The 115,343-nt window shown below is 45.7% G+C and carries 109 protein-coding genes, 3 rRNA genes, 1 pseudogene and 2 riboswitches (2 of these 115 cut by a window edge); of the genes and pseudogenes, 32 read left to right on the top strand and 81 right to left on the bottom strand.

What is annotated here, in order from left to right; all coding sequences use genetic code 11:
- Both NSS94_RS04930 and NSS94_RS04925 read left to right on the top strand, forming a co-directional pair.
- Positions 1-328: the final stretch of an MFS transporter gene (locus tag NSS94_RS04930; RefSeq protein ID WP_029517617.1), read on the top strand. Its footprint begins 863 nt before the window's first position; 328 of the gene's 1,191 nt are visible here — the last part of the coding sequence; its start codon lies beyond the left edge, outside the window; it ends in the stop codon at positions 326-328.
- A gap of 29 nt (positions 329-357) precedes the next feature.
- Positions 358-1,248, top strand: coding sequence for a shikimate dehydrogenase (locus NSS94_RS04925; RefSeq protein WP_029517618.1), 891 nt, complete (start codon positions 358-360; stop codon positions 1,246-1,248).
- Between the two features lie 137 nt (positions 1,249-1,385).
- Here NSS94_RS04925 and NSS94_RS04920 read toward each other — a convergent pair whose 3' ends face one another.
- From NSS94_RS04920 to NSS94_RS04885, 8 genes are all read right to left on the bottom strand, one after another.
- Positions 1,386-2,612: an RtcB family protein gene (locus NSS94_RS04920; RefSeq protein ID WP_341038801.1), complete on the bottom strand. Its 1,227-nt coding sequence runs from the start codon at positions 2,610-2,612 to the stop codon at positions 1,386-1,388.
- A 243-nt stretch (positions 2,613-2,855) separates the two neighbouring features.
- Positions 2,856-4,292 carry a metallophosphoesterase family protein gene (locus tag NSS94_RS04915; RefSeq protein ID WP_341038799.1) on the bottom strand — a complete coding sequence of 479 codons (1,437 nt, stop codon included), beginning with the start codon at positions 4,290-4,292 and terminating at the stop codon, positions 2,856-2,858.
- Between the two features lie 248 nt (positions 4,293-4,540).
- Positions 4,541-5,527 (bottom strand): Gfo/Idh/MocA family protein, encoded by a 987-nt coding sequence (locus NSS94_RS04910; protein WP_341040391.1) that lies wholly within the window; start codon positions 5,525-5,527, stop codon positions 4,541-4,543.
- Between the two features lie 197 nt (positions 5,528-5,724).
- On the bottom strand, positions 5,725-6,366 hold the full coding sequence (locus tag NSS94_RS04905; RefSeq protein WP_013308920.1) for a deoxynucleoside kinase: 642 nt from the start codon (positions 6,364-6,366) through the stop codon (positions 5,725-5,727).
- The gene (locus NSS94_RS04900; RefSeq protein WP_029517622.1) at positions 6,366-6,986 is read right to left on the bottom strand and encodes a deoxynucleoside kinase; all 621 of its coding nucleotides are present in this window, start codon (positions 6,984-6,986) and stop codon (positions 6,366-6,368) included. Before NSS94_RS04900 ends, NSS94_RS04905 begins: the two co-directional genes overlap by 1 nt.
- Positions 6,987-7,131: 145 nt before the next feature.
- Entirely contained in the window at positions 7,132-7,731 is a 600-nt protein-coding gene (locus NSS94_RS04895) for a response regulator transcription factor (RefSeq protein ID WP_029517623.1), read from the bottom strand.
- Entirely contained in the window at positions 7,728-8,861 is a 1,134-nt protein-coding gene (locus tag NSS94_RS04890; protein ID WP_029517624.1) for a sensor histidine kinase, read from the bottom strand. Before NSS94_RS04890 ends, NSS94_RS04895 begins: the two co-directional genes overlap by 4 nt.
- 68 nt (positions 8,862-8,929) lie before the next feature.
- The gene (locus NSS94_RS04885) at positions 8,930-9,991 is read right to left on the bottom strand and encodes a fatty acid desaturase (RefSeq protein WP_029517625.1); all 1,062 of its coding nucleotides are present in this window, start codon (positions 9,989-9,991) and stop codon (positions 8,930-8,932) included.
- A gap of 213 nt (positions 9,992-10,204) precedes the next feature.
- Positions 10,205-10,289: riboswitch (ZMP/ZTP riboswitch) on the top strand.
- A 113-nt stretch (positions 10,290-10,402) separates the two neighbouring features.
- Here NSS94_RS04885 and NSS94_RS04880 point away from each other — a divergent pair.
- From NSS94_RS04880 to NSS94_RS04870, 3 genes are all read left to right on the top strand, one after another.
- Positions 10,403-11,269, top strand: coding sequence for a bifunctional 5,10-methylenetetrahydrofolate dehydrogenase/5,10-methenyltetrahydrofolate cyclohydrolase (locus NSS94_RS04880; RefSeq protein WP_029517626.1), 867 nt, complete (start codon positions 10,403-10,405; stop codon positions 11,267-11,269).
- Positions 11,266-11,901: a cyclodeaminase/cyclohydrolase family protein gene (locus NSS94_RS04875; protein ID WP_322252475.1), complete on the top strand. Its 636-nt coding sequence runs from the start codon at positions 11,266-11,268 to the stop codon at positions 11,899-11,901. Before NSS94_RS04880 ends, NSS94_RS04875 begins: the two co-directional genes overlap by 4 nt.
- Before the next feature lie 214 nt (positions 11,902-12,115).
- Complete coding sequence (locus tag NSS94_RS04870) at positions 12,116-13,618, top strand: stalk domain-containing protein (protein WP_318628235.1); 1,503 nt, start codon at positions 12,116-12,118, stop codon at positions 13,616-13,618.
- A gap of 119 nt (positions 13,619-13,737) precedes the next feature.
- Here NSS94_RS04870 and NSS94_RS04865 read toward each other — a convergent pair whose 3' ends face one another.
- The gene (locus tag NSS94_RS04865; protein ID WP_341038792.1) at positions 13,738-14,730 is read right to left on the bottom strand and encodes an ABC transporter substrate-binding protein; all 993 of its coding nucleotides are present in this window, start codon (positions 14,728-14,730) and stop codon (positions 13,738-13,740) included.
- Positions 14,731-14,923: 193 nt separating this feature from the next.
- On the bottom strand, positions 14,924-15,316 hold the full coding sequence (locus NSS94_RS04860) for a winged helix-turn-helix transcriptional regulator (protein ID WP_068938572.1): 393 nt from the start codon (positions 15,314-15,316) through the stop codon (positions 14,924-14,926).
- 143 nt (positions 15,317-15,459) lie between these two features.
- On the opposite strand from NSS94_RS04860, the gene NSS94_RS04855 reads away from it, so the two are divergent.
- A complete protein-coding gene (locus NSS94_RS04855; protein ID WP_029517631.1) occupies positions 15,460-16,134 on the top strand; it encodes an NAD(P)H-dependent oxidoreductase in 675 nt (224 codons plus the stop codon).
- 101 nt (positions 16,135-16,235) lie between these two features.
- Here NSS94_RS04855 and NSS94_RS04850 read toward each other — a convergent pair whose 3' ends face one another.
- The 4 genes from NSS94_RS04850 to NSS94_RS04835 form a co-directional block, all read right to left on the bottom strand.
- Positions 16,236-19,085 (bottom strand): S-layer homology domain-containing protein, encoded by a 2,850-nt coding sequence (locus tag NSS94_RS04850; RefSeq protein WP_341038791.1) that lies wholly within the window; start codon positions 19,083-19,085, stop codon positions 16,236-16,238.
- A gap of 422 nt (positions 19,086-19,507) precedes the next feature.
- Positions 19,508-20,215: a hypothetical protein gene (locus tag NSS94_RS04845; RefSeq protein ID WP_029517090.1), complete on the bottom strand. Its 708-nt coding sequence runs from the start codon at positions 20,213-20,215 to the stop codon at positions 19,508-19,510.
- Between the two features lie 136 nt (positions 20,216-20,351).
- On the bottom strand, positions 20,352-21,278 hold the full coding sequence (locus NSS94_RS04840; protein WP_029517091.1) for a hypothetical protein: 927 nt from the start codon (positions 21,276-21,278) through the stop codon (positions 20,352-20,354).
- 383 nt (positions 21,279-21,661) lie between these two features.
- Positions 21,662-22,078, bottom strand: coding sequence for a MerR family transcriptional regulator (locus NSS94_RS04835; protein WP_029517092.1), 417 nt, complete (start codon positions 22,076-22,078; stop codon positions 21,662-21,664).
- 340 nt (positions 22,079-22,418) lie between these two features.
- On the opposite strand from NSS94_RS04835, the gene NSS94_RS04830 reads away from it, so the two are divergent.
- Positions 22,419-23,459, top strand: a complete 1,041-nt coding sequence (locus tag NSS94_RS04830) for an NAD(P)-dependent alcohol dehydrogenase (protein WP_341038790.1) — start codon at positions 22,419-22,421, stop codon at positions 23,457-23,459.
- A 584-nt stretch (positions 23,460-24,043) separates the two neighbouring features.
- Here NSS94_RS04830 and NSS94_RS04825 read toward each other — a convergent pair.
- The 3 genes from NSS94_RS04825 to NSS94_RS04815 all read right to left on the bottom strand — a co-directional run bounded on the left by NSS94_RS04825 (position 24,044) and on the right by NSS94_RS04815 (position 26,768).
- Complete coding sequence (locus NSS94_RS04825; RefSeq protein ID WP_061831603.1) at positions 24,044-25,423, bottom strand: amino acid permease; 1,380 nt, start codon at positions 25,421-25,423, stop codon at positions 24,044-24,046.
- A 382-nt stretch (positions 25,424-25,805) separates the two neighbouring features.
- The gene (locus NSS94_RS04820; RefSeq protein ID WP_029517096.1) at positions 25,806-26,252 is read right to left on the bottom strand and encodes a GNAT family N-acetyltransferase; all 447 of its coding nucleotides are present in this window, start codon (positions 26,250-26,252) and stop codon (positions 25,806-25,808) included.
- Positions 26,253-26,300: 48 nt separating this feature from the next.
- Positions 26,301-26,768, bottom strand: coding sequence for a MarR family winged helix-turn-helix transcriptional regulator (locus tag NSS94_RS04815; protein ID WP_029517097.1), 468 nt, complete (start codon positions 26,766-26,768; stop codon positions 26,301-26,303).
- Positions 26,769-26,965: 197 nt separating this feature from the next.
- Between NSS94_RS04815 and NSS94_RS04810 the strand changes: the two genes are divergently transcribed.
- The 6 genes from NSS94_RS04810 to NSS94_RS04785 all read left to right on the top strand — a co-directional run bounded on the left by NSS94_RS04810 (position 26,966) and on the right by NSS94_RS04785 (position 32,323).
- Positions 26,966-27,841, top strand: a complete 876-nt coding sequence (locus NSS94_RS04810) for an SDR family NAD(P)-dependent oxidoreductase (protein ID WP_341038788.1) — start codon at positions 26,966-26,968, stop codon at positions 27,839-27,841.
- Between the two features lie 165 nt (positions 27,842-28,006).
- Positions 28,007-28,687, top strand: coding sequence for a hypothetical protein (locus NSS94_RS04805; RefSeq protein ID WP_341038787.1), 681 nt, complete (start codon positions 28,007-28,009; stop codon positions 28,685-28,687).
- Positions 28,684-30,099: a phage baseplate assembly protein V gene (locus NSS94_RS04800; RefSeq protein ID WP_341038786.1), complete on the top strand. Its 1,416-nt coding sequence runs from the start codon at positions 28,684-28,686 to the stop codon at positions 30,097-30,099. Before NSS94_RS04805 ends, NSS94_RS04800 begins: the two co-directional genes overlap by 4 nt.
- A gap of 12 nt (positions 30,100-30,111) precedes the next feature.
- A complete protein-coding gene (locus NSS94_RS04795; RefSeq protein ID WP_341038785.1) occupies positions 30,112-31,374 on the top strand; it encodes a pentapeptide repeat-containing protein in 1,263 nt (420 codons plus the stop codon).
- Positions 31,371-31,901, top strand: a complete 531-nt coding sequence (locus NSS94_RS04790) for a hypothetical protein (RefSeq protein WP_176715766.1) — start codon at positions 31,371-31,373, stop codon at positions 31,899-31,901. The genes NSS94_RS04795 and NSS94_RS04790 overlap by 4 nt, the downstream gene beginning before the upstream one ends.
- 5 nt (positions 31,902-31,906) lie before the next feature.
- Positions 31,907-32,323 carry a DUF4280 domain-containing protein gene (locus tag NSS94_RS04785; protein WP_029517103.1) on the top strand — a complete coding sequence of 139 codons (417 nt, stop codon included), beginning with the start codon at positions 31,907-31,909 and terminating at the stop codon, positions 32,321-32,323.
- Positions 32,324-32,436: 113 nt separating this feature from the next.
- On the opposite strand, the gene NSS94_RS04780 is transcribed toward NSS94_RS04785, so the two are convergent.
- Together NSS94_RS04780 and NSS94_RS04775 are read right to left on the bottom strand one after the other, a co-directional pair.
- Positions 32,437-33,915 (bottom strand): protein adenylyltransferase SelO, encoded by a 1,479-nt coding sequence (locus tag NSS94_RS04780; RefSeq protein WP_341038783.1) that lies wholly within the window; start codon positions 33,913-33,915, stop codon positions 32,437-32,439.
- 115 nt (positions 33,916-34,030) lie between these two features.
- On the bottom strand, positions 34,031-34,480 hold the full coding sequence (locus tag NSS94_RS04775) for a VOC family protein (RefSeq protein WP_340954330.1): 450 nt from the start codon (positions 34,478-34,480) through the stop codon (positions 34,031-34,033).
- Between the two features lie 142 nt (positions 34,481-34,622).
- Between NSS94_RS04775 and NSS94_RS04770 the strand changes: the two genes are divergently transcribed.
- Positions 34,623-35,561 (top strand): helix-turn-helix transcriptional regulator, encoded by a 939-nt coding sequence (locus tag NSS94_RS04770; RefSeq protein ID WP_341038782.1) that lies wholly within the window; start codon positions 34,623-34,625, stop codon positions 35,559-35,561.
- 91 nt (positions 35,562-35,652) lie between these two features.
- Here NSS94_RS04770 and NSS94_RS04765 read toward each other — a convergent pair whose 3' ends face one another.
- The 3 genes from NSS94_RS04765 to NSS94_RS04755 all read right to left on the bottom strand — a co-directional run bounded on the left by NSS94_RS04765 (position 35,653) and on the right by NSS94_RS04755 (position 39,389).
- Entirely contained in the window at positions 35,653-36,024 is a 372-nt protein-coding gene (locus tag NSS94_RS04765) for a hypothetical protein (protein WP_238437976.1), read from the bottom strand.
- 158 nt (positions 36,025-36,182) lie between these two features.
- Complete coding sequence (gnpA, locus tag NSS94_RS04760) at positions 36,183-38,357, bottom strand: 1,3-beta-galactosyl-N-acetylhexosamine phosphorylase (protein WP_341038779.1); 2,175 nt, start codon at positions 38,355-38,357, stop codon at positions 36,183-36,185.
- A gap of 12 nt (positions 38,358-38,369) precedes the next feature.
- A complete protein-coding gene (locus NSS94_RS04755; protein ID WP_069012888.1) occupies positions 38,370-39,389 on the bottom strand; it encodes a glycoside hydrolase family 88/105 protein in 1,020 nt (339 codons plus the stop codon).
- Between the two features lie 219 nt (positions 39,390-39,608).
- On the opposite strand from NSS94_RS04755, the gene NSS94_RS04750 reads away from it, so the two are divergent.
- Together NSS94_RS04750 and NSS94_RS04745 are read left to right on the top strand one after the other, a co-directional pair.
- Entirely contained in the window at positions 39,609-40,550 is a 942-nt protein-coding gene (locus NSS94_RS04750) for an AraC family transcriptional regulator (RefSeq protein ID WP_069012887.1), read from the top strand.
- Between the two features lie 189 nt (positions 40,551-40,739).
- Complete coding sequence (locus tag NSS94_RS04745) at positions 40,740-42,164, top strand: pyridoxal phosphate-dependent decarboxylase family protein (RefSeq protein WP_238796277.1); 1,425 nt, start codon at positions 40,740-40,742, stop codon at positions 42,162-42,164.
- 198 nt (positions 42,165-42,362) lie between these two features.
- Here the strand turns inward: NSS94_RS04745 and NSS94_RS04740 are convergent, their stop codons facing one another.
- From NSS94_RS04740 to NSS94_RS04710, 7 genes and pseudogenes are all read right to left on the bottom strand, one after another.
- Positions 42,363-42,932 (bottom strand): SF0329 family protein, encoded by a 570-nt coding sequence (locus NSS94_RS04740; protein WP_318628223.1) that lies wholly within the window; start codon positions 42,930-42,932, stop codon positions 42,363-42,365.
- A 54-nt stretch (positions 42,933-42,986) separates the two neighbouring features.
- Complete coding sequence (locus NSS94_RS04735; RefSeq protein ID WP_013308869.1) at positions 42,987-43,976, bottom strand: tRNA dihydrouridine synthase; 990 nt, start codon at positions 43,974-43,976, stop codon at positions 42,987-42,989.
- Between the two features lie 383 nt (positions 43,977-44,359).
- Positions 44,360-44,473, bottom strand: a pseudogene (locus tag NSS94_RS04730) (N-6 DNA methylase); the annotation flags it as partial.
- 19 nt (positions 44,474-44,492) lie between these two features.
- Complete coding sequence (rlmD, locus tag NSS94_RS04725) at positions 44,493-46,301, bottom strand: 23S rRNA (uracil(1939)-C(5))-methyltransferase RlmD (protein ID WP_341038777.1); 1,809 nt, start codon at positions 46,299-46,301, stop codon at positions 44,493-44,495.
- A 222-nt stretch (positions 46,302-46,523) separates the two neighbouring features.
- Positions 46,524-47,405 (bottom strand): diacylglycerol kinase, encoded by an 882-nt coding sequence (locus NSS94_RS04720; protein WP_341038775.1) that lies wholly within the window; start codon positions 47,403-47,405, stop codon positions 46,524-46,526.
- 173 nt (positions 47,406-47,578) lie between these two features.
- Positions 47,579-48,367, bottom strand: coding sequence for a sirohydrochlorin chelatase (locus tag NSS94_RS04715; protein ID WP_341038773.1), 789 nt, complete (start codon positions 48,365-48,367; stop codon positions 47,579-47,581).
- Positions 48,367-48,657 carry a YerC/YecD family TrpR-related protein gene (locus tag NSS94_RS04710; protein WP_007428885.1) on the bottom strand — a complete coding sequence of 97 codons (291 nt, stop codon included), beginning with the start codon at positions 48,655-48,657 and terminating at the stop codon, positions 48,367-48,369. The genes NSS94_RS04715 and NSS94_RS04710 overlap by 1 nt, the downstream gene beginning before the upstream one ends.
- Positions 48,658-48,883: 226 nt before the next feature.
- Between NSS94_RS04710 and NSS94_RS04705 the strand changes: the two genes are divergently transcribed.
- Positions 48,884-49,399, top strand: coding sequence for a tyrosine protein kinase (locus NSS94_RS04705; RefSeq protein WP_165149959.1), 516 nt, complete (start codon positions 48,884-48,886; stop codon positions 49,397-49,399).
- Positions 49,400-49,405: 6 nt separating this feature from the next.
- On the opposite strand, the gene corA is transcribed toward NSS94_RS04705, so the two are convergent.
- The 3 genes from corA to NSS94_RS04690 form a co-directional block, all read right to left on the bottom strand.
- Entirely contained in the window at positions 49,406-50,365 is a 960-nt protein-coding gene (corA, locus tag NSS94_RS04700; protein WP_307354003.1) for a magnesium/cobalt transporter CorA, read from the bottom strand.
- 573 nt (positions 50,366-50,938) lie between these two features.
- Complete coding sequence (locus NSS94_RS04695) at positions 50,939-51,667, bottom strand: amino acid ABC transporter ATP-binding protein (protein ID WP_039272400.1); 729 nt, start codon at positions 51,665-51,667, stop codon at positions 50,939-50,941.
- A complete protein-coding gene (locus tag NSS94_RS04690; RefSeq protein ID WP_209949968.1) occupies positions 51,660-53,108 on the bottom strand; it encodes an amino acid ABC transporter substrate-binding protein/permease in 1,449 nt (482 codons plus the stop codon). Before NSS94_RS04690 ends, NSS94_RS04695 begins: the two co-directional genes overlap by 8 nt.
- A gap of 63 nt (positions 53,109-53,171) precedes the next feature.
- On the opposite strand from NSS94_RS04690, the gene NSS94_RS04685 reads away from it, so the two are divergent.
- Entirely contained in the window at positions 53,172-53,315 is a 144-nt protein-coding gene (locus NSS94_RS04685; RefSeq protein ID WP_318628219.1) for a hypothetical protein, read from the top strand.
- A 32-nt stretch (positions 53,316-53,347) separates the two neighbouring features.
- Here the strand turns inward: NSS94_RS04685 and NSS94_RS04680 are convergent, their stop codons facing one another.
- From NSS94_RS04680 to NSS94_RS04670, 3 genes are all read right to left on the bottom strand, one after another.
- Positions 53,348-54,337 (bottom strand): inorganic phosphate transporter, encoded by a 990-nt coding sequence (locus NSS94_RS04680; protein ID WP_029517123.1) that lies wholly within the window; start codon positions 54,335-54,337, stop codon positions 53,348-53,350.
- A 13-nt stretch (positions 54,338-54,350) separates the two neighbouring features.
- Positions 54,351-54,965: a DUF47 domain-containing protein gene (locus NSS94_RS04675; RefSeq protein ID WP_007428879.1), complete on the bottom strand. Its 615-nt coding sequence runs from the start codon at positions 54,963-54,965 to the stop codon at positions 54,351-54,353.
- A 188-nt stretch (positions 54,966-55,153) separates the two neighbouring features.
- Positions 55,154-56,248, bottom strand: a complete 1,095-nt coding sequence (locus NSS94_RS04670; RefSeq protein ID WP_039272397.1) for a DUF3048 domain-containing protein — start codon at positions 56,246-56,248, stop codon at positions 55,154-55,156.
- Positions 56,249-56,496: 248 nt separating this feature from the next.
- On the opposite strand from NSS94_RS04670, the gene NSS94_RS04665 reads away from it, so the two are divergent.
- The gene (locus NSS94_RS04665; protein ID WP_029517125.1) at positions 56,497-57,015 is read left to right on the top strand and encodes a DoxX family membrane protein; all 519 of its coding nucleotides are present in this window, start codon (positions 56,497-56,499) and stop codon (positions 57,013-57,015) included.
- 216 nt (positions 57,016-57,231) lie between these two features.
- On the top strand, positions 57,232-58,155 hold the full coding sequence (locus NSS94_RS04660; protein WP_341038770.1) for a hypothetical protein: 924 nt from the start codon (positions 57,232-57,234) through the stop codon (positions 58,153-58,155).
- Between the two features lie 72 nt (positions 58,156-58,227).
- Here NSS94_RS04660 and NSS94_RS04655 read toward each other — a convergent pair whose 3' ends face one another.
- The 3 genes from NSS94_RS04655 to NSS94_RS04645 form a co-directional block, all read right to left on the bottom strand.
- Entirely contained in the window at positions 58,228-59,019 is a 792-nt protein-coding gene (locus NSS94_RS04655) for a dioxygenase family protein (protein WP_029517127.1), read from the bottom strand.
- A gap of 92 nt (positions 59,020-59,111) precedes the next feature.
- Complete coding sequence (locus NSS94_RS04650; RefSeq protein WP_029517128.1) at positions 59,112-59,936, bottom strand: alpha/beta hydrolase; 825 nt, start codon at positions 59,934-59,936, stop codon at positions 59,112-59,114.
- Between the two features lie 270 nt (positions 59,937-60,206).
- Positions 60,207-60,506 (bottom strand): hypothetical protein, encoded by a 300-nt coding sequence (locus NSS94_RS04645; protein WP_341038768.1) that lies wholly within the window; start codon positions 60,504-60,506, stop codon positions 60,207-60,209.
- Positions 60,507-60,703: 197 nt separating this feature from the next.
- Between NSS94_RS04645 and NSS94_RS04640 the strand changes: the two genes are divergently transcribed.
- Positions 60,704-61,135 (top strand): hypothetical protein, encoded by a 432-nt coding sequence (locus NSS94_RS04640; RefSeq protein WP_029517130.1) that lies wholly within the window; start codon positions 60,704-60,706, stop codon positions 61,133-61,135.
- Positions 61,136-61,296: 161 nt separating this feature from the next.
- On the opposite strand, the gene NSS94_RS04635 is transcribed toward NSS94_RS04640, so the two are convergent.
- The 9 genes from NSS94_RS04635 to tlp form a co-directional block, all read right to left on the bottom strand.
- Entirely contained in the window at positions 61,297-62,244 is a 948-nt protein-coding gene (locus NSS94_RS04635; RefSeq protein ID WP_039272395.1) for an ABC transporter substrate-binding protein, read from the bottom strand.
- 63 nt (positions 62,245-62,307) lie between these two features.
- Entirely contained in the window at positions 62,308-63,333 is a 1,026-nt protein-coding gene (locus tag NSS94_RS04630) for a FecCD family ABC transporter permease (protein ID WP_069012875.1), read from the bottom strand.
- On the bottom strand, positions 63,333-64,418 hold the full coding sequence (locus NSS94_RS04625; protein WP_318628218.1) for a FecCD family ABC transporter permease: 1,086 nt from the start codon (positions 64,416-64,418) through the stop codon (positions 63,333-63,335). The genes NSS94_RS04630 and NSS94_RS04625 overlap by 1 nt, the downstream gene beginning before the upstream one ends.
- Positions 64,419-64,619: 201 nt before the next feature.
- A complete protein-coding gene (locus NSS94_RS04620) occupies positions 64,620-65,594 on the bottom strand; it encodes a glycoside hydrolase family 43 protein (protein ID WP_029517134.1) in 975 nt (324 codons plus the stop codon).
- A 221-nt stretch (positions 65,595-65,815) separates the two neighbouring features.
- A complete protein-coding gene (gene ilvA, locus NSS94_RS04615) occupies positions 65,816-67,102 on the bottom strand; it encodes a threonine ammonia-lyase IlvA (protein WP_341038765.1) in 1,287 nt (428 codons plus the stop codon).
- 210 nt (positions 67,103-67,312) lie between these two features.
- Positions 67,313-68,152, bottom strand: coding sequence for a carbohydrate ABC transporter permease (locus NSS94_RS04610; protein ID WP_029517136.1), 840 nt, complete (start codon positions 68,150-68,152; stop codon positions 67,313-67,315).
- 3 nt (positions 68,153-68,155) lie between these two features.
- On the bottom strand, positions 68,156-69,118 hold the full coding sequence (locus tag NSS94_RS04605; RefSeq protein WP_029517137.1) for a carbohydrate ABC transporter permease: 963 nt from the start codon (positions 69,116-69,118) through the stop codon (positions 68,156-68,158).
- 27 nt (positions 69,119-69,145) lie between these two features.
- The gene (locus NSS94_RS04600; RefSeq protein WP_069012873.1) at positions 69,146-70,438 is read right to left on the bottom strand and encodes an ABC transporter substrate-binding protein; all 1,293 of its coding nucleotides are present in this window, start codon (positions 70,436-70,438) and stop codon (positions 69,146-69,148) included.
- Positions 70,439-70,678: 240 nt separating this feature from the next.
- Positions 70,679-70,903, bottom strand: coding sequence for a small acid-soluble spore protein Tlp (tlp, locus tag NSS94_RS04595; protein ID WP_013308822.1), 225 nt, complete (start codon positions 70,901-70,903; stop codon positions 70,679-70,681).
- A 170-nt stretch (positions 70,904-71,073) separates the two neighbouring features.
- Here tlp and NSS94_RS04590 point away from each other — a divergent pair, with 170 nt between their 5' ends.
- The gene (locus tag NSS94_RS04590; RefSeq protein ID WP_341038764.1) at positions 71,074-72,270 is read left to right on the top strand and encodes a chromate transporter; all 1,197 of its coding nucleotides are present in this window, start codon (positions 71,074-71,076) and stop codon (positions 72,268-72,270) included.
- A gap of 91 nt (positions 72,271-72,361) precedes the next feature.
- Here NSS94_RS04590 and NSS94_RS04585 read toward each other — a convergent pair whose 3' ends face one another.
- Positions 72,362-72,988: an alpha/beta hydrolase gene (locus tag NSS94_RS04585; protein ID WP_341038763.1), complete on the bottom strand. Its 627-nt coding sequence runs from the start codon at positions 72,986-72,988 to the stop codon at positions 72,362-72,364.
- Between the two features lie 212 nt (positions 72,989-73,200).
- Here NSS94_RS04585 and NSS94_RS04580 point away from each other — a divergent pair, with 212 nt between their 5' ends.
- Both NSS94_RS04580 and NSS94_RS04575 read left to right on the top strand, forming a co-directional pair.
- Positions 73,201-73,512 (top strand): autorepressor SdpR family transcription factor, encoded by a 312-nt coding sequence (locus tag NSS94_RS04580; RefSeq protein WP_029517140.1) that lies wholly within the window; start codon positions 73,201-73,203, stop codon positions 73,510-73,512.
- A complete protein-coding gene (locus NSS94_RS04575; RefSeq protein WP_165149937.1) occupies positions 73,509-74,162 on the top strand; it encodes an SdpI family protein in 654 nt (217 codons plus the stop codon). The genes NSS94_RS04580 and NSS94_RS04575 overlap by 4 nt, the downstream gene beginning before the upstream one ends.
- Before the next feature lie 91 nt (positions 74,163-74,253).
- On the opposite strand, the gene NSS94_RS04570 is transcribed toward NSS94_RS04575, so the two are convergent.
- Positions 74,254-75,078 (bottom strand): aldo/keto reductase, encoded by an 825-nt coding sequence (locus NSS94_RS04570; protein ID WP_341038762.1) that lies wholly within the window; start codon positions 75,076-75,078, stop codon positions 74,254-74,256.
- Between the two features lie 44 nt (positions 75,079-75,122).
- Positions 75,123-75,416, bottom strand: a complete 294-nt coding sequence (locus NSS94_RS04565; RefSeq protein ID WP_029517143.1) for a putative quinol monooxygenase — start codon at positions 75,414-75,416, stop codon at positions 75,123-75,125.
- 161 nt (positions 75,417-75,577) lie between these two features.
- On the opposite strand from NSS94_RS04565, the gene NSS94_RS04560 reads away from it, so the two are divergent.
- The 5 genes from NSS94_RS04560 to NSS94_RS04540 all read left to right on the top strand — a co-directional run bounded on the left by NSS94_RS04560 (position 75,578) and on the right by NSS94_RS04540 (position 81,130).
- Entirely contained in the window at positions 75,578-77,251 is a 1,674-nt protein-coding gene (locus NSS94_RS04560; RefSeq protein WP_340931352.1) for a sensor histidine kinase, read from the top strand.
- Positions 77,244-77,972: a response regulator gene (locus NSS94_RS04555; protein WP_165149931.1), complete on the top strand. Its 729-nt coding sequence runs from the start codon at positions 77,244-77,246 to the stop codon at positions 77,970-77,972. The genes NSS94_RS04560 and NSS94_RS04555 overlap by 8 nt, the downstream gene beginning before the upstream one ends.
- A gap of 202 nt (positions 77,973-78,174) precedes the next feature.
- On the top strand, positions 78,175-79,155 hold the full coding sequence (locus NSS94_RS04550; RefSeq protein ID WP_165149929.1) for an ABC transporter substrate-binding protein: 981 nt from the start codon (positions 78,175-78,177) through the stop codon (positions 79,153-79,155).
- A complete protein-coding gene (locus NSS94_RS04545) occupies positions 79,152-80,156 on the top strand; it encodes a FecCD family ABC transporter permease (protein ID WP_165149927.1) in 1,005 nt (334 codons plus the stop codon). Before NSS94_RS04550 ends, NSS94_RS04545 begins: the two co-directional genes overlap by 4 nt.
- On the top strand, positions 80,153-81,130 hold the full coding sequence (locus NSS94_RS04540; protein WP_341038761.1) for a FecCD family ABC transporter permease: 978 nt from the start codon (positions 80,153-80,155) through the stop codon (positions 81,128-81,130). The genes NSS94_RS04545 and NSS94_RS04540 overlap by 4 nt, the downstream gene beginning before the upstream one ends.
- Positions 81,131-81,193: 63 nt before the next feature.
- On the opposite strand, the gene NSS94_RS04535 is transcribed toward NSS94_RS04540, so the two are convergent.
- From NSS94_RS04535 to purM, 14 genes are all read right to left on the bottom strand, one after another.
- Positions 81,194-82,432, bottom strand: a complete 1,239-nt coding sequence (locus NSS94_RS04535) for a serine hydrolase (RefSeq protein WP_341038759.1) — start codon at positions 82,430-82,432, stop codon at positions 81,194-81,196.
- A 183-nt stretch (positions 82,433-82,615) separates the two neighbouring features.
- The gene (locus NSS94_RS04530; RefSeq protein WP_039272373.1) at positions 82,616-83,041 is read right to left on the bottom strand and encodes an OsmC family protein; all 426 of its coding nucleotides are present in this window, start codon (positions 83,039-83,041) and stop codon (positions 82,616-82,618) included.
- Positions 83,042-83,095: 54 nt separating this feature from the next.
- A complete protein-coding gene (locus tag NSS94_RS04525) occupies positions 83,096-83,845 on the bottom strand; it encodes an amino acid ABC transporter ATP-binding protein (protein ID WP_081317625.1) in 750 nt (249 codons plus the stop codon).
- 14 nt (positions 83,846-83,859) lie between these two features.
- Positions 83,860-84,507: an amino acid ABC transporter permease gene (locus tag NSS94_RS04520; RefSeq protein ID WP_029517154.1), complete on the bottom strand. Its 648-nt coding sequence runs from the start codon at positions 84,505-84,507 to the stop codon at positions 83,860-83,862.
- 85 nt (positions 84,508-84,592) lie between these two features.
- Positions 84,593-85,450: a transporter substrate-binding domain-containing protein gene (locus NSS94_RS04515; protein ID WP_039272370.1), complete on the bottom strand. Its 858-nt coding sequence runs from the start codon at positions 85,448-85,450 to the stop codon at positions 84,593-84,595.
- Positions 85,451-85,549: 99 nt separating this feature from the next.
- Complete coding sequence (locus tag NSS94_RS04510) at positions 85,550-86,227, bottom strand: TetR/AcrR family transcriptional regulator (RefSeq protein WP_341038757.1); 678 nt, start codon at positions 86,225-86,227, stop codon at positions 85,550-85,552.
- Between the two features lie 511 nt (positions 86,228-86,738).
- A complete protein-coding gene (locus NSS94_RS04505; protein ID WP_017428087.1) occupies positions 86,739-87,086 on the bottom strand; it encodes a winged helix-turn-helix transcriptional regulator in 348 nt (115 codons plus the stop codon).
- 160 nt (positions 87,087-87,246) lie between these two features.
- Positions 87,247-87,993 carry an SDR family NAD(P)-dependent oxidoreductase gene (locus NSS94_RS04500; protein ID WP_165149917.1) on the bottom strand — a complete coding sequence of 249 codons (747 nt, stop codon included), beginning with the start codon at positions 87,991-87,993 and terminating at the stop codon, positions 87,247-87,249.
- Positions 87,994-88,168: 175 nt separating this feature from the next.
- On the bottom strand, positions 88,169-88,579 hold the full coding sequence (locus tag NSS94_RS04495) for a haloacid dehalogenase (RefSeq protein WP_318628208.1): 411 nt from the start codon (positions 88,577-88,579) through the stop codon (positions 88,169-88,171).
- 345 nt (positions 88,580-88,924) lie between these two features.
- Complete coding sequence (locus tag NSS94_RS04490) at positions 88,925-89,380, bottom strand: DinB family protein (RefSeq protein WP_165150840.1); 456 nt, start codon at positions 89,378-89,380, stop codon at positions 88,925-88,927.
- A 435-nt stretch (positions 89,381-89,815) separates the two neighbouring features.
- Entirely contained in the window at positions 89,816-91,081 is a 1,266-nt protein-coding gene (gene purD / locus NSS94_RS04485; protein ID WP_029516029.1) for a phosphoribosylamine--glycine ligase, read from the bottom strand.
- A 71-nt stretch (positions 91,082-91,152) separates the two neighbouring features.
- The gene (gene purH, locus NSS94_RS04480; protein ID WP_209950366.1) at positions 91,153-92,700 is read right to left on the bottom strand and encodes a bifunctional phosphoribosylaminoimidazolecarboxamide formyltransferase/IMP cyclohydrolase; all 1,548 of its coding nucleotides are present in this window, start codon (positions 92,698-92,700) and stop codon (positions 91,153-91,155) included.
- A 130-nt stretch (positions 92,701-92,830) separates the two neighbouring features.
- Positions 92,831-93,445 (bottom strand): phosphoribosylglycinamide formyltransferase, encoded by a 615-nt coding sequence (purN, locus tag NSS94_RS04475; RefSeq protein ID WP_209950367.1) that lies wholly within the window; start codon positions 93,443-93,445, stop codon positions 92,831-92,833.
- Entirely contained in the window at positions 93,445-94,485 is a 1,041-nt protein-coding gene (purM, locus tag NSS94_RS04470; RefSeq protein WP_209950368.1) for a phosphoribosylformylglycinamidine cyclo-ligase, read from the bottom strand. The genes purN and purM overlap by 1 nt, the downstream gene beginning before the upstream one ends.
- Before the next feature lie 126 nt (positions 94,486-94,611).
- On the opposite strand from purM, the gene NSS94_RS04465 reads away from it, so the two are divergent.
- Positions 94,612-94,902: a hypothetical protein gene (locus tag NSS94_RS04465; protein WP_341038756.1), complete on the top strand. Its 291-nt coding sequence runs from the start codon at positions 94,612-94,614 to the stop codon at positions 94,900-94,902.
- A 300-nt stretch (positions 94,903-95,202) separates the two neighbouring features.
- On the opposite strand, the gene purF is transcribed toward NSS94_RS04465, so the two are convergent.
- The 11 genes from purF to NSS94_RS04410 form a co-directional block, all read right to left on the bottom strand.
- Positions 95,203-96,684 carry an amidophosphoribosyltransferase gene (gene purF / locus NSS94_RS04460; protein ID WP_029516033.1) on the bottom strand — a complete coding sequence of 494 codons (1,482 nt, stop codon included), beginning with the start codon at positions 96,682-96,684 and terminating at the stop codon, positions 95,203-95,205.
- Positions 96,669-98,912 carry a phosphoribosylformylglycinamidine synthase subunit PurL gene (gene purL, locus NSS94_RS04455; protein WP_039272360.1) on the bottom strand — a complete coding sequence of 748 codons (2,244 nt, stop codon included), beginning with the start codon at positions 98,910-98,912 and terminating at the stop codon, positions 96,669-96,671. The genes purF and purL overlap by 16 nt, the downstream gene beginning before the upstream one ends.
- Positions 98,890-99,579: a phosphoribosylformylglycinamidine synthase subunit PurQ gene (gene purQ, locus NSS94_RS04450; protein WP_341038755.1), complete on the bottom strand. Its 690-nt coding sequence runs from the start codon at positions 99,577-99,579 to the stop codon at positions 98,890-98,892. The genes purL and purQ overlap by 23 nt, the downstream gene beginning before the upstream one ends.
- Before the next feature lie 4 nt (positions 99,580-99,583).
- Positions 99,584-99,829 (bottom strand): phosphoribosylformylglycinamidine synthase subunit PurS, encoded by a 246-nt coding sequence (gene purS, locus NSS94_RS04445; protein WP_007428837.1) that lies wholly within the window; start codon positions 99,827-99,829, stop codon positions 99,584-99,586.
- 58 nt (positions 99,830-99,887) lie between these two features.
- Positions 99,888-100,769 (bottom strand): phosphoribosylaminoimidazolesuccinocarboxamide synthase, encoded by an 882-nt coding sequence (locus NSS94_RS04440; RefSeq protein WP_322252437.1) that lies wholly within the window; start codon positions 100,767-100,769, stop codon positions 99,888-99,890.
- Between the two features lie 241 nt (positions 100,770-101,010).
- The gene (locus tag NSS94_RS04435; protein WP_341038753.1) at positions 101,011-101,475 is read right to left on the bottom strand and encodes a hypothetical protein; all 465 of its coding nucleotides are present in this window, start codon (positions 101,473-101,475) and stop codon (positions 101,011-101,013) included.
- A 16-nt stretch (positions 101,476-101,491) separates the two neighbouring features.
- Positions 101,492-102,790, bottom strand: coding sequence for an adenylosuccinate lyase (gene purB / locus NSS94_RS04430; protein ID WP_341038751.1), 1,299 nt, complete (start codon positions 102,788-102,790; stop codon positions 101,492-101,494).
- A 2-nt stretch (positions 102,791-102,792) separates the two neighbouring features.
- Positions 102,793-103,968: a 5-(carboxyamino)imidazole ribonucleotide synthase gene (purK, locus tag NSS94_RS04425; RefSeq protein WP_341038750.1), complete on the bottom strand. Its 1,176-nt coding sequence runs from the start codon at positions 103,966-103,968 to the stop codon at positions 102,793-102,795.
- A complete protein-coding gene (gene purE / locus NSS94_RS04420) occupies positions 103,965-104,450 on the bottom strand; it encodes a 5-(carboxyamino)imidazole ribonucleotide mutase (RefSeq protein ID WP_341040390.1) in 486 nt (161 codons plus the stop codon). The genes purK and purE overlap by 4 nt, the downstream gene beginning before the upstream one ends.
- Positions 104,451-104,598: 148 nt before the next feature.
- Positions 104,599-104,700: riboswitch (purine riboswitch) on the bottom strand.
- A gap of 350 nt (positions 104,701-105,050) precedes the next feature.
- Positions 105,051-105,485 carry a universal stress protein gene (locus NSS94_RS04415; RefSeq protein ID WP_029516040.1) on the bottom strand — a complete coding sequence of 145 codons (435 nt, stop codon included), beginning with the start codon at positions 105,483-105,485 and terminating at the stop codon, positions 105,051-105,053.
- 147 nt (positions 105,486-105,632) lie between these two features.
- Positions 105,633-105,896, bottom strand: a complete 264-nt coding sequence (locus NSS94_RS04410; protein ID WP_025719814.1) for a DUF1294 domain-containing protein — start codon at positions 105,894-105,896, stop codon at positions 105,633-105,635.
- A gap of 193 nt (positions 105,897-106,089) precedes the next feature.
- On the opposite strand from NSS94_RS04410, the gene NSS94_RS04405 reads away from it, so the two are divergent.
- Together NSS94_RS04405 and NSS94_RS04400 are read left to right on the top strand one after the other, a co-directional pair.
- A complete protein-coding gene (locus NSS94_RS04405; RefSeq protein WP_013308788.1) occupies positions 106,090-106,218 on the top strand; it encodes a DUF4023 family protein in 129 nt (42 codons plus the stop codon).
- A gap of 416 nt (positions 106,219-106,634) precedes the next feature.
- Entirely contained in the window at positions 106,635-107,795 is a 1,161-nt protein-coding gene (locus tag NSS94_RS04400; protein ID WP_165150835.1) for a type II asparaginase, read from the top strand.
- 181 nt (positions 107,796-107,976) lie between these two features.
- Here NSS94_RS04400 and NSS94_RS04395 read toward each other — a convergent pair whose 3' ends face one another.
- The 6 genes from NSS94_RS04395 to NSS94_RS04370 form a co-directional block, all read right to left on the bottom strand.
- Positions 107,977-108,114, bottom strand: coding sequence for a hypothetical protein (locus tag NSS94_RS04395; protein WP_016819760.1), 138 nt, complete (start codon positions 108,112-108,114; stop codon positions 107,977-107,979).
- Between the two features lie 98 nt (positions 108,115-108,212).
- On the bottom strand, positions 108,213-110,348 hold the full coding sequence (locus tag NSS94_RS04390; RefSeq protein WP_341038748.1) for a DNA topoisomerase III: 2,136 nt from the start codon (positions 110,346-110,348) through the stop codon (positions 108,213-108,215).
- A gap of 129 nt (positions 110,349-110,477) precedes the next feature.
- Entirely contained in the window at positions 110,478-111,470 is a 993-nt protein-coding gene (locus tag NSS94_RS04385) for a ketoacyl-ACP synthase III (RefSeq protein WP_340931329.1), read from the bottom strand.
- 212 nt (positions 111,471-111,682) lie between these two features.
- A 5S ribosomal RNA gene (gene rrf / locus NSS94_RS04380) occupies positions 111,683-111,799 on the bottom strand.
- Between the two features lie 152 nt (positions 111,800-111,951).
- Positions 111,952-114,879, bottom strand: a 23S ribosomal RNA gene (locus tag NSS94_RS04375).
- A gap of 402 nt (positions 114,880-115,281) precedes the next feature.
- A 16S ribosomal RNA gene (locus NSS94_RS04370) occupies positions 115,282-115,343 on the bottom strand (it continues 1,494 nt past the right edge of the window).
- The 16S, 23S and 5S rRNA genes sit together here, the layout of an rRNA operon.

Raw genomic sequence — 115,343 nt, 5'->3', positions numbered from 1 at the left:
TGCCCTACTTTCTTTGCTGGCTTTAATTGTATGGCACAATCCTGTCGCTACCTTGATCAGTTCATTCTTAATCGGCTTGTCTACCGCAGGCATATTCCAAATTGCCCTTACGGTAATGACGGAATTTTTCCGTAAGAACAAAGGAACTACGACTTCTCTCGTAAACATAGCAGCCAGCCTATCGTTCATCCTGATGCCTTTGGCTACCGGGAGCATGTCCAAAAGTCTGGGAATTACCTCCGTATTCATTCTGGATATTGCGATTGCTGTAGTCAGTATTTTGCTGGCCGTGTTTGTTGCTTATCGATATAAAAAAGTGTTTCATTAAACTACACACGTTACTTGGAGGCTTATATCATGAAAAATGCTGGACGTATTGACGGAAGAACACAATTAATCGGACTGCTAGCTACACCGATCGGACACTCTTTGTCCCCGGCTATGCATAATCTTGCGTTTGAAAAGCTGGGCCTAAATAACGCGTATATGGCCTTTGAAGTAGGCAATGAACAGCTTGAAGAGGTCGTACGGGGGATGCGCGCTCTGAACATACGCGGTTATAACGTGTCCATGCCTAACAAAACAGCTATACTCCAGTATCTTGACGAGCTAGACGACAGCGCTAAATTTACAGGTGCCGTCAACACTGTCGTGAATACGGATGGTAAGCTGAAAGGCTACAGTACAGATGGATCAGGTTATGTTCGTAACTTGCAGGAGAACGGCATTGATCTGAAAGGTAAGAAAATGACACTCGTCGGCTCAGGCGGTGCTGCAACGCCGATTGCTATTGAAGCCGCTCGAGCTGGTCTCGCTGAAATTTCAATTTTCGCTCGTAATGACCAGTTCTTTGCCCGGGCGGAAGAAAATGTCCGTATGATTAATGAAGAGATGAAACATGCCCAAGTCAAGGCGAATATCTATGCATTAGAGAATCAGGAGAAGCTGCGTGAAGAGATTCTTACAAGTCATATTTTCGCTAATGGTACAGGTGTGGGTATGAAACCGCTGGAAGGCAAAAGTGTAATTGAGGATGTGTCCATGCTTCGTTCCGATCTGATTGTGACCGATGTAGTATACAGCCCAGCTAAATCCAAGCTGATGGAACAAGCTGAATCCGTAGGTGCAACCGCCATTAACGGTCTGGGCATGATGCTGTGGCAGGGCGCATTAGCCTTCGAACTGTGGACAGGCCAAGAGATGCCAGTCGCTTATATTAAAGAACAGCTTTTTGCTGATCAACTGTAAGATTTAGAGCTGCTCAACAAGCAGATCAAGCCATGAGTTCCTTCTATTATATACGTATATATGTACTTTAAAGACGATGCTCGGCGAATGAACACTTCTGCCGGGCATCGTCTTTTTTATGGTTCCTTCTCTTTTCATTAATCCTTATAAGGGTCAAATTCATTGGCCCCAGCCATGCATACCCCGATTGGCTTCAGCACATGCATAACTTCCACGGTCTCGGAATGAGCGTCCAGTACCTCGCGCAGTTTGCGGTAGACGAACGGACTTTCGTCTGTACCTGCTCCGCGCAGCTCGACACCATAGTTCCGAATAGCCTCCTTCATCTGTAGGTCCGTAATCTGCCCACCGCTACGCGTACGGGTTTTCCAATTCATTTTACCGGCTGCCTGGGTACGACTCATAATACGACCTGCGCCATGGACTGTACTATAGTAGGAATCCCGATTTTCTACCGATTCTTTCCCACGCACAATCACCGAGATATCACCCATGCTTCCTCCAATAAAGCCCATTTGGCCAGGGGCCGAGGGGGTTGCGCCTTTGCGGACTACAATGGTGTCGCGTCCATCATGCTGTTCCTTCCACGCGTAATTATGGTGGTTATGCACCGTAAAATCCGCTTCGGTCCCCATAATACCAAGCACTTGTTCTATCACATAGTCACGTCCCGCATACGCATAGCGTCCGGCAAGGCGCATCGCACGGTAGTACATGTCTCCCAGCTCACTGTTCATATCCAGCAGTACAGGCGGCTGATCCATATGTTCTCCCGGCGCCTTTCCGAGAAACTCCCGTCCAGCGGCCAAGTTTAGAAACCCACTTGCTGTTTTATGTCCAAAGCCCCGACTGCCGAAATGATTGGCAATCCAGACCTGTCCTGTCGCTTCCTCCACGAATACATCAACAAAGTGATTACCACTCCCTACTGTACCCAGCTGTTCTCTTGCCAAGGACTTCAGTTTGTCATGTTCTTGTTTCCCAATCGCCGCATATACTGCCCAATCCGGGTCATCGAACAGCTCATGGTCTACCTGAATTGCATTCACACGGCCTACGCCAAACGAAATATGACGTGCAATCTCATCCATCACGGCTGAAATACGCGGCATAATATCTGCGGCAAACAGCTTGGTTCTTACCGCCTTATTCCCGCAGCCGATATCATACCCGACACCTGAAGGTGAAATTTGTCCGTCATACACCATCACACCGCCAATCGGCTGACTGTAGCCTTTATGATGATCTGCCATCAGTAGCGCCTGAATCACATTACCATTTTCGGCACATGTACGGGCTTGAGATAGTGCCCCCGGGTCAGGTGATCCCCATACGCGAACTCCATTGATTTCTTGATAAGCCATCGTTTTATCCCTCCATATTTTGCAAGAAAATTTCTATATGTAAATTTGACTACTTTTAAACTTTGGATCTCTTAATAGCATTATGTACGGTTTACCCGCTTCCGAACAGGGCGTAAGTATTACAAGCACAACATCAGACGTCTCTATAAGAAAGTCCCTATAAGAAAATAAAAAAGGATATCCATGCAGCTGACCAGACTGTAGGATATCCTTTTATGATTATTTAGAAACCATTAATCAATTTTACTGATATTTTTTGATGATTCCGAATTGATCCACAATAAAAGGTTTGGCATCATTTTTGTTTTGATCAATTTCGTACGTTACGGCTGTAAGTTTATTTTCGTCTACGGTGATGCCAACAAAATTCTGTACCTGTCCTCGTACAGGTCTACGATTGTCACTCGGATCCGGGCCATATACTGCCGCATGATTCTCTTCAGCTAGCTCAAAGAGATTATAATACTTATCACCAAGTTTTTCGCTTGGATTCTTGTAGTAGACTTTGGGGCCAGCGGTTGCTGGGATGACATAGATACTTCCATCTGGATTCACACTATATTCAATCGTCTTATCATTTAATGTATCTTTTAATTTGGTTGGCGTTGTTGCTTTACCCTCTTGGTTGATTGGCTTCGTACGAGCGTAAATATGATCGTGTCCCTGCACGACAAAGTCGATATCAAGTTTGTCCATGAGTGGTGCGATTTGGTTACGAACTCCATTGTTATCCATGATGTCAGAATCTGTTGCATGATTAGAGGTAGTGTAGGGACCTTTATGAATGTTAACAATGATCCACTTTGCACCTGCCCTTTTGGCTGCCGCAGCATCTTTCTTTAACCATTCAACTTGATCTTCAGAAAAATTGGCATATTTCTCTGAGTCCTCATTGGAGTTCAGTACGATAAAGTGAGCATTGCTGTAATCAAAGGAGTAGTACGCTCCTGTTTTAGTAGCAGAACCAGCTGGTTGATTAATATTAAAGTGATCATAAAAAGCGTAGTTCTCATCCTCGTGATTACCTGCTGAAGGAACAATGGTTGTATTCAAAAGACTTTTTTGTGAATGTCCCAACAACCAGTCCCACTGCTCTTCCTTGGTACCGGTGTCTACGATATCTCCGTTGTGGACTACAAACTGAGCATTACCTACAGTTTGAAGTGCTTTTTCGAGCGTCTGTGAAGACAATATGGCTTCATCTTCGCTTTTCGCTTGTGTATCAGCTAAATCAATGAAGGTAAATTCGCCGCTCTTAGGAGCCGTTTGAAACGTACCTGTTTCGCTCCATATCCCGCGCGCTGCATCACCCACACGATAATAATAAGCTGTGTCCGCTTGAAGACCTGTAGCTACAGCTTTATGGACAAGCTCTTCTGGAGAATTGGTCGATGGAGAAGAAGTCCCTTCAAATGTAAGAGCACTCGTAAAATCAGCTTCAGAAGCCGTTTTCTTGATTACTTGAACAGTGCTCATCGTGGAAAGTTTTGAAGTATACCAGGTAAATCCTTTGGAACCTTTTGTGTCTCCATAAAATGTAGCTGTAACTTTACTAATACCATGATCTGTATTCCCTGATGACTCAGCATGGACAGGCAAGGCTGACATGCCCGTAATCAAACCTAGCGCAAGAGCAACAGACATAGATGTTGCTGACCATTTTTGGAACTTCTTAAACATGTGTACACTCCTCTGTGTAGTTAATATGTAAAAGTTATAAATATGATCATATCAATCAAATGTTAATACGTTGTTTTAGGAAATATAGTAATTTGTAAAAACGAGGTGTTAAGTGACCTAGCGATTGAGGAGAAGGATAGCTGCTTTACCCTTTTAGGGCTACAAAGCCAAATAAGGCTAACCGTATATTTGCAAAGTTTGCAAAATCGGCAGCCCTTTGTGCATCGCAATTTCGATCATTCCACTGACTAATGTGAATCTGCTTCATAACGAAGGCCGAATTGTTGTCTTGCCTCCTCCATCACTTCAGCGACTGTAAGTGAACACTCCAAAGAGTTAATGGAACTGTTGCGTTCACCACTCTTGATCAGATCTATAAATTCCTGAATTTCATAATACATGGGCTCACGCGTCTGAGCTTTGGTCAGATCCTCAATCGTGCCGTCCCGATAATGAATTTTCACCTCATAGGGCTGACTGATTTTGTCGATCACCATCGTTCCATTCTCACCCTGAATTTCAGCAGGCAGATAGGAATCTGTAATTTTGGAATACATGACGATAGCATCCATATCAGGATACTTCATCACGATACTGCCCTCGCCATCGACACCAGAGGATAAAAGCACACCAACCGCCCGAACCTCCTCAGGTTTGCCGAACAAAGTCACCATAGGATACAAACAATACACGCCAAGGTCCATCAGGGAACCATTGGAAAAGGCCGGGTTAAACGCATTCAATACCTTACCTTGCTTAAAAGCATCAAAGCGGGAGGAGTATTGACAGTAGCTTGCAAAATAACGCCGAACCCGGCCTATTTTATACATATGATCCTTTATTATTTTAAAGTTAGGCATAAGTGTGGATTTAACGGCCTCCATCAGCAGAACATCGTTGTTGCGCGCGGCTTCGATCATACTCTTCACCTCTGCTGCATTAGACGCAAAAGGTTTCTCACACAACACGTGCTTTCCGTGATTCATACATAAGATCGCCTGCTCCGCATGTAAGGAATTGGGGCTGGCAATATATACGGCATCGACCTGGTCACTTGCGGCCATTTGCGCCAGGTCTGTAAAAACCTCCGGCTGGCTGTTATATTTGTCAGCAAAAGCTTTGCCCTTATCCTCTGTGCGTGAGTATACCGCCGTCAGGGAAAATTCGTCCGTCTCCATCGCAGCTTGAATAAACCTCTCTGTTATCCAGTTGGTTCCAACAATACCAAAACGCATCACAGTATCCCATCCTTCCCGTGAGTCATTACAATTCATATGTACCTATTCTCGCATTCCAGCCTAAACTTGTCCACTATACCGTTAGTCATATCTCGTGCTTCAACATGTTTATTCGACAAAAAAAGACTGCGGTCTATCAGCTTAATTTATACTGATTGTACCACAGTCCCTGTCAGTTATTTGGGGTTATATCTTTATTTTTTTGATATTACTTTTCCTACTTCTTCCAAAATAGCATCCATGGAAGCAGGGTCATGTACATCATACTCATCAATGTTCAGACGCAGTACAGGACAGGCATCAAATTCGTTGATCCAATTGGAATATCTGCGATGCATTTGCTCCCAATAAGAACGCTCGGTCTGGATCTCCATCTCGCGACCGCGCTCCTCAATCCGACTCAGAATGGAGGGCAAACTGCCTTCCAGATAGATCAGCACATCAGGGTGAGGGAAAAACGGTGTCATCACCATCGCCTCAAACAGGCTAGTATACGTTTCATAATCGGTAGGATTCATCGTTCCCTGATCGGCATGCATTTTCGCAAAAATGCCTGTATCCTCATAAATAGAACGATCCTGCACAAAGCCTCCACCAGACAGGAAAATATTCTTTTGTTCCTTGAAGCGTTCCGCGAGAAAATAAATTTGCAAATGAAAGCTCCATCTTTCGAAATCGTGATAAAATTTCTCCAGATAGGGATTATGATCGACCTGCTCCAAAGAGGTTTTAAAACCAAGGCGTCCGGCCAAAGCACCGGTCAACGTGGATTTACCTACACCCACTGTGCCCGCTACCGTAATCAAGGCATTTGCAGGAATGTTGTAATTATTCACTATATAAGCTCCTTTACATCGGAAACAATTTGTTTAAATTGTGCCTGATTTTCTACAAAATCAATTTCATTCCCGTTCACGGTCAATATACGAGGGGAAGGGGACTGTTCAGCGAGAAACTGCATGCCTTTATCATAATCTATGATCAATTGCTCCAGATAGGCAGGGTCCATCTCCTGTTCAAAAGAGCGTGCACGCTTGCGAATTCTCCCCAGCAAGGTATCCAAATCTGCTTTGATATAAATGATAATGTCCGGCTTAGGCATATCATCTGTGAGCAAATGATAGATTTGACGATATTTTTCGAGCTTCACACCCTTAAGCGTACGTTCAGCAAAAATCAAATTCTTGTAGATATGATAATCAGAAATAACAGGCTGAGCTTTCTCGATATATTGCAGACCAGTATCCTCCAACTGCTTATACCGATTGCAGAGGAAGAACATTTCCAACTGGAAACTCCACTCATCTATATTCTGATAAAATTTATCGAGAAATGGGTTCTCCTCGACAATCTCTTTGATTATCGGCCAATGTAGCTCGGTTGAAAGCATCGAAGCTAACGTCGTTTTGCCTGCTCCGATGGGCCCTTCAACGGCTATAAATGGGGCTTGTTTCATGCGGTTCTGCTCCTCCTTGTACTCCAGTCCATCCTGTGGACAACTATCCTATTGTATCACAAGGTAGTACGCTAAAGGCATACCAAATCTATGGATAAAACAAAAAAACAGAGCGCTATATTTTGCTTCATAGCGTCTCTGTTTCTCATTTAAACCAACCTTTTTCATTAAAACGTGTAATCGCTTCGATCCGGTTACTGACACCCAACTTATCGAGAATGACTGAAATATAATTGCGCACCGTCCCTGTCGTTAAATACAGTTCACCAGCAATCTCTTTTGTGTTCTTTCCGTCAGCGATGAGCGCCAAGACGGTCTTTTCACGCTCTGTTAGCGGGTTGACTTCGGCATAAGCATCATCGACCAGTTCCGGAGCATAGATACGCCGACCTGCCATAATACTGCGAATGGAGGAAGCCAGCTCTTCACTGGGACTGTCCTTGAGTAGATAACCGTGTGTCCCCGCCTTGATCGCTCGTTCAAAATACCCAGGGCGGGCAAACGTAGTTAAAATCAGCATCTTGCAGTTCAAGCCTTTGAGTTCTTCAGCCGCATCCAATCCGCTCTTTATCGGCATTTCGATGTCCATAATGCATATATCCGGTTGATGCAGCTTCACCAGTTCTATAGCTTCTTCCCCGTTGCTTGCTTTTCCGACTACTTTCATGTCCTCTTCCAAGTCTAGCAGAGAAGCTAGAGCACCCAGCAGCATACGTTGGTCTTCTGCAATGACAATTCGAATCATGGCCCCACCTCCTCGTTCGGCTTTTCAGGGATATTGGGCACTTTAATGACCAAGGTCGTTCCCTGATCTGAACGCAGCTCCATACATCCGTTCACGAATTCGAGCCTTTCCTTCATACCTTGCAGGCCGTTTCCACGAAGGGTTCCATTTTCTCTCGTAATACCGACTCCATTATCCTGAATCCGAAGAGTTAATTCCTTACGAGACGGCTCAATCGTGATGGAGCAAGCGGTAGCTCCACTGTGTTTCACTACATTGGTTACGGCTTCCTTCATACACATGCTAAGAACATTTTCATTCATTAATGATGTATGCTCCAGCTTCGGGTCTCCCTCTAGAGTTAATTCAATGTGAGCAGCCTTTAAAATCTGCCGAATACGTAGCAGCTCATCCTCTAGTCGCATACCGCGCATTTGAGTAACCATTTCCCGTACCTCTTTTAACGCGCTTCTTGCCGTGAGACGAACATCGTTAATTTCGACATGCGCCCGCTCCGGGTACTGATCCATCAGTTTGCCCGCCAAATCGCTCTTCAGCCCAATGAGTGACAACTTCTGACCTAAGGTATCGTGCAGGTCACGCGCAATTCTTTGCCGTTCCTCCAGCTTAATCAATTCCGATATTTTCTTATTGGCATCCTCCAATTGAACTTGGAGCCGATCGCTTTTGTTGCGATTAAAATTCGTAATCGGAAGGAGAATCACACCGATCAGATTAAGCAGGATAAAAGGAATCTGTTTAATAAAAACGGGATTCTGAGAAACAAAACCATAATTGATCAATCCAATCGTAATAACCATTAAAATAATATACAGCGTCGTAAATGCAGCCTTACTTTTAATATTACCGATCAAATAGGCGATAAATATGGAAAAGTACATATAGCTGAACAGCAGTGTCATGGTAATCGATATGGCAATCTGTACACTGGTCCAAAAGTATATGAGCCAGCCTTTTGAGACAAAAGCCAGTACATAACATGCAAAGAATACCAAAATAATAGCAGTACCCAAAATAATATGACCTGTAGATGAAGAGCTAAAGTAGTAAAAGGGCAGGATGTAAAAGACGACCCAAACATAAGGGCTAAGCCCTGTATTTCTTTGGAAGATCTGATACCATTTTTGCATCCTGCCCACCCTCTTCTACTTCACATGACTTATATTCCTTATCTTATCATACCAGGTTTTGTTCAACGTTATTTTCTTTCTGTGCCTACAACAGGTGTAGGCATGGGTTTCGTAACTGCAACACGTTTGCTGAGGAGCGGCTTCACTTGTTTAAAGGTCAAAAAGGTTTTCGTATTTTCATCCCAAAGTCGGAACTTCAACGATTGCAGACTGCTACTCACTGTGATCGTGGTCGCCTTTTGAAGTAACGGTGTCGCTTCATGTGCTTTTTCCAAATTATAATTTGGAACTTTGGGACTCAGGTGATGAACGTGATGAAATCCGATATTGCCCGTAATCCATTGCAATACTTTAGGAAGCTTGTAGTAAGAACTGCCTTCTACGGCTGCATTAATATAACTCCACTCTTCATCGTGCTCGAAATAAGAATCCTCAAATTGGTGTTGTACATAGAATAGCCAGATTCCCAACATACCGGATACAAAAAAGATAGGTGCCTGTACGAGAAGGAAGGCCTGCCATCCAATAGCCCAGCACAACAGTGCATACAATGCAACGATGGATATATTCGTCACATGAGTGTTCATTTTTTCCTTGCGTTTGGCTGTCTTGATATTAAAGCGATAGGAAATCAAAAAAGTATAGATCGGACCTAGTCCGAACATAACCCAAGGATTTCGGTATATGCGATAGGCCAACCGTGTCCATGTGGAAGCCTCTGTGTACTCTTCTACCGTAAGCACCCACATGTCACCTGTGCCTCTTTTATCCAGATTACTGCTGGTTGCATGGTGGATCGCGTGACTATTTTTCCATTGGTGATAAGGGCAGAGCGTAATAATACCTGTAATCGTTCCCACAATGTCGTTCAGCTTGCGGCTTTTGAAGAAGGATTGATGACCACAATCATGAAAAATAATAAACGTCCGTACCACAAACCCCGATGCAACAATGGCAATGGGAAGCGTCAGCCAGTACGAAACCGACAGGCTAAGATAAGCAGCATACCACAATAGGATCAGTGGACCCAAAGTATTGATAAGTTGCAGAACGCTGGATTTCGTGTTTATTTTCTCGTAGGGAGCCATATTTTTTTTCAATTGGGCTAATGGGAGTTGTGTCATACTCATTATGATCCTCCTTAAAGATGACGCCTATACCTTGATCCTGTTAGGCGTACATGTTGATCTAATCTCAGTATAAGGAGAACGCTCTAGGCGCTGTAGTCATAAACGTCAGTTCGTGTATATGACATTTGTCATATAGACAAGTAACATAACCCGTTTTCCAAATGTTCGCGGGTTTCTTTTCTGATGATTGTTTGTTAAAATATAAGGTATAATAACGCTGTATGTGACTGGCGAAGTCAGTGGAATGAACCACGAGGGAGCATACAAAAAAAGCGTACCGTTCGCCTGGGAGAAGTATTTGCAGAGGATTCGTCTGTCTTGACGACCTTGTGCAAATACTTTTTTTCGTTTTACAAGACCATGACACCCTGTTGATTCCATTATGCAATAAATTCAGAGGAGGCTCGGACTATGGCTATTATCATGAAATCCAAAGAAGCAGCTGAGCAAGTATATGCAACGATCCGTTCACAGGTAGAAGAAATGAAGCAGCAAGGACACCGTCCCCATCTGGCAACCCTATTGGTAGAAGGTGATCCGGCATCTGCATACTATGCACGGACCAAGCAAAAAATAGCGGAGAAGCTGGGCATCTCATTTCATCTCCATACGTTTGATCGTCATGTTAGCGAAACCGAGCTACTGCACCTGATCGGCAGTCTGAACGATGCATCCCATGTACATGGCATTATGCTGGAACTGCCGCTTCCCCAACATCTTTCCGCCTCCGTTATTAAACAATCCATTGCCCCCTACAAGGATATTGATGGGATTACACCCGATAACAAGCTGGCTACTGTAACAGGTGACGCCGGACTATATCCCGCAACACCTCAAGCCTGTATCGAGCTGCTCAAGCATTACGGTCACACATTGGCAGGCAAAAATGTCACGCTCGTGGGCATCGGACAGACAGTGGGACTTCCCCTTTTCCACATGTTGCAAAGAGAAAACGCCACCGTTACCGCCTGTCATGCAGGTACGCGTGATATTGCAGAGCATCTGAGCCATGCAGACATTGCCTTCGTGGCAGTCGGATGCCCTGATGTGATTACGCAAGATATGGTTCATCCCGGTCTGATTTTGGTAGATGCGGGAATTAATGAGACGCTAGAGGGAAAAATAGTGGGAGATGCCGCTTTAGACGTGGGGGAAAAAGTACATGCTATTTCTCCGGTTCCCGGCGGTGTTGGCACCTTAACGACTGCGATTTTGTACAAAAATTTGCTTAAAGCGATACATCTGCAACACTACTCCAGAGAGGTGGTTTACTCATGAGTGAACTGTCGTGGAATCATTCCATCGGACATTTTCTGAAAGAGGCTGCAAGTGCAGCTCCTACCCCTGGCGGAGGAAGTGTATCCGCACTGGCTGCGGCACTAGGCGCGGCTATGACCTCCATGACCGCCAACCTTTCACAAGGAGAAAAATACGCGCACATCCATGAACAAATCACGGACGTCATTAGCAGCATGGAAAGATTGTCTACACATTGTGAGGAATTAATGGTCGCAGACATCCAATCCTTTGAACAGTATATGACTGCCCTGCGTTTGCCCAAGGAAACAGACGAAGAAAAGCGCTATCGTACCCATTCCTTACAGACAGCGGTGATCGCTGCCATTGAGGTACCCATGCGCCTGCTGGAAGTATGCCGAGACGGATTGTCGCAAGCCTATAACATTGTGGAAGTGTCCAATAAAAATGTGATTTCGGATCTTGGCATCGGCGCGATCCTGTTCGAAGCCGCCGCTCAATCTGCCCTGCTTACCGTCGACATTAACCTTGCTTCGCTGAAAGATTTGGATGTCAAACAATCCTACGAAGCTAAAACAGCCACACTCCTCCGTGAAATCGGACAAATCAAAGAACAAACCTTATTGATGGTGCGCAGCCGAATAACGGGCTGACCATTGGAAGAACCCGTCCCAAGTCATATTCTGCTTCCATGCTCAAAAAATAGCCTCTCAAACCCGCCTCTGCTCGTGGGTTTGGAGGCTATTTTATTGGAATCCAACGATTTGTGGAAAACTTTTCTATATATTCTTCGTCTATTGATAAGGAGATATTCCCCAAGGCGTTATTTAACCTTATATACATTGATGAAGAAATGAGGAAAAACGCATGAAAAGACGTACTCTGTTAATCAGTATGATCGCGCTGTTATTGTTCAGCTCCAGTGCATGGGCGGCCGGTGATGAATCGGCGTCCCGTATTCGTTCATATGATTCCGGGAGTCTGATTCAATCCGATGGAAGCTTGTGGTTATGGGGCTATAATCAATCCGTACCGACTCGTGTAGAGGATAAGCCAAACGTTGTAAGAACATTTTCGAATATAATCCAGGAAGGCGATCTGATATTTACCTTACAAGATCATTCCGCCTGGTATGTGCCAAGAAACAACATTTCTGAATCCGTGAAATTCATTTCTCTGGAAGGACTACCAAACATCATAAACGTGCGTATTATGAATGATCATGTGCTCGCCCTAAACGCCGAAGGAACCGTATTATCCGCTGATCGAATCGAAAATGGTGGCAACTTTGCTCCTTTTCAAACCCTATCCGGCATCGAAAATGTTACAGAATTGGATAGTTACTATGAAAAAAGACCGCAATATGAGGAACGCTGGATCTTCTTGAAGAAGGACGGAAGTGTATGGAAAAATACAAGGTCCTTGCAGGGCTTCGAGCTTGTTCCATCATTAAAGGATATTACTGCTATCTCCAAAAACATAGCCTTAAAGAAAGACGGTACTGTATGGACATGGCCCAAAGAATTTGATAAAAATGTAACTCCGTCCGAAACTTTATCCGTATCGCAGATTCAAGCCTTATCGGACATCAAAATAATTAAGACCAATGGAAGTTCCAATCTCGCGATTGATCGACAAGGACGGTTATGGTTCTGGGGTGAAACGGTCACAGGTTACTCAGATAATACAACCTATCACAATGAAAATACCCCTGTGCTATTATCAGGAGTAAAAGATGTTAAAGACGCCTTTTTCGCCGAACGCTCCATACTCGCCCTCACCACAGCTGGGAATGTATATGTTGCGTCTCTAGATGGTGAAAAGTTACCATCCAACGCCCCCTTTACATTGCTTGCTAAAAATATTCAAAGTATCAAAGCAGGTCCACGGCACGTAATCATGCAAAAAGCAGATGGGGCCTTATGGGGCTGGGGTGTCAACAAACACGCGCAGCTAGGTATAGGAGACTATGAGTTTCTGTATAGTTCAGCAGTTCCTGTACAAAAACCGATTCTTGTCCGTCTCAATGGTTCGCCTGTCTCTCTGAGTAATGGTGTCATTACCCGCAACGGGCAAGCGTTTATTCCCCTTCGTTCTGTTTTTGATAAACTGGGGGCCGAGATCGCTTATGATTTCAACAGCAAAATAGCAAAAATAGATCAGTCCAAGGCAGAAGATCACCCTGTCTTTCTAGAAATAAATTTCAAAACCAGCCAAGCAAAAGTGAACGGTAAGGCTGTAAAGCTTACCAATCCGCCCTTCATGGTGAATGGTATTGGTTATCTTCCATTAAGGCTGATCAGCGAAACGCTGGGGGCCAAGGTAGATTGGATACAAAAAGAAGATACTATTGAAATTACGACAAAATAGTAAATCAAAAACCAGTCCAAACATGATTCATGTTGGACTGGTTTTTAATGCTATATACTGTGTATAATATGCGATCTCTTATCTATTTCAACAATTCGTCACAACGCAGAATCTCACACCTATTGTTTAGCTTTATTCTCTTTTTCTCTTTCGATCAGCATATCTACGATCATATCAATCTGTCCTGTAATAGCGATTGGATCATAGCGATAATACGTATCAAAATCGTTAAAGAACACTCTATTGTTCTTCACCGCAGGAAGATTCCCCCATACAGCGGACGACTTCAGTTGCTTGAGCGCGTCACCCTTTTTCTCCGGGTCATACGTAGTCAGGAACATATAATCTGCGTCATACTGCGGCAATACCTCCATCGAAAGCTGTACCGTTTGTTCCTTGGAGTTCACTGTTTTCTTTGGCATGTTCAGTTTGAGCGCATTGTATACGGCTTGTCCGCCGCGACCCGCATTGTCGCCAAAGATCCAAAGTGCGTGCTTGTCCGTCAGCTCATACAGACCGAAAGTTGCCTTTTCGTCAATCACACCTTTAAGACGTGCGCGACCTTCAGCGGCCTTTTTATCAAATGCAGCAATAAATTGCTCAGCCTTCTCCTTTTCCCCGGTGATATCGCCGAACAACTTGACCGTATCATAAAAATTAGTCGTCGTGCCGTACGGAATATACAGGGTAGGCGCAATTTTAGACAAAGCCTCATAATTCGTATCCTTCATAACCACGATCAGATCGGGTTTGAGTTCCAACGTCTTTTCCAAATTGGTCGGATCACCCACCTCTTTGGTTCCTTGTTCCTTCAGCAAATCGGTCAGAAAAGGATTTTGAAACGCAGTTGGCTCTACACCCACCACGTTAGCACCCACGGACAGCAATTCTCCACCGTAAAAATCCGTTACAATGCGCTGTGGCTTGGTCGGAATTTGAATATCCCCTTTAACCGTTTTAAAGCTTCTCGTCTCTCCAGTAGAAGCCGACTCTTGCTTATCTCCTGAAGATGAAGCCGGATTACTTCCATTATTATTTCCGCCGCAAGCGCTGATGAATACAGACAATACAAGTAACATAGCTGTCATCATAAAATACGATTTTCTTTTCAACTGATTAGCCCCCTATATATTGTGCAGATGATCTTCCAATACATATGATAATGATTATCAATATCGTAAGAAATATATCAAGCGTCGTCCTTGCTGTCAACTGAAAAACGAACTTTGCACATTCCTTTTTAATAAACCAAAAGACCTGCCAAAATGATGGCCAGGTCTTTTTCGTGGAGCCGTCTTCAAAAACCTACACATTGGGGCTAGGTTGCTGAAGACTGCTTTCTGGTGATCGCTGTTTTGTTTTATATTCTTCTCCCCAATCTTTCATCAAGTTAATAATCGGTATGAGCGTTTTCCCGAATTCGGTGAGAGAGTATTCAACCTTAGGCGGAACCTGCTGGTATACTTCACGGTGAACGACACCATCCTCTTCCAGCTCGCGCAATTGGAGTGTCAGCATACGCTGGGTGATCCCCGGACAGATCCGCCGAAAATCACTAAATCGCTTAGTCCCATACATGAGATGATATAAAATAATTCCTTTCCATTTGCCCCCAATCACGTCCAGCGTGAACTCAACTGGACACGCCTGATCATTCCCAGCGGTACATTCCCCAAAGCCGCCTTTCCGATTGCGCATAGGCTTTTCTCCTCCTTAGTATCATTTTATATACTACAGCACATTAATGTGCGTACTTCAAAAACGATCATGTATATTCTAATATTAAGCATGTCACTTGGTAAGCGTCAATTTTAATCACATCCATAAGGAGTGGAATAACGATGGAAACCTTAGCTACTACTAAAGATCAAATCTTATCTGCATACGAGTTCAGACATGCAACGAAGGAATTCGATAGTCATAAGAAAATTAGCGATTCTGACTTCGACTTTATTCTTGAAACCGGTCGTTTATCTCCAAGCTCGTTTGGCTTTGAACCTTGGAAATTTGTTGTCGTTCAGAGTAAAGCTATGCGTGAGAAGCTACTGCCTTACTCTTGGGGGGCCCAAAAACAACTGCCAACAGCCAGCCATTTTGTACTCATCCTCTCTAGACTTCCTGAAGATATGATAGCCTCCTCCGATTATATCAAGAGTATGATGGAGAACGTGCAGCAATTACCAGCTGAAGTGATGCAAGGCAAAGAGAAAGTATATGACGCCTTCCTAAAATCAGATTTTGCGCTGGAGGAAAACAAAAGAGCCTTGTTCGAGTGGGGCTGCCGACAAACCTACATCGCACTGGGCAACATGATGACTGCCGCAGCTCAAATCGGCATTGATTCCTGCCCTATCGAAGGTTTTAATAAACAGGAAATCGAACGCATCCTCTCTGAAGAAGGCATTATGGATGCCAAGCATTTCGGTATTTCTTGTATGGTGGCATTTGGCTACCGTCTCAACGAGCCGCGTGGCAAAACTCGGCGATCTGTAGATCAGGTTATTGAGTGGGTGTAAAACCTTTTCTCTAAAACAAGGGGGTGTCCCCACAGCCATTTCGATGGCTGTGGGGACACCCCCTTTTCATAAAACCTCAGCTCTTAACTCTTTCCAATTACTTACTGATAATTTACTTCTTCTGCAAAGTAAATATCCTTCAAACGATCCTTTACGCGTTGAATTTCATCCGCTGTTAAAGGAGCCGTTGGACATAGCTTGAAGTTCCTTCCGGTGACATAGCTTACGTCCGTGTGACCATCCAAGTTGTAGTCCATCTTCGGAACCGGTTTTCGGGTATAATCGGTAAAGTCAATAATGGACCATGCCGCATCTCCATCCTCTTTGGATAAAATAATCCGCTGTGAGGCATTTTCGGTCCACAAATAGCGCAGATTTGCTGGTGAATTATTGGAATCCATAGCCGTCTTAATACCTGAGCCTCTAAACATGAGCGTAAACTCCGTATGATCATTATTGGATCCTGCTACCGATTCATAAATCTGTTTCAGCCCGTCCACGCCTACAATCTCAACCTTGCGATCAACAGGGAAGTGGTTCACAAAATTCTCCCATATTGGAGCCATGTTATGGGTGTTGGCAAGTGCGTTGATGTCCAAAATAATGGACAAGTAGTTTACCGTATTTATACGTTGATAAGGGTTATCCAAATATTGCTGTACTATATACAGTTGTGGTGCTGCATCCGTCTCAGTCACATATGGGTCAAGCGGATGAAGAGTCCAGCGTGAGGAATCTTTCGTATAGCGTGATCCAATCGGATCAATCGTAACCGAGTTCATGAATACGGTACCGCTATTATCTGCAAGTCCCTGTGCGGGAACAATCGGATTGTCATTATGGGACCAGTAAGGCATCAATGGAGAGCCCTCACCATACATACCGTTGACATTATATTGTGTAGCCGACCATCCCATCGCGGATGTAATCCGATAGTGATCTTTAAGCCATTGAGTCTGTTCGGGATTCACCGTAAAGCTGGTCAATGATTTCGGCAGATACTTCCGATATTGGTCTGTATCCATGCTTTCAAACACAGATGGTGATCCCATTGTACCGGATTGGTGCAGCTCATTGAATGCATTATAACGATACATATACAACCACTCATCCATCTTTGCTTCCCAAATAGGAAACTTCAACTGGTTCGGATACCCATCCAACATTCCGACTTCGTCGTCATATTGATCAACGTATGCCAAAACCTGTCTAAGCTGCGGGCGATTTGCTTCTACAAAAACAAATCCGTTTTCCATCGCCCACGTCACTTTGATATTAGGACCAAAGTGGTCCATCAGCAATTGACGCGCTTGCTTGATTTGATCTACCGTCGTCGCGCTTCCCTGCAGCATGATGGAGACAGCAAAGTATTGCTTTTTGCGTTCCCCGGGTTCTACCGTTAATTCCGCATCAGATGTGAAGTGAACCCCTTGAGATGGCGACTCAACCGTGATCTTTAATGGAATGACCGAGTTTACTACCGGAATCAAATGCAGGTTGGCAATCTTTCCATCCTCATCAAATATTCCTCTGGAATCCTCTACCCGAAGTATCAAGTCTGAGGGCAGCAATCCAGGAGCTATAACCTCTCCATTAGCATTATGAAATACGTAGGACATATTCCAAGCAGCAGGATCTAAAGTAGCAGCCTCTGAAATGGTATACGTAGCCAAGTATACGGACCTGATTACGTTCGGTGGCTCTGCCGGCGGAGTCTTCCCTTTCACGATTAGCTTGGCCTGAGCTGTAAGGACCTGATAAGGTTTGGCAACGGTGACCTTCATTTCTACAGGAATGAAGCTGTCCGCAACCGGAATATTTTCGGGATGTGCAATTTTCCCTTGTTCATCAAAAATACCTAACCCATCACTAAATGTGTACGTAACACTTGTGACGCTGGCAGCAGGAATGCTTACGGGTCGCCCTTTATTGTAGAGCTGAAAAGATAGCTGATACGAAGGGTATGTCTCCGGTTGATTTACCAGCTCCTGCGCCTTGATTACGACCTCATCTACCAGAAAATCCGAAGAATGATCCGGTGGATCTACCGGAATTACTGGTGGTTTGGGTTTAGGTCCCGGCGGTGTCACCGACGGTTCCGGCTTCGGTTCTGGTGGTGTCACCGGAGATGCTGGTGAATCAGGGCTTGGGCGATGCCTTTTAGGCTCCTCGACTTCCGAATTCACAGGTTGTTGACTAATTTCCGGTGTCACATCGACCTCGATCTTCTTCGATTCTTGTTGGCTGGTCGTCTGAGGCATCGTTGCAGTTCCATCTCCTAATGACCCTAGCAAACGCTTGGCACGTTCTCTCAGACCGTCACCGCCTAACCATATTCGATAAGCAACCAGCGTGGCATCCTGCCGTCTCACAGACTCTTTAGGATGGAAATAGTGATTCGTATCTCCCTCGATCAGTTCCAGCCGTTCCATCAGCCATACGCTCGTTTGTGCATAATCTGATATATCAGATTGATCCACAAAACTGGATATACCAGCCGATCGGGTATCTTCAGTAACACCAAAATAGCGGGCATACCAAACGGCCATATCCTGACGAGTCATATTGTGCTTGGCACCGAATAATTGATCACTAATTCCTTTCGTAATGCTCTCTTCCTGTAAGGCCTGTACATAAGGTAGAGCCCATGGTGACACATCACGAAAAGAAGTTACGCCTCTGTTATTCGATGTTCGCTTTAAGGTTTTAGCGAAAATGCTTGCCCATTCCTGTCGCGAGATAAAATGTAAAGGTCGAAAGCTCCCATCCTGATAACCCGTAACATAACCTTGAGCAGCCATGGCCTCAATCGCATCAGCTGCATAGGAATGTTCGATATCGTTAAAGGCTCTGTCCGCAAAAACAGGCGCACTATGTATACAGAACAACCAGACAGCCAGTAAACCAGCCATGTAATGCCTAATTTGTTTTAACTTTTTTTCATAATTCATTATTCGGAATCATTACACCTCCTTTACTAGATAGCACTGAGCCACTTTCGCCTGTACTTTCATATCAACTTTGAAAATTAATCTCTCTTGTTTTCAATCGGTTTTTCATTACTGTTAACACCAAACTGTATATACTTGAATTATCGGAATAATCTCCCTAGGATTGAATAAAGCCAGTAAAAAAAGTAGTTTTGGCAATCTACTATCCTGTTTATTCACCATCTTTTTTTAAGCCGTAATTCCCTATCACTAAACAATGGTTTTCATTGGTAATTAAATATTTATCATCTTTTTGTGTTACTATGTTGATCCCGTATACAAATAAAAAAAGAGATAACATCTGTATCCGCATTCGCTTGAAGAATACAAAATGTTATCTCGTTCTCGTGTACATATATACTTATAAAATCCTGTCTGCTGTTTTAATTCTCTTTAAACTCAGAACCCTTATAAACATAAAAGTAGCCGTTTAAAGCCCCATTTTGTGGATAGGCAGCAGGATCTTTGCCTTTTATTTGACCAACCAACTCTCGATTTATAAACGCAGGGGGGCCTTCCTCAACTAGCGCTTCAGCAGACATTCCAGTGATTGATTTTACTGTGTTGGACCAGAATGTAACTAAGTAGACATCGTCAGCATTAAAATGATAGCGTCCTTCACTTGGAGTTCCCTCATAAAACAGCTCTGCCAAAGAAGCTGCCTCAGACCCTCTCATAAAAATTCGAATCTCATCGGTTCCGTTCCATGTATGAGGAACTCCACCTTTTGGATTAACGTATTCTACAGTTTCTGGCTCCTTGTCGCTAATAAAATCAACAACTGCATATTTATAAACCTCATCTGTTACACTCTTGGTTGCAATTTCAGTTGTTTTCTCTGTTCTATAGCCACTGAACTTTCCATACACATTCGGGGTTTTGCCAATAGCAGCTAAGGCCTTTTCCTGATCCATGAATCCGGCTCTTCCAGCTACTGGTGTCAGCCTGTACGTCTTGATTTCAGTCCCCTTGTACTGATCCCAAGTGTATTCGTAATAATATTTCGCATATGATACTCCACTGTTCCAGCCTACGGATAACAGCATGAGAATACCTATCATGAATACTAACGGCCATTTTTTCAACTTCATACCCTCAACCTCTTTTCTCCAAGTACACTCAAATCATCATTAGCATTATAGCTTTTCAATAAATCTATCGACAGTTAAATATTAGAAGAAAGTGTGGATAAATTATGTCCTTGATAATTTACTATTTGCCTGTGTTTTACTGATCGGTTGCAGCTTTGAGACGTTTTTCCATTTCTGTAGACACCATAATGTTTAATAGCCCCATAAGATTATTGGTCTCATCTCTTGCTTTTTGATAGGCCGCAGCGAAGGCTTTTTCATTCGCGGCAGGGTTTTTAATGTCACTTAGTTTCTTCCACTCGGGCTTAACGCGTTGATCGTACATATCGTACAAGCTGATGTCTGTAGGTGTCTGGGCAACAGGCATCATAGACTCAAATTTCGAGGCAACCTTAAAAAATCCCAGCGTATTTTGGACCGATGGACTAGAATAATCATGCGTCTTCATCGCTTCTTCTAAAATATGAAGTCCCTCTCGTGACAAATAGAGCATTTTGACGAGTCCTCTTTCAGTATTAGAGGTTTCCTCCCACTTCTTGTAGGACTCACCTGGAGCAACTCCCTCTGTAAAAAAATTATAAGCTTCATGAATAAATTCATCTGTATTCAGGTGGATGGGTTCTTCTGTATATAAATTCACGACAGAATCACTGTAATTTGCAATGTTTACATGTTTCCCAGTTGGATCGGAAACCCGCCGAATCGGATGATCCTGCACTCGTACCAGTCCATAACGATCGGCAAAGGTAAGAAGCTGCTCCTGCGTCGTATTTAACCCTATTTGTCCTGCTGGCTGATCGGGTTTCGTTGCTTCTTTAGCCACGTCGGAATACGTCTTTCCATTACTTTTTGTAGCTTGGTCTGTAGTATTGCTCACAACACCATCCACACCAGCCTGTTCCGCATTGTCCGCCTTGGCATTCTGGGTAGTCGTAGTGGTTGCCGTTGCTGCTCCAGTCGTAGATTCACCTTCAATTTGCTTCTTGGAGTCACCGCATGCGGTCAGCATAGCAGTTAAACTTATTACAGCAGTCAACAAAATAATATACGCTTTTGCCTTCATCAGTATCTTCCTCATTTCCTTATGTATCATTCTTTCGTGGTTTGATAGTAGACTTCAATAATATGGAATTAATCTTATCAAAAATAAAAATGAGAGAATACTGGACCATACTCCTGATTATCTTCGATGATTCTATAGTAATTCGTTGTTTTCTGAACTAAAGTCGTGGCTCTCAACCTACATAATGGGCAAATTGCCCGTTGACTTTCGGAATACTTGATCCTCGGTACTACTCCTGCCTGTTCAAGTTACATCATATTTGGTTCCTAGTTTTCTAAAACTGATCGTGCTGTTTTAAATCAGTAGGTTGTAGTAAATCGAATATTACAAACGAAAGCACCTGTAATTCATATAGAAATGGATGAATTACAGATGCTTATCTATTAGTTAGTAATGAGACTCCCTATTTTATTGTTTTTATGAATATTTTCCGTTCCGGCATCCAATGCAGTTTTGTAATATGAGCATTTATGTTCAATAACTTCCATTGTTTTTTTAAGTTCTTCCATTTGTGCTTCTACAGTTGCTTTTCGTTCCATAAACATGTCATATCTTTGTTGTAGTGTGGAATCCCCACCAGAACACCAATCAATGAAATTTTTAATTTCTTTGATCGGCATCCCGGTGGATTTTAGACATTCAATTATTTTTAAAGCGTCGATATCGGATTCTTTAAATAATCTTGTTCCGCTAGATGTCCGTTCTACAAAAGGCATAAGTCCCTCTTTGTCGTAGTAACGCAAAGCGTATGCTGTAAGATTCAATTCTTTTGCAACTTCGCTGATAGAATACGTCTTCATCATGTATCTCCTATTCTTAATGACATAGACTTCGAGTTAACTCTATGATATAAGGGGGATTCTATCAAGGTATTTGTAGAATGTCAAAGTCCCCTTATAGGAAAAGTAGAATCAGATGCTATCTAACGAAATATAATTAGCAAGAAAACAACATTACTGAATAGACGCTTATAAACCTGCGCTTGACTTAGAGTTAACTATAAGGATTAACATTGATTTGCAAGAGAAAAAGTATAAATGGAAATGAATGAAGGGGAACTTCAACCGACTTCAGCTAGTTTTCAATTTATACCGATATAACTGCATTCTCTTGAAAAATAAAAATAATTGGAGGCTATTTATGATAACTGCTAAAGCACGAGCTGTCGATGGCCCAGACAAACCGTTTCGATCGGCTGAAATTAAACGACGGGATCTTGATTCACACGATGTTCTGATTGAAATTAAATATGCCGGCATATGCCATTCTGACATCCACACTGCTCACGGCGAATGGGGCCCAGTGAACTACCCTCTCGTACCTGGACATGAAATTGCAGGGATTGTCACGGAGGTAGGATCTGAGGTTACAAAGTACAGCGTTGGTGACCGGGTAGGGGTTGGCTGTATGGTTGATTCCTGTGGCGAATGTGAGAACTGTCGTAAAGGAGAGGAACAATACTGCCTTAAAGGAAATGTCCCTACCTATGCTGGTGTTGACAAATACGGCGAGCCTACACAAGGCGGATATTCTACCCACATTGTCGTAACTGAGGATTTTGTAGTGAAAATTCCAGATAACATTGAGCTTGACGTGGCTGCTCCATTACTTTGTGCAGGTATTACGACTTATTCACCGTTGAACCGCTGGGGTGCTGGTCCAGATAAAAAAGTGGCCGTTGTGGGAATGGGAGGCCTTGGTCATATGGCTATCAAGATTGCACATGCTATGGGTGCTGAGGTAACCGTTCTATCCCAAACATTAAAGAAAAAAGATGATGGCTTGCAATTTGGTGCGGACCACTATTATGCTACAAGCGAACCAGAAACATTTAAAAAACTTGCTGGGCAATTTGATTTGATCATTAACACGGTAAGTGCTGCCATCGATATGGATGCTTATTTTGCACTACTCAATCTAGACGGAACTTTGGTGAATGTCGGTGCCCCTGGGGAGCCGTTGTCACTAAATGTGATGTCCCTTATCGGACATCGCCGTTCATTTGCTGGTTCAATGATAGGAGGCATCCGTGAGACACAGGAAATGTTGGATTTTTGTGCAAAACACAATATTGTTCCTAAAATTGAAGTAATTTCGGCCGACCAGATTGACGAAGCCTACAAACGAGTGTTAGCTTCTGATGTGAAGTATAGATTCGTGATTGACATTAGCACAATGTAAGCTATGTAAATCATAAGTTATACAAGTGATTTTAATTTTGAAGGTGTCCCCAAAGTATTACTTGGGACACCTTCACTTTATTCTGTGTACCATCCTATTGTCCATTTCCTCTTTTTGCATTTATTTGTAATCCAAAGATTCCACCCTTAGAATATAATACATTAGGAATAAATAGGAAGGTGGAACTTATCTATGTTTAAGAAAATGGATATTTACAAAATCCTCACTTTAATATTTGCATTAGTTGTTATGATCTCTTCCTCTTTATCACTCGCATACCCGGACACCTATAGGGACTCATACAAAATCACGCAATTTTTTCTAGGGTTTATATTTTTATTTTCGGGAATTACAGAGTTTAAGGCCAATCGTAAGAGTATAGCAATAATCAACTTCTCAATTTTCGTTCTCACCTTTTTTGTATCTATATTTACACTTGTAGTGCGAACAGGCTAACCACACGGTTTTATACCTCAGTAATAACCTTCCATAGCCCTCTCTCTCGTCATGTAAAAGAAAAGCCGAGCGAACTCAGAATCATCTGAATTGCGCTCGGCAAATGTTACGTATTTAGCAATCTTCTTTTAGTTTTCCTCTAATTCTTCAATTCTCTGCCGCTTTCCTATGCCAAAGACAAAATATCCAACAATGACGATCGCCATGAATGTTGCCCCGACAATCAACGACAAGCGTGTGTCTGGATTAAACCACATTCCAACGATCACAAGCAACAAAAAGACAATGGTGATGTAATTACTGATTGGAAAAAAACGAGATTTAAAGGTGTGATCCTTCATTTCATCCTTCCACTTTTTCCTGAATTTAAATTGACTGATGGCTAATGCAAACCACGGTACCATGCCTGGAAGAACACTGGCGCTGTAAATATACAGAAACAGTTTGGAATCAGGCATTAAATAGTTAAATAACACCCCTACCAGTAGCAAGGAAATGGTCGTTATTATACTATTTCTAGGGACGCCGCTTGGAGAAACTTTCCCAAAGAACTTAGGAGCTTGTCCGTTCTTAGCCAATGTATATAACATTCTGCCCGCACTGTAAATACCACTGTTACAACCAGACATCGCAGCTGTAAGTACAACAAAGTTAATGATACCCGCAGCAGCCACAATTCCTACCTTGGCAAAAGTCAGAACAAATGGACTACCGATCTCGCCTATTTGGTTCCAAGGATAAATCGTAACAATGACAAAGATTGCACCCACGTAGAAAATCAGAATACGCCAGATGATGTTTTTAATGGCTTTTCGCAGTGTCATTTTCGGATTTTCTGCTTCACCTGCCGTAATACCCACCATCTCTATCCCTTGGTAAGCCGCTGTTACAATGCAGAGTGCAAATAGAAACCCTTTCAAACCACCTGCAAAGAAGCCGCCCTGGCTGTACAGATTGGATAGACCTATCGGTTGTCCACCGTTACCGAGGCCAAAGAAGATCATCCCCGTACCCACTACTAGCATGAAGATAATGGCGACAATTTTAATCATCGCAAACCAAAACTCAAATTCCCCATAAAATTTCACAGCCGCCAAATTGGCCAATGCAATAATAATTACACCTGCCAAAGCCGGCAACCATTGCGGGATATCCGGGAACCAGTAGCCCACATATACCCCAATCGCAGTGACTTCTGCCATCCCTACGGTAACCCATAAAAACCAATAGCTCCAGGCGGTCAAGAAACCGGCTAAGGGGCTGATATATTTATGAGCAAATGTAGCGAATGAGCCTGTCACCGGTTCAAGAATCAGCATTTCCCCCATGATCCGCATGACAAAAAACATAATAATCCCAGCTAAGAGATAAGCCAACAGTACTGAGGGACCTGCCCATTTTATCGTACTTGCCGACCCCATAAACAAACCGACGCCAATCGTGCCTCCAAGCGCAATCAACTCAACGTGCCGTGGCTTTAGCCCTCTCGTTAATTGTTTCGATTCCAAAAGAACGCTCCCCTTCGTATATGTTCATCATCAAACGCTAATGATCCGGAAAACTGCCCCCAAACATTATTAATTTTTCAGACTGACGTGGTCGTGAGTGAACGACTACAAAGTAGTTCCACGATTCTTAAATATACAAGGAAACCACGTCCTATTTACCGTCCAAACCTTACTGTTTCTAAGACCGAGTCCGTAGCATTAGATGCATTGTATGACAAAAAACGCCTAAATACAACTGCTAATTAGCAGACATATTTAGGCATGAAATGGAAAGGAAGGTGATTCATGTTTTCTGAACAATGGTCAATTTAATGCGATGCATTAGAGTGCTAAACATAACTAGTTTTTCAATGATAAATATCACGATATTAAGCCTATGTATTTATTTGAGATTTTTTATAAAGTTTTTCTGATCCTTGGTAAACATATAGCCACGTCGTTCATAGAACCTGTGAGCCTGTATCCGACTTGGGTGAGATAACAGTTTGATCCCGGAAAATCCATGGGACTTTCCCCACTGTTCAAGACGCTCAATCAACATGCTACCTATACCTTGATTTCTATACTTTTCTTTAACAACAAATCCTAGTATATTCACCAAAGATTCTGAAAAAAGTAATTCATGTGGGCTTCCATGAATATATCCTAATACCTCGTTGTTTTCTTCATAAACAAAGATTACATCTTTTGATTCCTTTATAATCATTTCAATCTTCTCTTTTACTTTTACTTCAGGAAATAGATATAGATTGGGATTAAAGTCTTGGTTTAACAAATAAATATCATGATAATCAGTTCCCCTAATTTCCCTAACATTTTTTTCTTTCACTTTTTGAAAGCCCCCTATTTTCATCATCCGATGCTTTATGTCGAATCATTACTCCTCGCAATCTTGACCGTTAAAACAATTCAGCATACCAATAAACGCTTCAAGTTTGGAATTCTCCCATGTTGAAATACGTTGATAAAACTCATTTTCTTTTTCTTTTAAAGCTTCTAGGGCTTTTTCACGACCATTAGCTGTCAGGGATATTAACACTCCCCGACGATCCTCAGGGTGAGTTTCACTTTTTACATAATTCAAGTGTTTAAGCTGAGTAACAAGTCGGCTGACAGAGCTTCGATCCATAGCGGTGGATTCCGCCAAAAATGTAGCGCTTGCCGGACCGTACGAAAGAAGGCAGCGTACGATCAGAAAAGCCGCAGGTTGTAATGATGGATCGAAAAGTGCCGCTGTTCTTACATTGAGTGCATGTGACGCGCTTATAAGTGCATTAAGTTGTTCACCAAGATTCAGTTCTAATTGCTCTCTTGTAGAATTTGAATGTTGAGTTTTATGATCCATATGTCTCCACCTTATTTGAATGAGTTCGAATATATTTGACATATATCAATTAAAATACATATACTTGATATATATCAATCATATTTTCGGCTTTGATAAGTGTCAAGCAGAAGATCTACAGTATAAAGCATCTACAACCTTAAAGCGTAAGCATGAATAAGAATGTAATTGGATCGAGAATTAGGAGGATGATGTATATGTCGACATACCCGACTATTGTAATCACTGGTGCTACTAACGGTCTTGGACAATTAGTAGCAATTGAATTAGCCCAACGCGGAGCGCATCTAGTCTTAACAGCCAGAAATGAAAAGCGTGCTGAAACGACTAAAAATGTTCTAAAAGATCTGGCGCCAAGTACAAAGGTAGACTTTTTTTTCGGGGACTTGTCTCTTATGAAAGATGTCAGGCGTATTGGTGATGAAATTAAAGCTAATTATCCAAAGATTGATGTATTAGTGAACAGTGCTGGATTACATGGATTTGAACAGCGAATAACCTCAGAGGGTTTGGCAGAAATGATAGCCGTAAACTATCTTGCCCCGTGGCTGTTAACGCATACCCTACTCAATTCACTCATGGAATCCACAAATGCTAGGATCGTCAATGTGGCTTCTGAAGCGTCACGCAACCATGGCGAATTAAAATTACCGGAGGATTTAACAGATATATCTGCATTTACCGCAAGAGGCTCATCTAAGATATACGGAAAGACTAAACTTCTTAATATCATGTTTACAGAAGAACTTGGACGTCAGTTGTATGGAACCGGAATCGTAGTTAACGCACTTAATCCAGGATTTAACGTTACCGGCCTTGGCCGTGAGTTAGGATTTTCTTCAGTACTTGCAAAAATATTGAACGCTTTGCACATCGGAGACCCACGAAGAGGAGCAGAAATTATTATTCGTTTAGCAACAGAATCTCAATATCGAGAAGTGACAGGTGGATATTTTAATGTTGGCACTGGTAAGCCGATTGTGCCGACATATCCTGGTGGGGATAGCAAGATGCAACGCCTACTTTGGAGTACTACTACCGAATTGTTACGGCAAAAAGGGGTTATGGCATGAAATAGGAGCTATTATCAAATAATGCCCCCCAACGAATGGTTCATTTTGTAAACTAAATCTCTCTTTTAACCGATAAATACATATGCTGGTTCTGTACTTAAATATCTCCTCCCATCTTTACATATTCAAGTACAAACGTGTATTTTTCCTAAAAGGGGGCTTCCTATGAACTATCTAGACGAGCATATACTTAGCCTCAAAGCTAAAATGGTGGATCGGAAGACAGCTAATAACGATAATGTGAAATCCATTCCAGCTCAAACTCAGAAATCGGAACAGGACGGTTCCATGTTTGAAGAAACAAAGCTACTTCATATTGAAAACGATTATCTCGCATTGGAGCCCATAACAATACTACACGGAGAAATTGGTTTCTACATTCCCAAGTCCTTTACTCCTATGCCAATGGAGCAAGCTATAATCAAATATCCTTCAGAGCATCGACCAAAGGTCATTTATACCTCATCTGAGGAGACTATCAATATCACTTTTAATCCTACAGATACTGCCCTGGAAGCGGAAGAGCTGCCCGATTTTGTAGAGCAAATGGCGGATATTTTACGGTCTGTACAACCGATTCGCAACTGGTTAGGTACCGAAATGGTTATCAACGGTTCCGGACTTTCAGTTGGGCAGATTCGTTTTGTGGCGGCGGGGATCGACGGTAATCTATACAGCGAAATGCTATTCTTCATCCACAATGGACGAGTTGTCATAGGTTCCTTTAGCTGTCTGGAGGTAGATCTCGAAATCTGGTTACCTGTAGCAGAATACTGGGTTCAATCCCTTTCTGTCCTTCCACCCTCCACCTATTCTACAAATGAGAAAGGAATGACTACACCATGAGTCTGGGATACGATCAAATTCACATTCACCCTTATGAACAAATGGATCTAGAAGAGCTCACCTTAACGAAAAAAGTTAACGAGCATACTCGGCTTTATTTTACAGGTGTTATCCCCGAAGACTTGCAAGACAGTTACGTGGAAACGACAGAAAAAAATACCATCATTGAAGTCAGTCAACAAGATGAGTCTGGCGTAAGCAAACCGCTATTTAGTGGGATTGCCCTCTCGGTCGAGGTAAAAGTCGTGCGAGGTGTGTACTATCTGGAAGTGGAAGCTATTTCCCATACGTACCGGATGGACATCAAGCAGCGTACCCGCTCTTTTCAGTATACGAAAATGACGATTCCTCAAATGCTGGAGCACATAGGTAAGGACTATGAAGGACTGGATGTGATCGACGGGGCTACTGGCGGAGAAGCCATCGGGCGGCTTGCCATTCAGTATCAGGAGACAGACTGGGCTTTTTTAAGACGCATAGCCTCCCGTTATCATACGAGTCTGATGCCTGTAGCCCGTTTTGACAGCCCCAAATTTTATTTTGGTATTGAGGACAGCCCTGCACAGGCGATACTGGATCATACCCGTTATACCGTACGTAAGCAATTGCTTCCTTTTCGTTATTTTCAGGAGAATGAACAGACCAAACTGAGTGAACACGATTTTATTTTTTATGAGGTAGAAACAGATGAGGTACTCGACTTGGGTGCTCAGTTGAATTTTCAGGGGCATAACTTGTATGTCATGGAAGCCTACACCGCCATGAGTCAAGGACTGCTGCGGCATCAGTATGTGTTGGGTTCTTACCAGGGATTTCGGCAAAAAAGCTACTACCAGGATAAGCTGGCAGGAGCCTCATTAAGCGGTGTTGTACTGGACGTACGTCAGGATCAGGTACGCATTCATCTGGATTGTGATGAACAACAAGACGCAAGCAAAGCACACTGGTTCAACTATTCTACTGTTTACAGTGGCGGTGGCCATATTGGCTGGTACGTCATGCCAGAAAAAGGCGATTCCGTTTCTCTCTATTTCCCCGGTAGTCGGGAAGAAGACGGCGTGGCAGGTAGTGCGGTGAGACGGGCAGATCGCAAGAGTACGCATAACCATTTTTCCAATCCGCAAATGAAAATATGGCGTACCCCGCATGGCAAGGAAATTCGACTGGGACCGGATGAACTGGTCGTTACAGCCAAGGACGGCGCTATTTACATCAAACTGGATGATAAAGAAGGCATTCATATCACCAGCAGCAAGCAAGTGAATATTTCGGCAGGAGGCAATCTCAGCCTGTCTGCGGGAAAGACGATGAGTCTGTCCGCAGGTAGTCAGCTCCGTATGGATTGTAACGGCAGTCATATTGAATTAAGCGGGTCAGCGGATATGAAAGGCAGCGAAGTGAAGTCAAATTAAGGATGATTAGCAATGGAAAAGCAAACAGATGTGTTAGATCAGCAACAAGCAGCTCTTCTACAGGCTTGGTCTCTCATTCGCAAAGAATGGGCGTTGAAATGTACATCAACACAAACACAACGATTACAGCATATAGTAGAACATTTCCGGGCCTTTTGTGAGCTGGTTCGGCAAAAGCAACTCACAGATCGTAAAGGTCATATCGGTTACATCACCTACTCCATGCTGCGCACCACATGGCTTGAACAGAAGCCCGTTTATCTTGTTGAAGCTACGGATGCCTTATGGATGCTTGATGCTGAGCCCGTTCAGTTGGAATACGATGCAAGTTGGATTTTTCTCTATTGGACTCAATTACATGAACAACTTGGGGCTGAAACCTTGAACCAGCAAGTCTCCCTTTCCGAACTTGAATTAGAGCAGATCATGCTGGAAGCAGCGGGATATCTTCATACGATGATCGTTAGTCTGGTTCGTCAGGCTATGAAGCAAGCAGTCCACCTACCAGAGTTTGAGGCGTTGGATCGTGAAGAAGCTTTTGAGATTCGCGTCGGAGAGTATATGGATCATAGTGTCTCCGTGTACCGGGAAGATCGAAGACCCGTGGATGCTAACATCATAAAGTCTTGGCTGGAGGAAAAAGAAGGATCGGCCTACAGCTACCAAGCACTGTCTCAAGTGCAATTGTCGGATGGAGATTACAGTTCCTTGGATTTTCGTTATACAGTCTTTCGCCAGATCGGGATGCAACAAAGCCGATTGCATCACTGTATCCTCGTAGGCACGGTATGGCAAGAAGCTCAGCTAGATGGAACCGACTTTTCGCACAGCCTGCTTCACGGAGCCGATTTCCGTGGCTGTTCCCTGCAAGAGGCTGTGCTGGACGAAGTTATAAGCAATAGCGAATATGGATCGGATGCTTGGCTGGATTGGGAACCGCTAGGATTGGATGGAGTGGATTTTACAAGAGCTAATTTACAGGGAGCTCGTTTTCAACATGCACAGCTTCAAGGAGCTACTTTCCAAGATGCCGCGCTGCAAAGAGCTTTATTTAACGGCGCGGATCTAACAGGTGCCTGCTTTGTAGGAGCCGATGTTACTGGCGCTTCGTTTATAGGTGCATGTTTAGTAAAAGCTAATTTTACAGGGGCAAAGCTACACCGGGCAATCTTTACAGATATCCAACTAAGCGAAGCCATTGGTCTTGCTGCTGTAGAAGCACCCCTGGCTACACAGGTAACAGATACAGTGAGTAAGGAGAGTGGGGGTAAATGAGATATTTTCGACTCATGGTGGACGAGCGCGTAAAGCATCGGGTAGAGACTGCGCCCCTGTCTCCCTTGCAGGTGGAAGAACTCCTTTCGGGTCATACCATTCAGGCGGAGGACACTCCCCTGTTTTTAGCAGTACATACAGATCCACGAACCGTATATCCGGATTTTCTGGAGTTCCCTTTGCCACTGGTTTCAGACTCCATGAAAGTCCTGTTGGAAAAATATATGCCGGAGCTGGAATGGAAGGTCGCTATACTTACCGATTTTCAGAAGGCTAGGCAGGATGTGTACTGGATATTGCGTCCACCTGTGGTGGATTGTCTTTCCTCACAAACCGAGTGGTATCCTGACCATACCTTGAAGCAGTTGGTACTTAAACACGGAAAAATCCAATCGTCTATATTTCGGATCGCCGGCTTGTTGGAAGCTCATATCTATATCAATCTCGCGGTAGCGGAAAGTCTGCTGCGTCGTCCATTTACAGGTGTTCGTGTGCAAAAAGTGGAGATGTCCACAAAGGAGGAATAATCCGTATGGAAGAAGCAAGTGTGCAGCCTGGGTCAGGTGCGAAAAAAAGCTATGTCGTGGCAGGTGCGATTTTAAGCTGTAGTTACGGTACACAGCCTACGCGTTTGAAGCGCCCTTTTAGCCACGGGGTGTATGTCAAAAATAAAGCCCAGATGAATATTGGAGATTATGTGCCTGGAGTGAACATAAAATCTTTTGGAAATTGCTCCAGTCCGCTGAATCCGGCTGTGCAAGCCAGTGAGATGGTCGATATTTATGGGGTGAAAAAGGCTCCATGTATTCCTGTTCTTACGATGCCTTGGCTGAACGGAAAAAGCGACATGCGCATCGAAGGCCAGCCTGCTCTTACACAGAACTGTACGCATCAATGTCTTTATTGCGGGCACATACAAATCGAAAATGACGGTCAAGAGCTGGATTAATTAGTTGCAGCCTCCCAAAATAAAAACAAAATGCGCTGGTGAGAGAATGGCTATCTTCTCCACCAACGCATGAAATAGGTTATCATCGAGTTGTTCAACATGATTACATTACATTAGGTACCGCAAAAGGTTCGGTATGAGCAGTTGGATTTCTCAGGCAATGTAGAGTAAATAGCCTGTTCGTCAGAATAAGCATAAGGGTTCGAAAGAACTTCAAGGAGTTGCTCCATCACATGGTAGTCTTCTCGTTCCACCGCAGCTTCCAATGCTTCTTCTACTCGGTGGTTGCGCGGGATGATTGCAGGATTGCTGCTGCGCATCAGCTGATGCGATGAATCTTGGGATTCCTGCTGTCTGCCCAGTCTCGCCTGCCACTGCTCGTGCCACTGGGTGAATTCCTCAGTGCTGAACAGAACCGTATCCTCCAGCTTGTCCAAAGTTAGGGCACGGAAGGTATTGGTGTAGTCAGCACGATGCTTCTGCATGATATTCAGAAGATCCTCAATAAGAGATTCATCCTCCTGCTCTTCGTTAAAGATCCCTAGCTTCGCTCGCATTCCTGCAAGCCAGTGACTGTGAAACATTTTTACAAAATCTGAAATTGCATCCTCAGCCAGTGTGACAGCCTGCTCCCTGTTGTCATGCAGCAGTGGCAAGAGCGTCTCAGCAAATCTCGCGAGATTCCACGCAGCAATATGCGGCTGATTGGCATAAGCATAGCGTTCCTGCCTGTCGATGGAACTGAATACCGTCTCAGGATCATAGGTATCCATGAAGGCGCAAGGACCATAATCAATGGTTTCTCCGCTAAGGGTCATATTGTCGGTGTTCATCACCCCGTGAATAAAACCAACCAGCTGCCATTTGGCAATCAGCTCGGCCTGACGCTTAATCACTTCCTGAAGCAGTGAAAGGTAACGGTTTTCGTCATTGGCAACTTCCGGGTAGTGTCTTTCCAATGTATAATCAGCCAGAGCACGGAGATCTTCGGACGTGCCCCATGCTGAGACGTATTGAAAAGTTCCGACGCGAAGATGACTGGCAGCCACACGGGTCAGAATGGCACCGGGCTGCTCGGTTTCCCGGATGATCGTCTCACCTGTGGATACCACCGCCAAGCTGCGGGTGGTAGCAATACCTAGCGCATGCATCGCCTCACTAATGATGTATTCACGAAGCATCGGACCAAGTGCCGCACGCCCGTCACCACCACGGGAGTATGGCGTTCTGCCAGAGCCCTTGAGCTGAATATCAACCCGTTCACCCAAGGGATTGATCTGTTCGCCAAGCAGCAGAGCACGACCGTCTCCTAACATGTTAAAATGCCCGAATTGATGTCCTGCGTAAGCTTGAGCAAGAGGCGTAGCCCCTTCAGGAATTTGGTTGCCGGCCAGCTCCGCTACGCCATCATTCCTTTGCAGCGCCGTGCCGTTCAACCCCAGTGATGCTGCCAACGGATGATTAAGTATAATCAGCTTTGGTGAGCGGACAGGAGTTAGGTTGAGCTTTGTAAGCATGGATTCCGGCAGACGAGAGTAACTGTTGTCGAAGTTCCACCCTATTTTATCTGCTATTTCTTTTCTCTCCGTCATAGTGTCTCCTTTTCTGCTGTGGTATCTTGGATTTTCCCCTTTTAGTTTTTACCTCTGTCCATTTATTATCCACTTTTCACCATGCTATTGTGCTTTTTAGCTTTTAACAACCTTTTTATTGTAATCGATTATCAAACATTAATTGTATTTGAATACCGAACGGGTCTTCAATAATACCGTAGGCTTGGCTAAACATATTATTAGATAAAGGCACGATAATTTTCACGCGATTATCTGTAATTAAGCTATGATAAAAATGTTTAATTTCTTCTAAGTCAGCACTTTGAATACATAATGAAGTGTTATTACCAACTGTATATTTTTCACTGGGATTCATTGTATCTTCTGCTATCATTACTTTTGTTTTTCCGATGGATAAGACAGAATGAGAAATATAATTTTCATTTTCATCCGTAATCTGTATGGAACTGTCACGTTGGGCCATGTCTTGATAGGTAACCAGAAACAATTCCTCTGCGTTGAAGTGTTTTTTGTAAAAATGTATAGCTTCCTTTGCCTTTCCGTTCATGGATAAGAAAATAGCTACTTCCAGTGTTGCACTCATGATATCAATCTCCTTTATATATAATCTTAGTCAGGATTTTGTAAAATCCTCAGGTAGATATCTTATGAATTTGATATATTCCCTTAAGCTTATTATCATATAAAAAGGTATCAAAACATGACACCTTTATAAGGAGATTTAGATGAAGAAATCAGAAAGATTAAATGACATGATCAGGTACTTAAACAGTCGAGAATTCTTTAATTTAAATGACCTAATGGATAAATATCACATTTCAAAAAGTACAGCTCTACGTGATATTCATTCATTAGAACAATTAGGTATGCCTATTTATTCGGAACATGGCAGACATGGGCGATATGGTATCTTAAAAAATAGGTTGTTATCTCCCATTATTTTCACGATGGATGAAGTATATGCTCTGTACTTTGCAATGTTGACGTTAGAAGCTTATCAATCCACCCCCTTTCATTTAAGTATTAATAAACTCAATGAAAAGTTTGAACACTGTCTTTCTAAAACACAAATAGACCAGATTCATAAAATGAAAAAGGTCTTACAATTTGAAGTATATCAGCATACTCATGTTAGTCGTTATTTAGATAAAATTCTAACAAGCATTCTTAATGAGAGTACCTGTAAAGTTAAATATGTAAAAAATAATCAGAAAAAAAGTTACTATATTCAATTTTTCAAAATTTCCGCTAAGTTTGGTCAATGGTATGCTACTGGCATAGAGTTAAATACGAATAAATATAGAGTTTTCAGATGTGATCGAATAACCTTAATAGAAGAAGAGGAGAGCAATTCTGACTTTTCTATAGATGAGCTCCTTAATCGTTCATTAGAAATGTATCAATCCGAGAAGAGCATTGACTTTGAAGTAGAGATTGTAGAACAAGCGAAGGACATTTTCTATAAAGAACATTATCCCTCTATGAAAATAGAAAATGGTGATAAGACAGTCATTAAGGGATTCTATAATCCTGGAGAAGAAGAGTTTATCGCTCATTATTTTATGAGATATGGTCATTATGTACGATCTGTGAAGCCTGAATCTTTAAAACAGATTATTAAAGAAAAAGTTGAGCATCTCTTGAACCACTATCAAAAATTATAAGATCATCGAAGGTTTGTTCAACATTTCCTCTACCTTTTAGCAAGGAAAAGAAGGATCAAGCTCCTTTTCCTTGCTAACGATGACATTTGAATTATGGCTTCCGTTTGGCGATAACAGCATAGGAGACCGTTCTTGTGAATCCAGTTGGATTCCATGCAGTAAAGAACCATCTGTCTTCCGCCGCAGAATAGTTATCGAGAAGAAACCCTTGCTGATTTCCAGAGAAAATCCATGAACCGCTAATCAGATTGTAGGCGTTACCGTTAATCGTAGTGCTTCTAAAGCTATTTGGGGGGATAGTAACCGCAGCGAAAGTGAAACGCGCAAATCCATCTCCAAGTTGAGTTACACGAATGGCTTTTTTAAGATTCATAACCACGTGACTTCTTTTTTTTAACTTTCTTCCCAACTTGGCTTCCGCATTTTTAATTTTCATTAAGGTTGCCTTTCTCAAAGAAATCATCTCCTTCATTGTTTTACTTATAGTTAATGATGGAGTAGATACTTTTGAATGGACAAAATCCCCGGTAAATTGGCTGGATTTTCTGGAGGTGCTAAAACAAAGAGCCCTTCCTTAAATAAAGGAGGGCTTGACACCGCTACTCTTATTATTTTCCGTTTCTATACCGATTTTGTTAAGCCAATACGAGTGATCATGGTGTCATACGGATCTAATTCCATCGTTTGTTTGCCATATTCCGTATCAACCGTCGTTCTTTGAAGTTGATCGCTATTGTTAATAACCACCAACATTTTACTTTCTGGATAATAAGCACACTCTGTATATAGGTTATCCGTAATGTACTTCGTTTCATGTAACTCATTACCTGCAAAGCGAATCATATTCAGCAACAACCTTGTGTTTTCCCAGCTGAATTCGAATGAAGGAAGGTAAATTCCCTTTCCTTTACCGAAGGCATGTGTAGACAGTGTTATCATACCACTTGCTTCCTCCACTACCGCAGCTGACCCATCCGTAAGATAAATGCTATTCTTTGGCGTTATACTTGCCCCCTCAGGCACCAAACCATACTCATCCCTAACCTCATATGTCCATCTTCCATGACCTACCCTGGAGCCTGTATCCTCATCCAGTCCGAGAACATGCGCCATTCTAAAAAAGCTGTCGTGACCTTCTACCGCCGAAGGCTGATTGATGCCAATAAAGATACCACCTTCGTAAACCCATTGGGTCAGTAAGTCCACACACTTGTTGTCATTCCAGTACTCCCCACCACTCCATGCTGAACCAGCAGAGCCGGCATTGATCACTACATCACAATCCTGTAGAATTCCCTGACGGATATCTTCAAAGTCAATGAACTGCACTTCAATCGGCAATCCAGATAAAGCTTCATTGACATGAATCAAATCATGCATATACGTTTCATGGAAATGGCCGGACAAGGTCCACGATCTCAATTTCCCCCAGCTATGCAGAATAGCTACCTTCGTCTTCATTTGATAGGGTTTGCCTTCATGATGTAGTTCTTTAATTTCTCTAAATTCATTGGCAATCTTTTCGATATAGTCACAAAAATCCGGGTAAGGCTCTACAAGATGCAAATATCCCCCCAGCCCAATCCGGTCAATAGGCTCCCGCAGCAAGGCGCGCCGGATATTAATCCAATACTTTTTGGCATCCAGCGTGGGGTTTCCCCCTTCCATAAAGGTCGGAAGCCCGCCTAAGCCAACCGGAAATAAGTAAGGATGCAGCCGAATCTCATGTGTATTCACTTTTACACCTGAACAAAGCCTCGCCTCATAACCTGAGAATACACATTTAATCAACCCGTCAAATCCAAACTCTTGAAAACGGTCATTGTAAGGCTCCATGCCAACCCAACTGTCATCATAGAAAACATAGGCCAGCTTGTCGTGCTTATGCACAATATCAATTAATTTCTTGCCAAATTCGATTACAAAATCATTGATAAATGCCATCCAATCCAGCTTGCGCTGCTCAGCCGGGATATGACTGACGCGGTATTTCCCGCCATTCACAAAATCCTCGGCAGTCATCGAATACCCGTATTTCTTGGCAAACAGATCAAGCGCCCTTGAGCTTACCGTAAAATCGTATGAACCCCAGTCTGAGAACAGATGGCGATTGCGCTCATTACTGCCCCAGATCCAGACGAAATTATAAAATAAGGAGGTAAACCGAACAACCGTGGTTTCCTTATGATGAAGACACCAATCTTCCATCCAATCCAGCAGATACTGTTGCGTTTCTGCATAGATAGGATCAATCTGCATCAAATGCTCTTTGTCCCAATGATTCGTGGTGTGATTGTACATGGAAATCTCTTCCCAGATCCGGTAGGCCATAAAGCTTACCGTGTATTTATGCCAAGGAACAATTCCGGTAATGACCACATTGCCGGATTCCCTTTCATAATTCCACTGTTCTCTTGGAACTTCCTCTCCGGTCGTTCTGTCAAAAACCTGCCAATAGTTAAACGCTTCTTTGGAATCATTCACTTTGAACTGTTCAGCAAAAAAATCCTCCATCAGATAGATGGACACATAATCTTGTACAGCTACCTTTGGATTTGTCATTAAAAAACACTGCTGTAGCTTATCTAGATTGTGGGACGCCCACTCGTTATGATCTCTGATGATACAGATTGTAGAATAAATGCCGTATCCAGCATTTATAATCTCATCGGACAATTGCGTGCCGTCACTATCACGGATGACATCGGCACCCCACCGTTCAGCTAATTTCAGGGTCAGCGCCTCATAACCGGATTCTCCCGGTAGTGTAAAGTTCCCCGTAGTTTGTTTGGACAACTTGCTTCCCTCCTAATTCAACATATCAGACAGAAAGGCCAATGCCAGGCCTTGACCCCAGCCCTGAATCCAGTCCTTTGGAATATTGCGATACCCATCCCGATCTTTCATAACCGCTGTGCCGCCCGACACACCTAGTACCCGACCGTCCTCGCTAATATGGTTCAAGATGCCCTCCAATGCCTTTTGCACGTATTTGGTATGCAGCGGATTGCCGTTATTGATCATGGCCGCCGCGATACCGCAAGATGCCGACACTTCTTCATAGGACTCCTCGTCATCCAGTACCGTCCGCCACAAACCATTCTCCGTTTGAACACCCTTTAGTGCCGCCAGTTGATCCCGAAGCGAACACTCTACGTCCATGCATTGCGGATACAAGTACCAGTCTTTTAAATGAATTTTGACTTGCGACATGGTATATGCTCCCCAAGCATTCGCTCTCCCCCAGAAAAATCCGGACATGTGATCCTGCTTGACATTATTGTAGCCATGGTACCAGAGACCGCTACTAGGGTCTTGCAGGTATTTGATATGCCAGTAATATTGATTTAAGGCGTCCTGGATCATTGCCTCATCCTTTAATTTGGTTCCTACACGCAGCAGAAAAAATGCCGCCATAAACAATGTGTCCGCCCATGCCTGTTCTGGAAAATCATTAGCCACGGATACCGTATGCTGCAAAACATGGTCTCCGAACCGGAGAGCATTGTTTTGGATGTAATCCACCTTGCTCATCACAATATCCCAATATTTTGGGTCTCCTGTTTCTTCATACAACGTGATCAGCATATGGCCCATAGCACATGTGTTTACCGTCCAGTGCGGCAGACCCAGCTCGATATATTCATCCGCCCACTGCACAAGCATATTTAAATACTCTTTATTTCCTGTTTTCGTATAGGCTCTGGATACACCATAGTAAGCCACACCGCAGGGCCAATCCCACGTTAAATCCATCGTCATGGTTTTTCTGACGACTTTGTCGATAACTTTTAATATCTCTTCCTTGTCACAAACCAATTGAAGCATCTTTATTCCCCTCTCTTAGCGCCCACGCTCCCAAAAGCGCTTGAGAGCTGTTCGTCACTATTTTGAAAACGCTTTACTTATTCCATTGTACGCAGTAAAATAGTCTCCATCTAAGCATATTCGCAACAAAACTGCGCATTTCCAATCATTTATGTGAGGATTTTACAAAATCCTGATGTATATCTGCTGGTTAAAACCAAAGTCATGGGGGTATTGAATATGCCCAGAAAAAAGAAGCCCGTTATAGAATATCGACACTATAGCTTGCCCATAAATTTCCCTGTCTTGCTATTAAGCGGTGAACGTTGGAAGATTTCTGATATTAAAAGTGAGCATCTCCATTTCCATAACCATTTGGAGATTGGTATATGCTATTCAGATAGCGGCGTCATGGAGATCAAAGGAGAATCTGTACCCTTCAAAGCCGGCGATGTGACCTTCATCCCCAGGTATCTTCCTCATACCACGTATAGTTCGCCAAATACAGCCAGTCTGTGGTCTTATATCTTTTTTTCACCAGAGGATCTCTTTCAACATTCATTTAAAAGTGCTTACAGCAACTTCGAACCAAATTTGTGGGTGGTGAAGGGAAAAAACTGTATATTGAATAAGGAGCAGTATCCCAAGGTTTATACACTTGCAACTTCGATCGTAGAAGAATTAAAACAGCAGAATCCTTACTATCAGGAAAGTGCCTATGGCTTATTGCTATCCCTTTACATAGAACTCCTTAGAATTCATTCCAGGAATGAACTGTTGGCAGATCAAGAAACAGAGCATAGCCTGAAAAACGATTTTGTCATTTCTCCGGTTTTGGAATACATCACGAAAAACTATATGAACCCCATTACGATGGATTTTTTGGCCGACCTGTGCCATTTAAGTACAACTCATTTTCGAAGAAAATTCCATGAAATTATGGGGACGTCGCCTCTCGATTTCCTAAACAGCACCCGAATCGAAGAGGCTTGCAAGCAGTTAAAAAGCACGGAGGATTCTATTCTTTCGATCTCCGAACAAGTCGGTTTTCACTCCATTTCCAGCTTCAACCGTTGCTTCTCCAGGCTTATGGGAAAGCCGCCAAAAGAATGGCGTAAAGGGGCACAATCTGAAGCGCAATCTGCGAAAGCGTCTATACTGGAGTTTACGGGATGGGTTTAGCATAACAGCAGAAATAAACTTGATAAAACGAACTCAACATCATGAATATGGATTAAACCTGAGCCATATAAATATAGTCTGCATGTGGAGCCTAAAAATAAACGTAATGATGAAATCGGTGAATCTCACAATATGACAACAGATGTTATATTATACTTTGGTTGAAGTTAAACAAAGGAGATGCTTATGATGAATCAAGAACTAAATCAACAATTAGGTGAGATTATTGAGCAGTTCATACATTCATTTATAGCAGAAAACAATAACATTCGATCTCAAAAAGTAATCAACACTGCAGATGGGGATACAATAGCTCATTTAAGGGGAATTGGTTTTCCGAAAAAAGGAAGACCGATACAAGAGGTCGTCGATGAAATGAGGAAAAACGTCTATCCTCACCAAACCTTCATGCAACACCCTCGCTTTTTCGCATTGGTTCCTGGTCCAATGTCTCTTTACTCGTGGTTAGGAGATATCATGACTAGCGCCTATAATACCCATGCCGGAAGCTGGATGCTGAGTTCGAGCGCAAGCCTTTTAGAGGGGGAAGTGATACGGTGGATGTGTGACCAAGCAGGATATCCCAATACTGCTGGAGGCTTATTTCTGTCGGGCGGATCGCTGTCGAATTTGACCGCTTTAGCGGCTGCACGCAATGCAAGGTTATCCGAGCAGGAATATGCCATTGGAACTGCTTATGTTTCAGATCAAACTCATTCATCGGTCGCCAAAGGGCTACGCATCCTCGGATTCCGTAGTGATCAAATCAGAAAGGTTCCAAGTGATAAAAATTTTCGTATGGATGTTTCAGCCTTAGAGAAAAAAATAATGGATGATCAGGCGACTGGCATGAAACCTTTTGCGATCATTGCCACGGCAGGCACAACCAATACAGGAAGCATTGACCCGCTAAACGATATTGCTGACCTATGTGAAAAACATAACATTTGGTTACACGTGGATGGAGCTTACGGTGCATCGATTTTGGCCTCTTCGAAATATAAGCCCCTTTTGAGCGGAATATCGCGTTCAGATAGCATTACCTGGGATGCACATAAATGGTTAATGCAGACCTATTCCTGTAGCGTAGTTTTAGCCAAAGAAAATCAACAGCTCAGAAACTGCTTCAGCACACATCCAGAATATTTGAAAGATGCCGAGACTAATGAAGAACATATTAATTATTGGGATCTGGGTCCTGAATTAACGCGGCCTGCTCGAAGTTTGAAACTATGGGTGACACTACAAGCTTTAGGAACTAATGCTGTCGGTGAAGCCATAGAGCATGGAGTTCAACTCGCAGAATGGGCTGAAGATGAAATCAAAAAACATAATCATTGGGAAATTGTATCCCCCGCTAAGTTAGCGATTGTTAACTTTCGATATGCGCCAACTGGATTATCTGAGCAAGAATTAGATTCACTGAATAGAAGGATCTCCCAAGAAATGACGACAAACGGATACGCCTCTGTGCTTACAACACAACTTAATGGAAAAACGGTTCTCCGAATCTGTGCAATTCACCCAGACACTACGGAAGATGAGATAAGGAATACAATTCAGCTTTTATCGAATATAGCAAGATCATTGAATGAGAGAAAAGTTTTTTTATGATGATAAATTATGAAAATGAAGTGCTACACTTTCTGTAAATAAATGAAAATGCTCAGCATTACGAAAATAAGAGGGGCACACCGCCCCTCTTTGCTGTTTTCCCAGACATCCAAATTATTTGCCAATGTGCAATGCAGCAACAATGAACAGCACTTAATCCTGACACGACGTGCCCCCATCAATGAAAGTTATTTATTTTCATAACGTACTACGCCGTAGTTCATAAAAATACTGCACAATGGGATGCTTTAACTTCATCTTCTCGGTCATGTTTAATATTCGTTTTTTTCCAACTCGTCTGTCCACTAAAGCTAGAATATTCAATAAGATATCATTACTCTCTAAGCTTTCCTCTATAGAAGTAGTTAAAAATTTATTAGCTACAATATTAAAATTAGACTTGCTTAATGAGGCCTGTGCTGAGAAAAGCTCCTTTGCATGTTCTGATATTTTTCTACCTCTTGCAATTACTTGTAGACGCTCCTCGGGAACGTTCCCATTAGTATCTTTTCTGACCGTTTCAATGTCTTCATTGCTGATAGGAACTTGGATATCTGGATCATTCTTGATTTCCAACTCCGTCTGATACCATTTGATCGAACTAGTGATATCATTCATATTGAGTATGTTCTTCTTATCTACAGTTATATAACAGATTCCAGACTTATCAGGCAAATAACGGTAACTGGTCGCTCGGTATTCGACTCTTCCGTCTAACGCAGGACAGCGGAAGCTCTCCAGTTGTTGCTTCAATTTACTCCAGGACATATATCCTCCTATGTTTTCAATGCCTACTAACAGCCCGTCTCCCAACTTGGCAATTTAATTTCCACGTTCCTCTACCTCATCATGATCCTTGCTTCCAAACTCATCAAGCAATGTACGCACTTCACTTGTTGATTTGGCGTTCATTAAGCTGTTTCTGAGTTCACTTGCCCCTCGGAATCCACGGACATATATTTTGAAGAAGCGGGCGAGAGGGCTGAACGAACGTGGCTCCTGCGCTGAATAATGATCATGGAGATCTAGATGAAGCCGTAGCAGTTCAAGCAATTCCTCACTGCTGTGTTCCTTCGGCTCCTTCTCAAACGCAAATGGATTCTGGAAAATACCACGCCCAATCATAATGCCATCCACACCATATTGCTCAGCGAGCTTCAAGCCGGTCTGACGGTCCGGAATATCTCCGTTAATGGTCAGCAGTGTATCTGGTGCCACCTCATCACGAAGTTTCTTAATCTCCGGAATTAGTTCCCAGTGAGCGTCTACTTTACTCATTTCCTCTCTTGTCCGCAGATGAATGGACAAATTCACAATGTCTTGTTTCAAAATATGGGTCAACCAGTCGCGCCATTCGTCTACGGTAGTGAAACCGAGCCTTGTTTTTACACTGACGGGCAGTCCCCCGGCTTTGGCGGCCTGAATGATATCCGCTGCGATTTCGGGACGGCAGATCAGGCCGCTTCCCTTCCCATTCTCGGCTACATTCGCTACAGGACAACCCATATTAATATCGATGCCTTTGAAGCCTTCTTTCGCCATACCGATGCTCATTTCACGGAAATATTCCGGCTTATCTCCCCAGATATGGGCCACCATGGGCTGTTCATCCTCTGTAAAAGTCAAACGCCCGCGTACACTTTTGTTCCCCTCCGGGTGACAATAACTCTCTGTATTCGCAAACTCCGTAAAAAACACATCCGGTCTGGCTGCTTCACTTACGACATGGCGAAACACAACATCCGTCACATCTTCCATCGGTGCCAGTATAAAAAAAGGTCGTGGCAAATCACGCCAAAAATTATTCGTCATATCAAAAACTCCTCTATAAATACCAGGACAAATCTTTGGTCCCAAAATGGTAAAGCTAACCTGTTCATGTCCTTGCTTCTTCTTCACATATAACATGTTTAAGCAACGTAGTTCAAACGGCAGTATATGTTAAGCATAGACATCTAAATGAGTATATCATACTCAATAGAGGAGCATACTCCCCAAAAGACTCGCAAAAAAAGGAAGAGCGCCCGCCCCTCCTTGCCATCTTCTATAACGTACTGCGCCGCAGTTCATAGAAATACTGCACGGCATTACTTCCCCCAGCCTATGCCGTTCCCATGCGAAATAGCTAAAAAAAGAGCCGAGGAATAATATCCTTGACCCTTTTCGTCAATTTCTACACATGAATACCCAAAATTTTCAACTGATGCCACATGAGCATATTTATCAACATCTACACGATTTCGATACGTTTCGATAATCTTATTGATGTTTTTATCAGTAAGTTTGTTTTGATTTTCACCTTTTTCAAACGCCAATACACCTCAACTATTAGTCTTTTCTGACCAACAGCGCAACACTCTCCACATGAACCGTATGCGGAAACATATCTACAGGCTGTACTTCCACTGTTTTATACCCGCCATCCTCCAGTATCTTTAAATCCCGCGCCAGTGTGCTTGGGTTACAGGATACGTACACCACACGTTCTGGCTTCATCTCCAGAATGGTGTCGAGCAGGCGTGGATCACAGCCCTTACGGGGCGGATCGACGACGATAACGTCGGCGGTGATGCCTTGCTCTTTCCACGCAGGAATGACGTCTTCGGACGCGCCTACCTCAAATTTCACATTACGCATTTCGTTCAATAGCGCATTACTTCGTGCATCGTCGATGGCTTCTTTGACGATCTCCACCCCATACACCTTGTCAGCATGCTGAGCGAGGAACAAGGAGATCGTGCCGATGCCGCAATACGCATCAATCACCGTTTCTTTGCCTGTGAGCCCGGCATATTCGACGGTTTTGCCATACAGCACTTCCGTTTGTACGGGATTCACCTGATAAAAGGATCTCGCAGAAATCGCAAACTGTACGTTTCCAATGTAGTCGTAGATCACGTCACGACCCCACAGTACACGAGTCTCGTCGCCAAAAATAACGTTCGTTCGCTTTGTATTCACGTTCTGGCATATGCTTGCCACGTGTGGAATATGCTCACGGATACTGCCGATCCACGCATCTGCATGCGGAATATCTCGTCCATTCGTGACGAGCACCAGCATCATTTCACCTGTGCGAAAAGCAGTCTTTACAACGACATGGCGCAGTAGCCCACGTCCGGTTTCTTCATTATATGCACTGATGCCCAGCATTCGGCCAATCTCTTTCACACGTGCGACAACTTCGTCATTACGCTCGTCCTGAATGAGACAGGTGTTCATATCCACAATCCGATGGCTGCCACGTGCGTAGAAGCCACCGACAAGCCCGCCCTCTGTGACACCAATCGGCACCTGGGCTTTGTTGCGATATCGCCAAGGCTCACTCATACCGAGTGTAGGATGCACGACTACGCCATGTACACGCGACATACTGTCGGCATTTCCATCCGCATTCATGGCCGAATCAGCAGTCGTGACTGTATCGGCCTCACCATCTGTATCCGCAGAAGCAGCCAAGACCTGTGCAGTATGCTCACTGGGCTCTGTAGCCACACTCAGCTTCCCGATACGCTCCAGCACATCCACGACATGCTGGCGTTTCCAGCTGAGCTGCGCTGCGTAGCTCATGTGCTGGATCTGACAGCCACCGCATTGATCGTAGATAGCGCACGGAGCTGCAATCCGGTCAGGGCTAGCCTGCGTGATATCCAACAGCTTGGCATAGCCATACTGCTTTTTCGTTTTCAGCACCTTTACCCGTACCTTTTCCCCCGGTAACGCACCCGGAACGAACAGCGTAAAACCCTCAACACGTCCTACACCCTCGCCATCGTGGTTCATGCCGATGATGTCTATCACAGCCTCATCGTTCTTTTGCACAGGCAGATCGCTACGCTCTACACTAGACCGGTTACGATTGGAAGCATCATGACTTCGTCCACCGTTGGAAGAAAGACGAGTATCTCGTCCGTTCTTTCTCTTCTTCCGATCCGAATCATTCATATTTTCATTCACATTTCCATTTTTATATTTGATTTCGGCTTGAAGTAACCCATTTCCAGCTCTAACTTGAGACTGTTCCGGTTCGCTCTCTCTTGTCGCCTTCATAGTCTTTTTGTGCTGATTTCCTTGAACAGGAGTTGCTGTTGCTGCATTCCGGCGGCTTTTTCCACGTCCGCTACGGTTATTCGTCATGATGGTCACTTCTTTCTGTTCTTCTTTTCTTGCTTATCTTCATTCAACCATATCATTCAAATCGTCATCTAGACGACGTTTAAACATCAACTCGAAAATGCCGTTACTCCCCACGGAGAACGGCAAGGACCGACATGTTCCCTACAAAAAAACTACCTACTCTACATTCCATATACAAAATTGTATTAACGACCGGAAACAGAAGCGTTTCCTTCTCATTCCTCACCGGAAAACATTCAAATGATGAGGTAAATTCCGGAATGTCGCTGGCAAGGTGCCTCCCAGTTCGCCATCCAAATTAAGCTGGACGTAGCCAGGTGAAGTCACTTCCATGTAATCTGTTTTAAAATAAACGATCTTCTTATCCTGCAAATGCTCACCACGCAGCGCAAGTGTTACCAAGCGGATCATTTCCGCCAAATTGCATTTCCGCACAGCGATGACATCGAGCAGTCCATCATCTATTGTTGCCCCGGGAGCAAGCTTTTCAAACCCGCCCACCGAATTCGTATTTGCAATCAGGAAGAGCATAAACTCGTCGTGGATCACTTCCTGACCCGATGCCTTGATGATCAGCTCCTGTGGTGCAAGGCTGACCATCTTCTCCATACCTTTAAAATAATACGCCAACTGGCCAATCATCGTTTTGAGCTTGCTCGGAACCTCATACGTAAGCTCAGTTAAAGTCCCCCCGCCTGCGATGTTGATAAAGTAGCGGTCGTTCGCTTTTCCGATATCCAGCGGCTTCGGATTTTGACGAATAACGAGGTCGCAATAATCCTCCCAATGCCTGGGGATGCCCAGTGCTCTGGCAAAATCATTCGTCGTCCCCAGAGGAAACACACCCAGAGGCGGACGGTTTTCTCTTTCAGCCATCCCGTTAATGACCTCATACAGTGTACCGTCGCCACCAGCGGCGATAATCATGTCATACCCACGCTCAATGGCCTCTATTGCGGCACGTGTTGCGTCCCCTTCACCCGTAGTTGCATGGCAAGAGGCTTCAATACCACCTTCATCCAGGCGCTGCAAAACATCCGCAAGACGACGCTTCATTTCCTCACGCCCAGAGGTCGGATTATAGATTAATCTAGCTCTTTTCATTCCGTTACGCCACCCGTATATTTAATGATATTTATATTCACATCGCAGTTCATCATATTCAGTCTGTACAAAATATCATCATACTGGAAAAAGACCTCTTTTACAATAAAAGAAGCCAGACTTTGCCCAAATAAGGAAATTTAAGGCTAAGATAACGCTATAGCCGAACCAGACTATCTATTACTTGACCTCGCTTGCTTCTGCATGCTTTGCAATAATTCATGAATTTGCCTGTCTATCCAGCTTGTGAGCAAAGGATGCGGCAATAAAGGATCTCCCGAATAACGGTATTCGAGCCCCTGCAAGCGTTTAGGAATTATGTGACTTGTAAAATATCCCGAACTCAAAAATAGCGGCGCCACAATAACATCATGACCCCGCTCCTGATTCCAGTACGCTGCCTTGTCGTACACACTCTCGGGATTTAGCAAAGCGTAGTCCGTGATGATGCCACTCACGCTTTGCACCGTACGGGCCAACGAAGAAATCCCCTGCTCCCAGCGCTGAAAAAAGCCGTTGTGTACACTGCCGTGACCTACGAGTAAAATAACCTCTCTCGCAGGGTCGGCTGATAGCGGACGAACCTTGTCCCACACCATGTGAGCAACATCTTCTCCGTCATCCAGCGGGCTACCAAAATGCACTCGCGCTTTCAATCGAAACGGCTCCAAATCTGTTTCTTTATCCGGTGCATCTTTGACACCCAGCGCATAGCTAATCTCATCTACATGCGTACTGCCTGATGACACAAACAAAGGTATAACCAATATATCTGTTACACCCAAGGCTTCCAGACGGTCAATACCATTTTGAATCAATCTTTCTTTAACCGTTTCCAAAAATGAAACCTCTACCGGTATTTCTTCCGGCAAATGAAGCTTTGCAACTGCCTGATCCACCTGTTCTACCCAATATGGCTCCCTAGAGCCATGGCTGATGACCAGTATCCCAGGGCTCCGCATTAGCGTCCCAGACGTTCCAGAGTCATTTTATACCCGTCATTACCATAGTTCAGGCAACGTTTAACACGTGAAATGGTGGCTGTACTGGCTCCTGTCTCTGCTTCAATCTGATTATATGTGCTGCCTTTGCCTAGCATACGGGCAACCTCCAGACGTTGGGAGAGGGATTGAATTTCGTTAATCGTGCACAGATCATCAAAAAATACATAGCATTCTTCTAAATTTTTAAGAGTTAAAATAGCTTCGAACAATTGATCAATACTTTTATCATTAAGCTTTTTAAGCTGCATGGATTATCATCTCCCAAGGTTACGATCTCTCCTCATTGTACCTGAGGAATAGTCGGTTTTTCAAGCATTAACGGTTTCACGCATTACAGAACAACATTATGATCATAGAAACATACCGTACGAATGCCCAAATCCGCTTTTATACCTCATTTCGGGACACGCGCCTAAACCCACTGTGCGTTTGTAACATACAGTAGAGTATCAACCTGCAAAGGAATGTGATCTCATGCCTGGACATTACTATCATCGGAGGGCGCAAACGCGTGCCATTTCCGATCCGTATAGTTCATCTCCTTATCCTGGACTCGATCCATACAGCGAGGTTCCGCAAGTCGATTCCTCCGCACTGGTTCCTTACGAGGCGCCAGCGAGTATAACAGACTCTGCCGTGGTTACACCAGACCCCGCCCCTGCCAAAGGAGGACTGCTTGGCGGCCTTGGCAATCTTGGTAATCTCAACGATATTAAAGGTATTATTGACCGTATGGGCGGTATTGACGGGATTGTTGCTACGGTCGGCAAGGTACAAAAGATCATGTCTAGCGTGCAGCAATTTGCTCCGATGGCAAAACTGATTATGGGCTCGCTCCCAGCATTCAACAAAAACGCAAGCAAAAAATCTACAACACAAATTACTGAGGAACTGGATGAATATACACCACCACGCCGACGCCGGAAAAAGACACAGCGCAAAAGTACCACTACCCCGCGCAGACGTCCGCGCAAACGCACAAGAAAGTAGACTATACTATTTGAACCAGCCTCGGCGCATAAACCAGACCACCATTGCAACACTCAACAAAAACATGAAGAACAGTACGCCAAAATATCCATATTTCCAGCCCAACTCGGGCATATTCGAAAAATTCATACCATAGATTCCTGCAATCAGCGTCAAGGGCATAAAAACGGTCGTAATTACGGTTAGCGTCTTCATAATTGAATTCATGCGATTGGAATTGAGCGATATATAACTGTCTCTCAGGTCGGCTGTCATCTCGCGGTCGGCCTCCAGCATGTCTGTCAGCTTCAATAAATGATCATATATATCGGTAAAATAAGCCATATGATCTCCTTGGCCCTGCACATGCTGCGAATTCAAAACTCGGTACATCAGATCACGCATGGGTACGATGGTACGGCGCAGCTTGAGCAGCCTGCCACGCAGGTCAAACACCTGCTTCATTAATTCCTCTACGGATTCTCGACCGCCCAAGCCCTCCAGCTCGGCCAATTCATCCTCAATCATAAAAAGGCTCGGAAAATAGTTATCTACCAGCTTGTCCATCACCGTATAGGCTGCAGACAGCGGTCCTCGAGACCATATTTTGCGTTCATTCGCATGCTGGACAATCCGCTCCCAGGCTTGATCCAGCTCCTCCAACTCACGATGGTGATATGTAACCAAAAAACGACTGCTAATAAACATATCCACTTCTTCCGCAGCTAACGTATCTACATCAAGCGCATGCACAACCAGAAACTGCACATCCTCGTAATAATCCAATTTGGGACGTTGCAGAACATGCATACAATCCTCCACAGCCAATGGGTGAAAATGAAAATAACTCGTCAGCAGCTCCGTCTCGCGATCTGTAGGCTCGCTAAAATCTACCCACATCCATATGTAATCCTCCATGACGATCTGATCCAATGGTTTTCCCACTGTTACCTGATGATCATGACCTATAGCCAATGTACGTATCACCGTACGTCCCCCTCGCTTACACTTCTGTCTTATATGTTATTTATATTTTATATAAGCCAATTAACATTATACAAATCTCACGCTCTACATTTCCATACACTAAATAAGAAAAGGATATCTCAGGGTCAACAAGCCGTCCCAAGATATCCTTTATCCTCGTGCAGAGCAGTTCTTATCTTCAAAGCAAGCCTTCCACTTCAGAATTTTGCAAAATTCTCACTTATGAAAATAAACATCATAAGCCACAAAGCGGTCGGATGCTTACCTCGCTATATCCCCCTCGGCGCAGCAAGCACCGAGCTGCGTCGCGCCCTCTTCCCCTGCACCCACTCATTCAAAAGTGAGGCAGGCTCATGGCACGAAAAGGGCAATCAGCGAGCCGTAGCGTAGCGGTCCATTTGAATCTGGAGAAGCGGAGCGTTCGCCTTTGCCCCTGTATTTTAACCTTTTCATGTGTTATACAATCCAAAAAAATTCAGGGGCAACAGCGATCGAAAGATCAAATGGATCGCGGAGCGTCTCACAACCAGATCTCCGCCTACATCCACAAACCATGCCTCACTTTTAATCCTCTTACAATACCTTTTCTAAGAAACTAATGGTCCGCTCATTTTTCGGATTACCAAATACCTCTTGTGGCGTTCCTTCTTCTACGATGTAACCACCGTCCATAAACACAACCCGGTCGCTTACTTCGCGTGCAAAACCCATCTCATGCGTTACGATCATCATCGTCATGCCTTCACGCGCCAGATCATTCATTACGCCAAGCACTTCGCCCACCATTTCAGGATCGAGCGCCGAGGTCGGCTCGTCGAACAGCATAATGTCTGGGTTCATGGCTAGCGCACGTGCAATCGCCACACGCTGCTTCTGACCGCCGGAAAGCTGTCCTGGCAGTGCATCTGCCTTATCGGCCAACCCCACACGATCCAGCAGCTTCATGGCCGTTTCCCGGGCCTCTGCCTTGGACTGTTTCCCCAGTTCAGTCGGCGCGAACATAATGTTCTTAAGCACGGTCATATGCGGAAACAGATTGAAGTGCTGAAATACCATACCTATATTTTCACGGACTTTGTTAATGTCCACGTTTTTGTCACTCAAGTTGTAGTCATCGACAATGACCTCACCTGCGGTAATTTCTTCAAGCATGTTCATACAACGCAAAAACGTACTTTTTCCCGAACCAGAGGGGCCAATGACACATACAACTTCGCCTTCACGTACTTGCATGTCGATGCCCTTTAGCACTTGGTTACTACCATAGCTTTTTTTAAGATCTTTAACGATAATTTTACCCACGGCGAACTCTCCCTTCAAGACGGTTGGAAATTTTGGTCAGGACTGTAATGACGATAAGATACATCACCGCTACTACCAGCCAAATATCAAAGGATTGGAATGTCCGCGCAATAATGATCTTACCCGATTGGGTCAATTCGACCAGACCGATAACAGACAAAATGGACGTATCCTTCAACGTAATAACCAACTGATTGATAAACGACGGGATCATGATTTTCACAGCTTGTGGCAAAATGATTTTAAGCATAGCCGTCCGATAGGGTAGACCAAGCGAACGGGCTGCTTCCATTTGTCCCGGATCAATGGACTGAATACCACCACGGATAATCTCAGTTACATACGCACCCGCATTCAGGGATAGCGTCAATACAGCCGCAACAAAAAGTGGCATTTTGAAGTCCAGTGCCTGTGGAATACCAAAGTAAATAAAGAAAGCAAGCACGATCAGCGGAATACCGCGGAATATATCGACGAAAACAGTTGCAATACCACGGAACACCTTGTTATGGCTTACTTTCATAAAGCCAAACACCAATCCTAGAATAAAGGCTACGAGTAAAGATACAAGTGTGTACAGCAACGTATTTCCCATGCCTTTAATCAGCGAAGGCAGCGAAGCAGAAATCAGTCCCCAGCGGCTGGTCTCTACAGGCGCCACACCTTTGCCCGATTCGCCAAGGTATTTAGCCAAAATCTTATCGTATTCCCCGCTATTACGCAGATTAACAAGCCCTGCATTAAATTTCTCCAACAACTCCTGGTTTTTGCCCTGGTTAACAGCAAACCCGTAAGAAGCACCTTTTTCCTTATCTGTTACCAGCTTAAGGCCGTTATTCTGGTTTACACCGTATGCCAGTACCGGATAGTCATCAAAGCAGGCAACCGAATTACCTGTTTTAACTTCATCATACATTTGAGAAGAATCGTCGAACGGTACTGTAGTAAAGCCGTATTTGGCCTTAATGGACTCTGCGAATGTATAACCTTCCGTTCCTGTTTTGACAGCGACACGCTGCCCTTTCAAGTCCTCATAGCGTTTAACCGTATCATTATCCTTACGGACCGCCATCACGACGCCTGAATCAAAATAAGGCTCGGAAAAATCAAATTTCCGCTTACGTTCATCGGTAATACTCATCCCGGCAATGACACCATCCACTTGATTCGTTTCAAGGGCCTGCACTGCCGCGTTAAAGCCAAGAGGCTTAATGGTATATTCAAAATTCTGATCCTTGGCAATAGCTGCCAGCAAATCCATATCAATTCCGACGAATTTACCATCTACATCTTCAAACTCAAAAGGCGCGAACGTTGTATCCGTGCCGATATCATACTTTGTTTTATTTTCTGCATGTGCCACTACACCGAAATTACCAGCCAGGGCAACCACAAAAAACAAACAAATGATAAGTGCTATTAGTTTTCTAGATTTTTGCATAATTTCCTCCAGTCAGTTGAACGGTTCAAAGTTTTCTGTTTATTCTACAGGAGTTATTAAAAATTGACTACTTTGATGTCAGGTATTTTTGAAAAACGTTTCATGGAACTATCTGGATGTGTAAACTTCGAAGAAGCCGTTTTGCCCCAGAATGCCAATAAGCCCCTGCCGCAAAAAGCGGACGGAAGCTTATTGTGTATTCTATAGTGTGTACCTATTTTTCAAGAAATAATAACGGACTAGAAAAGAATTTTGAAAATCAATCCAGATAACAGCGCAGCAATCGGTATCGTTATCACCCAAGTAATAATAATTCGACCGGCCAGCGACCAACGCACAGCGGAAAAACGCTTCGCAGAACCCACACCCAAAATAGCCGAAGTAATGGCATGAGTGGTACTTACGGGCAAATGAAGCAATGTAGCTGTGAAAATAACAGAGGCTCCCGAAATGTCGGCTGCAAATCCGTTAATTGGCTCGATTTTAAAAATCTTGGTTCCCATCGTCTTGATGATTTTCCAGCCCCCGATAGATGTACCTAGCGCCATGGCTGTTGCGGCTGAAATTTTTACCCACATGGGTACTTCCAAATGGTCCTGATACCCCGACGAAACGAGTGCGAATGTAATAATCCCCATCGCCTTTTGAGCATCATTCGTACCATGCGTGAACGACTGAAGCGCTGCTGTAATGACCTGCATTGTACGGAACCCTTTGTTCACCGTATGCGGACTACGATGAGCGAAGATGTATTTTAAAATCATCATCACGATGTAACCGACAACAAAAGCAATCAACGGGGAGAAAATAAGTCCTTCGACAATCCCGATGAAGCCGCTCCAGTTTAATTTTTCCGATCCTGCACCTACATACACCGCTCCAGCCAATGCACCAATCAATGCATGAGAAGAGGATGAAGGAATACCGAACCACCAGGTTAAGAGGTTCCAGATAATCGCAGCGATCAGCGTCGCAATGACGATATCAATTCCATTCGTAAGCTTGGTTGGATCAGCGACACTTCCACCAATGGTCTTCGCAACCCCTGTAAACAATATTGCCCCGAGAAAGTTCATGACCGCAGCCATAATAATCGCACGTCGCGGGGTCAATGCACGGGTCGATACCGAAGTTGCAATCGCGTTCGCCGTATCATGAAAACCATTAATAAAATCAAATGCCAGAGCAAGAAAAATAACAATACCCAATACCAGTAAACTTGTATCCATGTAAAAGGACTCCTTACGAGTTACGCATAATGATGGATTCCAGCATATTTGCAACATCCTCGCATGAATCCGTTGTCGTTTCAAGGCGTTCGTACAATTCTTTGCGTTTAATCAGTTCAATAGGGTCAGTTACAGTTGCAAACAGGTTTTTGATGCAAATACGCAACAATTCATCCCCCTGATTTTCCAAATCATTCAGACGAATAGTGTATTCACGAATGGCCAGCAATTTTTTCTGTGAAAGCAGATGTACAGCTTTCTGAATTTCGTAAGCTGATTGACGCAGAATATCAGCGAACTGCACAATATACTCGTCCGGCTCCGTAATGTTGTACATATAAAAACGGGAAGCCGTCGCTTCAAGACCGTCCAACACATCATCCATGGTTGTTGTCAGTTCCATGATGTCGTCGCGTTCCAACGGCGTAATGAAGGTCTTGTTCAGTTCAGTAATAATCGTGTGTGTGTAATCATCACACTTATTTTCATACTTCTTCATTTCATTTGTAAACAAAGTCACATCTTGAAGATTTGAAGTATGTTGGGCAAAATAATCGGCTGCTTGCACGATCGTATCTGCCATATTTTCCAACGTCTCGAAGAATATATCCTTTTTCTTCAATCTCATAACGATTACCCCTTTACGAAAATATCCGCAACCTGTTTCGACTGCAATAGACAACCTTTGCTATCTTATCACACTCATCAATGTTTTTGTAATGTTTGTAAAAGCAAATTTCATGATATACGTATACAGTGCCCGACATATAAGCTCATTATCCGACAATTTTTTCCTAAAAAGGTGTAATTCGTTTTCTAATTCGCTTCTATGGTTACATGTTCCTTTAGTGGTGTATCTGCAGGCACCACATGTATATAGGATGTACCTGGCGTTAACGGAATTTCAACCCCATTCTTCATAAAACGAATCGCATCACCCGGCGTATGTTGCCACTCAGCCTGTATTAACTGTCCTTGTTGAAACACCATGGCCTCTCCACTACCGTCCAGTTCAACACTTAATCTGCCTACATCATCCAACGTTTGATGTCTGGTGCTCATCACAATGACATTGGCTGCTGAGAGCTGTTGGTTATTATTTTGATCCACATGTGACTTTTCGTTCACAAAACGCTTATATTGTTGATCCGCTGGATCATAGGTATAAGATACCCGGTAGCTTTTAAGCAAAAACCGGATTTGTAAAGATGTTGCAGTCTCGTCCACCATAACTGGGGTTTCGCCGGATTTAAGGTAAGTATATACTGGAACGTCCGTATGCGTAGCATACCCTTTACTATCGCTTCCTTTGCGCAGTCTATTCACGTCCGTGTATAGATTATGCGGAGGACGACGATCTTTGCTTCGCCAGAAGTATGCCCCTCCATTTGAAATCTCATCTAAATGTTCCTTCCGCTGCTGCTGTAAAATCGCATAGGCATCTGTGCTTCCCCCTGCGTGTATCGGCAACGCACCATAAGTTTCGCCCAGCTCAATCAAATACGGACGAATGCTACGGACCGGACCAACCTTTACATCTCCGCCATGACTTTGGAAAAAAGCGACCAGACGGGTAATTCCGCCTTCTGCAAGAACTTCATATACCATATCTGCCTGACTAAGTCCTGCCTGCGGACGTGCTGCTGGAGCATTGTTAATCATGACAGCGAGCGGTCGCTCCAAAACTGGCTGCTCCACCGGAAGACCGGTAAGCGGAGCTGTAAATGCCGGAGTAGACTGCTCCTTCGGCGGTTCAAGCGCCTCCTTCTCTGTTTTATGCTTGGTCGGTTGAGGAACGGGTTCAGTATCTCCCGTATTGGACATAGCAGAACAAGACATCAGCGTCATGCATAACAGAGCTGAGGCCATTACACGCAACCAATGATTTCGTTGGGAAATGGGCCCGGACAAGTTCATCCCTCCACTTCGTTATTTTTCTCATTATAAGCTTTATTTCCTGTTTTTGTCTTGATTGAAGCATGACCTCTCTATAGAATACTTATCTGAAGACATTAAAATTTTAAAAATATTCATACTTTGTGATTTTTATCACAAATAACTGTAACTGAACCTACTACAATAAAGGTGTAGCAAAGATGATCATCCCAACAAAATGAAATACAACCAACATTATAGATTAAGAAAGAGGAGTGGTTTGAATGTTTAATAGCTGGTTACGTGAGAACAAAGTCGCAATGTGGTTGCTGACTGTCGTACGGGTTTATCTAGGTTATGAATGGATGACTCACGGACTTGAAAAGCTGACAGGTGGATTCGATGCAGGCGGATTTATCTCGGGGGCCATTGCTAAAACAGGTGGAGACCATCCCGCTGTACAAGGCTGGTGGGGATCGTTCCTCGAAGCCTTTGCCCTGCCGAATGTAGGTTTGTTCAACGTCCTGATCCCGTTGGGTGAGTTCTTGGTCGGGGTTGGCCTGCTTCTCGGTACATTGACTACACTGGCTGCTTTGATGGCCATGGTTATGAACTTCTCGTTCCTGTTCTCGGGTACAGTAAGCACCAATGCAATCTACCTGCTGTTTGAAATCTTCCTCGTAGTTGCTGGCGCAAATGCCGGAAGAATTGGCTTTGACCGTTGGGTACTGCCCTTCCTGCGTGGACTGTTTGGTAAAAATAAAGATACCTTTCCAGCGGACCCTAGTCGAAAAATAGCTTAAACATCCCCCAAATAACCGTTATCCTCCGGGATAATGGTTATTTTTTTTGCGCTGTTATGCTCACAAGGAGGATTTTAGCTCCTCCTAACTCGGACTCTTTTATCGGATTCATTATCCTCCCCAAACGTTTACAAGTTGGATACAACATGGAATGCTCACGATACATTTACCCTATACACTACAGTTACATCAAAGAACGTAATGGAGGGTTATATCATGAAAAAAATCACCAAAGCCTATCTCATGCTCGCAGCAGTAACTTTCACAGTGCAGACTATGGGATCGGGATATACGGCATCAGCCCAAGCGGCGACGTCTACTACGACATCTCAGGCAGAAAGTGTACAACATATCTCCAAGACCTTCGAGCAGCTACTAGGCCAACCCGGCAAGCTATCTCAGGCATTCACTTATTTGCAAAAGCATATTCAATCCATTCCAGCTTCTCAAGCTACCCTCATGGTGCTTCATCTGGAAAATGCACAGAACCAGCAATTGGATTCCTATGCACAGACCCTATACCCGACCTCTGTTCAAACCAAAATAAATCAAATCTATAAACCCGGTGATTCGTTCACAAATGTAATCAGCCGTGCCAGCGATGCGAACCTGAAAAAGTTGCTAACTCAAACAAGAGATGCCGGCTACAAACTTGAAACCGCAGAAGGCATGTATTACCCAATCATCAACTATGAAAAATATAAAGTATTCGGGAAGCACACCACGGCAGATATCCGCAGCTATATTGACATCATGTCGATGGAATCCGGACAGGCTGCTACCAAGGATGCCGCGCTCCGTATCGGCTATCAACAGTTAGCCGGACGAGTGCTGGCACAGGAATTGTTTTTAAACCAATATCCACATTCCAATCGTACACAAGCTATAAAAAAATTGCACGATCTGTACTTTTTCTATACTTTCTACGGCACGAACAATACGCCATTATTCGATCATGATACCGGGAAGATTCATCCGAATGCCAAAAAGGGGTATCAATGGTTCGTTCAACGTAATATGGATTCGAAGAGCACCTATATTCAAAAGCTGAAAGCATTTATGACACTGTTGGATCAAAATGGAGATCAACGTACTTCGCAGGTATCCACTTGGCTAAAAAAGAACGTGCCTTCTAATTAATCGAAGACGCAAAATACACAAAAGAACTTCCATTCCCACACAGCATGTGGATTCGGAAGTTCTTTTTTACATTTACGTATCACTTTCTTGACCAAAAGCCCAACAATTGAGACTCAGCGAGCCAAGGACATACGACTGAAAAAGCTTATGCGCGGAGCGCTCCTGATCCGCAGCCCCCATCGCATAAAACAAAGGTGAAAAATGCTCTATTCCATAAGAAGGTACCGCTTGTTTGGCATATGGAGCCTTCTTGTCATATTGGAATAAGTGACGTAAATTCCAGTCTTGAAGCTGCTGTGCAATCCAGTCATCATATTGAACGGCCCAATCGGCTGGCTCACTCGTCTGCTTGAGTGTCCGCAAGTTGTGGACCAATCCGCCGCTACCGATAATCAAAATCCCTTGTTCTCGCAACGGCGCCAGCATCCGTCCAATCTCGTATTGCTCTTGAGGAGCGCGCCGAGAATCAATAGATAACGGTACGACCGGTATGTCCGCATCAGGATATATATGCCGCAAAACCACCCATGCTCCATGATCCAGTCCCCGGTTCCGAACCGGCTGGTGGAACAAGTTATGCTGACTGAACAGATGCTCTATCTCCTCATACAGCTTTGGATCGCCTGGTGCAGGGTAATCGATTGAGTACATTTCTTCAGGAAAGCCATAGAAATCGTGCAACGCTGCATGCTGATCATCCGCGCCAATACATTGATCGGGGCTATCCCAATGCGCGGAAAAAATGACAATTCCTTTGGGTCGGGGCAGGCTCGCGCCCAGCTTTGCAAGAAAGCTGGTATATGCGTTATTTTCTACAGCCAGTGTCGGTGAACCATGCGCAACAAAAATTGAGGGTAATGTCATCGCTGCCAACCTCCACACGCCAGTATAGTGTTACTCTTCCATTTTACTCCGGCGGAGGCGCAATTTCCAATACAATCCGTTACACACTGAAATCAGATCATCCAGTGCTGCCAATCACGTTGAATATTTTCCTGTTCATCCAGCCATTCAAGCGTCCGATCAATGAGCCGTTGCCGCTCTTTACCTGACGAGAAAGTGTGATCTCCCTGGAAAATAATCTCTTTATCACAGCGTCCCTCTGGGCGCATCCAGAATATCTTTTGAAACAGAAATGCATAATCGACAGGAATAATATCATCCGAGGTTCCATGAATGACGAGCACATCCCCGTTAAATTTAACGGCCTCCTGGAACGGCTGAAATTGAGCTAACGACTCAAAGTAAGCGGGCGTAAACTTATAGCCCAAATAATCGGCATGACCAGTTTTAACAGACTCATCGTACACGCTTCGCTCCGTAATTTTGACGATGTCATTGAACGGATAGCCCACTGCTGACCAAAGGACCAGATTTTGTACTCTCTTGTCCCGTACGGCTGTGAGAAGGGCAACCGCGCCCCCCAGACTGTGACCGATCAGCGTCACCTTGGTCGGGTCAATGTCCGCACAATTGACGGCGTAATCCAATACGGTACGTGTCTGATTAATCATGGATTCGAGCCCCTGCTTGCCGTATTCACCTGTGCTTTCCCCACAACCGGCAAAATCAAAGCGCAGGACAAAATATCCCCCTTCGGCCAGTTCACGCGCAGTCTTGACAAATAATCGATCTACGCCGATACGATTGCCTACAAAACCGTGACATATAACAACGAGGGGAACTCGTCTCTGACGCTCTCCCTCATTTGTACGGTTTGGATAATGAATTGTTGCGGCCAGCTCTTCATGTTCAAAACGAATTCCAATTTGCCGTTCCATCCTGATTCCCCCTGTTTCAAGCTTCACTACACATTTATGATTTCGAACTCATATAGTAACGTGGAATATCCATCCAGGATATTCATTCACTTTAATTCCGATAAGTTTAATAAGTTTTATAGTAAAGTCAGTCTATCATCGCCCTGCTTCCTTGTCAACCTGTCAGTTCACATCGTTAAAAAAGTAAACAAACAGCGCTCCCCGATGCGATTCCGGAGAACGCTATACTACACTTATTGAGTGAATCCACTACATTTAAAGTGACATTCGTTATTCGTAGCTGTTCCTGAACATTTGGTGGGTCTCCGTTCGTCCTTCCCACTGCAGTTTACAAGAGTCGCCGTTATGTTCATCCTCATGCCACAGGCTGCGGTAGTTCTGTGCACCTAGCTCACCTGCAAATTCTGTATCCTCAGCCACTTCGATATCGTCCACTATACGGTACGTTGGAGATGTTGCTTGAACGCTCCGGTGACTCACATTTGTAGACGAGGCCGCCCCGCTATTCCCATTCGAAGCGTTTCCCAGTCGTTTTTGGACTAAATAATCTGCCTGGTTCTCCAGTTTCATGATGCCACATCCTCTCAACGTTTATATTCAGGTTGCTCCACGTGCTCACCCTCTATCCAGTTTGAGGAGAATGCAACGGTAATATACATGCTAGAGATAAAGTCTTTTGCCATCCGACGCTTCCTCACGTATACTGTCTTTGTTACGAAATGGCGGTTCCATCAGCTTGGAATACGCTCATAAAGCAGGAGGAAGCAATGAATAAAGCAAAAAATTATACGCTTATTGCATGGGTTGCCTTGTCCATGTTTTTCTTGACACAGGCGATTATCGGATGGTTTGTCACCTTTACAGGCGGAGATCTCAAACCCTTTGAAGAAATCAGCCTATCCACTCTTATCATCATCGCCGCAGGAGCCATTCTACTCGTTGAAGCCCTGATGAATTTTATGGATCGTCCCGAAGAAGGCGAGGAGATACAACATCCAAACCCCGCCCCCGTAAAGCCCCAGATGAATCTTAAATCCATCTTGATGTATGTTGTTTTAGTTGTCGTGATTCTTGTCGCCGGACTAGCGCTGCGCAGTGTACTGCCAGTATTCAGGATCTCACCTTGGGTAAATTTAATTCTCGCCGCCATCGGCTTTATTGGACTCAAACCAATTTTTCTGCGTAAAAAACGTTCATAGCCCGCAATTTTCATTATATGGAGCTGCCCCATTTTGGGTCATAGCAGCTCCTTTTCATTTCGATCAGGCAATCGACTTACAGCTGGGGTGTGCGCCAAAAAGCCGTATTCCTGGCCTGCAAGAAGCTGCATGGAGGAATACGGCTTGATATATTTTAGAACTTATTTGGAAAATAGTTGTTCTGCATTATCCAGAGCCATTTTGTGTCCCATTGCGGAATAGTCCAGCCAAGGCTGTCCGTCCAACATGTAGACATGCCCTTGCTTCACCGCTTTGAGACCTTGCCATACTGTGTTTCCTTCCAGCTGCTTGTATACCTTTTGGGCATCCGCGCCTTTACTGATGATAACAAGAATCGCATCGGCATCATAATCCGGTAAAACCTCTTGGGAAACCACCTGATAAGCCTTGTCGATCTTTTCTACACCTTTGGCTGGCTTCAAGCCCAAATCCTGATATAACAGCGGTCCTACCGGACGCTTCATCCCCATAACACGAACCTCTTTCGCCGTCACACGTATAGCCATAACCGTTCCGTCCCCAATTTTTGAATGAATCAGCTTTTTGACTCGTTCCCTCTGTGTATCATAGTCTTTTAGAAATGCGTCTGCCTGTGCTTCATGTTTGACCATAACGGCTATTTTTTTCAATTGATCTTTCCATGTGCCTTCATCCAGATCAAAAACTTCGGTCGGCGCAATTTTTTCAAACTTGGCCACATCGGTTCCCGAATATTTTTTGTCCAAGAAAATATGATCAGGTTGAAGCTCCAGTACCGCTTCCATATCCGGATCAGTGACAACACCTAGCTTACGGGTACTTTGAAGACGATCTTTTACATGCGGTAGAAAATCCTTCACATCTCCGCCAATGACCGAACCAGCCGGAGTAATGCCCAATGCCAGCAGGTTGTTCGTCAAATGAATAGACATCGAAGCAATACGCGAATCCGCACTAATAGTTGTCTGCGCACTGTCCGCCGCTTTCGTATCGGCAGTCTGTTTGTCGGCTGCTTGTCCGCAAGCAGATAGCATGATCATGCATACAACAAGAGTTGTGACTACCCATGAACGTTTAAAACCTGAACCCTCAAATCTGTGTTTTCTCATGTTTATTCTCTCCTATGCTATAGAACTCTACATTATAATGATCATTATAGAAGGCTTCTTCTGTCATTTTGTTCGGGACAGCAGGAATAAAAAATACGGAGCTCCTACCACAGCAACCACCACACCTGCGGGAATCGCATTCGGCTGAAACACCGAACGCCCAATCGTGTCGGCGGTGACCAGAATGACGACCCCGACCAAACAGGCTACTGGCAGCAAATGCTGGTACATCGGCCCAACCAGGCGGCGAGCCAGATGAGGCGCAATGAGCCCGATAAAGCCAATGCCTCCGGCCATGGATACGCTGGCACTGGATAGAGCCACGGCTGCGCCCAGCAGTAATAGGCGCTGGCGCTTCACACTTGTACCGATTCCAGCCGCGGTCTCGTCGCCCAACGACAGGTTATTCAGACTGCGCGTCTGCGACAGAACGTAGGGTAATACAATGACTAACCAAGGCAGCAAAGCTGCTGCATGTATCCAGTCCCGGCCCCAAACGCTGCCAGCCAACCAACGTGCGGTAAATGCGTATGTATCCTCATCCAGCCGCAAGGACCAATACAGCGTTATAGCGCTAAGGCCCGAGGCTACACCGATACCGGACAAAATCAGACGCACTGGCACGATTCCTCTGTTACGGCTATAGGACAACAAAACAATCAGCACCGCCGCAATGACACCTCCTGCAAAGGTAAACAAGGGGATCAGGACGGCGGCCGAACCGTCCAAGTCGCGAAAAAAGCTAACGAACATTACCAGTCCCAACGCAGCCCCTGCATGAAGACCGAGCACTCCCGGATCAGCAAGTGCGTTCCGCGACAAGCCTTGCATGACCGCCCCGGCTGCGCCTAGTCCCGCTCCAGCCAGCACCGTTACAGCAATACGAGGCAGACGATACTCGAACAGAACGATATGATCACGTCCGCTGCCACCGCCAAACAACGTATCCAGCACGCGTAGCGGTGGAATACGAATCGTTCCGGTATTCAAACCCAAAACAAGGACGGCAAAGCTGATTCCCGCCAATACCAAACAAACGAGCCAAGCCTTTTTCGTTCTCGTGTCCCCAATCCCTAAAGAGCGACTCACTATAAATCCCTCCTTTCCTTACGGGCGAGAAAGAGGAAAAAGGGTACTCCGATAAAAGACACCATAATTCCAATAGCTAGCTCCTCTGGCGGATTTGCCATTCTCGCTCCCAAATCTGCCAGCACCAGTAACACGGCTCCCAATAACGCAGACAGCGGCACGATCTGGCGATAATCCACACCGATTAGCTTGCGAGCGATATGTGGGATAACCAAACCTACAAAGCCGATGGCTCCAGCAGCCGATACAGAGAGTCCGGCCAGTACCACTACGGTCAGCAGACCCAAAAGCCGAATGCGCCTGAGATTCAACCCAAGGTTTAACGCCACCTCATCGCCCATCGAAATCAGCGAAATAGAACGTGCCAGCCCCATAGACCAGGCGATCACAATAAGCAAAATCGGTGCAAGAATCTCAAGCTGCGACCATTTGATCCCGGCTACACCCCCCGCATACCAGAAGGCTAAATCCTGACTTAAATCAAAATAAATCGCAATCCCCGAAGTCATGGAACCTAACAGGGCAGCCGTCACAGCTCCAGACACCGTCAGTCTCATAGGTGTCAATCCACCAGGCGCAGATGCTCCCAGACCAAATACCAGTAAGGTACTCATTAGCGCCCCCAGGAACGACAATACTATTAACGTCCCATAAGGAAGATCGGGAAAAAAGGCAAAACTCACTGCAACTACAAACATCGCTCCTGCGTTAATGCCCAGCACACCTGTATCTCCCAGCGGGTTGCGCGTAATGCCCTGAATCAGAGAACCTGCAACCGCAAGCGCAGCTCCAATAACAGCTGCACCGAGTACACGCGGCAATCTCAACTCATGAATGATCTGATGTGTCATCAGCGAACGATCATAGTGAAATACTGCCGACCACACGGTGCTTACGGTCAAGTCCTTGGCTCCGAGAGAAATGGCGGCGAATATGGCCAAACCCAACAATACAGCCGAAGCTGTGAACAACAACGCCTGCCGAATCCTACCCGCTCGAAGTACTGGACGTGCTGTTATGACTACTTCAGGAACTGCCCTCTCTGTCCGAGCTGTATGTTTGTCCATGCTGTCTTTAGACTGCATTTGATGAGGTCACTCCCTCCGTACCTGAAAAAATCATTACGTTTTCCAAAATGATAACGATAATGATAATTATTATCAACTTGATACATAATAGCATGTTTCTATGACATTGCAAGCCAAAAACTGTTCCCCATAAGAGGAACAGTTTTTGAATATATCTATATGATTTTACTACATAGGTGACTCCAAACGGTCCTCTCTTTAGTACGTAGGCCAGCCTGCCGAATCCCATTTCAAATCACTAATCAGAAGTTTTGGATTTCCTTTATCAGTGGCATCATAGGCATGACGCGCAATGACACTGTTGTTATAGACGGATTGGCCGCCAGGTCCCTTCCAACGGTCATTCCCCGCATCCAGTATCGTTCCGCCGCCGTCCATCAGGCTTTTGCCGCTCTTGTCCACATACGGTCCGGTAATACTAGTAGAGCGCCCGTAAATAATCTTATAATTACTGTCTACGCCTTTGCAGCAGTTATCAATGGAAGCAAACAGATAATAATAGCCGTCCCGGTATGTAACATGTGGCGCTTCCAAACCACCAGCCGTACGCTTGGCGATAGAATAGATCTGGCCCGTAGGCTTCATCGTATTTTTATCCAGTCGAGTCACTTTCAAGCCTGAATTCCATGAACCAAAGGAAAGCCACGGGTTACCGGAAGCATCAATGACGAGATTCGGGTCAATCGCATTATAATCGTTGGCATCCGTCGTACGCAGCACGAGTCCATCATCTCTCCAGCTTCCCGCACCAATGCTTGTTGCTGAAGTTAATCCAATGGCCGAAGTGCGCGACCCGAAAGTTGAAATGGAATAGTAAACCCAGACACGTCCATTGTACTTCTGAGCGTCCGGTGCCCACACATCGTTAGGCTTTTGCTTAGGTACATACGATTTCCACCATGATGGCGGCGACAGGAATATTTGCGGCAATCTGTAAAAATTGCGTCCGTCGTCCGATCTTTGAACCTGTATCCCCTGCCCTGTGGAGAAAATATACCAAGCGTTGCCTTCCTTCGTAATGGACGGATCATGTACTGCCACATCACCAGTTAACGCCCAGTGCTCTGCGGATGCAGATGGCATCACTGAAAGTAACAAAGCAGCCGAGGTTACAGCAGCAAACGCCGTTCGGGTCAATTTACTCCGTACTGATTTTTTCCATGCTTTCAACATTTCTTTCGCACCTCCGAATGAGTATCTTATAATGAAATTCAGGTGACACACCTATTACATTAGTGTTTATACTTATGAAGTTACCCATATATTAACCTATCACATTCTGTTTTGTAAACGCTTTATTTCAAATAAAAAGAAATTCATAAACTACGCATACCGCTATGCATATGAGGATTTTGCAAAATTTTGATACAAAAAAGGAGCCCGCAGGCTCCTTTTCAAATTAGCATATTAAATAGATTTTCGTTTTTATTCAGTTCCGTATATTTAAGCCCCTTGCGGTTCATTCGTTCAATTAAAGGAAGATAGTCTTCCTTGTGGAACAGTTCAATGCCGACCAGAGCTGGCCCATTTTCCTTATCATTCTTTTTTGTATATTCAAACCTAGTAATATCGTCGTCCGGTCCAAGCACATCCTGTAGAAACTCACGCAGTGCCCCAGCTCTTTGCGGGAAATTCACCATAAAATAATGCTTCAGTCCTTCGTAAATTAGGGACCGTTCCTTAATCTCCTGCATTCGATCTATATCGTTGTTACCACCGCTGACGATACAGACAACCGTTTTGCCTTGAATCTGCTCGCGGTACAGATCAAGTGCTGCAACAGGCAGTGAACCCGCAGGCTCCACAACAATCGCATTTTCATTATACAGCTCCAGAATCGCGGTACATGCTTTACCTTCCGGTACCTTCACAATATCGTCCAAGGTATGTTTACAAATATCGTATGTCAGCTGACCCACACGCTTCACCGCAGCTCCGTCAACAAACTTATCTATTTGATCCAGTGTAACCACCTTGTGTAAACGCATCGCTTCCGTCATTGACGCCGCGCCAAGGGGTTCCACACCAATTACCTTGGTGGATGGACTCACGGTTTTAACATACGTACCTACGCCTGCCGCCAAACCGCCGCCGCCAATCGTTACGAACACATAATCCATAGGTGTATCTAGACTCTCCATCACTTCCATCGCAATCGTACCATTGCCCGCAATAATTTTCGGCTGATCAAACGGATGGATGAAGGTCATTGCCTGCTCGCTACACACCTTCATGGCCTCATCATAAGCATCGTCAAACGTATCTCCGGTCAAAATGACCTCTACACTGTTTCCCCCAAAGCGACGAACCTGCTTCACTTTCTGATTAGGCGTTGTACTCGGCATAAATATTTTACCGTGGATACCAAGTGCATTACATGAAAAAGCCACACCTTGCGCATGATTCCCTGCACTCGCACACACGATGCCTTTTTCCATTTGTCCGGGAGTCAAGCTACGGATCATGTTGTAAGCACCACGGATTTTAAAGGACCGCACGACTTGGAGATCCTCTCTTTTCAGATACACATTACAGTTATATTTGGCCGATAGGACGGCATCCCTCTGTAAAGGTGTACGTACAATCACCTCACGCAGCATATGATGCGCCCGTACAATATCCTCCATGCCAACGGTTGACGCCATGGCCGGGTCAGTTTTCTGGGTTTCTGTTGGTTCCATAGGTTCTCCACGCTCCGCCTGAATATTTCTGTATTTGAAATCTTTCAAATATCATACCACGTTTACCCATAGCTTGTGCAGATGATAGCATGAAAATGAGAATGAAAATCAATCAAATCTAAAAAAAGGCAGACCGGGACAATGCCCGATCAGCCTTTTCTGACGTTGCACATTTCTTGTATTCAATCGCTCCATTGAATACCTTTCCGATTACCCTTTTACTCCACCTGCCGTCATTCCTTCAATAAAGTAACGCTGGAAGAATAGAAACACGACCAGAATCGGTAAAATAGCCAAAACGGAGCCCGCGATCAGCACATCATAATTGTTGCCATATGGCGTCAGCAGACTGGACAGTCCAATGGGCAGTGTCAGCATGTCGTTGGTCCGCAATACAATCATCGGCCACAGGAAGTTATTCCAACTGTTCATCGCCTGCAAAATAGCCATTGCCGCAAATGCAGGCGCCATTAGAGGCATCATAATGCGTACGAAAATGCCATATTCTGAACAGCCGTCAACCCGCGCAGCATCCATAAAATCCTTGGGTACTCCACTCAAATATTGACGGAAGAAAAAGATTGGGATCGGCGCGACGACGAAGGGTAGAATTACACCCCATACTGTATTAATCAGCTTCATGCCGATCATTAGCTTGTAGAGCGGCAGCATGATAATTTCTACCGGAATCATCATTACAACCAGCACCAGTGTGAAAATCACATTTTTCAATCTAAAACGGTACATCTCCAGACCATAGCCCACCATCGCGGACAATATCAGACATAACACCGTAAACAAGACGGTAATAACAATACTGTTCCAGTACCATTGAAAATAATCCGTCGTCCCCTGAAAGATGAACGCATAGTTTTTCAAGGACATGATGTCCCACTCCAGCTTAAGATTCAAGCCGTAGCGCAACAGCTCCGTAGATGGCTTGAACGAGGCAAGCGTCACGGCAAATAGCGGAAACAGGGCAAACCCGGCAAACAGAATGAACAGGACAACGAGCAATGCGGATAATGAGCCTTTTTGTTTCTGAGCCATCGCTTAATCCTCCTTCCGGAACATGCCGAAAAATTTGAGCTGGATCAGGTTCAGCACGAGTGTAAATACGAGCAATACAATGCCCACCGCAGCTCCGAAGCCCATACTGTTCTGCTCCAGACCTTGGCGATAGAGATAGCCAACAATCGTTAAACCAATATCGTTCGGGGAGTTATTTCCGTTCCACAACATGTAGCTTTCCGTGAACATGGACAACCCCGCATAAATGCTAATCGTAAATACGTAGATCGTCACTGGTTTCAGCATAGGAATCGTAATCCGCCAAAATGAATCGAAACGACTGGCTCCATCAATCTGCGCAGCTTCATACAACTCGGGAGGAATGTTCTGGAGTCCCGACATGTAGTACAGCATATTTACGCCCAACCATCTCCACAAGGCCAGCACGATCAACGCTAAAAAGCCGGTGTTGGCGTTCATTAGCCATTTATACGGCTCCAGACCGAAGACCCCCAACAGGGAGTTCATCAGCGAACCATCCAATTCCCCGAACATGAGGCGGAAGATCGTTCCTGCTACCACCACCGAGGTTAGTGCAGGTATAAACATCACGGAGCGAAACAACCCTCTGCCCGGCATTTTAGGCGAATTCAGCAATACTGCCAATACCAGCGGCAGAGGAATCAGCACGACCAGTGTAAGCAGCGTGTACAGGACGCTATTCAATATCGCCTTTCCAAACGTAGGATTGATTAAGTCCTTATAATTTTCCAGTCCAACATAAGTTGTTATCCCTGGCAGGACTTCCTGGAAGCTCATAATGACCGTCGAGATGACCGGATAGGCAAAAAATAGCGCAAAGGACAGTAAAAATGGAAGGACAAACACATACGGTGCCGTACGACTGGAATGAATAAATCGGCTCCATTGGCTTCTGGCCGGACGCTGAGTTTTTGGCGGCTGACCTGTCGGTACATTAGCGTTCGTATGAACGGGCGTTGCCATGAATCTCACTCCCTTTCCTGTTGGGGTCTATCTCAGTTCATCTGCTAGCTCATGCAGCACCGTGGCTGGATCTTCGCCACTCTGTAGTGTCCGATAAAGTATTTTATTGCGTACAGCACTGGCGATGTCAGGCGTTTTCGGTCCAATATGCACCGCATTGATCTCATCTTTGACTTCGATCAGCGTGTCAAAAATATTTGTTCCGAAATACTCCGTAAATTTGTTTTTGGCTTTGGCTTCCGGCATTGTCCACACTTCACTGCGGATGGGATCAAACCCTAGCTGCTTCCAAATCTCCACATTCCCTTGCTTGGACAGCTTGGCAAAGGCTAGAAAACGCATCGCCAGATCCTGGTGCTCTGATTGGTTCGTGACTACCGTTCCGGTTCCGCCCATACCCGCTGAGCGATAGCCGCCTTTTTCCCACGCCGGCATGGGTCTGATGATAATTTTACCTTTCAGGTCAGGCATGTAATCCGTAAAACGCCCCATGTACCACATCGGCATCCATACCGAAGCAGCCCCGCCTTTGTTCATAAACCCGTAGTATTCCTCCATATGATGCCCGCCGCCCGGTGAGGGAATAGCGACTTTGTCTTTTACCATCTGTTGAAGAAACTCAAGTGTTTTAATATTGGTTTCGTTATCCAACGTCAACTCGCCCTTGTCATCCAGAAAATCTGAATTTTGCTGGGAGATCATCGGCCAATAGCTCCACAGGTCATTCGTTTCTAAGGTCGCCATTGGCTTGCCTGTTTTCGCAAGTACTTGCTTGCCTGCAGCAGCATAGTCTGCCCAGGTGACGATGGAATCCGGGTTTACCCCCGCCTGATCCATAATCTCTTTATTGTAATACATCACTTCGGCCCCAACGTGGAAGTCAATGCCGTAATATTTACCGTCTTTGCCGTAAATCTGTACTCTGGAAGGTACAATGTTATTGATCTCGGGGTCAATCACCGGATTAAGCGGGACCAGTTGCGGTATCCCTTTGAGGAAATTACCGATCTTGTTCACCTCGATATCCGCGATATCCGGCGCTCCCACCCCCGATTGCAGCGCAATCGACAGCTTGCTGTGATGGTTGTCATAAGGAAATGTATTCGCTTTCAAATTAATCAATTCATCAGGGTGCTGTTGGTTCCATTGGTCAGCCATTTGCAGAAAAAACTTCTCATGCAGTTCATTGAACGTCCATAATACAAGTTCTGTTCCCGGCCCTTCCTTTTCATCGGTCTTGAAAGAACAGCCTTGCAGCAGTCCAGCCATCAAAACCACCGCCATAAGCATCAAAGCCATGCTTTTTCTTCGCAGCAGCATATCCTTCCCCCTTCGCATGATGAAATCCTAATTCATAAATGATTGCGCTTTCTTTTATTATTTAACATCAATACAAATTAGTTTACAACAACATTATTTATAAAATTTTTATTTTCAACGAAGATTAGCGTCTCCACTGCATTATAGGGGGCAATTGAAATGAATACAGTTATGATGATTTTTGCATAAAAAAGAGGCCCCACCCGAATTAAAACTCGAAGTTGGGCCTCTCTATTTTTACTACTCTTGGGAATGAGCTGCTTCGTCCTTCACTTCTTCGCGAAATGATCTAATACTTTCTTTACGACGATTATTTTTTTCTTCGATCTGCTTACGTTCCTCGTTGCTGATTTCAGAGGAAAATTCGTTCAGATATCCTTCAGCTTCATGCAGGTTCTGCTGTGTGTTCTGAATACTTTGTTGCAAGTGTTCAACATTATCGGCTCGATTATCTGGTTTTGCCATTCCTTTGTCGCCTCCTAATCATGGGGTCGCTCAGTAGAGCGCTAATCCGTAGCTTGATCGCTATCGGATCATTTTATGCATGCCTGAGCCAAATTAATAAAATGGAGTAATTTAGATTACATTATTCAGTTATATTAAAGTTAGAAGATATGAGAAAAGGAGCCCCGTTTATGGAAACGAATAAGCAAGAGCCGCTAAGGGGACAATTAGCCACTCTTCTTCAAGTGCTGATGGTGTCCGCAAAATTAGGACTCACTTCCTTTGGAGGACCGATTGCACATATAGGATACTTCCATGATGAATACATACGTCGCCGAAAGTGGATGGATGAAGCAAGTTACGCCGATCTTGTAGCCCTCTGCCAGTTTCTCCCTGGTCCTTCCAGTAGTCAGGTTGGCATTGGAATTGGGGTTGTAAGAGCAGGATTACTTGGAGGACTTGCTGCCTGGATTGGTTTCACACTGCCGTCGTTTCTTGTGTTAGTTGCGTTTGCTTTCTTGCTTCAAGGATACGATATAGCGAGTGCGGGGTGGATTCACGGATTAAAGATCGTAGCTGTTGCGATTGTGGCCCATGCTATTCTAGGTATGGGACAGAAGCTGACGCCTGATCGGGATAGGGCGACAATTGCCGTGATTTCCGCCGTGATTACGTTGTCCTGGCATACAGCTTACAGTCAAATTCTAATCATTGTTACTGCTGGTGTTATCGGGTTATGGCTTTTTCGAAAGCAAGAGGCGGAGATTACGTCCAATCTTCAAATTGCGATTAGCCGAACTTTTGCGGTCTGCTCCTTGATTGTATTTGTTGCAATGCTTGTGGCACTTCCGCTTCTTAGATCCTCAGAGGAAGTGGGATGGTTAACGCTGTTCGATAGCTTTTTTCGTTCAGGCTCTTTGGTATTTGGTGGGGGACACGTGGTATTGCCGCTTTTGGAGAGGGAAGTTGTTCCAACTGGATGGGTTAGCCGAGAGAATTTCTTGGCAGGTTACGGAGCTACGCAAGCCGTTCCAGGGCCGTTATTCACCTTTACAGGTTACCTTGGAGCTATGGCCTGGGGGTTACCAGGAGCGATGATTGCTACTCTCGCCATTTTTTTGCCAGCATTTCTTCTTGTTGTCGGCGTACTTCCGTTCTGGAATAAATTAAGAAACAGTCCGAAAATCCAAAGGGCTTTGGTAGGAGTGAATGCAGCTGTGGTTGGTATTTTGCTGGCTGCGCTGTATGATCCGCTTTGGACTACCGCCATCCTGAAGCCAATAGACTTTGCTCTGGCGGTCATTTTGTTTGTGATGCTGGTTTTTTGGAAGCTGCCGCCCTGGGTGGTAGTTCTTGTGGGGGCAACTGGAGGAATGCTGCTAGGATAAGAGCCGACAGCCTACAAGCAGTCGACTCTTTTGGGCAATGATTTTAACCAGGTTACTCGCCCTATCCTCAACATTTTAACTTATCCGGTATTTAAATCTGCTCTCCACTCAGATTAAAATGCTCTCCAAACCATTGGCCTGCGGCGGCAGCTTCTGTACGGGTCAATTGATGACCATTGCGTTCCCAATATGCTTCCACCTGCGCTCCGGCTCCCTCCAATAATGCTTGCAGCTCCCGGGATTCCGAAGCCGGAACAATCGGGTCATTTTCACCGGAAGACAGAAATACAGGGACACCGTTCAATTCAGGCAAGTCCAGCCCACGCAACGGCACCATTGCATGGTGCAAAATAGCTCCGCGTAACGCTTTTGCATCGTGAAAGAGCATGCTGGCGGCTATGTTTGCACCATTGGAATAGCCCAGAGCCACCACGTTATTACGGTCAAAATCGTATTGCTCTGCAGCTGTGTCCACAAATTCGCTCAGTTCTTTGGTACGAAATACGAGATCCTCAATGTCGAACACTCCTTCTGCCAAACGGCGAAAGAAGCGCGGCATTCCATTTTCCAGCACATTTCCTCTTACGCCTAACACAGAAGCTCCCGGTGCTACCATCTCAGCCAAAGGTATTAGGTCTTGTTCATTCCCGCCTGTACCATGCAACAGCAAAATAACCGGGGCTTGCGGACCATTTCCTTTACGAAAGACGTGTTTCATATCTATTCCCTCCTCTAATTAACTTTAAATTAAGAATCTTATTTTTGTATAAATTGATTATAGCCCATTTCACTACTTTATACAAACATAATTGACCTCGTTAATTTTTTCTAAAATGATGTCCTGTTCCATTGACATGTAGTATAGCTGTATTTTACTATGGTGTTAGATATTTAGAATATTATCTAAATATCTAAAGGAGGAAATGTATTTTGAACGATGCCTTCAAAGCTTTGGCTGATCCGACCCGGCGTACAATCTTGCAGCTTTTAAAGGAAAAAAGCATGAGCGCAGGCGAAGTAGCTGAACATTTTCAAATTAGCAAACCCAGCATCTCCCACCATCTCAATATCCTAAAGCAGGCTGGGCTGGTGCTGGATGAACGACAGGGGCAAAACATTATATACACCCTGCATACAACGGTTGTGGCGGATGTCATCGGTTGGATGTTCAGTATAGCCCACTCCGATACCCCTGCCAGGAAAAATGTGAATCATATTAAGGATGGGGAGGAATCTGAATGAAATTTCGAACACCTTGGAGCTTGACGGATGTTTTGACAACTTTGATTGCCTTATCACCCGCCATAGGCGCTATACTGCTGTACGACCGGCTTCCCAATGTTCTAGTCTCGCATATTAACTTTAACAATACAGCAGACGGGTATACGAGCAAAAGTGGTTCTATTATCATGCTCGTGTTGTTGGGCCTAGTCCCGCTGGTCATTCGATTGGCACGCCACATGGACCCCAACAGAGCTAATTATGAGAAATTTTCAAAAGCCTATGAGGTTACGCGTGTAGGCACTTCGCTCATTCTCGCTATAGCCGGTTGGGGAATGCTGCTGTATAACCTGAATATACGACTGCAAATGAATGCTATAATTTTAGGGTTAATAGGCCTGATGCTGATGGTGATGGGGAATTATATGACTCAGGTACAGCCGAACTATACGTTCGGTATCCGCACGCCGTGGACTCTGTCTAACCCCGAGGTATGGCGTAAAACGCACCGTTTCGGGGGGCCTATGATGATGCTTGGCGGTGCTTCAGCATTGGTGGCGGCATGGATCGGTGGAATGGCGGGAGTAGTCATTTTCCTAACCGTACTGATCATATCCGTTATCTCTCCTGTACTCTATTCTTACTTGTTGTATCGTAAGCTAAACAAATAAATAGACAAAGCCACACCTGAACCTAAAAAAGGAACCTCCCAAACCGCGATAAACGCAGAATGGGAGGTTCTTTTTACAAGTGAATATTTATTTAAAACAACAGCTTATCGGGATGGGTGCCTACACGCTCATCCAGATGAAGACCATTAATTCGGTCAATATCCTCAGTCGTTAGTTCAAAATCGAATAAATCAGCATTTTCGCGAATACGATGCGCGGTTACCGATTTGGGAATCGTCACAATCCCCCGATCCAGATGCCAACGCAAAATGACCTGCGAAGAGGTTTTACCGTATTTGGCAGCAATCTCAACGATGTCCGCTTGCTCGGTTAATTTCCCCTTCATCAGCGGGCTCCACGATTCTAGCTGAATCTGGTGCTCCCGGCAGTATTGATGCAGCTCTTGTTGTGTCAGACGTGGGTGAAGCTCCACTTGATTGATGACAGGAACCATGTTGCTATCTTGGAGGAGGTCTTCGAGATGGTGAACTTGGAAGTTACTAACGCCGATAGCGCGTACGCTTCCTTCTTCATACAAGCGTTCAAATGCTTTCCAGGTTTCCTTGTACTTATCCTTACCAGGCCAATGAATGAGATACAGATCAATGATATCCAGACCCAGCCGTTTACGACTTTCCTCAAAGGCACGCAGTGTTGAATCGTAGCCCTGATCCTGATTCCATAGCTTGGTGGTTACAAACAGATTTTCTCTAGTCGCTCCACTATCACGAATGGCTTGTCCAACCAGTTCCTCGTTGCCGTAGATCGCCGCTGTATCAATGTGACGGTAACCGACCTCAATAGCTGTTTTGACCGCTTCGTAGACCTCATTACCTTCCGCCTTGTAGGTACCAAAACCAAGCCAAGGCATCTGAACTCCGTTATTCAGTACAGTTGTATCTGCAATGTTCCCCATGTCTATTCCTCCTGTTCCTGATTATGAATTATCCAACGGGATGGTTACAGTTTAGTTGCATCCTGAAAAGCATTCACTTGAAGCGGAGCAGCCAACAATTCTTTAGCGGCGGCAACAAATGCCTGGAAATGGGCAGAATTATTATGGAAATCTACAGCAGCAGCATCTTTCCACTCTTCAACCATCGTAAATGCGTTAGGATCATTCAGATCCTGCATTAACGTGTAACGTACATTGCCTTCTTCAGCTTGGGATGCGCTGATCAGCCCTTTGGTTTGTTGCAAAAAAGTTTCTCTTTTCTCAGGTAAAACTTTCATATCGGCATGAATAATAATCATATTATGTTCCTCCTCGTATTATGTAACTATTTCTATTATAGACCATTCTTTCGATAGAATAAAAGTGCGGGCGTTTCTGTAATGCAGTAAAATGGATCGTATGGAGGAGATTATCGGCTGATTCGTTCCTCCTATATTTTGTTTAACGGCGGTGAAGGCATGTGCGTTTTCAGACAAAACTTATAGTATTTATATCCCTTTTAGTACTGGTAGTTACCGGGCTGTTGGGATTATCCTTTCGATATATGATCACCTCCGCTCTATATGATGAAATCGGAAAAAGGGCGCTAACCGTCGCCAATACCCTCGCCGTAGATGCGCAAGTCAGAGACGCTCTGGAGCGGACCGAGACGACGCAATTGCGTTCGCGTATCAACGAGGCCATAAAGCCCGTCCAAGCCAGCAGCGGAGCTGATTTTATTACTATTGCTGATCGTCATCTCATCCGGCAGTGGCATGTAAACCCGGAGCGCATCGGCACGCCTATGATAGACCCCATGAATGATAAGGTACTGCAAGGGCAGTCCTTGATCACTGAATCGACGGGCTCTCTTGGACCGTCAATACGCGCCAAAACAGCCGTTTATGATCAGCAAGGTAAGGCCATCGGGCTCGTCTCTGTAGGTTTTTTAATGACAGATGTGCAGCAAAATATTCGTACATACACATATGCATGGCTCTGGTTAATGGTGGGTGCTCTGATGATCGGCATATTGGGAAGCCTGATTATAGCGCAACGGGTACGCCGCGCACTGCATGGACTGGATCCAGTGGAGATCGGACGGTTGTACCAGGAAAAGCAAGCCATTATTGAGTCCATCGGCGAAGGGATTATCGCGGTAAATAGTAACGGACAAATCACACTTGCCAATCCACAGGCAGCTCGTTTGATCGGACTCCCACCGGAAACCTCTATCTACGGATGCGACCTTCGTCACTTGACTGGTGTTCCGGATGTACTGGTTGATATGCTTGTTGCCGATTACACAGTAGAGCATTCAACGATGGGGCCAGATCAGGGACAGTACATATGGAATAAGGAAATTGAGGTCCAGCAGCGAACTGTAGTCGTCAGCCGTGTGCCGATCCAGGATCGTTCCGGTCGCATCATGGGAACAGTTGCCAGTCTGCGTGACAAGACCGAACTGCTCCGAATGACACAACAGTTGACAGAGGTCAAAGATTATGCGGAAGTACTGCGATCACAAACACACGAATACGCCAATCGGCTGTATCTCATATCCGGCCTGATTCAGTTGGAGTGTTATGACGAAGCGGTGGACTTTATCACCCAGGAATCAGAGGAATATCGTGTACACAGGCCGATTGCCACTGCTCTCCTGCCCGATTCAATCATCGCCAGCCTACTGATCGGCAAGAAGAAACAGGCGCTGGAAAAAGGGATCTTACTCCATTCTGATATTAAAGGAGCATTCTCAACCCAGTCTCCTACGTTGGAGTGGTCCTTTCTCGCTTCCGTAGTCGGAAACCTGCTGGACAATGCCATGGAAGCTGTTGCGATGTCCTCCATCTCTGACGGACAGGTCTGGTTCCGGCTTGAAGAAACGACTGAAGCCATCATCGTCGAAGTTGCAGATAACGGATCGGGAATTTCGGACGATATCCAAGAAAAGCTGTTTGTCAGAGGAGCTTCGACCAAAGCAGAAGCTGGACATGGATATGGCCTTGCTCTCGTGCTGGAGTACACTGAACGAATGGGCGGCTCTATAGAAGTACACGAACGGCCTGGTGGTGGAAGTATTTTTGAGTTATACATTCCTTTACAAAGAACTGATACGAGTAATGATGCAAAAGGAGATTACGCCCATGAATGAGCGGGTTTTATCGGACATTGAGGTTCTTATTATTGAAGATGATCCGCGAATTGCGGAGATTAACCGCCGATTTATTGAAAAGGTGGATGGGTTCACCGTATGTGCAATCGCGACGAACGAATTTGAGGCAAAACTTCAACTGGACGTACTCCGTCCTCCTCTAGTCGTGCTGGATGTTTATTTTCCTGATACGGATGGTCTAACCCTGCTATCGTTCATCAAGCAACACTATCCGGGTACAGATGTTGTTATGCTGACTGCCGCCAAAGAAGCTGAAACAGTGGTACAAGCCGTTCGTGCAGGTGTGTTTGATTTTATCGTGAAGCCGCTTGTATTTGAGAGATTGCGTGCTACCTTGAAGGAATACGCCCGGTTTCGGCGACAAGTCACAACATGGCAGGAAGAACAATCCACGGTGGAGCAATCGGAAATTGACAGTTTGCTTCAAAGCGCGGGCACCGGTCGGATGGCAGGGAACGTAGTTGGAGATCTATGGGCCAAAGGCATCGATAAAGTGACTTGCGACAAAGTGTTAGATCTCCTGAATCGACGGGGTGAGGTGACTACAGGTACAGTGGGAATTGAGCTGGGTATGAGCCGTTCTACAGCCAGAAGGTATCTGGAGTACTTAGTGGAAAGTGGCGATGCGCACCACGATCAGGTGTACGGAACCGTTGGCAGACCGGAGCGTATCTATCGCCGACAACGGGGGGATGCATAAACCTTACATATCTGATGTCCTGGTACTTCCCCCTCCTCCCATTCGTAATTTTAATGAATTTAATTCATTTAATCGATCAAAACGGTTTAAATGACCACATTATTTACGTCCTCCTTCCCGATTGCTAGAATGATCATCAGTTAGTTGATTGATAATGATTATCAGTTTCTCTGGTAAGCATACTTGGAACGGGGGATAATATATGGCAACACCGAAACAACCACTGCGCACAGGCATGCTGCTTGCAGTGATCCTGGCACTACTGACGGTCATTATGGCGGGATGTGGAAGCCAGTCACAAGATAACAGCGCAGCAGCACCTCAAGCAACAGGCGACACTCGAATGATTAAACATGAGATGGGAGAAACCAAAGTTACAGGTACACCCAAAAGAATCGTAACCTTGGAATTCTCTTTTGTCGATGCTACAACCCAACTGGGCGTAACACCTGTCGGCATAGCTCAGGAAAATGACGATGATATTGAGGGGCTGCTCGGCAAGAAAATAAACTTCACACCAGTAGGCACGCGCAAACAGCCCAACCTGGAGACGATCAGCTCCTTGAAGCCGGATTTGATTATTGCCGATCTGAATCGTCATAAAAGCATATACAAAGAACTAAGCGAGATTGCTCCGACCATTGTTCTAAAGAGCCGAAATTCCTCCTATGAACAAAACCTGGCATCCTTCAGTGTCATCGCCGATGCGTTGGGTGAGAAGGAAAAAGGCGAGCAAATTCTCGCGGCGCATAAAGCTACAATGAAAAAGTTGAAAGAAGGCATCCAAGCGGGTGAGCCACGCAGCGTATTGCTAGGGGTATTCCGTTCTGATTCACTATCGGCTCACGGCGCTTCATCCTTTGATGGACAACTGCTGGAGCAAGCAGGTATCCACAACGCCCTTCAAAATACAAGCGAACCTACCGTCAAGCTGACGCTGGAACAGATTTCACAAGCGGATCCTGATGTGATCTTTTTGGTGGAAGCCGACGAGAAGCTGATTGCGGAATGGAAGCAAAACCCGCTTTGGCAAAACATTACAGCCGTCAAAAAAGGGGAAGTTTACGAAGTAAACCGGGCACTATGGACCCGGTACCGTGGACTCGGCTCAGCCGAGAAAATACTGGAGCAAGCCATTTCGCTTCTGTATCCCGCGCAAAGTAAAGGAGACGGCTCCCATTGATCGGACAAGCCTCACGCGACCGGCTGAATAAGCCGGTCTTCTTTGCACTTATCGCTGCGTTGCTGGCTGGATTGCTACTCAGCGTGGCGATTGGCCCAGTCAGGATGGACATCCCCACCATGCTGACTGCGCTGTTCACCGAGCACCCGTCCAAGGATCAGCTCATTGTCTTGACGGTCCGCCTACCGCGTGCCGTTATTGGCCTAATCGTCGGGGCCGGGCTTGCCGTGGCAGGAGCCCTGATGCAGGCCATCACACGCAACCCGCTGGCTTCGCCGCAGGTATTCGGGGTCAGCTCAGGCGCTTCGCTGGCTGTCGTGCTGTCCGTCGTGCTGCTGCCGAATATCGGATCGTCCGGCAGCATTTATTTTGCTTTCGCCGGGGCCATCGCAGGCGGCTCCTTCGTATATGCGCTGGCCGGAACGGCGGGCATGACGCCGGTCAAGCTGGCCCTAGCCGGGATGGCCGTGCATCTGCTGCTGGCCTCCATCACCCAGGGACTGCTCGTGTTTAACGAGCAAATATCTGATGTGCTGTATTGGCTCGCCGGAGCCATCGACGGGTCCACATGGGCCGACACGCGTCTGGTGCTGCCATGGTTTGCCGTGGGTATGATTCTTGCACTGGCGCTAGCCCCTTCGCTATCTGTGCTGAGCCTCGGGACGGAGGTCGCACAGGGATTGGGACAAAACGTACGTCTTGTCCGTCTACTGGCCTCGGCCTCAGTGATTATGCTGGCAGGCTCTGCCATAGCGGTAGCCGGGTCCATCGGCTTTTTGGGCCTGATGGTACCGAATATCATCAAGATGTTTACAGGCGACAATTACAGACGGATCATCCCCCTGTCTGCAATCTGCGGAGGTCTTCTGCTGACCTATGCAGACGTGCTTGGACGATTTATTGCATTTCCTTATGAATCGCCCGTTGGCATTGTAACCGCACTGGTGGGCGCGCCCTTCTTTTTATATCTAGCGCATAAGAACGGGAGGGCTTCACGATGAAAAAACTGTGGATTTTACTCGCGCTCATGCTGAGTGTTGCTTTTATAGCTATAGGCGTAGGCAGCACCTACATTACGCCCTCTGAGCTGATCGCGGCTCTGACTGACCGGGATGCCTCTTCCTGGTTCATCGTTCACCATTATCGGCTGCCGCGCGGCCTGCTGGCCATCATGGCCGGAGCTGGGCTGGCAGTGGCCGGTGTTCTGCTGCAAGGCATGATCCGCAACCCGCTAGCCTCACCAGATGTGGTAGGTGTATCCAAAGGGGCCGGCTTTGCGGCGGTTCTCGTCATCGTACTGCTCCCCTCATCCCCAGTGGCGCTGTTGCCTGTAGCCGCCTTTGTCGGTGCCGGGCTAGCAGCACTGTTGCTCGTACAGCTTTCGATGAAGGGAGGCATGCGTCCCAACATGCTAGCCTTGACCGGACTGGCGGTGGGCGCTATTTTTCAGGCTGCGACCGACTATATACTGGTCAAGTATCCACTCGAAGCCAGCGACACGCTCACTTGGCTAGCTGGAAGTCTGTGGGGCAAAGGCTGGGACGAAGTGTACGGGCTACTGCCGTGGTTAATCGTGTTACTACCTCTCGCCTATGCACTACAGCGCAAGCTGGATATTATGAGCCTAGATGAGGAAAGCTCTGCTGGGCTGGGACTTAGCGTGAAGCGTGTGCGTACAGGACTGCTAGCCGTGTCAGTCGCCTTGGCTGCCTCCTGTGTCGCTGCCATCGGCTCCATCGGATTTATCGGACTGCTGGCACCGCATCTGGCACGACGGTTATTTGGCAATCGCCACCGCTATCTATTGCCCGGCTCGGCGATGATCGGCGCGCTGATTCTCGTCCTCTCCGACGCGCTCGGACGGGGTCTGAAGCCGCCGCTCGAAATTCCCGCTGGCATCGTGACAGCCGTCATTGGCGCGCCATATTTTTTGTATCTATTACTACGGGAACGCAAACAGAAAGGCAGCGGATAGGATGAGGATAAGGAGTTGCGCATCGCAGCTAAACGCTGTATTATACCGTAGCGTTTAGCTGCGTTACCTTCTCACCTGTACACCGATACGCTGATTAATTTCTTTTGTAAACGATTTATCATGTAGTAATCTCTTTTTAAAATCATTTATCATTTCAGGCAAGCTGGCATTTGTGTTAGGATCCAAATCGTTAAAAAAGACAGCTAGCTCTGTCAAATGCCCTTCCTTATCTGTCGCATACATGGCCAGTGTCAAAACGTAAGCTGTGGAGCCACCTTTTTGCCCAGTATGTTTCAGAAATTGCTGGTTTTCAGGAAGAACCATAAGAGGTTTCTCCATGACCTCGGACAATAACTTTTGCTCAACTTTTGTGAACCCTTGACGGCGGTTCAGCTTACTCATTAAAAAGGCATAATCGGCTGTCGTTGAAGCTATAAAACGATCCGTATTGATACGGTCATAATCCTGGTCATACCAGGTCTTAATATCTGCGTTTCTCTTGTAAGAACCACTCACATCACGGCGCAGCTTGTTATGAATCACACGGGCATATCGGCGAAACTCCGTGTCAGACATCGCCTCGATGGCTTCTTTGGCAGAAATATTATTCTTTGTATTATTCCAATTCTCATCTTGGCTCTCCTTCATACGTTCGTAAGGAATCAGAATAGAGGATACAAAAGGATAAATAGGATCATGATTTTGCAAACCCAAGTTGGCTCTCGTCCGATTGATCGCTTCCAACCCCAGTTTGTCCATTAAATACTCCGCATTGGCGTTGGAACTGAATTGAATCATCCCCTTGGCAACCTCACGTACAGATACAGTTTCATTCTGTATCCGCCCTTTAGCTTCCATATCCTGTAGCCACGCCGCGTGAGCACCACCATCCAAACCCGGCAAATAAAACCTTTCCAGCGAAATCAGCTTCACTCTCTTATCCGGGTTAATCTGACCCACCGCCGCTTGCTTGGCATATTCAATCGCAATGATCGTTTTGACAGTGCTCGCCAAAGGCATCATCCGGTTCTCTTCTTGGCCTGCCAGCTTTTTTCCATCTCTCAGAATCGTAATCGAAACCTTTTCTGCATTCGTCTCCACAAAATGAAGCAAACACCGAGCAGCATCCTGTTCCTTCGTTTCACCCTGAACCTCGGCTACAATCGCAGTTGTGGGTCGGACAGTATTTGGAGGATTAGCCACTTGATTCTGCATGAAAGATAGTAATCCTGTTGTCACACCCATAACGATGAGCACTGTAGCCACAATAGTTGCTATTATGATAAGGCACTTTCGTTTCACTATAACCTCCCCCTGTATGCATTTCATACATAGGTTTATTTTTCCATTTTTATATTTCAATTTCTATTTTAAACGAAAATACAGTACAAAAAGTTTCATTACGTGTCATATTTTCAAATAACACAAAAAAGAGAGCCTCCTGTATATAAAACAGGCTGACTCTCTTTCATTATTCTTCAACACTTATGCTGGATAGGGTACTTCAGTTCCATTCAAAATGAGGTGCATTCGAATTTCCGCTTTTAAGGAATCGGATACGGCACAATATTTTTCCTTACCCATCTGAATTGCTTTCCATACGCGGTAATCCGGAATATCTCCATCTACGTGGAATGTCAGATCAATCGCTGTAAAGCCTGTCGGCGTTTCTTCCTTGCGCGTACCTTCTGCGTCAATATCAATACGAGCAATGTCCGACAAGAAACGATCCAAAATCATTGTGATATCGATACCCATACATCCTGCCAGACCTGCCAACAGCAGTTCCATGGGTGTCATTCCTTTACCATCACCGCCATAAGCCGCCGTAGCATCCATCCCTACCGAATAACCGGATGGTCCCTCCGAAGTAAACGCGCGTTTACCGTGCCAAGTTGTAGATACTTTCATGTTCAAAGGCCTTCTTTCCATTTTAATAATCTATGATTCATCCTCGATCTTATTTTAAAATTCACTGATTTGGCGTAAAAATTTCTGTGTTCTCTCATGCTGGGGAGTATCAAAAAACGCCTGTGGCGCTGCCTCCTCCAAAATGATACCATCTGCCATAAATACGACCTTGTCCGCCACCTCACGAGCAAATTTCATCTCATGGGTAACCACGACCATCGTCATCCCGTCTTGAGCCAATTCTCGCATAACACCCAGCACTTCCCCTACCAGCTCGGGATCAAGCGCCGATGTCGGCTCGTCGAACAGCATAATTGCCGGGTCCATCGCCAGCGCACGCGCAATGGCTACCCGTTGCTGCTGTCCACCGGACAGACGTGAAGGATGTACATCCTGCTTGTCCGATAACCCCACCCGCTCCAACAACCGTTGTCCGATGGACATAGCCTTGTCGCGCGGCATTTTTTTTACGGTCAGCAGTCCTTCAATGACATTGCCGATCGCGGTTTTGTGCGGATACAGATTGAATTGCTGGAACACCATCCCTGTCTGTTTGCGAATATCACGAATGGCTGCTTGGCGGACACGAACGGGAGCTGTAGCATCGACCTCAATCCCATTCACCTCAAACTTGCCGGAAGACAGCTCTTCCAGACCGTTCAGGCAGCGCAGCAAGGTACTTTTACCTGAGCCGCTCGGGCCGAGTAATACGACGATTTCACGAGCGGCAACCTGAAAATCAATGCTTTTCAGAACCTCTACCTGTCCGAATCGTTTACCTAATCCGCTTGTTGTTATCATCATCTATCATCTCCACCTTAATAAGCTCGAGCCAGACGTTTTTCCACCCGCTCCAGTATAGCGGAGAATCCAATGCTCATAATCCAGTACATCAGGCCAATTTCGAGCAGAAACGGCATGTAGCGCAAATACTGCGCCTGTAAAAGCTGTGCCTGGCGCATCAATTCACTGACCCCGATCACCGACACCAGCGACGTTTCTTTCAGCATGCCCACAAATGTATTCCCCATCGGTGCAATTGCAATGCGTACCGCCTGAGGAAGAATAATACGCCACATCGTTTGACCGGGCGACATTCCCGTCGCATAAGCTGCCTCGGTCTGACCCTGGGGTACGGCCAAAATAGCTCCACGGAACGTCTCCGATAAGTACGCACCTGTATTAATACTGAGTGCCAGACAAGCAGCCGTCAGCGATCCGAATGATATTCCATAATCATCCAGTCCATAATAAATGACCGCAATCTGCACCAAAACCGGCGTCCCCCGGATGATCGATACATACATGCGCGCCAGCCATCGCACGGGTCGATTCCCCTTCAACCGGGCCACAGCAACAACCAAACCAATGATTAGGCCAAAAAACATAGAGACAATCGTAATATATAGCGTATAATAAGCACCCTTTAATAAAAAAGGGACGTTCTCCCACATTAATTCAAGCATCGGTTATATTCCCTTCTTTCAGACGAGTGGCCCCATGTCAGCATAAAAGCCAAGACTGGAGCCAGACGCCTCTAACAGGCTTACGTTATTCTTTTGGCTCCTCGCCAAACCACTTTTTGAAAATTGTTTTATAAGTGCCGTCTTCCTTCATTTCCTTCAAAGCCTTGTTCAAGGCTTCTTTGAGCTCAGGAGTTTTCTGGTTAATGGCTACACCCGCTTGATCCGATTTAATCGGCTCGCCTACGGCTTTAATTTGGAACCCGTTTTTATCGATAATGGGCTTGAGAGCATACAGATTGTTGATGGTTGCGTCAATACGACCAGAGTTTAGATCCTTTAAGGAAGTAATGACATCATCATACGTTTTAATCTCAAAATCGCCTACCTTCGGCAGTACTTCATTCCGCAGATAAGATTCATCATTCGTTCCCAAGCCGACACCAATAGTTTTACCTTTAAAGTCCTCCAGCTTGGTAATATCATTTGTTTTGCTGTTTACGATAATGTTTACATTGTTTGTGATATAAGGCTCTGTGAAGTCAATGGCCTTCTTACGATCCTCTGTAATCGTCACCTGACTAATCACTGCATCGAATTTTTTCTTTTGCAAACTTGGAACCAGTCCCGAAAATTCTTGTGCCGTGAACTCCGGTTTCACTCCAATCCGCTTCGCCAATTCTTTGGCAATATCTACATCAAATCCGTCCAATTCCTTGTTATCGTTCAAAAAATTGTACGGCGGATAGGTGCCCATCATGCCTACCTTCATTACACCAGCCTTTTTGATTGCTTCGAGCTGGTTACTCGCTGCCACATTACTGCTACCCGCTCCATTGCTAGTATTAGAAGCTTCTGGCTTAGTACCGCAAGCGCTCAGCACAAGGCTGAACAATGCCAGAGCCATAAGTATAGTTACCAAGAACCCTTTTTTACGTGTTTTCATGTATCCTTCTCTCCTGTCTGGATGTAAATGATTGAGTTCATATATGTGATTTGGCTATATTATTTATTGCCAACTACCCATTCATGCGATGTTGACCCTCTAGCTTTGACCTAATAATCCGTAAAATTCAAAATTAGCCGCTTCTTCTGCCAATCTTTTAGCAGTTATCTGCGTGATGTGGTCATGTGTTCCCTCTGAACCGAATAGCCAGCGTGTAATGACACCTTCGATCATGCTCATGAGTAGTGCCGCCCTTAATTCGACATCCAATTCAGCAGGCAACATGTTCAGCTCGATCGCTCTTTCCATATTGCGCCGGAATGCCAGCTCCATCGCAGCCCTTGTCTCTCGGATACTCTGGCGCACCGGTTCATCGACACCGCTGCCGATCAGCAGCAACCCCATCAGATAGCGGTTCTCCAATGCAAAATCAAATAATCGACCAAACAGCGCTTCCGAAGCCTTAACCATATCAGCCAGCGTTCCCGCATCACGGCGATATCCCTGTCCAATCGCTGACAGTAGTTGTTCACGACCGGTGGCGATAATCTCCAGCGCCAGTGCCTCTTTGCTTTTAAAATGCCAATAAAACGTGCCTTGGGCTACTCCCGCCTCTACCACGATATCTGAAATCTTCGTTTGGTGGTAACCCTGCTCGGCGAACCGCTTTAATGCAATGTGAAGAAGCTGTGTTCTGCGGTCTGTTTCTTCTCCCGCATGCTCAGCAGGTTGGTCATTTGAGTCAATCTCGGACTGCTTCGCCTTCCGTGGCTGCATGGATTTCCTCCTCCCGATTGATCAGTCAGTCAGTTTTGTATTTTTAATCCTATAGGATAAGTATACTTTTGTCAAAGAAAAAAGTGTCAGAAGAAAATAAAGTTTTGCTGCTCCAAGCGGCTTTTAAATTTTAAAAACCGACAGATCCCATAAAATAAGTATTAGACTGGCGCCAACAAAAAAGACAGCGGCAGTCTCAGACTACCGCTGTTTTATTAAACTAACGTTTCTCGTTAGCGTAATGGGTTCTGTCATTAGCCTCAACCGCTTACTTGTTTGCTCAGACTCCTGGCAACAGCTGGGGCATGATGCTTTTGCCATAATCCAAGACGTACTTATTAATCTCTGAGACAAGTTTTGTGTCCTTAGTTTTGTAGTGCACCTTGTTAATTACGAAGTAACCTGTACTAGAATATTGCTCATCACTCGAAAACATCAACGTAAAACGATAAAACAAAAAAGCCGCTAAAATAGCGACTTCAAATGGGACTATGCTCTTGTCCCCCGACAGTTAATCCAGATACAAAATCTCAATCTCGCCCGGAGCGAAGGATTGCTCTGCGTAATCCCCCCCCCAATCACAAAGCGATCTCAAAATGGGTTCAAGTGATTGACCCAGTTCCGTCGTTGAATATTCCACCTTAGGCGGTACCTGATTGTACATCTTTCTGCGAATTAATCCGTCTGTTTCCAGTTCCCGAAGAGTTTGAATCAGCATCTTTTGCGATATATTATGAACGAGTCGCTTAAGCTCTCCCGTCCGTTTAGGTCCTTTTATTAAATAGTACAGAACAAGCCCCTTCCACTTTCCTCCGATAACCTCTAGTGTAACTTCCAGTTCACAGAAAAATGTTTTCATATCAATACACCATCTCCCGATCTAAGAATATCCCCTTCATGTATCGCTTGATCCTTCAAGGATCACTGAAGGAAAAATTGAACGTTACATGGAGGGGATAATACAATCGCCTTTAAGTTGATTTAAAAATCTTTGTCGTTTGAAAATTACTATGTCCTGGTTAAACTTGAGCTACTCCGCCATCTACGAATAATTCAACGCCGTTCATATAGCTGCTTTCATTAGAGGCTAGGAACATGACAGCATTGGAGATCTCTTCAACCTGCCCCACTCTGCCGAGCGGAATATCATTTTTTGCCTGTTCCAGTAAATGATCTAGTTCAGAGCCAAATAACTCATCGTACGCCGGCGTTACGATTGTTCCCGGACTAAGGATGTTTATACGAATTTCGGTCCCTCTCATATCAAGAATCCAGCTGCGGACGAGCTGTCTGATCGCTGCCTTGGATGCACCATAGATACTAAACGCTGGCATCCCCGTCGAGCCAGCAGTGGATCCCGTTAGAATAATCGAACCTCTTTTATTTGGAAACAAAGCTAATGCCTTTTGTACTGTAAAGATGGTTCCTTTCACGTTGACATCGAAAGTCTTGTAGTATTGTGCTTCTGTAATTTCTCCTAATGGAAGCAATGACCCTAGTCCGGCATTTGCAAAGAGAATGTCCAAGTGTCCCTTTTCTCGCTTAACTGTTTCAAATAATATATCTAGATCTTCCGATTTAGATATGTCACCTCGGACACCTGTAACATTCTTTCCGATCTGCTTTACTGCTTCATCCAGTTCACGTTGTCTGCGTCCCGTGATAAAAACGTAAGCCCCTTCTTTTACGAACTGTTGTGCCGACGCGAGACCGATGCCGCTTGTACCTCCGGTTACAACTGCTACCTTCCCGTCAAATTTCCCCATTCTATTACACTCCTTTTATAATGATTTATATGGTATAGGATGCTCTGTCTGCTTCATGAACCTCCTATGAACGATAGTATGGGGGAAAAGTTACAAGAAAAACAGTACCCACTTTTTTGTGATATAGTCACCAAAAAGTGATAATTGAGGCGGCACAAGCGTTTGTTTTTACAGCCTAACAGATGGAAGTGAGCTCCATTAAGTTTGAGATTGTATATGTGCTTTTAATTTCTGCCGGACTTCTTTGTCCGGTTCTGTTGACCCAACAGGTGTCAATGCCCGACTGAAGACCACCATCTGAAATATGACTTATGACGTAATTGAAAAATTCTCCCTTCGGTTTTTGATAACCAATGCTTTGCGAATCAAAGATATCCTCGAAAAACTTATATAGCCCAGACTGCTTCAAGCGTTTGATTTGCGTGTGAGTGATACCATACGTGATTACGAACATTCGATGGGTCTTTGATAAGCGATGACAGACATCCATTGCGCCTTCCATAAGCAATTGGTTTCCATCTCCCAACAATTCTCTATACAAACCTTCCCATTCCAAGCCGACCACGATTTCCCTCATTCTCAACATTGTAAAAGAGGGCTCCATTAATTACTCACCACATGATACCACGTATTTGAACTATCCTGCCCGTTAGCTTAAACAAGTACCGGCAGTCTAATGTGGTGTAGTGCTTATGAAAAGTAAATAAGCCCATAACCGTATTTGGAAGCAAATGAATTTTCCAATTTATAAGGGTATGGGCTCTCTTTGATCCTAAATAAGGCAGTGTAGGTTCTTATCACTTATAAAACATCATCGTCTGCTAATATACATTAGCATGTTGCTCTTATATGGTAAAAGCAATTTGTTGAGATATCGTACCCGTCGTTCAATGCCAATCCCATTCCGAATAATGGTGATTATTAGGCCCTGTTAGAGCCTCGCGAACGTGATGTAATCGACTTGGACAGGCTCTACCGATTCGATCCGAAGCGCCCGGTTGATCTGTCCCCGGTGATATTGCCCATGTAAGAGGACCTGTGACAGGATGTCCCGGACGGACGTTTGGAACGGAACCCCGCTCTGATTCGCATAGTCGATCATCTCGTCCAACTCGGATTCCTCAAGTCCTTCGATATAGACGCGATATTGCTCGGCGTTTTCTTCGAACATCGTCCGGATCGCCGTCAGGTCTTCTGCTTCCTCCCACAACGAATATTGGGCGCTGCCCTTGCCCGGCAATCGGGACAGCCAGACTCGTTCCGCGACCGCGACGTGCCGAACCAGCTTCAGAAGGTCCTTGTTCTTCGTCTCACTCTTCTCGAGCGCGTCCAGGATGCGTCCGTCCGCCCAGTACAGGTGGTCCATCATGCACTTGATCGTCTTCATTTCGGTTTCCCCTCTTCGTCTCATCGATTACTTGAACCTACTATTAACCGTTAGTTTAAGCATTTAAATGAACTAAAACAACCTTTACACCAGCCTCATTTTTACGTTCAGCCTTGAAAAATCTTTGATACTTTAATTTCATAACTCTTCTCAGGCAGTGCCTTTTTTAAAAAAAATCATTTGGCTAGGTCTATTTTGTTATTGTCTTTTTCGGGTTTTTAGCTGCTTTAACTTTCATGGGAGTTCAATAAAAAAGGAAGCTCCAGCGCCAAATATTATTTAAAGAACATACGCGGGTAGCATGTAGTGCTTCTAAAGGAGCCTTATATTAATCCAAGCACTAAGAAAACGCTTTATTTGCTCAGTCTACAACTTTATTTTCTTTAAACAAAAAGAGAACCTCCACAGAGGTTCTCTTTATCCTATATGTTGCTGCTACAGCAATGCTTTTGCCGCAATATCCGTACGGTTTTGTTTACCTTCAAAGGTAATACGATCCGCCTGTTCGTAAGCTTTGTCACGTGCCTCGGCAATGTCACGCCCCAAGCCAACCACGCCTAGTACGCGTCCTCCGTTCGTTACCCACTCACCCTGTTCGTTGATGCCCGTTCCAGCATGGAATACAATAGCTTCGTCTACCTGTTCCAATCCGTGGATAGGTACGCCTTTGGCGTAAGCTGCAGGATAACCTCCGGATGCCAGCACCACGCACACCGCCGCTTCATCCTTCCACTCAATCTCCACCTGATCCAGCGTGCCATTTACAGCAGCGAGAAAAATATCGAGCAGATCGGATTTCAAACGAGGCAGAACCACTTGAGTTTCCGGATCACCGAAACGTGCATTAAACTCAATGGTCTTCGGCTTGCCGTCCGGCGAAATCATCAATCCGGCAAATAATACACCTCGGAATGGACGCCCTTCAGCAACCATGGCCTTGGCCGTCGGCTTAATAATCGTCTCAATAGCTTCCTCAATAATGGAATTGGCTATGTGAGGCAATGGAGAATACGTACCCATGCCGCCTGTATTTGGCCCTTTGTCATTATCAAAAATAGGCTTGTGGTCTTGCGCCGCGGCCATCGGACGAACCGTTTCACCATCGACAAAGGAGAGAATCGACATTTCCTGACCAGCCAGAAACTCCTCAATCACGACTTGTGCCCCGGCTTCACCAAACACCTTGGTCACCATAATGTCAGAGAGAGCCTTTTCCGCTTCCTCCATCGAGTAAGCGACCGTTACCCCTTTGCCTGCCGCCAGTCCGTCTGCCTTAATGACGATCGGGATCGGTTGCTCCTTCAAGTATGCATGTGCTTCCTCGTAAGTATAAAACTTACGATAGGTTGCTGTCGGAATATGATATTTATGGAGCAAATCCTTCATGAAGATTTTGCTACCTTCAATTTCCGCTGCATTTTTACGCGGTCCGAATACGGGAATGCCTTTCGCTTCAAAAGCATCCACAATGCCATCTGCCAGCGGATCATCGGGGCCAACCACGACAAGTCCGACCTTTTTGGATTCCGCCAGTTCTGTCAGCGCGTCAAAGTCACTCACCGGAATCGGCACACACTCCGCTAACTGTCCGATACCAGCATTGCCTGGTGCGCAATAGATTTGTCCGGCCTTGGGGCTTTTCTTCAGCGACCACACAATTGCATGTTCGCGGCCGCCCCCTCCGATAACCAAAATATCCATTCAGGTGATTCCTCCCGCTCCCATTAAGATTGTTCAGGTGAAAATGCTGCTGCATCCTCAACTCATACAAGTTAGTGCTTGAAATGACGTACGCCTGTAAAGACCATGGCAATGCCGTATTCGTTAGCAACCTTGATGGACTCTTCGTCTTTGATGGAGCCGCCCGGCTGAATAACTGCTGTGATGCCTGCTTTAGCTGCCAACTCCAACGTATCGCCCATCGGGAAAAATGCATCGGATGCCAGTACGGCACCTTTTGCTTTGTCACCAGCCTGCTCGATAGCAATCTTGGCCGCACCGACACGGTTCATTTGTCCAGCGCCTACGCCAATGGTCATATTATCTGCCGCCAGTACGATGGCGTTGGATTTCACATGCTTAACCACTTTCCAGCTAAACAAAAGCTGTTTCAGTTCTTCCTCGGATGGTGCCCGCTCCGTTACAACTGTAAGTGCATCCGAGTCTACAGCGTGAATGTCATTTTGCTGAACGACCATGCCACCTTCAATGGAAGTCACGACGAAGCGGCTTTCCACCTGTTCAGACCGGGAAAGCTCACCCAAATCAAGCAAACGAATATTTTTCTTTTTCGTTAAAATCTCCAATGCTTCTTTCGTAAATCCCGGTGCCAGTACAATTTCCAAAAAGATCTCACTCAGCTTATTTGCTGTATCACCATCAATAATCCGGTTAGCCGCTACGATGCCGCCAAAAATCGAGGTTGGATCAGCTGCATACGCCTTGCTGTACGCTTCATAAATACTGCCGCCAATTCCCACACCGCAAGGATTCATATGCTTAACTGCTACTACTGTAGGTTCGCTGAATTCTTTGACAATTTGCAAAGCTGCATTAGCATCATTGATGTTATTGTAAGACAGCTCTTTGCCGTGAAGTTGTTTCGCTGTTGTCAGTGTACCCTTTGCCGCCAATGGCTCACGGTAAAATGCCGCCTGCTGATGCGGATTTTCGCCATAACGCAAATCCTGGATTTTTTCATAGGTTACAGTGTAACGCTCAGGCAACGGCTCACCTGTCACATTCGACAAATAATCGGATATCAAAGCGTCGTATGACGCCGTATGGCGGAACACTTTTGCAGCCAAACGCTTACGGGTATTCAGCTCCGTATCGCCATCCTTACGAATTTCCTCCAACACTGTGCTATAGTCATCAGCATCAACCACCACACTGACAAAAGCATGATTTTTTGCCGCAGAACGAAGCATCGTTGGCCCGCCGATGTCGATATTTTCAATCGCGTCCTCATAAGTTACACCGGGTTTGGCAATCGTTTCCGCAAAAGGATACAGATTCACAACGACCAGATCAATATAACCCAATCCAAGCTCTTTCATCTGACGCTGATGCTCTTCATTATCCCGAACAGCCAGCAAGCCGCTGTGTACCGCAGGGTGGAGTGTTTTAACACGTCCATCCATAATTTCAGGAAAACCCGTTACCTCGGAAATGCCGATGACAGGAATGCCCTCCTTCGACAACAAGCTGCTCGTTCCCCCTGTCGAAACGATCTCCACACCCAATTTGGACAACTCGCGGCAAAATTCCACGATCCCTCGCTTATCCGATACGCTGACGAGCGCTCTTTTAATACTCACCCTGTCTCCTCCTTTAGCTCTTTCAGAATTTTGCAAAATTCTCTTTTATCATTTTATTTCCCGAGAAATATCGGAAAATGCCTGTACAGCATCCTTGATATAACAATGATATGACAAATTACAATCATTCTTAGAGAAGTGAAATCACTTTGCGACCATTTAATTGGATTTTGCCTTGGGCTAATTTTCCAACTACTTCTGGATATAGCTGACGTTCTACGGATTGAATGGCTGCGGATAAGGATTCCGCAGTATCATGGTCGCTAACCTCCACGACACGCTGGGCAATAATAGCTCCCGTATCCATGCCCCCGTCCACAAAATGAACGGTGACGCCACTTACCTTGACACCATAGGTCAATGCCTGTCCAACAGCATCTTTCCCTGGAAATGCCGGAAGTAGTGACGGATGAATATTAATGATTTTTCCTGCGTAGGCATCGACCATGACGCTGGATAGCAAACGCATGTAGCCAGCTAACACGATGAGATCAATTGATTTCTGCTCCAGTAAAGCCACCAGTTCACGCTCATAGTCTTCTCGAGAAGGATATTCCTTGGGTCGAAAGGTATGGCACGCAACTCCAGCTTTCTGTGCTCTAGCTACGGCAGGAGCCGCAGGCTTGTCACAGATGAGCAATTCTACCGAGGCATCGCCCAGTTCTCCTCGCGCAGCGGCATCCACCAATGACTGAAAATTCGTCCCTTCGCCTGATGCAAAAACAGCAATCCGGTACTCGTTCATTACACCTCGGCTCCCGTAAAGGTCACGATAGAACTGCCTTCCGTTACTTTTCCGATCACATAGGCAGCTTCGCCCTGTTCCTTCAGAACTTCCAGTGCAGTCTGTGCATGCTCTTCGCCTACAACGATTACCATGCCAATCCCCATATTAAAGGTTGTGAACATGTCTCTGTTGGAGATTGCACCTTTTTCCTGCATGAGCTGGAAGATCGGCAAAATCGGCCAAGTGCCGTATTCAATATCCACATTGACGTGATCCGGTAACACTCTTGGGATATTTTCAATAAAACCACCACCTGTGATATGCGCCATACCTTTTACTTTTACCTTGTCCAGCAATGCCAAAACGGATTTCACGTAAATTTTCGTCGGCTCCAGCAGTACATCGCCCAGTTTGCCGTTTAAGCCTTCGATTTCATCATGCAAATCATAGCCCTGCTGTTCCAATAACAGCTTGCGAACCAGTGAGAAGCCATTACTGTGAACTCCACTGGAGGCCAGCCCAATAACGGTATCTCCAGGGGCAACGGAGCTGCCGTTGATGATTTTACTTTTATCTACAATCCCTACCGTGAATCCGGCAATATCATATTCACCCTCGCTATACATCCCTGGCATTTCTGCGGTTTCACCGCCGACCAGCGCACAGCCCGATTGATGGCATCCCTCTGCGATTCCAGCGACTATAGCTTCAATTTTCTCGGGCACAACCTTGTCACAAGCGAGGTAATCCAGAAAAAAGAGTGGCTCCGCGCCCCCGACGACAATGTCGTTTACACACATCGCAACCGCGTCGATACCAATGGTGTCATGACGATCCATTGCGAAAGCAAGCTTCAGCTTCGTGCCGACACCATCGGTACCGGAAACGAGTACAGGCTCCTCGTACTTATCCTTATTCAGGCCGAACAACGCACCGAATCCGCCCAAGTCCGTCAGCACTTCGGGACGGAAGGTACGTTTAACGTGCTTTTTCATCCGTTCTACTGCTTCATTACCGGCAGCGATATCTACCCCTGCATTTTTGTATGCTTCGGACATTCATGAACACTCCTTCAAATGATTGACCCTCCTAAGTCCTCCCTAACAGGGAGGATTCCATGGGGCTGCTCCCCCTGGACCTCTCAAGAGTCGGTCAGATGCGTAGGGTTGGGTGCTGCTTGGTGTATGGTTCGTGCTGTGAGTCGCGTGCTTTCCTTTGTGAATTGCGGGGCATTCCCGCAATTCACAAGGACACGCTTTGGTGCGTTGCCGCCTTCACGGCGGCGGGGGCACGTCCCGGGCTGTTTGCTTCGCAAAGGCGGGGACGTGCCGGGCAAAGAAGTGAGCAGCGCCAACGGGCGGCTTACTTCTTTGCCCTTTGAGGCAGGCAGCTTTGCCTTGCCTGCTATTGAGCTTCGCTTCGCGGCTCAACCTTACAAGAGCAGGGTGACTTTTTACGAGTCACCGCTCCGCTAAAAACTCATGGCATGAAATAGTTATGCCATGAGTTTTTAACTGCCTTACCTATCCTCTTCTTGGTGGGAACCAAAGAGGTACAGGCACTGCTGCAATAATGCTGCATACCTGAGAAACGCAGCGGGTGGAAGGATTCTGGAGAAGCGAAAGCGTTCGCCTTTGCAGCTGGATTCCAACCCTGTAAGGGATTATTTCAATCCAGGAATCCAGCGGCAACAGCGATCGTAAGAACCTTCCACACGCGGAGTAGCCCCCTCAGAACCGCATTATATGGCGCTAGCACCTCTTTTGTTCCCTATACTAACAACTACATCCGAACTTCTCTTCGCCTTTGAAATCTACCTGAGTCGGGTAATCATTATCGAAACAAGCTAGGCACAAGCCGCCTTTGTAATCCTGTTCGTTATATCCACCTACAGCGGCAATCAAACCCTCGGCGCTCATAAAGTAAAGCGAATCGGCGTTAATTTCCTCACGAATTTCCTCGACGGTTTTAGATGAAGCAATCAGTTCCCGGCGATCCGGCGTGTCAATACCGTAGAAGCACGGGTTTTTGAAAGGCGGCGAGGTAATACGTACATGTACCTCCAACGCTCCCGCATCACGCAGCATATTCACGATTCGACGGGATGTAGTGCCCCGGACGATAGAATCGTCGATCATAATGACTCGTTTACCTTCAACAACGCGGCGTACAGCGCTCAGCTTCATTTTCACACCCTGCTCGCGCAGCTCCTGACTCGGCTGAATGAAGGTACGTCCAGTGTATTTATTTTTAATCATGCCCAGCTCATAAGGAATACCTGTCTGCTCTGCATAACCAATCGCAGCCGAAATACTGGAGTCCGGTACACCGGTAACCAAATCTGCATCAACAAAAGCTTCCAGCGCCATCTGGCTGCCCATTCTTTTGCGTGCAGCATGAAGATTAGAACCATTCAAGTCACTGTCAGGCCGGGCAAAATAAATATATTCCATCGCACATAGCGCTTTACGGTGCTTTTCTTCCGTGTAACGATCTTCATGCAGTCCATTTTTGTCCAACACCAACAGCTCACCCGGTTCGATATCGCGCAGCAACTCTGCCCCAATCGTTTCCAGGGCACAAGACTCGGATGCGAACAGATAAGCATCTCCCAGTCTGCCCATCGTGATTGGACGCAGACCATTGGGGTCGGAAGCCACGAGCAGCTTGTCGTTGGTCATAATAAGGAAAGCAAACCCGCCGACAATACGCTTCAATGCATCCTTAGCGGCCTCCACCAAATCCTTGGACGATCGTGCGATCAAATGTGCTACTACTTCTGTATCGCTGGTCGTTTGAAAAATAGACCCGCCCTGCTCCAGCTCATGCCGGATTTGCAAAGCATTCACGATATTCCCGTTGGTGGCTACTGCCAAATCGCCATCACGATACTTGAACACCAAAGGCTGTGCATTCGTCAGCTTACTGTCTCCACTTGTCGAGTAGCGCACATGTCCTATGGCAATATCGCCTGTCAGCGAAGCCATCAAATCTTTATTGAATACTTCTTTTACAAGACCCATACCACGATGATAATGGAACTCGTCACCACTGCTCACACAGATGCCTGCACTTTCCTCCCCACGATGCTGGAGCGCATGCAACCCGTAATATGCTAGGGAAGCGGCATCGGAGTGTCTATACACACCGAATACGCCGCATTCCTCTTTTAATTTATCAAACAGCCCCTCTTTACCAGAGCCTTCATTATAATAATCTCCAGTCCACAACGTCCGTGCTGTTATTTCATCAGACATGGAATGACATCCTCCCAGATTTGCTTCAAACTGGCGACTGCCTCGTTCAAAGCGGGTTGTCCGTTCACCTCAACTGTCAATTGTGATCCTTCAACTTTTCCTAATACGGTAACTGGCACTTCCAAACCACGTAGATGTGCTTCCAGCGCAGACGCTTTATCCGGCGATGCAGATAACAAAATACGGGACTGGCTTTCGCTAAACAAGGCATGGTCAGGACGCAAAGTCGTTTCTACGTTGACCTGTGCTCCCAATCCGCCGCTAATCCCGGATTCCGCAAGCGCTACAGCCAATCCGCCCTCTGCCAAATCATGCGCAGATTGTACCAATCCGCCCTGAATCGCTCCCAGTACCGCAGTCAGCAGCTTTTTCTCTACGTTCAAATCCAGCTCAGGAGGGCGTCCCTCGGATACACCGTGTACGACAGCTTGGAACTCGCTACCTCCCAGCTCGGCCTTCGTTTCCCCCACCAAGAAAATCACATCACCCTCGGCTTTGAAGCCTTGTGTCGTAATATGATCTGTATCATGTACCAGACCTACCATACCAACAACAGGCGTCGGATAGATGGAGCCTTTGGTATTTTCGTTGTACAAGCTGACATTACCCCCGATAACAGGTGTATCCAGTACACGGCAAGCTTCAGCCATACCATCTACGGCTTTTTCCATTTGCCAGAAAATATCCGGCTTTTCAGGGTTACCGAAGTTCAGGTTATCTGTAATCGCCAAAGGCTCGCCGCCAGAACATACAATGTTACGTGCTGCTTCGCTAACTGCAATCCGTCCGCCTACCTCTGGATCCAGGTATACATAACGTCCGTTACAATCTGTCGTCATGGCGAGACCCTTACGAGTTCCACGCACGGTTACTACAGCTGCATCCGATCCCGGACGAACGGCTGTACTCGTGCGAACCATGTAGTCATACTGCTCGTATACCCATTTCTTACTAGCTACACTTGGTGAAGACAGCACCTTTTTCAGCGCACCGTTCAAATCTGTCACTTCTGCATAACGAAGTGTGTCAATAGCAGCATTTTGCTCATAATAAGCGGGGATTTCGGAAGGCTTGTCATAAATCGGGCATTCATCAACCAGTGCCGTCACTGGCATATCTCCGACCACTTCATTGTGATGGAACAAACGCAAACGACCGTCATCCGTCACTTTACCGACCTTGGCACAAATAACGCCCCAGCGCTCGAAAATTTCCAGTGCCTGTGCTTCATCCTTAGGCTCTACTACGAACAGCATCCGTTCTTGTGATTCGGACAGCATCATTTCATAAGGTGTCATACCCTCTTCACGCTGCGGTACCTGATCCAGATACAGCTCCAGGCCGTTGCCAGCCTTACTCGCCATCTCCGCGCTGGAGCAGGTGAGTCCTGCGGCACCCATATCCTGAATACCCAGCACAATACCACTATCGATCAGTTCCAGACATGATTCCATAACCAGCTTCTCCATAAAAGGATCGCCTACTTGAACCGCAGTCCGGTTCGCTTCAGATTCTTCTGTCAGCTCAACCGATGCGAATGTCGCTCCGTGAATCCCATCACGACCTGTCGGTGGGCCCACATAGAACACCGGGTTACCGACCCCTTTAGCAACACCACGCTGGATTTTATCATGGTCAATCAGTCCGACACACATTGCATTAACAAGCGGGTTGCCTTCGTAGCTTTCATCAAATACAACCTCGCCACCTACAGTCGGAATACCGATACAGTTCCCGTAGCCCGCAATACCAGATACCACATGCTCGAACAAATATTTCACACGGTCGCTCTCCAGCTTGCCAAAACGCAGAGAGTTCAACACCGCAACGGGTCTTGCACCCATGGAGAAAATATCACGGATGATACCGCCTACCCCAGTCGCTGCCCCTTGAAAAGGCTCCACAGCCGACGGGTGGTTATGGCTTTCGATTTTAAATACAACCGCTTGGTTATCACCGATATCTACAATGCCTGCGCCCTCACCGGGTCCCATCAGCACTCGTGGACCGCTCGTTGGAAAACGACGCAGTAACGGCTTGGAGTTTTTGTAAGCACAATGCTCTGACCACATGACACTGAATACACCAATCTCCGTATAATTCGGCTGACGTCCCATGAATTCACAGATCAACGCATATTCGCTATCCGACACACCCATCTGCTGGTACAGTTTATGCTCGGCAACCTGCTCTGCCGTTGGTTCCTTAGCGGAAACTTGCTGCGCCATGTCGATCCCTCCATGCGTTCAAAATAGATGTAAACATACGTTTGCCGTCATCCGTTCCGAGCAATGCGTCCACCGCGCGTTCAGGGTGAGGCATCATGCCCAGCACGTTTCCTTGTTCATTACAAATCCCTGCGATATCCGTCATGGAACCGTTTGGATTATCTTTATACGTAAATACGATCTGGTTATTCGCCTGCAAGCGAGCCAGCGTCTCATCATCACAGTAATAGTTGCCTTCGCCGTGTGCGATCGGAATGACGATCTTTTCACCAGCAGCGTAATCTTTAGTAAAAGGTGTTTGGTTATTCGCAACCTGCAACACCGTATCCCGGCATAGGAATTTCATCGACAGATTACGGCGTAAAGCCCCTGGCAACAGACCGGCTTCGGTCAGAATTTGAAAACCGTTGCAAATACCCAAAATATATTTGCCCTCGGCAGCCGCTTTCGCAACTTCCTTCATCACTGGAGCAAACCGGGAAATCGCGCCGCAACGCAGGTAATCCCCGTAGGAGAAGCCTCCTGGAACAAGAATACAATCATAAGGCGACAGATCCGTCGCAGTATGCCAAACATAATCGACAGGTTCACCGACCGTGTCCTCTACCGCCTTATAGCAGTCAATATCACAGTTGGAGCCCGGAAAAACCAGAACTGCAAATTTCATGGAATTAGCCCTCCAGTTCGTAGCGGTAGTCTTCAATGACCGTGTTGGCCAACAGCTTTTCACACATCTCGATGACGCGCTTTTCAGCACTCTCGCGGTCTGTTGTATCCAGATTCAGTTCCATATACTTGCCAATTCTGACGCTGTCCACTTCTCCGAAACCCATAGAATGCAGTGCGCCTTGCACCGCAACCCCCTGCGGGTCCAAAACGCTTTGCTTAATCGTGACATAGACTGTTGCTTTCATCATGTTCCTTCAGTTCCTCCTCCGAATGAGTGAATCCTATTGGTTTAATTATGATTACTATTTACTGTGCCGTCAGACGCCGCCAAATATCCGTATATCTTGCAGTTGTTTCTTTTACGACCTCAGCCGGCAACGGATCGGGCTTGCTGTTCTTGTCCCAACCGGATGATGCCAAATAACTTCGTACCGGCTCCTTGTCCATGCTGTCAATTTCCACATCCAGCTCATACTTTTCCTGTGCCCAGAATCGGGATGAGTCCGGAGTGAAAATTTCGTCAATCAAAATAACCTTCCCGTTAACAAGACCAAACTCAAACTTGCAATCGGCTAAAATAATCCCCCGCTTTTCGCAGAAAGCACGTGCAAATTCGTACAACGCCAAACTCTTTTCCTCAAGCTCACCTGTTAGTTCAACCCCGACCAGTTCTTTCATTTGGTGAAGGGAAATGTCCTCGTCGTGTCCAACATCATTTTTTGCAGCTGGTGTAAATAAAGGCTTGGGAAAGCGCTCATTTTTACGTAGCCCCTCTGGCAATGGAATGCCGTTCACCTCACCGTTCTGCTCATACTGACGCCAGCCGCCTCCGGTAATATATCCGCGCACCACACACTCAATGTCGATGCGTTCAGCCTTCAGCGTGACCATGATCCGGTCCTTCAGCAACTCTTTATTCTGTTCGTCGATCACATGCCCGAGCTTGTTCACATCAGTGTGCACGACATGGTTTTCCAACAAGTCTTTCGTCTGCTCAAACCAGAAAGCGCTGAGCTTATTCAGCACATTTCCCTTTTCGGGCACGGGTGGCTCTAACACATAATCAAAAGCCGAAATTCGGTCTGTCACGACAATCAGAAAATGTTCTCCGAGATCATACAGTTCACGCACCTTGCCTTTGTACAAGAGCGGCGCATGGATCAGACCTTCGGCAGTAGACAATGACATTTCATTACACCTCTTTCATAGAAGTTGCCCCTCCTAAATCAACCTTTGCCCCTCCTAAATCCTCCCCTCAGGGAGAACCCCCAGGGCTGCTGCCCTCGGGACTCCCGCAAGGGTTGGCGTAGTGAGCAGGGGATAGCGGGTTACTGGAGCTGGGGTGGTGTGAGCGCGTTCCGCTGGATTAAGGCTTGTTGACACAAGCTGTCATCCAGCAACGCTTTTACGTCGGTACAAAATAGCGTTTTTACGCGTATGCCGCCGCAATACCATTCGGCCCGTGGCCGTAGCACGGCATGCCGTGCAGCGAGCATTCTGGCTTCGCCTGTTGTGCGCATGTGTTACGCTGCGCACGGATACGGTGGCTCAAGGCTTCACTTCTTGAGCCTGCGCGTTCTCGGGAGGGCAGCGGGCTGTTTGCTGCGCAAATTCGGCAGCCCTCCCGAGAACGTTGCTCAGCGATAGCAAAAGCAGTGGAACACGCTTTTCCATCGCTCTTGGGGTGGTGCGGCATCTTATGTGCCGCACCTTCCCAAGTTCTGCTCCCACACGAAGGTTGGTGCTGGAAGCAGCGGGGCGGACGGAATCGTTCTGGAGAAGCGTTAGCGCTTGCCTTTGCCTCTGGATTCCAACCTTTGCAGGTTTTCCAATTCAGGAATCCAGGGGCAACAGCAATCGGAAGAATGATCCGTTCGCAGAGCGGCCTCACCACGCAGCAACCTTCCCTCCTACTCCCCTAATCCCAGCTTTTTGAAGATCGTATCCACGTTCTTCAGATGCCAGGCTGGGTTAAAAGCATCCTCGATTTCGTCTGCGCTGAGCACGGCAGTAATTTCCGGGGTGGCCTCGACGATATCGCGGAATTGGCGTTGCTCTTCCCACGCCTGCATAGCACGCGGCTGCACGGTATCGTAGGCTTTTTCACGACTAAAACCTTTATCGATCAGCTTCGTCATAATACGACCGGAGAACGGTACGCCGTACGTACGCGCCATATTGCACTTCATATTTTCAGGGAAGACCGTCAGATTTTTCACGATATTGCCAAAGCGGTTCAGCATGTAGTTCAACAGCATCGTGGCATCCGGCAGAATAATGCGTTCTACGGAAGAATGCGAAATGTCGCGTTCATGCCATAGGGTTACGTTCTCATACGCCGATACCATATGCCCGCGAATCACACGTGCCAGACCGGAGATGTTTTCACTTCCGATCGGATTGCGTTTATGCGGCATCGCGGAAGATCCTTTTTGACCCTTGGCAAAGGCTTCCTCCACCTCACGGAATTCACTCTTTTGCAGAGCACGGACTTCTGTAGCAAATTTGTCCAACGATGTGGCGATCAACGCTAACGTTGCCATGTATTCGGCATGACGGTCGCGCTGTAGCGTCTGTGTAGAAATCGGTGCAGGCTTGGTACCCAGCTTGCGGCATACAAATTCTTCTACAGACGGGTCAATGTTGGCGTATGTCCCAACTGCACCGGACATTTTACCGTATTGTACTTGGTCAGCGGCAAAACGAAAGCGTTCCAGATTGCGCTTCATTTCCTCGTACCACAATCCCATCTTCAGTCCGAATGTGGTCGGCTCGGCATGCACTCCATGTGTACGTCCCATCATTGGTGTATGCTTGTAAGCCAATGCCTTTTCCTTCAAAATTTCAATAAAATTCAAGATATCGCGTTCCAGGATTTCATTCGCCTGCTTTAACAGGTAGCCCAGTGCCGTATCAACTACGTCTGTAGAGGTTAGACCGTAATGTACCCATTTGCGCTCATCTCCAAGACTTTCAGACACCGTGCGAGTAAAAGCAATAACATCATGTCTTGTCTCCTGCTCAATTTCATAGATCCGTTCAATATCAAAACTTGCATTCTTACGTAGAGCCACAGTATCCTCTTTTGGAATAACCCCTAATTCCGCCCAAGCTTCACAGGCACACAGCTCTACTTCCAGCCACGCTTTAAATTTATTTTCTTCCGTCCAAATCGCTCTCATTTCCGGTCTGCTATAGCGTTCGATCATGACTATTTATCCCCCCAAATATTGGTTTGTTCAATCCATTCCAGCGCTTGTTCCGCATCCTGGCACAGTAGATTAATATGTCCCATCTTTCGGCCTGGCTTGGCTTCACTTTTTCCATACAAATGCAGCTTGGGTACAACATCCAACCTTTCAGCTTCAACATCCGATTGCGCAAACCGCCGAACCACATCCTCCAAATGCTCACCTAGCACATTGACCATCACGACGGAAGTCAGCAGCTTCGTGCTGCCCAAGGGTAAACCGCAAATCGCACGTATGTGCTGCTCGAATTGCGACGTGGCGCATGCCTCCATCGTGTAATGACCGGAGTTATGCGGTCGTGGTGCCAACTCATTAACGTACAATTGTCCGTCTTCGGTGACAAACATCTCCACAGCGAGCAGTCCCACCGCACCCAGCGACTCTGCCACAGCCAGCGCTAACTTTCGTGCTTCCTCCTGAACAGGTTCTGGCACGCGCGCAGGTACAATCGACGTGTGCAAAATGTTGTTTACGTGAATGTTTTCCGCAGGTGGAAAGGCTTTAGCTTCACCGTTCGTGCTGCGAGCTACAATCACCGAGATTTCGCAGCGAAAACGAATGAACTGTTCCAATACCAGTTCCGCACCGTCTCCTGCCAATTGTTCGTAGGCAGCTAAGGCTTCCTCCGGTTGGCGAATGACCACTTGTCCCTTGCCATCATAACCACCGACTGCTGTCTTGAGCACACATGGTACACCCAGTTCAGCTACCGCTTGGACCATATCCGCAGGACTACTGATTTCACGATACGGAGCGACAGGGACACCAGCAGCTTCAATAGAACGCTTTTCACGAAGACGATGCTGTGTTGTGTACAAAAGACTGCTGCCTTGCGGCACGCTGGATTCCTGTTCCAAAAGTGCAGCCACATCTGCGTCCACATTTTCAAACTCATACGTGATCACATCGCACCGACCAGCCAACTCTCTGGCCGCAAGCTCATCATCATAGGCAGCACGGATTTGTTCTGACACCTGTCCACACGGGCTATCAGGTGCAGGGTCCAGCGTCACAAAACGATATCCTAGGTTTGTCCCTGCTAGCACAAGCATTCTGCCCAGCTGTCCGCCTCCTAGAAGTCCAATCGTTGTACCTGGAGGACGGATGCGACCTGCAGGTTCACATGCTTCATTCATAGTGAGTCACTGCCTTCCAGCACCTCATCACGGATACGGTCACGTCTTGCCACAACCCGCTGACTTATCTTTTCGTCAAAAGCGCCTAACATTTGTGCGGCCAGCAGCCCTGCATTCGTAGCGCCTGCCTTACCGATTGCCACAGTGGCAACCGGAATACCACCCGGCATCTGCACAATGGAGAGCAAGGAGTCTAGACCATTCAGAGCCTTCGACTGGACAGGCACACCAATGACTGGCAAGGATGTCTTCGCAGCCACCATCCCTGGCAAATGCGCTGCCCCACCCGCTCCAGCAATAATGACCTTTAGTCCACGCCCGGCGGCTTCTTCTGCAAAACGAAACATTAAATCCGGTGTACGATGGGCTGAAACTACCTTTTTCTCATATCCGATTTCAAGCTCGTCCAGCACAGCACATGCATGCTGCATGGTGTCCCAGTCTGATGTGCTGCCCATAATGACAGCGACCTGCACTGACATGTCCTTCACTCCCTGTTTATCAATAAGCGCCAAAAATCCGGCACTCGAAAATAACGTTATTTTCAAGACACCGGACTACGAAAAAACAAACGACAGAGCCTCTTAAAGGCAAGCCAAAAGCAAGCCTCTTCCACCGCATGCAATGCGGCTTCAGCCGTATGTCTCCCGTAGTCCGGAAATTTAAGGTTTCCAGGTAGAAACTTCCGGGCCATATCCCCGGCATTATACGAGTTAGCATTGTGCCTATTCCATACCCGACGATATTCTTTACAAGTATGATCGCGGTCTGTTTCGGCTCAAACATGTGTACCTTATTAAATTGTACCTAAAGTTCATTTTTTATCGACAATACACTTCCTAGTTTAACAATTCCCTACACCTTATGTCAACTTGAAAACGAACATTACAATAATCATGCAATAGAATGTTCGTGTTTAACAAAATCAACACCCTTATATACCCACAGGTCAGGACTATTGTATTACGTTTAGCTATCTATTACCTATCCTGATAACAGCGAGCGTACCGCATTCCACTGACAAAAATAAAAGTCGGCACTCCCTATACAGGCAGTAAACCGACTTTTACTTTCTTATTCAGTTATTTTACGACCAGCACAGGAATACGCGCATGCTGCACCACATTGTGGCTTACGCTACCCAATACAAATTCACGGATACCACCTAAACCGCGGCTACCGATCACAATCACATCGAAGCCATTCTCATTGGCATAATCCAAAATGACTTCGGCTGGTGAACCTTGAATGAGCTCCACCTTGGCATCTACACCTTGCTCAGCAAGCCGCTTTTTAACTTCTTCGGTAGTTTGTTCGGCCAAATCGTAATATTCTTTATTTATCGAAGCCGGAATTGGCGCCAAACCTTCGCCCATAAAAATCCGTGGAAAATCAAATGCGGTTACCACCTCAAGCTGCGAGGACGATGATGTCTTGACTAATTCGGCTGCCTTCAGCAAAGCCTTGTTGGATGCATCCGAACCGTCATAAGCAAGCAATACTTTTGAAAATAGCATAATACGCACCTCTTCCTCATTCGGTTTGTTGATTCAAAGCCTGAAATATGTACTCCTGTTGTTGTTCATTCCATGACATCACTGGATGGCTGGAATAGTCTTCTCACTCATCATTAAACTTCCCTATGAGAAGCTAAACTCCTCGCCTTACCTTAAAAAATAACCATACAACAATGCGTTCATGAATAGCAACGCCGGAATACCTAATCTGAAACTCATATGCCGTGTTTTATGGCGTTTACGGTACATGGCTATTAGCACGCCTAAGGCTCCCCCGATCAGGGCCAGGAAAAACAACGTCCGTTCAGGTACACGATCACGATGTTTACGTGCTCTCTTTTTATCTTCCGACATTACCAGATAGCCTACTGCATTGATAAACAGCAGCCATACCAACAAGCCTGTCTGCAATGTCTCTCCCCCTTTTGCACACCGTACCAAGTTCAGGTATTAGGCCTTATATATCGTTCTCCCCTCATTATAACCCCACCCCTTTTACAGAAACAACGCCTCCCTTGACTTGGATAGCGTTTTTGCGGAAATAGTAAGGTGGCATAAGGGCGATCCCCGAGTGCATCTATTTCGTCTTAAAGGAGGAACTGCAATGGAAAGCACCCATGAATACGTTGAAAAGCTGCGAGAAAATGCTAAAAAGGCAGAACGCAACCGTAAACGAGGAAAAGGAACTCCCAGCGCCAGCCTGCCGACAAAACAGCATAGCAAAAACCCCTGATCATGGGATCTGTATTCAGCTGTAGAACCATGTTATTAACGTAAAATATCAACTTTACCTTGTCGTTCTCATTGAATGAAGTTAAAGGTAAACTCAGTTGTTCACCTTTCAACAAAAACAACAAGCAGACTCCTTATGAGATTTCTGCTTGTTGTTTTGTTTTTGCAAACATTTTTTATTCAGCCGTGGTCTTTACCTTAAACAACCGACTGTTCATCTTACTACATACACCCACCATACAATAATAAGGCGGTTACATTGATAATGGATTGGTTTTAAAGTTATATTTTCTAACATAGATATTGACTAAAAACATTTTCACACTCTATAATTCGTGATATTAACTTAATCCGACAAAATATTTGTCAGTTAATCTATCATCATATTTGAGGTTTAAGATTGGAGAGGAGCTTTATATGACTAACATGAAAAAAATGACGATGATTCCCCTGTTGGCCAGCTTTATTCTCGGAGGTACCTTATGGAGTGGTGGATTTACCGCCAACGCTGCGGCAGCAGCTACAACCAGCACAACTGCACCTACTTCTACCACTATAACTTCGGACAAATCCGAAAAACCACAAACCAATCATTTACCCAATATTAAAATACTTGCCACGGGAGGGACCATTGCAGGATCATCTGCCGTCAACACGGATACAACCGGCTACAAAGCAGGCGCGTTGGGAGTGGAAACTCTAATCAATGCCGTTCCTGAGATGAAAAGTATTGCAAATGTCAGTGGTGAGCAAGTTGTTAATGTAGGTAGCCCCGATGTTAATAATGAGATCCTCTTAAAACTTGCCAAGCGCACCAATGAACTGCTTGCCAAAGACGATGTAGATGGCATTGTCATTACACATGGTACAGATACATTAGAAGAAACAGCTTATTTCCTCAATCTTGTTATCAAAAGCGATAAGCCAGTAGTTGTCGTTGGCTCCATGCGTCCAGCTACTGCCATCAGTGCCGATGGTCCCTTCAACCTCTATAATGCAGTGAAAGTCGCCGGGGCTTCGGCCTCTAAAGGTCAGGGCGTACTCGTCCTGCTGAACGACCGTATCGGTGCAGCAAGATACATCACCAAAACGAACACAACAGCAGTCGATACGTTCAAATCTGTGGAGCAGGGATACCTTGGAGCTGTTGTGGGCGATCAAGTGTACTACTACAACAAATCCACACACAAGCATACGACTTCTTCTGTATTCGACATCTCTAACCTGACTCAACTGCCACAAGTAGATATTTTATACGAATATCAAAACAATGGTCGCTATCTGTATGATGCAGCCGTAGCAGCTGGTGCCAAGGGTATTGTCGTAGCTGGTTCCGGTAATGGTTCCTTGTCCAAGACCTCCTCAGAAGGCGCAGAGGCCGCAGGTAAAAAAGGAATAATCATTGCCCGCTCCAGCCGAGTGGGAAGTGGAGTAGTGTCCCCGTCAACAAAAGACGCAGCTTCAAACTTTGTATCGACCGATTCGCTTAATCCACAAAAAGCACGGATTTTGCTCATGCTTGCTTTGACCCAAACACACGATGTTAACCAAATTCAATCCTTCTTTAATGAATACTAAGAACATTTATCCCAAATCAAATAAATACAACATCCTTATTATGAAAAAGAAGCAGCGATTACGGTTGATCACCGTAACTGCTGCTTTTTTTTGCAAGACAAGTCTAGCATTAATAACTACTTCATCTAATATCCAATCGTCTTGGTTCTATACAGTAATCCATCGTCCCTCCCACGCAGCATCAAGACTGCTGTTTGGGAATCCCATTCAAGCTTGGAGGATATTTCGCTTGCTTCTCTGGATGAGCAGCAATTTCCTCCTCCAGTATGCTTGATTTATTTTGCTGATTATTGATTTTAAGCGGTTTATGTTTGGGCATAAATACTCACCTCCTCGGATTACCATGCCAAGGAGTGATCGTTTTTATACCGACATGCACCTACTGATTATGTTGACTGCAGCACTTTTGGTCATCCGTTATTTGCCCTGCTTTTGTTCCATCGCTGCTTTTAGCAAATCACCCAAACTGGAGCCAAAAGATTCCTGCTTTTCAAATTGTCTTACTAGCTTTTGCTGTTCCCGTTTGTTTACCCGTTGCTTGTCCTTATCCAACGTCTCGGTAATGCCGCAGGGCAGGCATCTTACATACAATCCTGCTTTGCCCTCTTTCATTTCCATTTTCTTATGACACTGCGGGCAACGTCGATTGGACAAACGTTTTTCCCCTGAACGACGGTAACCGCAATCCGCACTTGGACATACAAGGAACTTGCCTTTCTTACCCTTCTTCTCCAATAGCTTTGTACCACAATCTGGACAATGACTATTCGTCACATTATGAGGCTTGTACTCCGCACTGCTATTTTTCACAGTGGAAACCAGCTCTTTCGCCATAGCACGAATAGAATTCAAAAACGGTTCCGGTTGTCCTTGACCACGAGCAATCCGTTCCAGCTCCGCTTCCCAACGTGCCGTCAGCTCAGGCGTTCGAAGCTGTGGAGCTGCCAGTTCAATCAGTTGCTTACCTTTCCCGGTTGGATGCATTACGTTCCCCTGACGCTCAATCGTATCCGAGCTGACAAGCTTTTCAATCAGATCGGCACGAGTAGCAGGAGTACCCAGTCCATGCTTTTCCATCTGAGCGAGCAGGGCTGCTTCCGTATACCGCTTCGGCGGCATCGTTCGCCCAGCTCGTACAAGACAACGCTGTAACCGGACGGAATCTCCTTTTTGCAGCTCAGGTAAAATAACGCCCCGTCCATTGTTTTCCCCATCCTCTGCTTCTTCATCATCCATATCATAATGGTTCGCGTCATATACAGCACGCCATCCGCTATCTTTTACCGTTGTGCCTTTTACCTGAAACGTCTCCTGCTCCACCGTAACTGATACGGCTACAGCATCATAACGTGCAGGTGGATAGAATAGACTGATAAACCGTCGTGCAATCAGATCATACAGCTTACGTTCCTCTGGGCTCAACTGATTAAGCAATAATGTCTGCTCAGTAGGAATAATCGCATGATGATCCGTGACTTTACTGTCATCCACAATTCGCTTTGTGATTGGTAGGTTGTTACGCAATAACGGACGTGCCAAGGAAGCATATGGACCTACTGCTACACTGCTGAGCCTTTCCTTAAGTGTGTCCACCATATCGGATGTCAGATAACAGCTGTCCGTACGTGGATAGGTCACCAGCTTATGCTGCTCATACAGACGCTGAAGCAGATTAGACGTCTGTTTAGCCGAAAAGCCATAGCGCTGATTAGCATCTCTTTGTAGTTCCGTTAAATCATACGCTAGCGGGTGAGGCTCGTTCTTTTCGCTCTTTTTAACACTGGCAACTGTGCCTTTGGCCCCCTCAAGTCTACGGCGCAAAGCCTCTGCTTGAGTGCGGTCAAACATGCGTGAATCCCCGCTTTCTGCCCGCCAAGTTGCCTGAAAATCGCCGAAGTCCGCCGTCAAAGTATCATATTCCTGAGAACGGAATTCGGTAATTTCTTTCTCACGCTCCATAATCATCCCCAGCGTTGGTGTTTGGACTCTTCCCGCCGAAAGTTGGGCGTTATAACGACAAGTCAACGCGCGGGTTACATTGAGACCAATCATCCAGTCTGCTTCAGCTCTACAGCGAGCCGATTCATATAAACGATCAAACTGCTGACCAGGCAATAGCTTTGCGAAACCTGCTTTAATCGCCTTGTCCGTCTGCGAAGAGATCCATAAGCGCCGGAAGGGCTTTTTCCAGTTTGCCATTTGGATGATCCAGCGTGCCAACAATTCTCCTTCGCGAGCAGCATCTGTTGCCACGATAAGCTCTCCAATGTCCTGCCGCTTCATGAGTTGCTGCACAGCTTTGAACTGATGATTACTTTCGCGCAGCACCTTTAACTTTGAACTCTTCGGAAGAATAGGCAGGTCCTCCAAATTCCAGGTCGCATACTTAGAATCGTAATCCTCCGGCTCTGCTAAGCCGACCAAATGTCCCAGTGCCCACGTCACCACGTACTGGGGTCCTTCTATATAACTTTTATGCTTCTCGCGGCTACCCATCACACGTGCAATCTCTCTGGCCACGGACGGTTTTTCTGCCAATACCAATACCTTCATGTTACGCTCCTTTCTCTCATAGTGTTAATTATACCATCCTGCCATCTTACTATAAATTCTAATGCCAACGGCTCTTATGAACATGATCATACATACTATTGCTATTACTTTTACATGGGTTAAGATAACTTACAAATCAGGCACACTCCATTTTAATAGCAGACCCGCATAGGTGAGACCTCCGCCAAATCCATATAACAACACATGTTGTCCATACCGTAAACGTCCATCATCCAAACCACACTGCAAAGCCAACGGGATGGATGCCGCCGATGTATTACCATACAATTCTACGCTTGTCAGCGTTTTTTCCAAAGGTACTGTACTTCTTTCACATATGGACTCGATCATTCTCAAATTAGCACTATGAGGTACAAACCAGTCAAGATCCTCCTTCTTCATATTTGCCTTATCCAATAATCGTTCGATTCCCGTTGGAACAGAGCGAACAGCCCATTTATAAACCTCACGTCCATTCTGCGCAATAAATCCATGGTCTTGCAGCTTCTCTCCATTTAAATGATCAGATAGTCCCACACGGTAAAGATGTGCTCCCCCATGCCCATAAGTACCTATATCTGAAGTTAAAAATGATCCTTCATCCTCGTCATATTCAACAAGCGCAACCCCTGCACCATCTCCAAAAAGTATACACGTCGTCCGATCCGTATAATCTGTAATTTTGGACAACGTTTCGGCTCCCACTACCAGCACCTTACGATGCAGACCACCCGTAATAAGGCCATTTGCCAAATGAAGTCCATAGGAAAAACCTGCACATGCTGCACTAATATCCATTGACCCTGTATTCGGAATATCAAAATGAGCCTGAATACGTGAAGCCGTGCTCGGAAAGTAGTAATCAGGTGTACTAGTCGCTACAATGATCATCTCAACATCGTTTATATTTACGTCATACAGGTTAATCATACGTGTAATAGCTTGTATGCATAAATCAGATACATATTGATCTTCAGCCGCAATGCGTCTTTCACGCATGCCCGTTCTTTGTACAATCCACTCGTCACTAGTATCCACAAGCTTCTCCAAGTCAGCGTTCGTCAAAATCCGTTCAGGTACATAAGTGCCAAAGGCCGTAAGCTTAGCTTTTGAATTCAACAATCTGATCACTCTCCTTTGTAATCCTTATTCACATTATAACACCAGATACTAATACCTGGTACTAAATTATTTTAAAACCGTCTTCTTATTACTAGTTAATATCCACTTATCCAGTTAAACTTATAACAAGCTCAATTTAAATAAAATCCCACTGCCTTTTAACGCAAAAAAAGACCATGATCTTATGAAGATCATAGTCTCTTTTGCTTGTTGCTTGGCGACGTCCTACTCTCCCAGGACCCTGCGGTCCAAGTACCATCGGCGCTGGAGGGCTTAACGGTCGTGTTCGGGATGGGTACGTGTGGAACCCCTCCGCTATCGCCACCAAACATGAATTTGCTATGCAAATTCTATCGTACGGTTATTCGCTTCACGACATATCGTGTGAACGAATAGCCATGCATTTGTTGTATGTCACTTGTACATACCTTCAAGGTTACACCCTGAAAACTGGATCCGAAACTCATTTGCGTTTTATTCTTAGGATAAGCCCTCGACCGATTAGTATTGGTCAGCTCCATGCATTACTGCACTTCCACCCCCAACCTATCTACCTCGTCGTCTTCAAGGGGTCTTACATACTGGGAAATCTCATCTTGAGGGGGGCTTCACGCTTAGATGCTTTCAGCGCTTATCCCTTCCGTACATAGCTACCCAGCGGTGCTCCTGGCGGAACAACTGGTACACCAGCGGTACGTCCATCCCGGTCCTCTCGTACTAAGGACAGCTCCTCTCAAATTTCCTACGCCCACGACAGATAGGGACCGAACTGTCTCACGACGTTCTGAACCCAGCTCGCGTACCGCTTTAATGGGCGAACAGCCCAACCCTTGGGACCTACTTCAGCCCCAGGATGCGATGAGCCGACATCGAGGTGCCAAACCTCCCCGTCGATGTGGACTCTTGGGGGAGATAAGCCTGTTATCCCCAGGGTAGCTTTTATCCGTTGAGCGATGGCCCTTCCATGCGGTACCACCGGATCACTAAGCCCGACTTTCGTCCCTGCTCGACTTGTAGGTCTCGCAGTCAAGCTCCCTTCTGCCTTTGCACTCTTCGAATGATTTCCAACCATTCTGAGGGAACCTTGGGGCGCCTCCGTTACTCTTTAGGAGGCGACCGCCCCAGTCAAACTGCCCACCTGACACTGTCCTCGCACCGGTTTACGGTACCAAGTTAGAACCTAGATACGATCAGGGTGGTATCCCAAGGATGCCTCCCTTCAAGCTGGCGCTCAAAGTTCGACGGCTCCCACCTATCCTGTACAGATCGTACCCAAATTCAATATCAAGCTGCAGTAAAGCTCCATGGGGTCTTTCCGTCTTGTCGCGGGTAACCTGCATCTTCACAGGTATTAAAATTTCACCGGATCTCTCGTTGAGACAGCGCCCAAGTCGTTACGCCATTCGTGCGGGTCAGAATTTACCTGACAAGGAATTTCGCTACCTTAGGACCGTTATAGTTACGGCCGCCGTTTACTGGGGCTTCGGTTCATAGCTTCGCTCTTGCGAGCTTACCACTCCCCTTAACCTTCCAGCACCGGGCAGGCGTCAGCCCGTATACTTCGCCTTGCGGCTTCGCACAGACCTGTGTTTTTGCTAAACAGTCGCTTGGGCCTTTTCACTGCGGCCCCCTCGGGCTATTCACCCTACCGAGGCACCCCTTCTCCCGAAGTTACGGGGTCATTTTGCCGAGTTCCTTAACGAGAGTTCTTCCGCGCGCCTTAGAATTCTCTTCTCGCCTACCTGTGTCGGTTTGCGGTACGGGCACCTTCTCCTGGCTAGAGGCTTTTCTTGGCAGTCTGAGATCATGACCTTCGCTACTACAATTTTCGCTCCCCATTACAGCCCAGCCTTAACGATGTGCGGATTTGCCTACACACCAGCCTCACTGCTTAGACGGACATCCATCAGTCCGCGTCACTACCCTACTGCGTCACCCCATCGCTCATAACGGATTACGGTGGTACAGGAATTTCGACCTGTTGTCCTTCGACTACGCCTATCGGCCTCGCCTTAGGTCCCGACTTACCCTGAGCGGACGAACCTTCCTCAGGAACCCTTAGGCTTTCGGCGGATCTGATTCTCACAGATCTTTTCGTTACTCATACCGGCATTCTCACTTGAATGCAGTCCAGCGCTCCTTACGGTACACCTTCAACCCGCATTCAACGCTCCCCTACCCCTGATGCAAGCATCAAGCCATAGCTTCGGTGGTGTGTTTAGCCCCGTTACATTTTCGGCGCAGAGTCACTCGACCAGTGAGCTATTACGCACTCTTTCAATGGTGGCTGCTTCTAAGCCAACATCCTGGTTGTCTGTGCAACTCCACATCCTTTCCCACTTAACACACACTTGGGGACCTTAGCTGATGGTCTGGGCTGTTTCCCTTTCGACAATGGATCTTAGCACTCACTGTCTGACTCCCGGAACTAAATCTATGGCATTCGGAGTTTGACTGAGCTTGGTAACCCTTGCGGGCCCCGCACCCAATCAGTGCTCTACCTCCACGATTCTTCTTTCCGAGGCTAGCCCTAAAGCTATTTCGGGGAGAACCAGCTATCTCCGGGTTCGATTGGAATTTCTCCGCTACCCCCACCTCATCCCCGCATTTTTCAACATGCGTGGGTTCGGGCCTCCAGTGCGTGTTACCGCACCTTCACCCTGGACAGGGGTAGATCACCCGGTTTCGGGTCTACGTCCACGTACTCATTCGCCCTATTCAGACTCGCTTTCGCTGCGGCTTCAGCTCTTCACCTTAACCTTGCACGGGAACGTAACTCGCCGGTTCATTCTACAAAAGGCACGCCATCACCCATAAATAGGGCTCTGACTTCTTGTAAGCACACGGTTTCAGGATCTATTTCACTCCCCTTCCGGGGTGCTTTTCACCTTTCCCTCACGGTACTGCTTCACTATCGGTCGCCAGGGAGTATTTAGCCTTGGCAGATGGTCCTGCCGGATTCATACGGGGTTTCACGTGCCCCGCACTACTCGGGATCCGTCTCGGAGAGAACAAGTTTTGAACTACAGGGCTTTTACCTTCTCTGGCGGGCCTTTCCAGACCTCTTCATCTAACCGGTTCCTTTGTAACTCCATGTGAGACGTCCCACAACCCCAAGGAGCAAGCTCCTTGGTTTGGGCTAATCCGCGTTCGCTCGCCGCTACTGACGGAATCACTATTGTTTTCTCTTCCTCAGGGTACTTAGATGTTTCAGTTCCCCTGGTCTGCCTCTATTCTGCCTATGTATTCAGCAGAAAGTGACTGTCGATGAAGACAGCCGGGTTTCCCCATTCGGACATCCCCGGATCAAAGCTTGCTTACAGCTCCCCGAGGCTTTATCGTTGTTCGCCACGTCCTTCGTCGGCTCCTGGCGCCTAGGCATCCTCCGTGTGCTCTTTGTAGCTTAACCTAGACTTTTCTTTGATAAAAGAAAATGTCGATGTTCGATAAAGAATGATTTTTGCCAAAGGCAAAAGATCTTTCCTTATCTGCTACCTTTATTTCACTTGTTTACACAAGATCAGCTTAAAGGAATATTCTAAAACGCAATTTCGTTTCGGTATCCAGTTTTCAAGGTGCAATTCGCTTCATCGAAGCGAAACCCGATGAATATTTCGGTTCCACACGGATGTGTGAATGAAGTATCCGTCGAAGCTTGAGAGTTTGAGCTCTCAAAACTGAGCAACGAGTGAGTAAGTTTAGGATATTCATTTCATTCACATGAACGTGATGAACCGAATTGAATATCCGGTCGCAGGTACATGTACCTGCTGATTTGAATGTTTCCATCGCAGGAAACGATTCTCCATAGAAAGGAGGTGATCCAGCCGCACCTTCCGATACGGCTACCTTGTTACGACTTCACCCCAATCA

Origin of the sequence: Paenibacillus sp. FSL L8-0644 (genome assembly GCF_038008165.1) — a bacterium.
GTDB classification, from domain to species: Bacteria; Bacillota; Bacilli; order Paenibacillales; family Paenibacillaceae; genus Paenibacillus; species Paenibacillus polymyxa_D.
This window is presented reverse-complemented; position numbering and strand designations above follow the sequence as displayed.

Coding starts and splice junctions, on each gene's coding strand:
- NSS94_RS04655 (WP_029517127.1), bottom strand. CDS start 59,019: ATGACATTACCCTCAATTTTTGTTGCGCATGGTTCACCGACACTGGCT.
- NSS94_RS04870 (WP_318628235.1), top strand. CDS start 12,116: ATGAAAAGACGTACTCTGTTAATCAGTATGATCGCGCTGTTATTGTTC.
- NSS94_RS04900 (WP_029517622.1), bottom strand. CDS start 6,986: ATGAAACAAGCCCCATTTATAGCCGTTGAAGGGCCCATCGGAGCAGGC.
- NSS94_RS04620 (WP_029517134.1), bottom strand. CDS start 65,594: ATGTTGAAAGCATGGAAAAAATCAGTACGGAGTAAATTGACCCGAACG.
- NSS94_RS04415 (WP_029516040.1), bottom strand. CDS start 105,485: ATGCTATTTTCAAAAGTATTGCTTGCTTATGACGGTTCGGATGCATCC.
- NSS94_RS04735 (WP_013308869.1), bottom strand. CDS start 43,976: ATGACGAATAATTTTTGGCGTGATTTGCCACGACCTTTTTTTATACTG.
- NSS94_RS04715 (WP_341038773.1), bottom strand. CDS start 48,367: ATGCGGAGCCCTGGGATACTGGTCATCAGCCATGGCTCTAGGGAGCCA.
- NSS94_RS04920 (WP_341038801.1), bottom strand. CDS start 2,612: ATGGCTTATCAAGAAATCAATGGAGTTCGCGTATGGGGATCACCTGAC.
- NSS94_RS04785 (WP_029517103.1), top strand. CDS start 31,907: ATGGAAGAAGCAAGTGTGCAGCCTGGGTCAGGTGCGAAAAAAAGCTAT.
- NSS94_RS04505 (WP_017428087.1), bottom strand. CDS start 87,086: ATGAAAACATTTTTCTGTGAACTGGAAGTTACACTAGAGGTTATCGGA.
- NSS94_RS04755 (WP_069012888.1), bottom strand. CDS start 39,389: ATGCTTCAATTGGTTTGTGACAAGGAAGAGATATTAAAAGTTATCGAC.
- rlmD (WP_341038777.1), bottom strand. CDS start 46,301: ATGACGAATAACCGTAGCGGACGTGGAAAAAGCCGCCGGAATGCAGCA.
- NSS94_RS04605 (WP_029517137.1), bottom strand. CDS start 69,118: ATGGCAACGCCCGTTCATACGAACGCTAATGTACCGACAGGTCAGCCG.
- purM (WP_209950368.1), bottom strand. CDS start 94,485: ATGTCCGAAGCATACAAAAATGCAGGGGTAGATATCGCTGCCGGTAAT.
- NSS94_RS04585 (WP_341038763.1), bottom strand. CDS start 72,988: ATGAAACACGTCTTTCGTAAAGGAAATGGTCCGCAAGCCCCGGTTATT.
- NSS94_RS04880 (WP_029517626.1), top strand. CDS start 10,403: ATGGCTATTATCATGAAATCCAAAGAAGCAGCTGAGCAAGTATATGCA.
- purQ (WP_341038755.1), bottom strand. CDS start 99,579: ATGAAATTTGCAGTTCTGGTTTTTCCGGGCTCCAACTGTGATATTGAC.
- NSS94_RS04875 (WP_322252475.1), top strand. CDS start 11,266: ATGAGTGAACTGTCGTGGAATCATTCCATCGGACATTTTCTGAAAGAG.
- NSS94_RS04565 (WP_029517143.1), bottom strand. CDS start 75,416: ATGATTATTATTCATGCCGATATGAAAGTTTTACCTGAGAAAAGAGAA.
- purF (WP_029516033.1), bottom strand. CDS start 96,684: ATGTCTGATGAAATAACAGCACGGACGTTGTGGACTGGAGATTATTAT.
- NSS94_RS04645 (WP_341038768.1), bottom strand. CDS start 60,506: ATGAAACTGGAGAACCAGGCAGATTATTTAGTCCAAAAACGACTGGGA.
- NSS94_RS04910 (WP_341040391.1), bottom strand. CDS start 5,527: ATGCGTTTTGGTATTGTTGGAACCAACTGGATAACAGAGAGGTTTATT.
- NSS94_RS04790 (WP_176715766.1), top strand. CDS start 31,371: ATGAGATATTTTCGACTCATGGTGGACGAGCGCGTAAAGCATCGGGTA.
- NSS94_RS04500 (WP_165149917.1), bottom strand. CDS start 87,993: ATGGGGAAATTTGACGGGAAGGTAGCAGTTGTAACCGGAGGTACAAGC.
- NSS94_RS04765 (WP_238437976.1), bottom strand. CDS start 36,024: ATGATTTCTTTGAGAAAGGCAACCTTAATGAAAATTAAAAATGCGGAA.
- NSS94_RS04840 (WP_029517091.1), bottom strand. CDS start 21,278: ATGAAGGCAAAAGCGTATATTATTTTGTTGACTGCTGTAATAAGTTTA.
- NSS94_RS04750 (WP_069012887.1), top strand. CDS start 39,609: ATGCCCAGAAAAAAGAAGCCCGTTATAGAATATCGACACTATAGCTTG.
- NSS94_RS04890 (WP_029517624.1), bottom strand. CDS start 8,861: ATGCAAAAATGGTATCAGATCTTCCAAAGAAATACAGGGCTTAGCCCT.
- NSS94_RS04510 (WP_341038757.1), bottom strand. CDS start 86,227: ATGCAGCCACGGAAGGCGAAGCAGTCCGAGATTGACTCAAATGACCAA.
- purL (WP_039272360.1), bottom strand. CDS start 98,912: ATGGCGCAGCAAGTTTCCGCTAAGGAACCAACGGCAGAGCAGGTTGCC.
- NSS94_RS04810 (WP_341038788.1), top strand. CDS start 26,966: ATGTCGACATACCCGACTATTGTAATCACTGGTGCTACTAACGGTCTT.
- NSS94_RS04830 (WP_341038790.1), top strand. CDS start 22,419: ATGATAACTGCTAAAGCACGAGCTGTCGATGGCCCAGACAAACCGTTT.
- NSS94_RS04915 (WP_341038799.1), bottom strand. CDS start 4,292: ATGTTTAAGAAGTTCCAAAAATGGTCAGCAACATCTATGTCTGTTGCT.
- NSS94_RS04635 (WP_039272395.1), bottom strand. CDS start 62,244: ATGAGAAAACACAGATTTGAGGGTTCAGGTTTTAAACGTTCATGGGTA.
- NSS94_RS04680 (WP_029517123.1), bottom strand. CDS start 54,337: ATGGATACAAGTTTACTGGTATTGGGTATTGTTATTTTTCTTGCTCTG.
- NSS94_RS04925 (WP_029517618.1), top strand. CDS start 358: ATGAAAAATGCTGGACGTATTGACGGAAGAACACAATTAATCGGACTG.
- NSS94_RS04835 (WP_029517092.1), bottom strand. CDS start 22,078: ATGAAGACGTATTCTATCAGCGAAGTTGCAAAAGAATTGAATCTTACA.
- NSS94_RS04400 (WP_165150835.1), top strand. CDS start 106,635: ATGACTAACATGAAAAAAATGACGATGATTCCCCTGTTGGCCAGCTTT.
- NSS94_RS04845 (WP_029517090.1), bottom strand. CDS start 20,215: ATGAAGTTGAAAAAATGGCCGTTAGTATTCATGATAGGTATTCTCATG.
- purK (WP_341038750.1), bottom strand. CDS start 103,968: ATGAATGAAGCATGTGAACCTGCAGGTCGCATCCGTCCTCCAGGTACA.
- NSS94_RS04405 (WP_013308788.1), top strand. CDS start 106,090: ATGGAAAGCACCCATGAATACGTTGAAAAGCTGCGAGAAAATGCTAAA.
- NSS94_RS04550 (WP_165149929.1), top strand. CDS start 78,175: ATGGCAACACCGAAACAACCACTGCGCACAGGCATGCTGCTTGCAGTG.
- NSS94_RS04805 (WP_341038787.1), top strand. CDS start 28,007: ATGAACTATCTAGACGAGCATATACTTAGCCTCAAAGCTAAAATGGTG.
- purN (WP_209950367.1), bottom strand. CDS start 93,445: ATGAACGAGTACCGGATTGCTGTTTTTGCATCAGGCGAAGGGACGAAT.
- NSS94_RS04780 (WP_341038783.1), bottom strand. CDS start 33,915: ATGACGGAGAGAAAAGAAATAGCAGATAAAATAGGGTGGAACTTCGAC.
- NSS94_RS04570 (WP_341038762.1), bottom strand. CDS start 75,078: ATGGGGAACATTGCAGATACAACTGTACTGAATAACGGAGTTCAGATG.
- NSS94_RS04575 (WP_165149937.1), top strand. CDS start 73,509: ATGAAATTTCGAACACCTTGGAGCTTGACGGATGTTTTGACAACTTTG.
- NSS94_RS04710 (WP_007428885.1), bottom strand. CDS start 48,657: ATGCAGCTTAAAAAGCTTAATGATAAAAGTATTGATCAATTGTTCGAA.
- NSS94_RS04465 (WP_341038756.1), top strand. CDS start 94,612: ATGGTTCGTGCTGTGAGTCGCGTGCTTTCCTTTGTGAATTGCGGGGCA.
- NSS94_RS04895 (WP_029517623.1), bottom strand. CDS start 7,731: ATGATTCGAATTGTCATTGCAGAAGACCAACGTATGCTGCTGGGTGCT.
- purD (WP_029516029.1), bottom strand. CDS start 91,081: ATGGATATTTTGGTTATCGGAGGGGGCGGCCGCGAACATGCAATTGTG.
- NSS94_RS04660 (WP_341038770.1), top strand. CDS start 57,232: ATGAAAAAAATCACCAAAGCCTATCTCATGCTCGCAGCAGTAACTTTC.
- NSS94_RS04625 (WP_318628218.1), bottom strand. CDS start 64,418: ATGCAGTCTAAAGACAGCATGGACAAACATACAGCTCGGACAGAGAGG.
- NSS94_RS04640 (WP_029517130.1), top strand. CDS start 60,704: ATGAATAAAGCAAAAAATTATACGCTTATTGCATGGGTTGCCTTGTCC.
- ilvA (WP_341038765.1), bottom strand. CDS start 67,102: ATGGAACCAACAGAAACCCAGAAAACTGACCCGGCCATGGCGTCAACC.
- NSS94_RS04860 (WP_068938572.1), bottom strand. CDS start 15,316: ATGCGCAATCGGAAAGGCGGCTTTGGGGAATGTACCGCTGGGAATGAT.
- NSS94_RS04650 (WP_029517128.1), bottom strand. CDS start 59,936: ATGGAACGGCAAATTGGAATTCGTTTTGAACATGAAGAGCTGGCCGCA.
- NSS94_RS04665 (WP_029517125.1), top strand. CDS start 56,497: ATGTTTAATAGCTGGTTACGTGAGAACAAAGTCGCAATGTGGTTGCTG.
- NSS94_RS04795 (WP_341038785.1), top strand. CDS start 30,112: ATGGAAAAGCAAACAGATGTGTTAGATCAGCAACAAGCAGCTCTTCTA.
- NSS94_RS04600 (WP_069012873.1), bottom strand. CDS start 70,438: ATGCTGCTGCGAAGAAAAAGCATGGCTTTGATGCTTATGGCGGTGGTT.
- NSS94_RS04745 (WP_238796277.1), top strand. CDS start 40,740: ATGAATCAAGAACTAAATCAACAATTAGGTGAGATTATTGAGCAGTTC.
- NSS94_RS04495 (WP_318628208.1), bottom strand. CDS start 88,579: ATGTTGAGAATGAGGGAAATCGTGGTCGGCTTGGAATGGGAAGGTTTG.
- NSS94_RS04850 (WP_341038791.1), bottom strand. CDS start 19,085: ATGAATTATGAAAAAAAGTTAAAACAAATTAGGCATTACATGGCTGGT.
- NSS94_RS04675 (WP_007428879.1), bottom strand. CDS start 54,965: ATGAGATTGAAGAAAAAGGATATATTCTTCGAGACGTTGGAAAATATG.
- NSS94_RS04855 (WP_029517631.1), top strand. CDS start 15,460: ATGGAAACCTTAGCTACTACTAAAGATCAAATCTTATCTGCATACGAG.
- NSS94_RS04740 (WP_318628223.1), bottom strand. CDS start 42,932: ATGTCCTGGAGTAAATTGAAGCAACAACTGGAGAGCTTCCGCTGTCCT.
- NSS94_RS04390 (WP_341038748.1), bottom strand. CDS start 110,348: ATGAAGGTATTGGTATTGGCAGAAAAACCGTCCGTGGCCAGAGAGATT.
- NSS94_RS04705 (WP_165149959.1), top strand. CDS start 48,884: ATGCCTGGACATTACTATCATCGGAGGGCGCAAACGCGTGCCATTTCC.
- NSS94_RS04770 (WP_341038782.1), top strand. CDS start 34,623: ATGAAGAAATCAGAAAGATTAAATGACATGATCAGGTACTTAAACAGT.
- NSS94_RS04885 (WP_029517625.1), bottom strand. CDS start 9,991: ATGAGTATGACACAACTCCCATTAGCCCAATTGAAAAAAAATATGGCT.
- NSS94_RS04520 (WP_029517154.1), bottom strand. CDS start 84,507: ATGCTTGAATTAATGTGGGAGAACGTCCCTTTTTTATTAAAGGGTGCT.
- NSS94_RS04395 (WP_016819760.1), bottom strand. CDS start 108,114: ATGCCCAAACATAAACCGCTTAAAATCAATAATCAGCAAAATAAATCA.
- tlp (WP_013308822.1), bottom strand. CDS start 70,903: ATGGCAAAACCAGATAATCGAGCCGATAATGTTGAACACTTGCAACAA.
- NSS94_RS04555 (WP_165149931.1), top strand. CDS start 77,244: ATGAATGAGCGGGTTTTATCGGACATTGAGGTTCTTATTATTGAAGAT.
- NSS94_RS04610 (WP_029517136.1), bottom strand. CDS start 68,152: ATGGCTCAGAAACAAAAAGGCTCATTATCCGCATTGCTCGTTGTCCTG.
- NSS94_RS04515 (WP_039272370.1), bottom strand. CDS start 85,450: ATGAAAACACGTAAAAAAGGGTTCTTGGTAACTATACTTATGGCTCTG.
- NSS94_RS04720 (WP_341038775.1), bottom strand. CDS start 47,405: ATGAAAAGAGCTAGATTAATCTATAATCCGACCTCTGGGCGTGAGGAA.
- purE (WP_341040390.1), bottom strand. CDS start 104,450: ATGTCAGTGCAGGTCGCTGTCATTATGGGCAGCACATCAGACTGGGAC.
- NSS94_RS04490 (WP_165150840.1), bottom strand. CDS start 89,380: ATGAAGACGATCAAGTGCATGATGGACCACCTGTACTGGGCGGACGGA.
- NSS94_RS04525 (WP_081317625.1), bottom strand. CDS start 83,845: ATGATGATAACAACAAGCGGATTAGGTAAACGATTCGGACAGGTAGAG.
- NSS94_RS04440 (WP_322252437.1), bottom strand. CDS start 100,769: ATGTCATTGTCTACTGCCGAAGGTCTGATCCATGCGCCGCTCTTGTAC.
- NSS94_RS04540 (WP_341038761.1), top strand. CDS start 80,153: ATGAAAAAACTGTGGATTTTACTCGCGCTCATGCTGAGTGTTGCTTTT.
- NSS94_RS04800 (WP_341038786.1), top strand. CDS start 28,684: ATGAGTCTGGGATACGATCAAATTCACATTCACCCTTATGAACAAATG.
- NSS94_RS04775 (WP_340954330.1), bottom strand. CDS start 34,480: ATGAGTGCAACACTGGAAGTAGCTATTTTCTTATCCATGAACGGAAAG.
- NSS94_RS04690 (WP_209949968.1), bottom strand. CDS start 53,108: ATGCAAAAATCTAGAAAACTAATAGCACTTATCATTTGTTTGTTTTTT.
- purS (WP_007428837.1), bottom strand. CDS start 99,829: ATGATGAAAGCAACAGTCTATGTCACGATTAAGCAAAGCGTTTTGGAC.
- purB (WP_341038751.1), bottom strand. CDS start 102,790: ATGATCGAACGCTATAGCAGACCGGAAATGAGAGCGATTTGGACGGAA.
- NSS94_RS04815 (WP_029517097.1), bottom strand. CDS start 26,768: ATGGATCATAAAACTCAACATTCAAATTCTACAAGAGAGCAATTAGAA.
- NSS94_RS04590 (WP_341038764.1), top strand. CDS start 71,074: ATGGAAACGAATAAGCAAGAGCCGCTAAGGGGACAATTAGCCACTCTT.
- NSS94_RS04530 (WP_039272373.1), bottom strand. CDS start 83,041: ATGAAAGTATCTACAACTTGGCACGGTAAACGCGCGTTTACTTCGGAG.